A 115,343-nucleotide genomic window follows, 5' to 3' on the forward strand; every position below is an offset into this window, starting at 1 on the left:
ACGATCTCCGCCCCCGTGTACTCCGCCCCGGCCACGATCAGTGCGGGCTCCTCGGGGCCCACGGGAACGTACGGCGCGAAACGGTCCCCGAACGTCGGGACGTTCACGGCGTAGTCCTCGTACCCCTCGGGAGGACCCGGCACGAACCGTCGCCCGAGCGGCGCAAGCGACAGCGCGTACCGCTCGCCCCGGCACGCCAGCCCCGCCTCGAAGTGCCCGGGTCCGGCGACGACGACATCCGCGCGCGCCGGGTCCCCGGCCACGTCCGCGACGACACCCACCGACGAACACGCCAGCAGCCACACCGCCGTCTGCCAGTGCGCGGGCAGCAGCAGCGCGACCCGGTCGCCGGGCTCGGCGGACAGCCCGTCCTGAAGGAGGTTGGCGGTCTTGGCCACCCAGTTGGCGAAGGTGGCCACGGACAATTCGACCCGTTCGCCTGTGGCGTCGTCGTAGAAGGTCACCAAGGGGCGTGCGGGATCCGTGGCGAGCGCGGAACGCAGCAGGTCGGCAGGGGTGCGGTCGGTGGCAGTCACCCGCGCAAGCGTACGCGCCGCCGCTGTCGCCCCATCGCTCCGCGGGCCCTCGCGGCGCCACCGGTTCGGCGGAACGGGCCCGACGGCCCGTCAACTCACCGATGGACAGAAATGTATGACTATGACCAGGATCGTTGGCATGCGTGGATTGCTTGCTTCCTCGATCGGCGTCACCTGCGCGGCGGCACTCGCCCTCCCGCTGACGCCTCCCGCCAACGCGGCGACGGCGCGACCGGCGCCGGCCGCAGAGGCGGCGCCCACCGGGACGACCAGGGCCGCCGGCCCCGACACCCCGACCGCCCCCCGCCTCCCCGACCGACCGGACAGCTCCGCTGTCCCCGACTCCGCTGTCCCCGACCTCCCCGACCTTCCTGGCAGCACCCAGTCGCTGCCCCTCACCGCTCTCACCGGCAGCCGAACCCTGGGCGGCGCTGTCGCCGAACAGGGGCTCACCCGCCGGGACGTACGCCGCTTCTCCCTCCTCGGAGTCGTCTGGGACGACCCGGCCGCGGAGCTCCACGGCCGCGTCCAGGTCCGCACCCGTCCGTCCGGCACCGGCGCCTGGTCCGGCTGGCAGGACGTCGAGACCCACAACGCCGACCACGGCGCCGACCCCGGGACTCCCGAGAGCGCCTCGGGCCGGGTGCGCGGTGCCACGGCCCCGCTGTGGGTGGGTGATTCCGACGGCGTCGAGATCCGCGTCCACCCCGACACCGAACTCCGTACGGAGGAGACGGCCCGGGGTCCCCGCACCTCCTCGACCATCTCCCCGCTCCCCACCGGACTCCGGCTGGAACTCGTCGACCCGGGATCGGCGCCCCCCGAGCACGCCCCCGCGGGCCCGCCGCACAACCGGGCGCTGACCACCGGGTCCCGTCCGGCGGACGCCCCGGAAGCGGCCGGCGCGGCCGAGGCGCCCGCGGGCGCGGAGGCCGCGGACGGCGCCGAGCCCGTCGCCATGAACGCCAAGCCCGCGGCCATGACCGCCGAGGCGACCGCGGCCTCCGCCGCCAACGCGCAGCTCGCCCCGCTCGGCGCCACGGAGATCCCCTCCCTGGACCGCCGGGGCACCGAGCGCGAGCTCCTCGCCCTGCGGGGGCAGGAACTGACGGCGGCCCAGCGGGTGAAGCCGTACATCGGCCCGCGCCCGAGCATCGTCACGCGTCGCGGCTGGGGCGCCGACGAGAACCTGCGCGAGAGGGCGTTCGCCTACACGACGACGGTCAAGGCGGCCTTCGTGCACCACACGGCCTCGGGCAACAGCTACAAGTGCTCGCAGGCCCCGTCCGTCATCCGTGGCATCTACCGCTACCACGTGAAGAGCATGGGCTGGCGCGACATCGGCTACAACTTCCTCGTCGACAAGTGCGGGAAGATCTACGAGGGCCGCGCCGGGGGAGTGGCGAAGCCCGTCATGGGCGCCCACACCCTCGGGTTCAACACCAACAGCATGGGGATCGCCGTCCTCGGCACGTTCACCTCCGCCAAGCCGAACACCGCCACGGTCAACGCCATCGCGAGCCTGACGGCATGGAAGCTCGGCCTCTTCGGGGCGAATCCGAAAGGAACGACATACCTGAAGTCGGGAGGTGGCAATCTCTACGGAAAGGGAAAGAACGTGCGACTGAACGTGATCTCGGGTCACCGGGACGGGTTCGCCACGGAATGCCCGGGCAAGCAGCTCTACGGCAAGCTCGGCTCGGCCCGCTCGACCGCGGCGCGCTACCAGGGGCGCTGAGGGGGATCCGGTTCGGGAGCCCCGGGGCCTGGGGAGCCCCGGCGGCCGCACGCCCCCGTACGGCCGGAGCGCACATCCAGATGGGGGCACATTCAGCAGCCGTCGGGGGGACAGTCTCCCGGGACTGGGACGGAACGCCAACGGCCTGGAATTCGCAACACAACGGTCTGCATACACTGGCCGGTCGAATGACAGTTCGGCCGGTCCCGGCAGGAAGCAGAGACGACGGTGACAGAAGCGATCCTCCTGGTCGGCGGCAAGGGCACCCGGCTGCGCCCACTCACGGTGCACACGCCCAAACCCATGGTCAGGGCGGCGGGGGTGCCGTTCCTCACGCATCAACTGGCGAGGGCGAAGGCGGCGGGAGTCGACCACATCGTCCTCGCGACGAGCTATCTGGCGGAGGTCTTCGAACCGTACTTCGGTGACGGTTCGGCACTGGGCCTGCACATCGAGTACGTCACGGAGGACGAACCCCTCGGCACGGGCGGCGCGATCCGCAACGTGGCGTCCCGGCTGCGCTCGGGCCCCGACGACCCGGTCCTGGTCTTCAACGGCGACATCCTCACCGGCCTGGACATCGGCAGACTGGTGGCCACCCACGAGACGACCGGGGCGGACGTCTCCCTGCACCTGACGAAGGTGACGGACCCGAGGGCCTACGGACTCGTCCCCACGGACGGCACGGGCAAGGTCCTGGCGTTCCTGGAGAAGCCGCAGACGCCGGAGGAGATCGTCACCGACCAGATCAACGCGGGAGCGTACGTCTTCCGTCGCTCGGTCATCGACACGATCCCGCAGGGCCGTGCGGTGTCCGTGGAGCGTGAGACGTTCCCCGACCTCCTGTCGGCCGGAGCCCACCTCCAGGGCATGGTCGACTCGACGTACTGGCTGGACCTCGGCACCCCGGCGGCCTTCGTACGGGGCTCGGCGGACCTGGTCCTCGGCCGGGCCCCGTCGCCCGCGGTCCCCGGCCGCTGCGGCGACCGCCTGGTCCTCCCGACGGCCATGGTCGCCCCCGACGCCAAGCTGACGGGCGGCACGGTGGTGGGCGAGGGCGCGTTCGTGGCGGAGGGCGCGAGGGTCTTCGGCTCGACGATCCTGCCCGGCGCCGTCATCGAACCGGGCGCCGTCATCACCGACTCCCTCATCGGCGCCCGGGCGCGCGTGGGCGAACGCTCCGTGCTCACCGGCACGGTCATCGGCGACGGCGCGATCGTCGGCCCCGACAACGAACTCCGCGACGGCGCGAGGGTGTGGTGCGACGCGAGAATCCCGGCGGGCGCGGTGCGGTTCTCCTCGGACCAGTAGCGGGAGCCTCCCGGGGCAGGAGGTCACCTACGGCAGGAGGGCACCTGCGGTGAGGGCGGCGGGCACGGAGTTCCCCCGCTCCCACCGCTCGCCGCGCTGCCCCTCACCACTTCCCGATGTCTCCCCGAGGCATCTTCGGCGCCCGTCGGGCCGGCACCCGGCCACTCAACAGGATCAGCCGGGCCGCCCGGTGCCGCTGTCCCGCGTACGGCTCCAGCAACTCCAGCATCACCGAGTCATCGGCGTCCCGGTCCCCGGCCAGCGCCCATCCCACGATCCCCGGCAGATGCAGATCCCCCACGGTCACCGCGTCCGCCGCCCCATGGCTGCGCTGCACGGTCTCCGCGGACGTCCACGGCCCGATCCCCGGCACGACCTCCAACCGGGCCTGCGCCTGCGCCGGAGCCATCCCCATCGCCTCCTCCAGCCGGCCGGCCACGCGGACGGCCCGCAGGATCGTCGACGCCCGCTTGTTGTCGACCCCCGCCCGATGCCACTCCCAGGACGGGATCAGCGCCCACGTCCGGGGCGCCGGCATCACCCACAGCCGTCCGCCCGCCGCGGGCCCCGGCGCGGGCTCCCCGAACTTGCGCACCAGCAGGCGCCAGGCCCGGTACGCCTCGTCGGCGGTGACCTTCTGCTCCAGCACGGAAGGGATCAACGACTCCAGCACCAGCCCGGTCCGCGTCAGCCTGAGCCCCGGCCGCCGGTGGCGCGCCGTCGCCACGACGCGATGCCGGGGCACGAACGCCTCCGGCGAGTCCGCGGCCCCGAGCATTTCGGGCACCTGCTCCAGCAGCCACTGCGCCCCCGGCCCCCACGCCTGCGCGTGCACCGCGTCGCCGGCCACGGCCACGCGCAGCGTCCCCGGCCCGGCGGGGGTCAGACTGGCCCGCCACACGGACCCGTCCGGCATCGCCCGGAACGTCGGGTCGCCGGGCCCACGTCTGAGCGGCCCGAGCACCAGTCCGAGATCGAGCGGCCCTTCGGGCACCCAGTTCCGTACCCGCCCCGGCGCCGACGCCTGGCGCGGCACCCCCGCGGGCACGGCGACATGCCCGCCGCGCACGGTGGTGCGGGTGGGCCGGGGGGAGAACCGTCCTGACACGAATGAAGTCCCGGGTGGAGAGAGAACGCCGCTACGGGAGTCGCAGGAGCGCCGCGAGAGTCGAAGGGCTGCTACGAGAGTAGGCGCACCCCGGCCACAGGTCACCGCACCTCGACGAAGTCCCCCACCTCCCGCTCGGCGCGGGCCCGGGGCTCCTCGGCCGCGTGCCCCACCGCCACCGCTCCCATCGGATCCCAGCCCTGCGGCAGTCCCAGCACCTCCCGTACCACGTCCCGGCAGAACATCGTCGACGACACCCACGCGGACCCCAGCCGCTCCCCGGCCAGCGCGACCAGGAAGTTCTGCACACCGGCTCCGGCCGCGACCACGAACATCTCCCGCTCGGCCGCGTCCCGCCGCGCGTCGCCGTAGGTGTGCGAGCCGTCCATCACCAGACACGGCACCACCAGATACGGCGCGTGCCGCAGGACGTCTCCCCTGCGCACCCGCTTGGCGACGGACTCCTCCGACTTCCCGTCCCGCCGCAGATCCGCGATCCACGCGTCCCGCATGGCGTCCAGCAGCCGGGTCCTCGACTCCGCCGACTCCAGCAGCACGAACCGCCACGGTGTCGTGTGGTGCGGGGCAGGCGCCGTGACGGCCGCCGCCACCGCCCGCCGTACCGCGCCGGGGTCGACCGGCTCGCCGGTGAACGACCGCACGGTCCGGCGCTGCGTGACGGCCAGCCGCACCGCCTCGGACGTCCCGAGCCGGAACATGTCGTCGCGCGCACCGCGCACCATGACCCGCGCCCCGGCGGGACCGCTCCCGTCGGCCCCCTCGGCCTCATCGTGCCGGGCCACGACGAGGTGACCGAGCCCACGCACCACGGCCACGGGCAGCCCGGCGGCCTTCCCCTTCACGAGGTCCCCGGCGGCGGCCAGCTCGTCCGCCGTGGCGACCACCGTCGCGCTCAGCGGATTGCCGTGCGCGTCCTCGCCCCCGCGCAGGTCGTCCAGCACCCGGACCCCGGCGGCCCCGATCGCCACGTCGGTGAGCCCGGCGCGCCAGGGCCGCCCGAACGTGTCGGTGACGACGACCCCTACGTCGACACCGAGCGCGTCCCGCAGCCCGTCCCGGATCGTCCGCGCCGACGAGTCCGGGTCCTCGGGCAGCAACAGCACAGTCCCCGCAGGGGTGTTGGAGGCGTCGACCCCGGCGGCGGCCATGACGAGGCCCTGCCGGTTCTCGACGATCCGCAGCGCCCCGCGCCGGGCCACGACCCGTACGGTCTCGGCGTCGATCGCGGCCTCCCGGTCCTCCGCCCGGACGATCCGCCCCTCCGCCTTGGACACGATCTTCGAGGTGACGAGCAGGACGTCGCCGTCGGTCAGGCCCGGCTCGGCGGCCGCGATCAGTTTCGCGAGGTCGTCCCCGCTGCGGATCTCGGGCAGCCCGGTCACGGCCCACACCCGGTAACCGGGTTCGAGTGAGGCGCTCATACCCCGCGCACCTCCTCCGCCAGCGCCAGCGCCTCCCGGGCCATCCGCGTGGTGGCGTCGAGGTCGCTCATCATCAGCGGGACGGCCCGGCAGCGGATTCCGGCCGCCTCCACCCGCTCCACCGTGCCCGCGTCCACCGTGTCCACGAGCCAGCCGTCCAGGAGACCCGAGCCGTAGTGCTCGGCCACCGCCGCGGCCGTCGACTCCACGCCGACCGCCGCGAGCACCTTGTCGGCCATGCCGCGCACGGGCGCGTCCCCGACGATGGGGGACAGGCCCACCACCGGCACGCCGGCCTCGGCGATCGCCTCGCGGATGCCCGGCACGGCGAGGATCGTGCCGACCGAGACGATCGGGTTGGACGGCGGGAAGAGGATCACGTCCGCCGCCGCGACGGCCTCCAGGACCCCCGGCGCCGGCTTCGCCTGCTCGGCGCCCACCGGCACCACCGCCTCCGCCGGCACCGCCGCCCGCAGCCGCACCCAGTACTCCTGGAAGTGGACGGCCTTGCGCTCTCCGTCCACCTCGACCGCGACATGGGTCTCCACCCGGTCGTCGGTCATCGGGATGAGCCGGACCCCCGGCTTCCACCGGTCGCACAGCGCCTCGGTCACCGCGCTCAGCGGGTACCCGGCGCCGATCATCTGCGTCCGCACGATGTGCGTGGCGAAGTCCCGGTCGCCCAGCCCGAACCAGCCGGGCCCGGCGCCGTACGCCGCGAGCTCCTCCTTCAGGTGGAAGGTCTCGTCGGCCCGCCCCCAGCCCTGTTCCTCGTTGATGCCGCCGCCGAGCGTGTACATCACCGTGTCGAGGTCCGGGCAGACCTTCAGCCCGAAGAGGTGGATGTCGTCGCCGGTGTTGCCGATGACCGTGATGTCCGCGTCCGGCACGGCCTGCTTCAGACCGCGCAGGAACCGGGCACCGCCGATGCCGCCTGCCAGAACCACAATGCGCATGGAAGTCAGTCTCGCAGGCGGCCACGAGGGTCCGTCGGCCGGTTGTGGACAACCACCCGCCTGTGGAAATCCGGGCCACCCCCGGGCGCCGTGCAGGCCAGGGGGGTCACGCCGGTCGCCGCGGAGGACCGGAGCCGGGACTCCGGGTGCATGGGCATCTCCGTCAGCCCCGGGAAGTACACGTGCAGGCTCACGGCCGGCTCCAGCGCGTCGTTGACGACGTCGTGCGCGTATCCCGGCGCGAAGACCCGCTGCGCCCCGGCGCCGAGCACCCGCGTGCCGCGCTCGGTGCGCTCGGTCAGCTCGCCGTCCAGGACGGTGAGCACCCCGCAGGAGCGGCCGTGGTCGTGCAGCCCGCTGCCCTGGCCCGGCACCCAGGACAGCAGCCACACCTCGTAGCCGGGGCCGGTGCGCAGCCGGTGGTACCAGCGGGTCGTCGCGTCGTACCGGACGAGGTGCTCCCACTGGGCACGGTCGGCGGCGATCGAGCGGGCCAGGCCGACGAACTCGGCGACGGTGGCCGGGTGCTCGCGCGGTGCCTGGAGGAGGTGCGGGACTTCGAGGATGTCGCCGGCGATCTGGAGGTCGCTGTCGCTGTTCATGGGTGCGGTGGTTCCTCGGCGGAAGAGGCGGAAGGAGGGGGCTGGGTGTCACGTACCGTCCGCCCGGATCACGGGAGGAGCGTGGGCGCCCTGATGTGGGCCGGGGGGAACAGCAGCCGAGCCGCGTGGACTCAGGAGGAGCAGCCGGAGCGCGTTGGGCTCAACAGCTGGAACAACGACAGCGACAACAGCTACAGCGAGCGCGGGCAGCACCGTGGGACCCGGCGGAGCCGGTCGAGGTGAGTGCCAAGTTCGCGAGCATGCCCACAAGCACAGCGGTTCACACTCTCACTGTCAACTCGCCGCCCGGTATGTGGGACCTGGTTCACCTCATTCGGTTCATCTGTGAGGTGAAAGGTTTGTGCACGGGGGTAGCGGGACACATGGCGCTCATGCCGGGCGCGCAAGCCTCATGGCGATCCCGTGATCCGACTGTGATCAGGTTCGCTTCCGCGTGCGTGCCGCAACGGGATCGCACCTTTGGGCGTCCTTCCCTGTAGAGGCGCTGTGCGGGGCCGGTGGCCCCCCAGGGCTTCATCTGCTTGTCAAGGTTTATGGCGATTTGAACACTTACCGCATGGCCTTGGTTCCGCAGAGTGAATAAGGGGCCCAATAGCAGATCTCGGCTTGACTCGCCCGGAGCAGCACACTTGTAATTTCACTCGTGTCGTTCAGCCGAAATCGGTAACGGCCACGTCACGGGGACGCGAAAGACAGAGCGAGGGGCGCACATGACCGAGCTGGTGCAGCAACTGCTGGTCGACGTCGACGACGCGGACGAGGAACTCGGCTGGCAGGAGCGCGCGCTGTGCGCCCAGACCGATCCCGAGTCCTTCTTCCCCGAGAAGGGCGGCTCCACCCGCGAGGCGAAGAAGGTCTGCCTCGCCTGTGAGGTCCGCTCCGAATGCCTGGAGTACGCCCTGGCCAACGACGAGCGCTTCGGCATCTGGGGCGGCCTGTCCGAGCGGGAGCGCCGCCGGCTGAAGAAGGCGGCGGTCTGACCACCGCCCGCTTCGGCAGGCACACAGGCATCGCGGCATCGCAGTACACAGACACAGGGTCCGAACGGCCCGTCGCACGTGGGTCGTCCACAGGCGGCGGGCCGTCGCCCGTCCCCCGCCCGGCCGCCGCCCCTCGTCGAGGCGCTGCGCGCCGCCCCTTCCGGTTCAGCCGATAGTGTGGGCGCTCGTCCGAGACACCCCGCCGCCCCACACGGCGCAGGCGTCCACCGCAGTCCACCGAACCGGGGCCCGTACCTCGATGTCCGTGCACAGCCACACGGCAGCCCAGCAAGACAGCGCTGCCACACCTGAGTTCCCGCGTCATGTAGTGACCGCGGTGATCGTCTCCCACGACGGTGCCCGCTGGCTGCCCGACGCGCTCGCCGGGCTGCTCGGCCAGGAGCGCCCCGTCCAGTCCGTCATGGCCGCCGACACCGGCAGCTCGGACGACTCCGCCCGCCTGCTCACCGAGGCTCTCGGCGACGACCGGGTCCTGCACCTCGCCCGGCGCACCGGATTCGGCCAGGCCGTCGAGGAGGCCAACCGGACGGCCCCCGTCCTCACCCCCGAGGAACTGCCGTACCTCAAGCGCCCCAGCGGCTGGGACCCCGTCACGCGCACGTGGCGCGACGACGCCTACGACCTGCCGGAGCTCCCGCACGGAGAACCCGTCCAGTGGCTGTGGCTGCTGCACGACGACAGCGCCCCCGAACCGGGCGCGCTGGCCGAACTGCTGCGCGTGGTCGACAACGAACTCGAACTGGGCCGTGACGACGTGGCCGTCGTCGGCCCCAAGCTCCGCGGCTGGTACGACCGCCGCCAGCTCCTCGAGGTCGGCGTCACCATCGCCCACTCCGGCCGCCGCTGGACCGGCCTGGACCGCCGCGAACAGGACCAGGGCCAGCACGACCACGTCCGGTCCGTGCTGTCCGTGTCCACCGCGGGCATGCTGATCCGCCGCGACGTCTTCGACCGGCTCGGCGGCTTCGACCGCCGCCTGCCCCTGATGCGCGACGACGTCGACCTGTGCTGGCGCGCGCAGGCCGCCGGTCACCGCGTCCTCATCGCCCCCGACGCCGTCGTACGCCACGCCGAGGCCGCCTCCCGCGAGCGCCGCGCCGTCGACTGCGCCGGCCGCACCAGCGCCTCCCCGCACAAGGTGGACAAGGCAGGCGCCACCTACACCCTCCTCGTCAACAGCCGCACCGCCCTGCTGCCCTGGGTCCTGGTGCGCCTCGTCCTCGGCACGCTGCTGCGGACCGTCGCCTACCTCGTCGGCAAGGTCCCCGGACAGGCCGTCGACGAGATCCGCGGCCTGCTGGGCACCCTGCTGCGGCCCGAGCGGATCATCGCCGGACGGCGCAGACGCGGGAAGCCCGCGGTCGACAAGGATGAACTGCGCCCCCTGTTCCCGCCACCGGGCGCGACCGTGCGTGCCACCGTCGAACAGGTCGCGGGCGACTTCTTCGGCTCCTCCGACCCCGAGGCCACCTCCGGCGCGGGCCGGCACGGCGGCGCCGTCGAGTCCGGACCCGGCGGCGACGACGCCGACTTCCTGGAGATCGAGCAGTTCGCCCGCCTCAAGCGCATCGCCCGCAAGCCCGGCCCGGTGCTCTTCCTGGTCCTGCTGCTGGTCTCCCTGGTCGCCTGCCGCAACCTGCTCGGCGGCGGCGCGCTCGCGGGCGGCGCCCTGCTGCCCGCTCCGGCCGACGCCTCCGAGCTGTGGTCGCGCTACCTCGACGCCTGGCATCCGACCGGCGTGGGCGGCACCCCGTCGGCCCCGCCCTACCTCGCGGTCATCGCAGCACTGGCCACCCTGCTGTTCGGCTCGACCGGCCTCGCCCTCACCCTGCTGCTCGTCTGCTCGGTGCCGCTGGCCGGCCTCACCGCCTACTTCGCCTCCCGCCCGCTCGTCGAGTCACGGCTCCTGCGGGCCTGGGCGGCCGTCGTCTACGCCTTCCTGCCCGCCGCCACCGGCGCCCTCGCCGGCGGCCGGGTCGGCACCGCCGTCCTGGCCGTCCTGCTGCCGCTCATCGCCCGCGCGGGCGTCGCCGCGAGCGGCCTCACGCACGCGTCCGGTGCCCGCGGCAGCTGGCGCGCCACCTGGGCGTACGCCCTGCTGCTGACGATCGCCACCGCGTTCACCCCGATCGTCTGGCCCCTCGCACTCGTCCTCGGCCTCGCGGTCCTGGCCGTGCGCCGCCGCGAGATCACCGCCTACGGCCCGCGCTTCCTGGCCCAGCTGGGCACACCCCTGCTGATCCTCGCCCCCTGGTCGCTGTCCCTGCTGCCGTTCGGCTTCTTCACCCAGGCCGGCCTCGACTACGGCCCCTCGACCGCCACCGCGCTCGACCTGCTCGGCGCCAGCCCCGGCGGCCCCGGCACCGTCGACGGCCTGATGCTCATCGGCATCGTGCTGGCCGCCCTGGCCGCACTGCTGCGCTCCGAACGCCACTTCGGCGTCTGGGCGGCCTGGGCGGTCGCCCTGGTGGGACTCGTCTTCGCGGTGCTGTCCAACAACTCCACCTGGGCCGGACCCGCCACCCTTGTCTACGGCATCGCCCTCCTCGCCGCCGCCGTCATCGGCGCCGACGGGGCACGCACGCGTGTCGCCGAGCAGAGCTTCGGCTGGCGCCAGCCCGTGGCCGCCCTCATCGCCTTCGCCTCCGCCGCCGGCCCGCTGCTCGTCGCCGCCGGCTGGATGATCGGCGGCGCGGACGGCCCCCTGGAGCGCCGCGACCCCGTCCAGGTGCCCGCGTTCGTCGCCGAGGAGGCCGGCAACCGCGACCAGGCCCGCACCCTCGTCCTCGACAGCGACTCCGCCGCCCACGTCGGCTACATGCTGGTGCGCGGCTCCGGCGCCCGCCTCGGCGACGCGGAACTCGCCGCGGCCGACGGCGAGAACAAGCAGCTCGACAAGATCGTCGCCAATCTCGTCGCCGGCTCCGGCGCCGACCAGGCGGACCAGCTCGGCAGGTTCGCCGTGGGCTACGTCCTCGTCCACAAGGGCGCGCCCCGCGAGGTCACCCGGGTCCTGGACGCCACACCCGGCCTGAAGCGCCTCAGCCAGCAGGACGGCAGCGCCCTGTGGCGGGTCGACCAGGAGGTCTCCCGCGCGGCCGTCGTCGCCGGCTCCGGCAAGGGCACGGCAACTCCGGTCGCCGCGGGCCCCGTCGACATCCACACCACCCTTCCCGGCGGCTCCGGAAGCCGCGTCCTGCGCCTCGCCGACGCCGCCGCCGAAGGCTGGACGGCCACCCTCGACGGCAAGCCCCTCACCCCCACCACCGTCGACGGCTGGGCCCAGGGCTTCGAACTCCCCTCCTCCGGCGGGAAACTGGACGTCACCTACGACGACCCGTTCACCCACACCGCCTGGCTGTGGGCGCAGGGCCTCCTCGCCCTGGTCCTGGTCGTCCTCGCCCTTCCCGGCCGCCGCCGCGACGTCGACGACGACCTTCCCGAGGAGGAGCCGGTCCCGGACCGGGCGACCGAGGGCGAGGGCCGCCGCGCCCGCCGCCTGCGCGCCCAGGCAGAGGCCGAGGCGGAGTCCGGGTCCGGGTCCGAAGACCCGGACCCCGACGAGGACTTCCCGTCGCAGTTCCCGTCCCCCGCGCAGGAAGGCGTCCAGGCCGCGGTTCCGCAGCAGCAGCCGTACGGCGAGTGGGAGCAGGCGGGCCATCCGGGCGCCGGTTACGCGGGCGAGCAGTACCAGGGCGCCCAGCAGTACCCGGCGGGCGGCTACGACCAGCAGGGCTACGACCCCTACCAGGCGGGCCAGTACGACCCGTACGCCTATGACGGCCAGGCACAGCAGGCGCCGTACGACCAGACCTACCAGCAGCAGGGCTACGACCCGTCGGCCTACGGCCAGGGCGGCTACGACCCCGCCTACGACCCGGACCGGCACGCCCACGGCACCGGCAGCGAGCGCCCCGACGGGAGCCAGCAGTGAACCGCACCACCCTGTCCCTGATCGCCGGCACGGCCGCGCTCGCCGCGGTCACCGGGTTCGCCACGCTCAACCGGCCCGACGCGTCCGCACCGGACACCGCCAAGGCGGCCGCGGAACTGCCCGTGGAGCGCACGAGGCTGCTCTGCCCCTCGCCCAGCACCTCGGACCTCGCCGAGACGTCGTACACGTCCTTCACACCCGTGACCAAGGGCACCGGCGGCGCCGGCACGGCCGAACTCCTGGCGGCGGCCACCCAGGACTCGGCGGACGACCCGTCCGACAAGACCGGCGACAAGACCGATGACAAGACCGACGACAAGGCCACCGGCAAGACGTCCGGCAAGACGTCCGACAAGGCCGACGGCAAGAAGAAGGCGGCCAAACCGGTCCTCACGCCCAAGGCGCCCGGCGCCCCGGCCGTCGGCGACACCACCGGCAGCTCGACGCCCGCACTGCTGGGCACCGCCGAGGGGAAGTTCGCCCCGGGCTGGACCGTCCAGGAGACCACCGAGGTCGCCGCAGGCAGCGGCCGCGGCCTCCAGGGCGTCACCTGCACCGCGCCGGACACCGAGTTCTGGTTCCCCGGGGTCAGCACCGCCGCCGACCGCACGGACTACGTCCACCTCACCAACCCGGACGACTCCGCCGCGGTCGCCGACATCGAGCTCTACGGCAAGGACGGCGCCCTCCCGACCACGGTGGGGGAGGGCATCACGATCCCGGCGCACTCCAGCGAGCCGATCCTGCTGTCCACGCTCACCGGCGAGAAGCAGGAGGACCTCACCGTCCACGTCAACGTCCGCAGCGGCCGCGTGGGGGCCGCCGTCCAGGCCCTGGACGAGAAACTCGGCGGGGACTGGCTGGCCGCCTCCACCGAACCGTCGGGCACCCAGATCCTCCCGGGCATCCCCAAGGACGCCACGGCCGTCCGCCTCATCGCCTACGCACCGGGGGACGCGGACGCGGACCTGAAACTCCAACTCGCCTCCCCCTCCGGTCTGATCACCCCCGCTGGACACGAGACGCTGCACGTCAAGGCGGGCATGACGGCCTCGGTCGACCTGGGTGACGTCACGCGCGGAGAGGCCGGCTCACTGGTGCTGACGCCGACGGACGGGTCGGTGCCCTTCGTCGCGGCCGTACGGGTGCTGCGCGGCAAGGGCGCCAAGCAGGAGTCGGCGTTCATCAGCGCGACCGCCCCGGTCGGCACGCGCGCGTCCGCCGCGGACAACAGCGCCAAGGGCTCCACCCTCTCCCTGACCGCCCCCAAGGGCACTGCCAAGGTCAAGGTCACCGCGTCCGCCGGCAGCGGCGGAGGCACGGCCGTGTCCAGGACGTACACGGTCCGGGCAGGCACCACCCAGGACGTCGAACTCCCTGTCCCGACCGGCCTGAAGGGCACCTACGCGCTCACCGTGGAACCCCTCACGGACACCCCGGTCTACGCCGCCCGCACCCTGGCGGCCACCGAGGAGGGCGTCCCGGGCTTCACCGTCCAGACCCTGCCGGACGACCGGGGCACGGTCGCGGTGCCGGAGGCCGACGAGAACGTCGCGGTCTTGCAGAAGTAGCTGCCGCAGTAGCCCGAACGGGCGGTTCGGGCCCCCGTGAGAGGGACGCGGGAGCACGGGGGAGCCGGGTCTGCGGAGCCGGCTCTCAGTCCTCCCCGTAGCGCGGATCCACCGTCTCGGGGGTCAGTCCCAGCAGCTCCGCGACCTGCTCCACGACCACCTCGTGCACCAGGGCGCCCCGCTCGTCGCGGCCCTTGGTGCGGATCTCGACCGGCCGCCGGTAGACGACGACCCGAGCCCGCCGTCCCTCGCGCGCGGGCATCGTCCCGCCCAGCGGAACCGCCTCGTCGTTCCACGGCTCCGACGTCGCGTCCAGACGCGGCACCTCGAGCACCAGGAAGTCGATGTCGGCGAGCTGCGGCCACCGCCGCTCGAGCCGCTCCACGGAGTCCTGCACGAGGTCCGAGAACACATCGGCGCGGCTGGCAGCCAACGGAACCTGCGGAGGCGCGATCGGTCCTCGCATGCCCCGGCCGTGACGGTCGCGACGACGGGGTCCGGGGCCTGCGCCGGCGGGAGGCGGTACGGGGGTCTCCATCACCACTGAAGCGTAGTCCCCGACCCCACCGGCGCCCCGCCCCGCCCAGCGCCCCCAGGGCGCCACCGACCGCCGTGCCCCGCATGTCGCGGGATGACCATTCCAGCCAAGGTTGGGCTCGATTCCGTATCTCTCCGGGACCGGCGAACTCATCGCAATTGATGCCGTTTGTGTCGAGTGGTGACCACGAGCTCCTGGCTTCCTCTGTCCAATGACTGGTGTTCGTGCAGGTCAGCGGGGTATGACTGGAGAAGCGCGTGGGGCGTTTCACAACCCGACACGGTGGAGTGACCTGGTGGAGAGTCGTCGCGGCCCGCTCAAGAGTGCGGTACCGTCCAACGTCGTGAGCCCTGTACGTCGCTGTTCGCGAACTGCCTGCGGCCGGCCCGCCGTCGCGACGCTGACGTACGTCTACGCCGACTCGACCGCGGTCCTCGGCCCGCTCGCCACCTACGCGGAACCCCACTGCTACGACCTGTGCGCCGAGCACTCCGAGCGCCTCACCGCCCCGCGCGGCTGGGAGGTCGTCCGGCTCCTCGACAGCTCCGCTCCCGCGCGTCCCAGCGGTGACGACCTGGAAGCGCTTGCCAACGCGGTCCGCGAGGCCGCCCGCCCCCAGGGTCGCGCGGCCGGGGCCGGCGGCGGACGTACTGTGGCGGACCCCATGGAGGTCGCGCGCCGCGGCCACCTGCGGGTACTGCGCTCGCCCGACAACTGAGCCGGCTCCCGCCCGCCCGTTCGCACAGCCGGAGGCCCACCCGTCGCACGGCGTCGCCGCCACACGGCCGGACACGGCCGCTCCCCTCGGTCGGCAAGCGCGCAACCGCCCCGCCTCGGACGACGGCACGCGTCGGCAGCACGGTCACATTCGTTGGTCCACTCGGCGGCCCCACCGCTCACGGTGAGCGAGCCCGGGTAGTTTGTGGTGACCTACAGGACCTCAGGAAGGCTGGCCGTGGCTGCTGATCTGTCACAGATCGTGAAGGCGTACGACGTACGCGGGGTGGTCCCGGACCAGTGGGACGAGTCCACGGCCGAGCTGTTCGGCGCCGCCTTCGCCCAGGTGACCGGCGCCGAGGCCATCGTCGTCGGCCACGACATGCGGCCCTCCTCGCCCGGCCTGACCGGCGCCTTCGCCCGGGGTGCGGCGGCGCTCGGCGTGCACGTCACCCAGATCGGTCTCTGCTCCACCGACCAGCTGTACTACGCCTCGGGCGCGCTCGGCCTGCCCGGCGCCATGTTCACCGCCTCCCACAACCCCGCCCGGTACAACGGCATCAAGCTGTGCCGCGCGGGCGCCGCCCCCATCGGCCAGGACACGGGCCTGACGGAGATCCGCGCACTGGTGGAACGCTGGACGGACTCGGGCGCCCCCGCACCGGCCCCGGTTCCGGGAACCGTCACCACCGCCGACACGCTGAAGGACTACGCGGCGCACCTGCGCGCACTCGTCGACCTGGCGTCCATCCGCCCCCTGAAGGTCGTCGTCGACGCGGGCAACGGCATGGGCGGCCACACCGTTCCCACGGTCTTCGACGGTCTGCCGCTGACGCTCGTCCCCCTGTACTTCGAGCTGGACGGCACCTTCCCCAACCACGAGGCCAACCCCCTGGACCCGGCCAACCTCGTGGACCTCCAGAAGCGGGTCCGCGAGGAGTCCGCCGACCTCGGTCTCGCCTTCGACGGCGACGCCGACCGCTGTTTCGTCGTCGACGAGCGGGGCGAGCCGGTGCCCCCGTCCGCGATCACGGCCCTGGTGGCCGTACGTGAACTCGCTCGCAACGGCGGAGAGGGCACGATCATCCACAACCTGATCACGTCCTGGACCGTCCCCGAGGTGGTGAAGGAGCACGGCGGTACCTGCGTCCGCACCCGCGTCGGCCACTCCTTCATCAAGGCGGAGATGGCCCGCTCCGGCGCGATCTTCGGCGGCGAGCACTCCGCGCACTACTACTTCAAGGACTTCTGGAACGCCGACACGGGCATGCTGGCCGCCCTCCACGTCCTCGCGGCCCTCGGCGGACAGCCGAGCCCTCTCTCCGCCCTGGTCGCCGAGTACGACCGCTACACCGGCTCGGGCGAGATCAACTCCACGGTCGCCGACCAGGCCGGCCGCATCGCCGCGATCAAGGCGGCCTACGGCAACCGCGAGGACGTCACCCTGGACGAACTCGACGGCCTGACCGTCTCGTCCACCGACTGGTGGTTCAACGTCCGCCCTTCCAACACGGAACCCCTCCTCCGCCTCAACGCGGAAGCCCGAGACGAACCGACGATGGCCAAGATCCGCGACGAGGCCCTGGCCCTCATCCGAGCCTGACCCCCCGGGGACCCCCGGCCCGGAAGACCGCGGGGGAGCCCGGACCAGCCGCTGAGCAGGGCACCGGGACGCACAGCGCTCCCCACCCCGCGCGGGGAGCGCAACCCACAGACATCCGCGGGGCCGGGGAAGAACGGGGGACCCGGCCGGCCGGGGAACGGGGAGCCCGGAAAGTCGGCGTGGTGAGGCCCGGCAGGTGTCCATGCGCATGCCACAGGAGACGCCTTCGCCCCAACCCCACCAGCGGTACCCTGACCAGGCACATCCGAACACCCCGAAGGGACACCCCATGCCGCTCGAAGCCGGCCTCCTGGAGATCCTCGCCTGCCCCGCCTGTCACTCCCCCCTCGAGGAGCAGGACACGGAGCTGATCTGCACGGGCAAGGACTGCGGCCTGGCATACCCCGTCCGCGACGGCATCCCCGTCCTGCTCGTCGACGAGGCACGCCACCCCGCGTAACGCGCACCGCGCCACCGCACCCGGCGCGAGCCCAGCCACGCCCCGCCCGGCCCACTGCCGTCAGCACCCTGCCGTGAGCCGAGCGGCCCCGGCAACGCCGCGCGCCCCGCCCGGTGCCACGCACCACCCACCCCGGGCGACGCCACGCCGCACCCCGCCCCCGGCCCCGCACACCGAAGACGCCCCAGGCGATCGGAGACTGCCGACATGCTCGACGACTCGCTGCTCGACACGCCGGAGGCCCTCGCCGAGGCCGACCGCCGGGCCCTCCTGCGTGGTGCGGCCGAAGCCGGCGCCCGCGTCCGCACCGCCGCCCGGCACGCGGCCGAGGCCGGCGTCCACACCCTCCGACCCGACGGACGCCCCCGAGCGATCCTCATCGCGGGCCCCGGCGCCGCCGCCACCTCCGTCGCCGACCTCCTCGGCACACTGGCCGGCGCCGCCTGCCCCGTCATCCGCCTGGCCCCCACCGGCGTCGCCCCCGCCGCGGGCGCCCTGCGCTGGGAACTCCCCGGCTGGGCCGGCTCCGTCGACCTCCTCCTCATCGCCACCCCCGACGGCAGCGAACCCGGCCTCTCCCTCCTCGCCGAACAGGCCTACCGCCGGGGCTGCACCGTCGCTGCCGTGGCCCCCGCCGACTCCCCGCTCACCGAAGCGGCGGGCGCCGCCCACGGACTGTTCGTACCGCTCGCGACCGCACCGTACGAACAGGACGAGCAGGTACCGGCCGCGGCCTCCGCCCCCGGCGTCCTGTGGGCCCTCCTCACCCCCCTCCTGGCCCTCCTCGACCGCATCACCCTGATCTCCGCGCCGCCCGAGGAGCTCGAACGGGTCGCCGACCGGCTCGACCAGGTCGCCGAACGCTGCGGCCCCGCCATCGCGACCTACAGCAACCCGGCGAAGACCCTGGCCGCCGAACTCGCCGACTCCCTCCCGGTGATCTGGACCGAAGGCACCTCGGCCGGACCCGCGGGCCGGCGCTTCGCCGCGGCCCTCGCCGAACTCGCGGGCCGCCCCGCCCTCGTGGCCGAACTCCCCGAGGCCCTCGCCGAACACAACGCGATCCTCGCCGGCCCCCTCGCCGGCAGCGCCGACCCCGACGACTTCTTCCGCGACCGCGTCGACGAAGCCCCCGCGCTGCACGCGCGCGTGGTGCTGCTGCGCGACCGCCCGATCGGCGGGCTCACCGCCGCGCCGGCCGCCCGGGAACTGGCCCTCAGCCACGACACGCCGATCAGCGAACTCGAGCCCGAGGCAGGCGACGAACTCGTCACCCTGGCCGAACTCATCGCGACGACGGATTTCGCCGCCGTCTACCTGGCCCTCGCCACGGGAGCCTGACCCACCCCGACCGCCTTCCGGAAGCGGCACCCGACGGCGGCCACCCGACGGACGCCTGACGACCCGACACCCCCCGCAGACCGACAGCTGTACAGCCACGAAGACGACGAAGACGACGACGAAGACGGACAGCCCCGCAGACGGACAGCCCGACGACCGGCACCCAGCAGACCCGCAGGCAGAGAGAACCGCATGGACCGCCTCGACAACACCGTCCGCCCCTACGCCTGGGGTTCCCCCACCGCGATCCCGCGCCTGCTCGGCACCGAGCCGACCGGTGAACCGCAGGCCGAGATGTGGATGGGCGCCCACCCGGGCGCACCCTCACGCACCGACCGGGGCACCCTCGTCGAGCTCATCGACGCCGATCCGCGCAAGGAACTCGGCGCGGCGACGGTGACCAAGTTCGGCCCCCGCCTTCCCTTCCTCCTCAAGATCCTCGCCGCCGGCGCCCCCCTCTCCCTCCAGGTCCACCCCGACCTGGCACAGGCCAAGGAGGGCTACGAGGACGAGGAGCGCCGCGGCATCCCCGTCGACGCCCCGCACCGCAACTACAAGGACGCCAACCACAAGCCCGAACTCATCTGCGCCCTCACCGAGTTCGACGGCCTGTGCGGCTTCCGCGCCCCCTCCCACGCGGCCGACCTCCTCGACGGCCTCGGCGTCGACTCCCTCAAGCCGTACGTCGACCTCCTGCGCGCGCACCCCGAGGAAGCCGCCCTGCGCGAGGTCCTCACGGCGATCCTCACCGCCGACCGCGAGGAGATGGCCCACACCGTCGCCCAGGCCTCCGTCGCCTGCGACCGCCTCGGCGGCGACTACGCCCCCTACGCCGGGATCGCCCACCACTACCCCGGCGACCCCGGCGTCATCGCCGCCATGCTGCTCAACCACGTCAGACTCCAGCCAGGCGAAGCCCTGTTCCTGGGCGCCGGCATCCCGCACGCCTACCTCGACGGCCTCGGCGTCGAGATCATGGCCAACTCCGACAACGTCCTGCGCTGCGGCCTCACCCCCAAACACGTCGACGTCCCCGAACTCCTGCGCATCGTCCGCTTCGAACCCGGTGACCCCGGCGTCCTGCGCCCCGAAGCAGCCCCCGACGGCGAGGAGGTCTACGACACCCCCATCGACGAGTTCCGCCTGTCGCGCTACGTCCTCCCGCCGGGCGCCCCCGCCCACGACCTCACCCTCCCCACCCCGCAGATCCTCCTGTGCACCGCGGGCGCCGTCCGGGCGGGCGAGCACGCGCTGACCCCCGGGACGTCTGTCTTCGTCCCCGCGGGGCACACGGCCGAAGTGACCGGTGCGGGTACGGTCTTCCGAGCCACGGTCGTCGTCTGACCCCGGTCGCGACGCCCTGAAGCACCGCTGCCGGACGGGGCTGCAAGAATGATCCCCCGGCAAAGGACGGGCAAAGCCGAACACGGGCGCGCCCACCACGGCTAACGCACGAAAGCGAAGGGACAACGCGAACACATGAGCGCGTCAGGCGGCACCAGGGCGATCGTGGCGGCACTCGGCGCCAACCTCGCGATCGCGGCATCGAAGTTCGTGGCGTTCGCATTCAGCGGCTCGTCGTCGATGCTCGCCGAAGGCGTGCACTCGCTCGCCGACTCCGGCAACCAGGCTCTGCTCCTCGTCGGCGGCAAGAAGGCCCAGCGCGAAGCCACCCCGCAGCACCCCTTCGGCTACGGCCGTGAGCGCTACATCTACGCCTTCCTCGTCTCCATCGTCCTCTTCTCGGTCGGCGGCATGTTCGCCATCTACGAGGGCTACGAGAAGATCAAGCACCCGCACGAGATCGAGCACTGGTACTGGCCCGTCGGGGTCCTCGTCTTCGCGATCATCGCCGAGGGCTTCTCCTTCCGCACCGCCATCAAGGAGTCCAACCCCCTGCGGGGCGACCACTCCTGGAAGGAGTTCGTCCGCCGGGCCAAGGCCCCCGAGCTGCCGGTCGTCCTCCTGGAGGACTTCGGCGCACTCGTCGGTCTCGTCCTCGCCCTCGGCGGCGTCGGCCTCGCGCTGCTCACCGACGACGGCATCTGGGACGGCATCGGCACGCTCTGCATCGGTGTCCTGCTCATCCTGATCGCGCTGATCCTGGCCGCCGAGACCAAGTCCCTCCTGCTCGGCGAAGCCGCCAACAGCGAGGACGTGCGCAAGATCGAGGCGGCGGTCGTCGACGGCGACACCGTCACCCGCGTCATCCACATGCGCACCCTCCACCTCGGCCCCGAGGAACTCCTGGTCGCCGCCAAGATCGCCGTCCAGCACGACGACACGGCCGGCCGGGTCGCCGCCGCCATCAACGCCGCCGAGGCCCGGATCCGCACCGCGGTCCCCATCGCCCGCGTCATCTACCTCGAGCCCGACATCTACAGCGAGGCCGAGGCCGCCAAGGGTTCCGACCGTGAGGCGACCCCGGGCGGGCCCGCCCAGCACCCGGCCGAGCACTGACCCGCACACCACCCCGACAGGGCCCGCCTCCCACTCGGCGGGCCCTGTCGCCGTCCCGCCCCGCGGCCCTCCCGGTACTCCCGGACCCCCGGCTTCCTCACCGTCCGTGTTCGGCGTGATCCGATCGGAGGTGGACTGGGGCCACCCCGCCTCTCCGGTGTAGCTTTGAACGGAGCCAGACGTCGCTGCTGATGGCGGTCGGGCGGACCCGGTGCGGACCGTCCGAGGGAGAGAGGGCCTCCGACGGATGCGCTGCGCGCACGCGGGCATGCACATGCCCCTGTCCGGGCACTCCTGTGCCCGTCGCCGCGCAGACCAGCCGTACCCACTCTCTCAACCCAACCCGAGGAGCAGCCCACCATGACGACTGTCGACAACCGACAGGACTTCAAGGTCGCCGATCTCTCCCTGGCCGTCTTCGGCCGCAAGGAGATCACCCTCGCCGAGCACGAGATGCCGGGCCTGATGGCGATCCGCAAGGAATACGCCGAGTCCCAGCCCCTCGCCGGCGCCCGCGTCACCGGTTCCCTGCACATGACCGTGCAGACCGCCGTCCTCATCGAGACGCTGGTCGCCCTCGGCGCCCGCGTCCGCTGGGCGTCCTGCAACATCTTCTCCACCCAGGACCACGCTGCCGCCGCCATCGCGGTCGGCCCGAACGGCACGCCCGAGAACCCGCAGGGCATCCCGGTCTTCGCCTGGAAGGGCGAGACCCTGGAGGAGTACTGGTGGTGCACCGAGCAGGCGCTGACCTGGCCGGACAGCCCCACCGGCGGCCCGAACATGATCCTCGACGACGGCGGTGACGCCACCCTCCTGGTCCACAAGGGCGTGGAGTACGAGAAGGACGGCAAGGTTCCCGCCGTCGACACCGCGGAGAACGACGAACACCGCGTCATCCTCGAACTCCTCAACCGCACCATCACCGACGGCTCCCGCAAGTGGACGCAGCTGGCCTCGGAGATCCGCGGCGTCACCGAGGAGACCACGACGGGCGTGCACCGCCTGTACGAGATGCAGCGCGACGGCGTCCTGCTCTTCCCGGCGATCAACGTCAACGACGCGGTCACCAAGTCGAAGTTCGACAACAAGTACGGCTGCCGGCACTCCCTGATCGACGGCATCAACCGCGCCACCGACGTCCTGATCGGCGGCAAGACCGCTGTCGTCTGCGGCTACGGCGACGTGGGCAAGGGCTGCGCGGAGTCGCTGCGCGGCCAGGGCGCCCGTGTCATCGTCACCGAGATCGACCCCATCTGCGCCCTCCAGGCGGCGATGGACGGCTACCAGGTCACCACCCTGGACGAGGTCGTCGAGACGGCCGACATCTTCATCACCACGACCGGCAACAAGGACATCATCCTCGCCTCGGACATGGCGAAGATGAAGCACCAGGCCATCGTGGGCAACATCGGCCACTTCGACAACGAGATCGACATGGCCGGCCTCGCGCAGCTCCCCGGCGTCGTCAAGGACGAGGTCAAGCCGCAGGTCCACACGTGGACGTTCCCCGACGGCAAGGTCCTCATCGTGCTGTCCGAGGGCCGCCTGCTGAACCTGGGCAACGCCACCGGCCACCCCTCGTTCGTGATGTCCAACTCGTTCGCGGACCAGACGCTGGCCCAGATCGAGCTGTTCACCAAGCAGGCCGAGTACCCCACGGGCGTCTACACGCTGCCCAAGCACCTGGACGAGAAGGTCGCCCGCCTCCACCTGGCCGCGCTCGGCGTCAAGCTCACCACCCTGCGCCCCGAGCAGGCCTCGTACATCGGTGTCGAGGTCGACGGCCCCTACAAGTCGGACCACTACCGCTACTGAGTCCGCAGCCCCGCCCGCTGGAAGCGCACCCGTGCACTGAGCGCTTCCCACACCGGGCAGGTCCTCGAAGGCAGGCCCCCGCACCCCCGTGCCGGGGGCCTGCCCCTTCGGCCTACAGCCGGACCGGCCGTCAGCTCCTCCGGCCGACTCGTCGAGACGGACCAGCCCGTCGCACCCCAGGACTTCGATGCCCCGCGGCCGCTATTCGCTCCACGATCCGCACGATCACACCCCCCTCGCACACGAACACTTCCAGTGCGCCCCCGGCCCCTCCGGCTGGCGCTACGTCTCCCGGCTGACCACCCCCGCCGGCGACGACACCGGCTCCGTCGACCTCACCCTCGACGACCTCGGCCGCCCCCTCCGCCTCGAACTCCACGCGAGCAGCTGGCAGGTACGAGGCGCAGCCCTCGACGGCGTGACCTGGGTCCGCACCGACCCCACCGGCACCCGCGCCACAGAAGGCAACGTCCCGGCCCACGCCTTCACCGGCACATCCCCCGCGTTCCTCATCGCCACCAGCCGGCTCCTACGCCTCGCCCCCTCTCCCTCTTCTCCCGCAACCCGCATCCGGCTCGTGGCCTTCACCGATCCGGTCCTCGCCCCGCGCACCGTGGACCAGTCCTGGTCCTTGCTGAGAAGAGAAACACACGCCACTGACAACGGCCCCCTGACCGTGGACGAATACCAGGTCACAGCCCTGGACACCGGTGAGCAGCACACGGTCCACATCGCCGGCGACGTCGTCCTCGCAGCCCCCGGCATCGAACTGGAAGACCTCGAGACGCCCCCGTCGACCTTCGACTGAACCCGCCCGCACCGAAGCCGCCCTCGAGGCCACCAGGAAGGGCCTACGCCGGAGGCACGAACCCGGAGACCGGCCCCCGCCCCCGATCGGCGACCGACTCCTCCTGAGCCGGCGCGGACCGTCCCCCGTCCGGCACAGGACCTCCAGCAGCAGCCGGTGACTGCGCCGCCCCGGACCCGGAAGCCACCGGAGGCCCGGACGAGGCCGGCGCGCCCCACGCAGGGGGCGCAGCAGGCGGAGCGGGCACAACAGGAGGAGCCGGCGCACCGTAGGACACCAGCGGGCTGTACGGCGTCGGTGGACTGTATGGCGCCGATGGACCGTACGAAGTGGCTGAACCGTAGGGAGCCGGCTGACTGTAGGGAGCGGGCGAACCGTACGACGGGGCGTGCTGACCGTACGGCGTCGGCGAACCGTACGACGGGGCTGGCTGACCGTACGGGGCTGGCGGGGCGAAGGCTCCCGGCATACCGAACCCTGTTCCGGTCCCCGCTCCGGCCGCACCCCCGCCCACGGGCGGCCGCCCCGCCACCGAACCGTTCCCGAAGGTCCGCCGCGCCTCCCGGACCTGCCGCTCCTGCGTCACCGCGGCCAGAAACGCGGCCGCCGGTACCCCCGGGGGCACCGGCGTACCCGTACGCGCCGCCAGATCACCGGCCAGCCGCTCCGCCATCGCCCCGCCGACCTGCGGATCCAGCTGGTTCATCCGCCCCAGGTACTGCCGGACCGCCAGCCACAGCCCGTCGGGCACCGCCGAAAGGTCCAGCGCCTGGAATCGTCCGGCCAGCCAGGGCGGGGGCGGTGGTACGAAACCGGACCGCGCGACAGGCACCCGCTCACGGACCACCAGCGTCCCGGCGAAGACATCACCGAGCCGTCGTCCCCGTGCCGACACGAGCGAGGCGATACAGGCCACCACCCCCATCGTCAGCAGGATCTCCACCACCCCGAGCGCACCCCGGACCAGCGCGTGCCTGAACCGGATCGGCCCACCGTCGTCGCGCACCACCCGCAACCCGCACGCCATCTTCCCGAGCGACCGCCCATGACTGAGCGTCTCGACCGCGATCGGCCCGCCCACCAGCACCAACAGGAAAGAGGCGATCGACAGGGCGACCTGCGCCGCCTCGTCGAGGGAAGCCGTCGCCGCTATGACAGCGATCGTCACGACGGTGTAGGCCACGATCGCCACGAAAAGGTCCAGCAGCGTGGCCAATGCACGGCTGGGCAGCCTGGCAGGCCGCAGCTCCAAGGCCACGGCCTCACCTGTCACCAGCTCACTCACGCCCGTCATCCCTTCCCTGGCCTGCCCCGAGAGCGGCCAGTCTGCCAAGCTGAGGGCCTGTCGCGCCGCAGTACGACAAGCTGACATCCATCACCGGCCGACGACGAACAGCCGAGGAGCAGGCACACCGATGGACCTGGACGTCTTCGTCTCCGCCCACCGAGCCGAATGGGACCGTCTCGACGCCCTCCTCCGCCGCCGGCGCGGACTCACCGGCGACGAGGCCGACGAACTCGTCACCCTCTACCAGCGCACCGCCACTCACCTCTCCCTGATCCAGTCCAGTGCCCCGGACCCCCAGCTCACCGGCCGGCTCACCCAGCTCGTGGCACGCGCGCGTAATGCGGTGACAGGAACCCGCCGTGCGTCGTGGCGGGACGTGACGCGCTTCCTCACCCAGAGCTTTCCCGCCGCCGTCTACCGGTCGCGCCACTGGTGGGTGCCCACCGCACTTCTCTCCACGGCCGTCGCCGCGCTTCTCGGCTGGTGGATCGGTACCCATCCGGAAGTGCAGTCCTCCATAGCGGCCCCCGACGAACTACGCGAGCTCACCCGACCCGGCGGCCTCTACGAGACCTACTACTCGAGCCATCAGGCCGCGGCCTTCGCCGCCCAGGTCTGGACGAACAACGCCCAGGCCGCCGCGATGTGCCTGGTCCTGGGAGTCTTCCTCGGCCTGCCGGTCCTCTGGGTCCTCTTCCAGAACATGCTGAACCTCGGCATCGGGGCCGGCCTCATGTCCTCGGCGGGCCGGCTCGACACCTTCCTGGGCCTCGTCCTCCCGCACGGCCTGCTCGAGCTGACCGCGGTCTTCGTCGCGGCCGGCACGGGGCTCCGCCTGGGCTGGACCGTGATCGACCCGGGCCCGCGCTCCCGGCGCACCGCCCTCGCCGAGGAAGGCCGAGCCGCGGTCGGCATGGCGATCGGCCTCGCACTGGTCCTCTTCGTCTCCGGCGCCATCGAAGGCTTCGTCACCCCGTCGGGGCTGCCCACCTGGGCCCGCATCACCATCGGCATCACAGCCGAACTGGCCTTCCTCGTCTATGTCTACGTCGTCGGCGGCCGAGCCGCGCGCGCCGGGGACACAGGAGATCTCGAGGCCGCCGAGCGCAGCGCCACGGTGCCGACGGCCGCCTGATGTGCGGATGACCCCGCGGGGCTGCTAGTCTCCTCTTCGCCCACAAACGCCGTTGACACGGAGTGCGTGGGGAGGTAGATTCGAACAGTTGCCTGGAACTGGAAAAGTCCGGTCGGCAGCGGTTAGTATCTGTCAGCCTCTTGAATCTTCTGATTCCGCAGAGGCCCCCGATAAGTCGGAAAATGAATGGCCGGTCAGACCGGCCCGAAACTTCTGATAAAGTCGGAACCGCCGGAAAGGGAAACGCGAAAGCGGGAACCTGGAAAGCACCGAGGAAATCGGGTCGAGAAAAGATCTGATAGAGTCGGAAACGCAAGACCGAAGGGAAGCGCCCGGAGGAAAGCCCGAGAGTATCGGGTGAGTACAAAGGAAGCGTCCGTTCCTTGAGAACTCAACAGCGTGCCAAAAATCAACGCCAGATATGTTGATACCCCGTCCCCGGCAGTGATAGCCGAGGATGAGGTTCCTTTGAAACAAAACACAGCGAGGACGCTGTGAACGGCCGGGCTTATTCCGCCTGGCTGTTCCGCTCTCGTGGTGTCGTCCCGATTACGGGAAAACATTCACGGAGAGTTTGATCCTGGCTCAGGACGAACGCTGGCGGCGTGCTTAACACATGCAAGTCGAACGATGAACCACTTCGGTGGGGATTAGTGGCGAACGGGTGAGTAACACGTGGGCAATCTGCCCTTCACTCTGGGACAAGCCCTGGAAACGGGGTCTAATACCGGATAATACTTCCACTCGCATGGGTGGAGGTTAAAAGCTCCGGCGGTGAAGGATGAGCCCGCGGCCTATCAGCTTGTTGGTGAGGTAATGGCTCACCAAGGCGACGACGGGTAGCCGGCCTGAGAGGGCGACCGGCCACACTGGGACTGAGACACGGCCCAGACTCCTACGGGAGGCAGCAGTGGGGAATATTGCACAATGGGCGAAAGCCTGATGCAGCGACGCCGCGTGAGGGATGACGGCCTTCGGGTTGTAAACCTCTTTCAGCAGGGAAGAAGCGAAAGTGACGGTACCTGCAGAAGAAGCGCCGGCTAACTACGTGCCAGCAGCCGCGGTAATACGTAGGGCGCAAGCGTTGTCCGGAATTATTGGGCGTAAAGAGCTCGTAGGCGGTCTGTCGCGTCGGATGTGAAAGCCCGGGGCTTAACCCCGGGTCTGCATTCGATACGGGCAGACTAGAGTGTGGTAGGGGAGATCGGAATTCCTGGTGTAGCGGTGAAATGCGCAGATATCAGGAGGAACACCGGTGGCGAAGGCGGATCTCTGGGCCATTACTGACGCTGAGGAGCGAAAGCGTGGGGAGCGAACAGGATTAGATACCCTGGTAGTCCACGCCGTAAACGGTGGGAACTAGGTGTTGGCGACATTCCACGTCGTCGGTGCCGCAGCTAACGCATTAAGTTCCCCGCCTGGGGAGTACGGCCGCAAGGCTAAAACTCAAAGGAATTGACGGGGGCCCGCACAAGCAGCGGAGCATGTGGCTTAATTCGACGCAACGCGAAGAACCTTACCAAGGCTTGACATACACCGGAAACGGCCAGAGATGGTCGCCCCCTTGTGGTCGGTGTACAGGTGGTGCATGGCTGTCGTCAGCTCGTGTCGTGAGATGTTGGGTTAAGTCCCGCAACGAGCGCAACCCTTGTTCTGTGTTGCCAGCATGCCCTTCGGGGTGATGGGGACTCACAGGAGACTGCCGGGGTCAACTCGGAGGAAGGTGGGGACGACGTCAAGTCATCATGCCCCTTATGTCTTGGGCTGCACACGTGCTACAATGGCCGGTACAAAGAGCTGCGAAACCGTGAGGTGGAGCGAATCTCAAAAAGCCGGTCTCAGTTCGGATTGGGGTCTGCAACTCGACCCCATGAAGTCGGAGTTGCTAGTAATCGCAGATCAGCATTGCTGCGGTGAATACGTTCCCGGGCCTTGTACACACCGCCCGTCACGTCACGAAAGTCGGTAACACCCGAAGCCGGTGGCCCAACCCCTTGTGGGAGGGAGCTGTCGAAGGTGGGACTGGCGATTGGGACGAAGTCGTAACAAGGTAGCCGTACCGGAAGGTGCGGCTGGATCACCTCCTTTCTAAGGAGCACTTCTTACCGATCCCCACGGGGTGAGGTCAGAGGCCAGTACATCGGCGTACGTCCGATGCTGGTTGCTCATGGGTGGAACGTTGATTATTCGGCATTCTCAGTCATCTCGGGCTGCAAGTACTGCTCTTCGGAGCGTGGAAAGCTGATCATGAGTGGCGAGGGTGCCGGGCACGCTGTTGGGTATCTGAGGGTGCGGCTGTGAAGCCGTCCTTCATGATGCCGGCCCCAGTGCACTCCAGCTCAGGTTGGGGGTGATGGGTGGCTGGTCGTTGTTTGAGAACTGCACAGTGGACGCGAGCATCTGTGGCCAAGTTTTTAAGGGCGCACGGTGGATGCCTTGGCACCAGGAACCGATGAAGGACGTGGGAGGCCACGATAGTCCCCGGGGAGTCGTCAACCAGGCTTTGATCCGGGGGTTTCCGAATGGGGAAACCCGGCAGTCGTCATGGGCTGTCACCCATACCTGAACACATAGGGTATGTGGAGGGAACGCGGGGAAGTGAAACATCTCAGTACCCGCAGGAAGAGAAAACAACCGTGATTCCGGGAGTAGTGGCGAGCGAAACCGGATGAGGCCAAACCGTATACGTGTGAGACCCGGCAGGGGTTGCGTGTGCGGGGTTGTGGGATCTCTCTTTCACAGTCTGCCGGCTGTGAGACGAGTCAGAAACCGTTGATGTAGGCGAAGGACATGCGAAAGGTCCGGCGTAGAGGGTAAGACCCCCGTAGTCGAAACATCAGCGGCTCGTTTGAGAGACACCCAAGTAGCACGGGGCCCGAGAAATCCCGTGTGAATCTGGCGGGACCACCCGCTAAGCCTAAATATTCCCTGGTGACCGATAGCGGATAGTACCGTGAGGGAATGGTGAAAAGTACCGCGGGAGCGGAGTGAAATAGTACCTGAAACCGTGTGCCTACAAGCCGTGGGAGCGTCGCGCATCGAGCTTGCTTGGTGCGTCGTGACTGCGTGCCTTTTGAAGAATGAGCCTGCGAGTTTGCGGTGTGTTGCGAGGTTAACCCGAGTGGGGTAGCCGTAGCGAAAGCGAGTCCGAACAGGGCGTTTCAGTAGCACGCTCAAGACCCGAAGCGGAGTGATCTAGCCATGGGCAGGTTGAAGCGGAGGTAAGACTTCGTGGAGGACCGAACCCACCAGGGTTGAAAACCTGGGGGATGACCTGTGGTTAGGGGTGAAAGGCCAATCAAACTCCGTGATAGCTGGTTCTCCCCGAAATGCATTTAGGTGCAGCGTCGTGTGTTTCTTGCCGGAGGTAGAGCACTGGATAGGCGATGGGCCCTACCGGGTTACTGACCTTAGCCAAACTCCGAATGCCGGTAAGTGAGAGCGCGGCAGTGAGACTGTGGGGGATAAGCTCCATGGTCGAGAGGGAAACAGCCCAGAGCATCGACTAAGGCCCCTAAGCGTACGCTAAGTGGGAAAGGATGTGGAGTCGCACAGACAACCAGGAGGTTGGCTTAGAAGCAGCCACCCTTGAAAGAGTGCGTAATAGCTCACTGGTCTAGTGATTCCGCGCCGACAATGTAGCGGGGCTCAAGCGTACCGCCGAAGTCGTGTCATTGCAGCAATACGCCCAACGGCGGCTGTGATGGGTAGGGGAGCGTCGTGTGCCGGGTGAAGCAGCACCGGAAGGTAGTTGTGGACGGTTCACGAGTGAGAATGCAGGCATGAGTAGCGATACACACGTGAGAAACGTGTGCGCCGATTGACTAAGGGTTCCTGGGTCAAGCTGATCTGCCCAGGGTAAGTCGGGACCTAAGGCGAGGCCGACAGGCGTAGTCGATGGATAACCGGTTGATATTCCGGTACCCGCTGTGAAGCGTCAAACATCGAGCATCGTGATGCTAAGGCCGTGAAGCCGTTCCGGACCCTTCGGGGAAAGGAAAGTGGTGGAGCCGCCGGCCCAAGCGGTTAGTAGGTGAGTGATGGGGTGACGCAGGAAGGTAGTCCATCCCGGGCGGTGGTTGTCCCGGGGTAAGGGTGTAGGACGGTGTGTAGGCAAATCCGCACGCCATATAGTCTGAGACCTGATGCCGAGCCGATTGTGGCGAAGTGGATGATCCTATGCTGTCGAGAAAAGCCTCTAGCGAGTTTCATGGCGGCCCGTACCCTAAACCGACTCAGGTGGTCAGGTAGAGAATACCGAGGCGTTCGGGTGAACTATGGTTAAGGAACTCGGCAAAATGCCCCCGTAACTTCGGGAGAAGGGGGGCCATGTCTGGTGAGAGGACTTGCTCCTCGAGCTGGGTGTGGCCGCAGAGACCAGCGAGAAGCGACTGTTTACTAAAAACACAGGTCCGTGCGAAGCCGTAAGGCGATGTATACGGACTGACGCCTGCCCGGTGCTGGAACGTTAAGGGGACCGGTTAGTCACTCTTCGGGGTGGCGAAGCTGAGAACTTAAGCGCCAGTAAACGGCGGTGGTAACTATAACCATCCTAAGGTAGCGAAATTCCTTGTCGGGTAAGTTCCGACCTGCACGAATGGCGTAACGACTTCTCGACTGTCTCAACCATAGGCCCGGTGAAATTGCACTACGAGTAAAGATGCTCGTTTCGCGCAGCAGGACGGAAAGACCCCGGGACCTTTACTACAGTTTGATATTGGTGTTCGGTTCGGCTTGTGTAGGATAGGTGGGAGACTTTGAAGCGGCCACGCCAGTGGTTGTGGAGTCGTCGTTGAAATACCACTCTGGTCGTGCTGGATGTCTAACCTGGGTCCGTGATCCGGATCAGGGACAGTGTCTGATGGGTAGTTTAACTGGGGCGGTTGCCTCCTAAAGAGTAACGGAGGCGCCCAAAGGTTCCCTCAGCCTGGTTGGCAATCAGGTGTTGAGTGTAAGTGCACAAGGGAGCTTGACTGTGAGACCGACGGGTCGAGCAGGGACGAAAGTCGGGACTAGTGATCCGGCGGTGGCTTGTGGAAGCGCCGTCGCTCAACGGATAAAAGGTACCCCGGGGATAACAGGCTGATCTTCCCCAAGAGTCCATATCGACGGGATGGTTTGGCACCTCGATGTCGGCTCGTCGCATCCTGGGGCTGGAGTCGGTCCCAAGGGTTGGGCTGTTCGCCCATTAAAGCGGTACGCGAGCTGGGTTTAGAACGTCGTGAGACAGTTCGGTCCCTATCCGCTGCGCGCGCAGGAATATTGAGAAGGGCTGTCCCTAGTACGAGAGGACCGGGACGGACGAACCTCTGGTGTGCCAGTTGTTCTGCCAAGGGCATGGCTGGTTGGCTACGTTCGGGAGGGATAACCGCTGAAAGCATCTAAGCGGGAAGCCTGCTTCGAGATGAGTATTCCCACCCCCTTTGAGGGGTTAAGGCTCCCAGTAGACGACTGGGTTGATAGGCCGGATGTGGAAGCCCAGTAATGGGTGAAGCTGACCGGTACTAATAGGCCGAGGGCTTGTCCTCAGTTGCTCGCGTCCACTGTGTTGGTTCTGAAACCACGAACAGCCCCATGCCATGGTCACGGTGTGGTGCGGCTGGACAGTTTCATAGTGTTTCGGTGGTCATAGCGTGAGGGAAACGCCCGGTTACATTCCGAACCCGGAAGCTAAGCCTTACAGCGCCGATGGTACTGCAGGGGGGACCCTGTGGGAGAGTAGGACACCGCCGAACAAATATTACGGGAAACCCCCGCACCTCACGGTGCGGGGGTTTTCTGCGTTCGGGATTCATTTGAAAGGGGCTCTCCTGCCGAGAGCCCCTTTTTCTTTGCGCTACAGGCGTCCTGCTGCCTTCAGGGCCAGATAGGCGTCTGCCAGGGCGGGGGCGAGATCGTCCGGTGTGGCGTCGATGACGGTCACGCCGTGGCGGCGGAGTTGTTCGGCGGTGCGATGGCGTTCTGTCTGGGCCCGGGCGGCGGCTGCGGCCTCGTACACCGCTTCGGCATTGCCACGGGAGGTCGCCATCCGTGCGATGTGAGGGTCGGCGACCGATGCCAGCAGGACCGTATGACGCTGAGTGAGTTGAGGGAGGACGGGCAGGAGGCCTTCCTCGACCGGGGTGGCGTCCAGCGTGGTCATGAGGACGACGAGGGAGCGGCGGGGGGTCGTGCGGAGAGCTGTGGCGGTGAGGCCACGGGCATTCGTCTCGACCAGTTCGGGTTCGAGGGTGGCCATGGCGTTGACCAGGGAGGGGAGAACATCACGCGCCGTCCGGCCCTGGACGAGAGCGCGTGCCCGGCGGTCGTAGGCGAGGAGGTCGACTCGGTCGCCGGCGCGGGAGGCCAGGGCCGCGAGGAGGAGTGCCGCGTCCATCGAGGCGTCGAGGCGGGGGGCGTCGTCGACGCGTCCTGCGGAGGTGCGTCCGGTGTCGAGGACGAGAAGGATGTGGCGGTCGCGTTCAGGGCGCCAGGTGCGGACCGCGACGGTCGAATGGCGGGCTGTTGCGCGCCAGTCGATGGAGCGGGTGTCGTCGCCGGGGACGTATTCGCGCAGGCTGTCGAACTCTGTGCCCTCGCCGCGGGTGAGGACGCTGGTGCGGCCGTCCAGTTCGCGCAGGCGGGCCAGCTTCGAGGGGAGGTGCTTGCGGCTGGTGAACGGGGGGAGGACGCGCACGGTCCAGGGGACCTCGTGGGCGCCCTGTCGGGAGAGGAGGCCGAGAGGGCCGTAGGAGCGGATCGTGACGCGATCGGCCCGGTGGTCGCCGCGGCGGGTGGGGCGTAGGCGGGTGGTGACGCGGCGGCGTTCGCCGGGTGGGACCGTCACGCGGTGTCGGGAGGCCTCCGTCTCCGTTCCCGGCTGCCAGCTGCTGGGGGGCCAGGCGTCGCGGAGGTGCGCGCGCAGAGTGCGGCGGGACGGGTTGGTGAGGGTGAGGGTGATGTCGGCCGGGTCGCCGAGACGGGCGGAGGTGTCGCCGGAGCGGGTCAGGCTCAGTCTGCGTACCGGGGCGGCCAGGGCGAAGTCGCAGACGCAGGCCAACGCCAGTGGGACGTTGACGGCGAGGATGCCCGTCCAGCCGGCGTCCCAGATCCCTACGGGGAGGGAGCCCACGGCGGCGAGGAGCGCGGTGCGTCCGGTGAGTGCCATCAGCGGGGCACGGGGACGTGGGTGAGGATCGCGGTGATGACGGAGTCCGCCGTCACGCCTTCCATCTCGGCCTCGGGACGTAGGTGCACGCGGTGGCGGAGGGTGGGGAGGGCGAGGGCTTTGACGTCGTCGGGGATGACGTAGTCGCGGCCTGTGAGCCATGCCCATGCGCGTGCGGTCGCCAGGAGGGCCGTCGCGCCTCGCGGGGACACGCCCAGGGTGAGGGACGGGGACTCGCGGGTGGCGCGGCAGATGTCGACGACGTAGGCCGTGATCTCGGGGGAGATCGCCGTCTTCGCGACTGCGGCGCGGGCGGCTTCGAGGTCGGCCGGTCCTGCGACCGGGCGTACGCCGGCGGCATGCAGGTCGCGCGGGTTGAAGCCATCGGCGTGGCGGGTGAGGACGTCGATCTCCTCCTGGCGGGAGGGGAGCGGGATCGTCAGTTTGAGGAGGAAGCGGTCCAGTTGGGCTTCGGGGAGGGGGTAGGTGCCTTCGTACTCGACGGGGTTCTGTGTTGCCGCGACCAGGAACGGGTCGGGGAGCGGGCGCGGGGTGCCGTCGACGGTGACCTGGCGTTCCTCCATCGCTTCGAGGAGGGACGACTGGGTTTTCGGCGGTGTGCGGTTGATCTCGTCGGCGAGGAGGAGGTTGGTGAAGACCGGGCCGGGTTGGAAGGAGAACTCGGCGGTGCGGGCGTCGTAGACGAGGGAGCCGGTGATGTCGCTGGGCATGAGGTCGGGGGTGAACTGGACGCGTTTGGTGTCGAGTTCGAGTGCGGAGGCGAGGGCGCGGACGAGCAGCGTCTTGGCCACTCCGGGAACGCCTTCGAGGAGGACGTGTCCGCGGCAGAGGAGGGCTACGACGAGGCCGGTCACGGCGGGGTCCTGGCCGACCACGGCCTTCGCGATCTCGGCGCGCAGGGCCTCCAGGGAGGCGCGGGCGCGGCCCGGGTCCCCGGTGTACCCGGCGTTGTCAGTGGTCGGGGCCATCATGGACGGCGTACCTCTCTTTCGAGGGCGTCGAGTTGGTCGGCGAGCGCGATCAGGGTCGAGTCGTCGCCGGGGGGTGGGCCGAAGAGGAGGGAGTGCAGGGGCTGTCCGTCGCTGTGGAGGTGGGCGGACAGGGCGGGGACGAGCGCCTCGGGCGTGTGTGCCCGGGTGACGGGGACGCCCAGGAGAGGGGCGAGGCGGGTGCGGGTGGTGGAGCGCAGAGCGGCGGCCGCGCGGTCGCGGGCGGCGGCTTTGCGGTAGAGGCGGGCGCGGCCTTCGACGGTTTCGGAGGCGCGGATCGCCACGGGGAGTTTCTCGGGCACGAGGGGGCCGAGTCGGCGTGCCCGCCAGAGGGCGGCGAGGGCTGCCGCGAGGAAGAGCTGAAGGGTGCCCCAGAGCCAGCCGGAGGGGAGCAGGTCGAGGAAGCCCTTCTCGTCGTCCGGGTCGGTGGCGGCGGTGTCGGAGAGTGAGGGGAGGTACCAGACCAGATGGCTGCGGGAGCCGAGGAGTTGCAGGGCGAGCGAGGCGTTGCCCTGCTGGTCGAGGCGGTTGTTGTAGAGGATGTCGGGGGCGCCGAGGACCACGGTGTCGCCGTCGCCGGAGGCGTCCGGGACGCGCAGCAGGGTGGCGAGGCGGGCGCTCGGGTAGCACTGGTCGGCGCCGAGGTGGCGGGTGGTGTAGCGGATGCCGCCGGTTTCCGCGGTGCCCGCCCGTCGGGCGGCGGGGAACGCGCAGCCGGGGGTGAGCGCGGAGCCGCGGCTGGTGGCCGGGTCCGCGGTCACGCCGGGTGCGAGGGTTTCGACCGACCGGCCGGTGGGGGCCACGAGGACGGTGCGGCCGCCGGAGCCTGCGATCGCCGAGTGCAGGTCCCGCTGTTGATGCTCCGTCAGGAGGTCGGGGCCGGCTATCAGGAGGGTGGTGTCGGGGCTCGTTGCGGTGCGGGCTTCGGCCAGGGTGGTGACGACGCGGGTGGACACGCCGCGGTCGGCGAGGAGTTCGGCGAGCGCGCGGCTGCCGTAGGGGTCGGCGGAGCGCGGGTCGAGGGCGCCGTGGCGGGCGTCGGACTGGAGCGCGGCGAGCGTGACGGCGCCGGCCAGGAGCAGCGCGAGGGCGAGAGTGATGCCCCGCGCGCGGGTCCACAGCTGCCGGGCGGTGGGGGAGGCCGAGGTGGACGGGAGCGTGGCCTCGGTCGTCATCCGGCGGCCCCCTGGCGGGTGGGGTGGGTCGTGGTGTGGGTGCTGCTCGCCGTCAGACGGGGTTTGGCGCGCTCGAGGTCCAGGTCGAGTTCGGCCATGCGGGTGTACGACTGCTGGGTGGCTCGGCGGCCGCCGTACGTCACGTCGTCGAAGTCGCGGGCGGCGGCGCGCAGCCGGTCGGTGTGGGCGGGCAGGGTGCGGCCGGCGTCGGCGGCGGCCTCGTCGGCCGTGCGGCCTGGGCGGACGTCGAGCAGGGCGCGTTCTTCCAGGGAGCGGACGATGGCGCGGGTGCGTTCCTGGACGGCCTGGTTCCAGTGGCCCTGGGCGGCGTGTGCCTCGGCGGCCGCGCGGTGTTCGGCGGCGCTGCGGGGGCGGTCGTCGAAGAGGGCGGCGGCGGTGGAGGTGGGTCGGCGGCGCGGGGCGCCCAGACGCCACCACAGGGCGCCCGCGACGGCCGCGACGGCCGCGATGACGACCAGCAGGCCGAGGGTGCCGCCGGGGGTGGCGGTCGAAGCGGTGCCGAACAGGTCGCCGATCCAGTCCCAGAGGGTGTCCAGGGCGCGCTGGAACAGGCTGGGGTCGTTCTGGTGGTACAGGTCCTTGGACAGCTCACGGCGGGCGGCTTCCCGTCCGGGGTCGCGTGGGACGGTGAGCGGTGGTTCGTCACCCGAGCGGGCCAGTGACAGCGCGGCGCCGTCACCCGCCCGCAGCAGCGCCGTCAGGGCGCTGCCGGTGAGGCGGGTCAGGGCTGCCGGGGCCGCGTCGGTGCTGCCGGGCAGCAGGGCCCGTACGGGCGGGCCGCCCGGGAGCGGTACCGCTGTGAGAACGCCCCCCGCCAGGTTCACCGCATCAGCTCCCCGGGGTCGTGCTGCCGGCGGTGGGGCCGTAGCCCTGGAGGCCGGCGGCGCGGGCCAGGTCGAGGTCGAGGGCCTCGCGGCGGATGCGCTGGTCGACGTAGAGGAGTACGTAGACGCCCGCCGAGATCGGGAAGGTGATCATGGAGCCGAGGACCGAGCCGATGCCGCTGACGATCAGGTAGGTCCAGCCGTAGTCGGCGCTCGCGTCCGCCATGCCGCCGATGCCCCCGTCGCTCAGGGCCATACCCATGAGGGCGAAGGGGACGACGACGAGCATCGAGACGATGTTCGCGATGATCAGGGCGAGCAGCTGGATGCCGAAGACACGCCACCAGGAGCCGCGGGTGAGCTTCGCGGAGCGGATGAGCGCCTTCTTGATGCTCTGCTTCTCCAGCATCAGGGCGGGCGAGGCGAGGGAGAGGCGGACCAGCAGCCACAGCCCCAGGACGATCGAGCCGAGGGCGCCGAAGGCCATCAGCGCGGCCCCCGCTTCGGAGCTTCCGGCGACGCTCACGAGGATGCCCGGCAGCAGGCAGACGAGGACGGTCAGGGCGCCGATCAGGATCAGCAGGAAGATCAGGCCGAACAGCTTGAAGACCTGGGGGCGGGCGTCGCGCCAGGCCTCCTGGAGGGTGACCGGTTTGCCGAGGACCGCCCGGCTGGTGACGGCTGTGAGGAGGGCGGTCGCCGTGATGGTGCCGATGAGGGCGATGAGAAGGACGGGTCCGGAGGCGCGCACGGCGTCGCCCATGGCGTTGACCTGCTCGTCGGCGGTGGCGCTGGGGTCGCCGAGAGCGGTGGTGTCCGTGCCGTTCAGGACGAGGCCCTGCAACAGCACGACGAAGATCTGGGTGATGACGGCGACGGTCAGCGAGATGCCCAGGACCGTGCGCCAGTAGGTGCGCATCGTGGTGACGGCGCCGTCGAGGATCTCGCCCACGGCGAGCGGGCGCAGCGGGATCACTCCGGGCTTCGCCGCGGGCGGTGGGCCGCCCCAGCCGCCGCCCCAGCCACCGGGAACTCCGTAACCGCCGTACCCGCCGGGTCGGGGGCCGGCGGGGCCGCCGGGGTAGCCGCCGCCCGGTCCGGGGGGCGGGGGGCTGCCCCAGCCGGGTCCGGGCGGCGGAGGGGGCGGGGGCGGCGGGGTCTGGCCCGCGTTGTGTCCGGAGTTCTGGGGTTGCGCGGGCGCGGACCACTGGCCGGGGCCGGCCGGCGGCTGTTCCTTGGACCACTTCGTGCCGGGGCTCTGCGGGTTCGCGCCCGGCTGGTCCGCGGGCCCGGCGTCGGCGGGGCGGTCCGTGGGCTCGGCGGGACGGGACGCGCCGGGCTCCTGTCCGTCGGGCGGGGCGGATCCGGGCGAGGCCCAGCCCGGAGTGTCGTTCATCGTCGCTCCTTCACGGTGCCCGTCCGCGGACGCGGCGGCAGGTTGGGAGCCATCGTGCCATGGGGCACCAACCGGGTGACCGGTCGCGGTAGAGGCTGCACACCTTCAATTGTCCGCCGGATCGGGGGCAGACTGATCGCATGGCTGATCAGTACGCGCAAAGCGGCGAGGACAAGCGGCCGAGCGAGATTCCTGCGATCCGTTGGGAGGAGCTACCCGAAGGTCCTGTGCTGGTCCTTCTCGACCAGACGAGACTGCCAGCGGAGGAAGTCGAACTGGTGTGTACGGACGCGTCCGCGCTGGTGGAGGCGATCAGTTCGCTGTCGGTGCGCGGGGCACCGCTGCTCGGGATCGCGGGAGCGTACGGCGTCGCGCTCGCCGCCGCGCGCGGTTTCGACGTGGAGGACGCCGCGCACGCGCTGGCGGGCGCCCGGCCCACCGCGGTGAACCTGTCCGTCGGCGTGCGCCGGGCGAGGGCCGCGTACGAGGCCGAGCTCGCCGCGGGAGGCGACCCGGCTCAGGGCGCGCGGGCCGCGCTCGCGGCGGCGCGGCAGCTCCACCGGGAGGACGCCGAGGCCAGTGCCCGGATGGCCGCGCACGGGCTGGCGCTCCTCGACGAGCTGCTGCCCGGCGGCGGGCACCGTGTCCTCACCCACTGCAACACCGGTGCGCTGGTGTCGGGTGGAGAGGGGACGGCGTTCGCGGTGGCGCTCGCCGGGCACCGGGTGGGACGGCTGCGCCGGCTGTGGGTGGACGAGACGCGGCCGCTGTTGCAGGGCGCCCGCCTGACGGCGTACGAAGCGGCGCGCAACGGCATGGCGTACACGTTGCTGACGGACAACGCGGCGGGTTCGCTCTTCGCGGCGGGCGAGGTGGACGCGGTGCTGATCGGGGCGGACCGCATCGCGGCCGACGGGTCGGTGGCGAACAAGGTGGGGAGCTATCCGCTCGCGGTGCTGGCGCGCTACCACCATGTGCCGTTCATTGTGGTGGCGCCGGTGACCACGGTGGATCTGGAGACGCCTGACGGTGCGTCCATCGAGGTGGAACAGCGCCCCGGTTTCGAGGTGACGGAGGCCATGGTGCCGCAGGCGCCGGTGACGGGAGCGGGCATGTGGGCTCCGGTGGCGCCGCTGGGGACCCAGGCGTACAACCCGGCGTTCGACGTGACGCCGCCCGAGCTGGTGACGGCGATCGTCACGGAGGAAGGCGTGGTGTCGCCGGTGACCGCCGAGGCGCTCGCCGAGCTGTGCGGCAGGGCGCGCCGGGAAGGGGCGGGACTGTGATCGCCCGCCGGTAGACGCCACCGTGCGCGGAAGGACCTACGAGCGGGCGGGCTGGCCGGCGATCAGGAGGGTCGTCCCGGCGGGGCGGAAGCCGAGACGGGCGTAGAGGCGGGCGGCGGACTCGTGCGCGTAGGCCAGGAAGACCGTCTCGACGCCGTGGGTGCGGGCGTGGGCGACCAGGGCCGCGGTCACGGCGGCGGCCAGCCCCTGGCGGCGGGCGGAGGGCAGGGTGCCGATGCCGCCGATCTCCGTGGTGGCGTTCGCCGGGTGGTAGTGGCCGGTGGCCAGCGGGGTGGCGTCCGCGGCGAGGGCGGCGACGAGGGTCTTGTGTCCGGCGCGGATCGTGGGGCGGACCGCGGCCACCGTGCCGTCCCCGATCAGCTGCTCGGCCGTCCTCGCCAGCTTCGCGCGGTCCGACTCGCCTGCCGCGCGGGCGGGATCCCCGGGGGAGTGGCTGTCGGGCGGGGGCGTTTCGGCGAACGCCAGGTGCGGGAGGGCGAGGGCCGCGGGCAGTGCGGGGTCGTCCGCGGTCAGCGCGCGCAGTGTCACCCCGTCGGGCAGGGGCTGCGGAGGGAGCGGCTCGTGGGGAGGCAGCGCCATCAGAGGGCGCCGCAGCACCGTGAGGCCGGCGGCCTCGATACGGGCACGCAGCGCGGGCGTCGACTCGGCCAGCCACTCGAACGCTTCCGGTACACCGAGCGCACGCTGCCGGGCACGCACCCGGGCGATGTCGGCCGCTCCGACGGAGGCCGCGCCCGCCCCGGTGGGCTGGGCGTGCCCCGGACCGCCGTAGTACGGGGCACCGGGCTCCCTCCGTACGAACAGGCGCAGCGGACCGAAGTCCTCGGCGTCGGCGAAGAGAAGGGGCACGGTCGCGTAATACCGCTCGATGCGGTCGCGCAGCGGGTCGCTCATACGGCGATCCCACCACCGGGCGGCGCCGCACGCACCGGGATTCGCCGCAGGGAACCGCCCTCGACGGCCGCGGCGGGGGACGTACTCCGCCACAGGCGTCGTCACAAGCGCGGTCTGGTTCGGCTGATCGCCGGCCCGGGGCATGGGCGGTCGGCCGTTCAGGCGCAGGCGGCATGACTGTGGCCGGGAAGGCCGCCGGAGCGGACACGGGCCTTCGGCAGCCGGGCCGACACGAGTGCTGACATCGACGTCGGACGACGGGGGCAGACAGTGAGCGTCCGGTACGACTAGGGTCACAGGCCGGTGACCCTGCTCACCTGCGTGTCCTTCACCGTTATGAGAATGGGATGATGTCGTTTATGAAGGGACGAGTCCTTGTCGTCGACGACGACACCGCACTGGCCGAGATGCTCGGCATTGTGCTGCGTGGTGAAGGTTTTGAGCCGTATTTCGTAGCCGACGGTGACAAGGCGCTGGCCGCTTTCCGTGAGGCGAAGCCCGACCTGGTGCTGCTGGACCTGATGCTGCCCGGCCGGGACGGCATCGAGGTGTGCCGCCTGATCCGGGCGGAGTCCGGGGTGCCCATCGTGATGCTCACAGCGAAGAGCGACACCGTCGATGTCGTCGTCGGACTGGAGTCCGGTGCCGACGACTACATCGTGAAGCCGTTCAAGCCGAAGGAGCTGGTCGCCCGGATCCGGGCCCGGCTGCGGAGGTCCGAGGAACCGGCGCCGGAACAGCTCGCCATCGGCGACCTGGTCATCGACGTGGCCGGTCACTCCGTGAAGCGGGAAGGCCAGTCGATCGCACTGACGCCGCTGGAGTTCGATCTGCTGGTCGCGCTGGCGCGCAAGCCCTGGCAGGTCTTCACCCGCGAGGTGCTCCTCGAACAGGTGTGGGGCTACCGGCACGCCGCCGACACCCGCCTGGTGAACGTGCACGTGCAGCGGCTGCGCTCCAAGGTCGAGAAGGACCCCGAGCGACCGGAGATCGTCGTGACCGTCCGTGGCGTCGGATACAAGGCAGGACCCAGCTGACATGTCGGGTGACAGTGCCGCTTCGGCCCCCGGTCGGTCCGGGGCCCGTCCACAGCGGCCTGTCGGCCGTGGGACACCGGGTTCACGTTTCGCACGCCTCCTCGAAGGAGGACTGCTCCAGGGCGGGGTCCAGGGCAGCCCCGTCCTGAGGCTGCTGCTGCGCTGGGTGCGTCGGCCGCTGCTGCCCGTCATGCGGCTGTGGCGGCGCAACATCCAGCTCAAGGTCGTCGCCACGACGCTGCTGATGTCACTGGGCGTCGTCCTGCTGCTGGGCTTCGTCGTCATCGGGCAGGTCCGCAACGGGCTGCTCGACGCCAAGGTGAAGGCGTCCCAGAGCCAGGCCACCGGCGGGTTCGCCGTCGCCAAGCAGAAGGCCGACGAGGCCGCCGGCGCGGTCGCCGGTGACGGCACCCGGGCGGACGCCGGCGCCTCCCAGAACGTCATCGAATGGATGAGCGAGCTCGTACTGTCGCTGTCCAGCGGCGGCCAGGGCGCCTTCGACGTGGTCACCCTGCCCCCCGGCGACGTCAGCGGCGTCGCCCGCGGGCCGCGTGCCTCCGGCTTCGTCGACCCCGACAAGAGCGTCCCCGAGAAGCTGCGCGAGCAGGTCAACACCAGCACCGGCGCGGCGCAGAGCTACTCCCGCATCATCTACCTCAGCGACAAGGAATCCCAGCCGGCCCTGGTCATCGGCAAGCAGGTCAACGACCCCAACGGCGATCCGTACGAGCTGTACTACCTCTTCCCGCTCACGCAGGAGGAGAAGTCGCTCAGCCTCGTCAAGGGCACTCTGGCGACCGCCGGACTGTTCGTCGTCGTCCTCCTCGGCGCCATCGCCTGGCTCGTGGTGCGGCAGGTCGTCACGCCCGTGCGGATGGCCGCCGGGATCGCCGAACGGCTGTCCGCCGGGCGGCTCCAGGAACGCATGAAGGTCACCGGCGAGGACGACATCGCCCGCCTCGGCGAGGCCTTCAACAAGATGGCCCAGAACCTCCAGCTGAAGATCCAGCAACTGGAGGACCTCTCACGCATGCAGCGGCGGTTCGTGTCCGACGTCTCGCACGAACTGCGCACGCCGCTGACGACCGTACGCATGGCCGCCGACGTCATCCACGACGCCCGGGTCGACTTCGACCCCGTCACCGCACGGTCCGCGGAACTGCTCGCCGACCAGCTCGACCGGTTCGAGACACTGCTCGCGGACCTCCTGGAGATCAGCCGCTTCGACGCCGGCGCCGCCGCCCTGGAGGCCGAGCCGATCGACCTCAGGGAGGTCGTGCGCCGGGTCGTCAGCGGGGCCGCGCCGCTCGCCGAACGCAAGGGGACGACCGTACGCGTCATCGGCGACCAGCAGCCCGTCGTCGCCGAAGCCGACGCCCGGCGCGTGGAGCGGGTCCTGCGCAACCTGGTCGTCAACGCCGTCGAACACGGCGAGGGCAAGGACGTCATCGTCAAACTCGCCGCCGCGGGCGGCGCCGTCGCCATCGCCGTGCGCGACTACGGCGTCGGACTCAAGCCCGGCGAGGCCACCCGCGTCTTCAGCCGGTTCTGGCGCGCCGACCCGGCACGCGCGCGTACCACCGGCGGCACCGGTCTGGGGCTCTCCATCGCCCTGGAGGACGCGCGGCTCCACGGCGGCTGGTTGCAGGCATGGGGAGAGCCCGGCGGCGGCTCGCAGTTCCGGCTGACACTGCCCAGGACCGCGGACGAACCGCTGCGGGGCTCGCCGATACCGCTCGAACCGAAGGACTCCCGCCGCAACCGGGGACAGCTCGACGAAGCGGGTCTGCCGCGCGGCGGAGGCCAGAAGAGCGCGACGGTGCCGGTACAGCCCGCCAATGAGCAGTCGTCGGCCGCGCGGAGCACCCTCGCGCCCCGCACGGCCGGCGTGGCTCCCACGGCCGACCCGACGGCGCTGCCCGGCAACGGCGCGCGCGTCGTGCCCCGGCCCGCCTCGGGCACCGGCGGCGGACGCGGACAGGACGAACCGCCCGCCGCGGGGACAGCAGGCGACGACAACCCGCAACGGACGGAAACGTCCCGCGCGCGGGACACGGACGACACAAGTGGCCCCGGTGACCCGGATGGCGCCGGCGACGCGGGTGACACAGCACTGAGGGGGGCTTCGAACCGGCCGAGAGCCGGGGCGGAGAGCTCGGACCAGCATGGGGAGGCATTTCGTGGGCGCTGAGTGGCGCGAGGGGGGAACCCGGCGTACGCCCGGGCGCGCGGTGGCGTACACCGCATGCGGCGTCGTCCTGCTGGCCGGGTGCGCCTCGATGCCCGACAGCGGAGACCTGCGCGGTGTCGAATCCACCCCGCGCCAGGACACCCAGGTACGGGTGTTCGCGATGCCGCCCCAGGACGACGCGCAGCCCTCGGAGATCGTCCAGGGCTTCCTCGAAGCGCTCACCAGCGACGACCCCGGATACTCGACCGCACGGCAGTACCTGACCGAGAGAGCCGCCCAGAGATGGCAGCCCGAACGGTCCACGACGGTCCTCGCGGACGGACCGGCCACCGAATCCCGGCCCGCCGGCAGCCGCGAGGACGGCAACGACTACTCGTACGTCCTGACCGGCACGAAGGTCGCCACCGTCGACGCCCAGCAGTCGTACGCGCCCGCCTCCGGCACCTACGCCCAGCCCATCCACCTCAGCCGCGACAAGAAGACCGGGCAGTGGCGCATCGACGCCCTCCCCCAGGGCGTCGTCATGGGCAAGTCCGACTTCCGGCGCAACTTCCTGTCCGTCAACAAGTACTACTTCGCCTCGAACACCACGGCCGACGGCTCCGGACAGCCCATGACCGTCGCCGACCCCGTCTACGTCCGGGAACGCGTCGACCCGATGACGCAGATGGTGCGCTCCGTGCTCACCGGGCCCACCAGTTGGCTCCGCCCCGTCGTCAGATCCAGCTTCCCCACCGGAACCGCGCTGCCCAAGGGCGTCACCGCACTCGCCCCCGACGACCAGAACAAGCTCACCGTGCCGCTGAACGACAAGGCGGCCCACGTCGGACAGGGCAGGTGCGAGGAGATGGCGGCCCAGCTGCTGTTCTCCTTGCAGAGCCTGAGCCCCGCCGTCGACGAGGTCGCACTGCGTGCCGGCGGCACCCAGCTGTGCTCCCTCAACGAGGAACGTGCCGCCACCGTCGCCGCCCGCGGCTCCGAGACCAACCCCGGCTACCTGTACTTCATCGACGGCCAGCACCGCCTCGTCCGGATGACGAGCGGCAGCGGCAACACCAAGGCCGACCCCGTCCCCGGAGCACTCGGCGACGGCACCAAGGCACTGCGCTCGGTGGCCGTGGCCCGCGACGAACACAGCGCCGCCGGAGTCGCCCTCGACGGCAAGACCCTCTACGTCACGTCCACCGTCTCCGGCAGCTCCATCGGCGACCCCGTGCTTCAGAGCACGGGCAAGACCGAGACCGACCGGCTCATCACCCCCAGCTGGGACGCCCAGGGCGACCTGTGGGTGGCCGACCGCAACCCCAGCGCCCCTCGACTGCTCCTGCTGGAGAAGGGCGGCGGCCAGCCGCTGACGGTGCTCACTCCCGGGCTGGACGGCCGTATCGACGCCGTACGCGTCGCCGCGGACGGAGTGCGGATCGCGCTCGTCGTGGACAAGGGCGGCAAGCAGTCCCTGCTCATCGGACGGATCGAACGAGGCCCGGGCAACGGCACGCAGCCGTCCGTGTCGCTCCAGGAACTGCGCTCCACGACACCGGAGTTGGAACAGGTCAAGGCCGTGTCGTGGGCCGGTGACAGCCGGCTCGTGGTCGTCGGCCGGGAATCCGGGGGCGTCCAGCAGGTGCAGTACGTGCAGTGCGACGGCTCGATCCCCGAGGCGGGCACCCTCCCCGGCCTCACCGAGGTCACCAGCATCGCCGCCTCGGAGGACAGCGACGTCCCGCTCTTCGCCACCTCCAAGGACGGGCTGCTCTGGCTCCCCGGCGGAAGCGGGTGGCGGACGCTGAAGGAGACCGCGTCGGTCGCGTTCTACCCGGGGTGAGCCTTTCCCCGATGCGGGGAACCGCACTCACCCCCGTGCCTTTGACACGGGTTCCCCGGGCAGCGGCTTTCGGCCTGCTCTTCTCTGCTGGTGAGAGGGAGCAGCGGCTGCCTTTCGCCGGTGCTCCGCCCGCCTTCCCTCCTCCTTGTCGCGCGTTTTCCACAGGGCACTCCTGACGGTTTTCCACAGGGGTGGCAAACCGCTTCCCCCATGGGCAGAGTGGTGGACGTGGAAGCCGTTCGCACGTGGTGGCAGGAGCTCGCCGGCCTGGTGCTGCCCGCTGAGTGCGGGGGCTGCGGGAGCGCGCGTACGGTGCTCTGCCCGCAGTGCCGGAAAGCGCTGAGCGGGGCAGCGCCGTTCCGGGTCCGACCGGTGCCGGAACCGCCGGGGCTGCCCGCCGTGCACGCGGCGGCCCGGTACGCGGACGAGGTACGGGCCGTGCTGCTGGCCCACAAGGAACGCGGCGCGCTGGCGCTGGCCCGACCCCTGGGCGCGGCGCTGGCGGGGGCTGTGCGGGCGGGGACGGGGGAGGTGGGGAGGGGGGAGGGGGAGGGCCCCCGGTCACCCCGAGGCGTACTCCTCGTACCCGTCCCCTCCGCCCGAGCCGTGGTGCGGGCGCGTGGTCATGATCCGGCTCGGCGGATCGCTCTCGCGGCGGCCGGTGAGTTGCGGCGGGCGGGGGTGCCGGCGCGGGTGGCCGCCGTGCTGCGGCAGCGGCGGGCCGTGGCCGACCAGTCGGGGCTCGACGCGCGGCAGCGGCTGGACAATCTGGTGGGCGCGCTCACGGTGGTGCCCGGGGGCGCACGCGTGCTGTGCGGTGGTCCGGTGGTTCTCGTCGACGACGTGGTCACGACGGGCGCCTCCCTGGCGGAGGCGGCGCGCGCGGTGCGGACGGCTGCCGCGACGGTGGTGCGGACGGCTGCGGGGGCGGAGCGCGCGGGTCGGGGGCAGAGTGGGCGGTGCGGGGTGGAGGCGCGTGGGCGGTGCCCCGAGGGAGCGAGTGGGCGGTGTCCGGAGGGAGCGAGTGGGCGGTGCCCCGAGGGAGCGAGTGGGCGGTGCCCGGAGGGAGCGAGTGGGCGATGTGGGGAGGAGGCGAGGGATGCGTTGTGTGGTGAAGGGGCGACGGCCGTGTACATGGGCGGCACCCGGGAAGGCAGAAAGAAGCCGTCCGGAATGGAGGAGGGGCGGGTGAGCGCGGTGCCGATCACGCCGATGAGCGGTGCGGGCGGAGCCGGTGAGGTGCTCTGCGCCGCAGTGGTCGCCGCGTCGCCGGACTCCCTCGAAATAAACCGGAACTGAGTGAGAACTTGCGTCGTTGCAGGTAATGAGAGGGCCAATTCGCCTGAACGGAGGTACGCCGCAGTAGAGGGTGACGACATCCGTCCGGGCGAGATATGTTCGGTTGTGAGGGAAAGCCGCAGGCCACACCCTCCCGAATCCGAATGCCGTGCTGCGGTTTTCGTAATCTTCCGCAGTACCTGGGGTGTAGATCTCGCCCATGGGGGAGGAGGAGGTGGAAGTCACCAAGTCGGAGGTTCCGGTGCTCACCGGAGCCTGGTGCAAAAGGGAGATGCTCCGCCACTGAAGCGGAGTGATCCGGGAACGGAGTTCTGCGTGGACATCGTCGTCAAGGGACGCAAGACCGAGGTGCCCGAGCGGTTCCGCAAGCACGTGGCCGAGAAGCTGAACCTGGAGAAGATCCAGAAGCTCGACGGCAAGGTGATCAGCCTCGACGTGGAGGTGTCCAAGGAGCCCAACCCCCGACAGGCGGACCGCTGCGACCGAGTGGAGATCACCCTCCGCTCCCGCGGTCCTGTGATCCGGGCGGAGGCATCGGCCAACGACGCGTACGCGGCACTCGACCTGGCGGCGGAGAAGCTGGATGCCCAGCTGCGCAAGCAGCACGACAAGCGTTACACGCGCCGCGGCGCCCGCAGGCTCTCCGCGGCGGAGGTCCCCGACCATGTCCCGGGTGTGGCGACGCTCAACGGCAACGGCCGTCCCGTCCCGTCCGGCGAGTCGGAGAGCGTGCCGACCAAGAGGATCGGCTCGCTTGAGGTGCAGGGCGACGGCCCCCTCGTGGTGCGCGAGAAGACCCACGTCGCCGCGCCGATGACCCTCGACCAGGCCCTCTACGAGATGGAACTGGTCGGACACGACTTCTATCTGTTCGTCGACTCCGAGACCAAGCAGCCCAGCGTCGTCTACCGGCGTCATGCCTACGACTACGGCGTGATCTACCTCGACACCGACCCGATGGTGGCTCAGGCGCACTCCCCCGAGGCGGGCGGCGCGCTGGGCGGCTGACCTCGCCCGGTGACAGCTGAGCGGTGTGCCCCTGGAGCGCGGTGTGCGCCCCCAGGGGCACCCGTGTGCGACCCCTTCGGGCACCGCTTCGTCACCGCGTTGTCGTCCGGGCATGGAATCATGGCCAGGGCGGCTCAACCGGTGGGCCGCTGCCTTGGGTTGGCGACGGCACAGGACCACGGCCACAGCCTTCAGGGGGAGGAACGATGGCGGACAGCTTCGGACCGATGCGGGACGACGATGCCGACGACGGCGTCGTCGGCATGGGCCCGGACGGGGGAACCTCACGCAAGGAGCCGATCAGAGTCCTTGTCGTGGACGACCACGCCTTGTTCCGCCGGGGCCTGGAGATCGTGCTCGCGGCCGAGGAGGACATCCAGGTCGTCGGCGAGGCGGGGGACGGTGCGGAGGCCGTGGACAAGGCGGCCGACCTGCTTCCGGACATCGTGCTGATGGACGTACGGATGCCCAAGCGCGGCGGTATCGAGGCGTGCACCTCCATCAAGGAGGTGGCCCCCAGCGCGAAGATCATCATGCTGACGATCAGCGACGAGGAGGCCGACCTCTACGAGGCGATCAAGGCGGGCGCGACCGGCTATCTCCTCAAGGAGATCTCCACGGACGAGGTCGCCACCGCTATCCGCGCGGTCGCCGACGGACAGTCGCAGATCAGCCCTTCCATGGCGTCGAAGCTGCTCACCGAGTTCAAGTCGATGATCCAGCGGACCGACGAGCGCCGACTCGTGCCCGCGCCGCGGCTGACGGACCGTGAGCTGGAGGTGCTCAAGCTGGTCGCCACCGGGATGAACAACCGTGACATCGCCAAGGAGTTGTTCATCTCTGAGAACACCGTGAAGAACCATGTGCGCAACATCCTGGAGAAGCTTCAGCTGCACTCCAGGATGGAGGCCGTGGTGTACGCGATGCGGGAGAAGATCCTCGAGATCCGGTGATCCGGTGATCCGTGATCCGGTCGTCCAATGATCCGGTCAGCCGGTCAGCCGGTCACCGGCCATCTGTTCGTTCGGTGGCTCGGAGCCCGGAGCCCGGAGCCCGGAGCCCGGTGGTTCGGTGACCTGGTGGTTCGGTGACCTGGTGGTCCGGCGGGGGTCAGGCCAGGGCGCGGGCGAGTTCCCTGGTGAGGGGTTCGCGCAGGTCCGGGGCGTCCACACGTTCCACGCGGACGTCCGTGCAGTCCACCCAGGTCGCCGCCTCGAGCAGGGCCTGGGCCACCGCCGGGACCGCCTTCGGGCCGTCCAGCGTGACCTGCCTGGCGACCAGGGTGCGGCCCTCACGGGCCGGGTCCACGCGGCCGACGAGCCGGCCGCCGGCCAGGACCGGCATCGCGAAGTAGCCGTGGATCCGCTTCGGCTTGGGGACGTAGGCCTCCAGGCGGTGGGTGAAGCCGAAGATCCGCTCGGTGCGCGCCCGTTCCCAGATCAGTGAGTCGAAGGGGGACAGGAGCGTGGTGCGGTGTCGGCCGCGCGGGGGCGTCTCCAGGGCCGCCGGGTCGGCCCAGGCGGGCTTGCCCCAGCCCTCGACCGCGACCGGGACCAGGCCCGACGCGTCGATCACCGCGTCGACCTGTTCGCCCCTGAGACGGTGGTAGTCGGCGATGTCCGCGCGCGTGCCCACGCCGAGCGACCGGCCGGCCAGCCTGACCAGGCGGCGCAGGCACTCGGTGTCGTCCATGTCGTCGTGCAGCAGGTCGGCGGGTACGGCGCGTTCGGCGAGGTCGTACACGCGCTTCCAGCCGCGGCGCTCCACACAGACCACCTCGCCGTACATCAGCGCGCGTTCCACGGCGACTTTGGTGCCGGACCAGTCCCACCACTCGCTGGTCTTCTTCGCTCCGCCCAACTCGGTTGCGGTGAGCGGGCCTTCGGTGCGGAGCTGCTTGAGGACCTGCTCGTACGTGCCGTCCGGGAGGGCGTGGTTCCAGTGCGGGCGGGCGCGGTAGGCGCGGCGGCGGAAGGCGAAGTGGGGCCATTCCTCGATGGGGAGGATGCAGGCGGCGTGGGACCAGTACTCGAAGGCGTGCGGCCGGGTGACAGACGTGTCCGTGGGGATGGGGTTCCAGTAGGCGTCCTCGACCGTCTTGCGGCCTACCGCTCCGAGGCGGGCGTAGGGGATCAGCTCGTGGGAGCGGGCCAGTACGGAGATGGTGTCGAGCTGGACCGCGCCGAGGTGACGGAGGACTCCGCGGACGCCGGCCTTGCGGTCGGGTGTGCCGAGGAAGCCCTGCGCGCGTAGGGCGATGCGGCGGGCTTCGTCTGCCGAGAGGGCGCTGGCGGGGCGCGGGGTCGTCATGGCTCGCACGATAGGGGGTGGGACTGACAGTGGGGGGTGAGCTGGGAGTTCCGGGTGGGGGAGTGAAGTGCGGTGGGGTGAGGCGGGGTGCGTGGGGGTGGGCGCATGTGGGTGGTTCGCCCGCGCCGTCCGTTCCCGTTCCCGTCCCTGGCTGCTGCCGCCCCGACCCCTGCTTCGGCTCTGGAGGGGCCTCGTCCTCAAACGCCGGACGGGCTGGTGGTGTCCCCGGGTGGGGTGGTTGCGGCCCTGGACCGGCCGGTGGTGGCCCCGGGCGGCCTGGAGGGTGCCGGAATGTACGGTGCCGTCGACGGCAGGCCCAGGTCCGAGGGGAGCAGGGCGGCCAGCCAGCAGTCTCGTCGTACGCCCTTGTTGTGGATGGCCGAGCGCAGGGTGCCTTCCTGGGTGAAGCCGGCTTTCTCGGCGACCGCGCGGGAGGCGGTGTTGCCGATCTCGGCCCGCCATTCCACGCGGTCGACGGAGAGGGTGGTGAAGGCCCAGCGAGCGGAGGTGAGGACCGCCTCCGTGGTGTAGCCGTGGCCGCGGTGTTCCTTGGCGGCCCAGAAGCCGACCTCGGCCGTCCCCGGGGAGCGCATGGTGAGGCTGAGGACGCCGGTGAGGGTTCCGTCGGGGAGGAAGACGCCGAAGGTGAACATGGAGCCGGTCGCCCAGCCTTCCGGGGCGAGCAGCTCGATGAAGCTCCGGGCGTGCTCGGGGAGGTAGGGGGAGGGGATCGTGGTCCAGCGCTGGACGTCGGGGTCCTGGGCTGCGGTGTGGACGGCGTCGGCGTCCCGCGGGTCGAGGGGGCGCAGGACGAGACGGGGGGTGGTGAGGGTGACGGGCTCGAGCTCCATCGGCCGATTCTGCTCGGCAGGTCCGGGCGGCGCCATCTTTTCGCGGTGCGTGATCGGGTGATCACAATTCGCGCAATTCGTCTGCCGGACGCGGCACCATCGGCGGGGCCCGGCCGTTGTCACTTTGAAGAAGATTTTGGAACAGGTGCACAGCAGTGTGTGGTCCTCGTCGCGGCAGGCCTCCCGGGGCGGCGGGGTCCTCGCATACGATGGCCGTTGCTCAGTTAGTCCAATGGAAACCGACCGTCCCAGGCCCGACCGGCAAGGAGACCAACCCCCGTGTCCGTCCTCTCGAAGATCATGCGTGCAGGCGAAGGCAAGATCCTGCGCAAGCTGCACCGCATCGCGGACCAGGTCAACTCCATCGAAGAGGACTTCGTCGACCTCTCCGACGCCGAGCTGCGGGCCCTGACCGAGGAGTACAAGCAGCGGTACGCCGACGGTGAGAGCCTGGACGACCTGCTGCCCGAGGCGTTCGCCACCGTGCGTGAGGCCGCCAAGCGCGTCCTCGGCCAGCGTCACTACGACGTGCAGATCATGGGTGGCGCCGCGCTGCACCTCGGCTATGTGGCCGAGATGAAGACCGGTGAGGGCAAGACGCTCGTCGGCACGCTGCCCGCGTATCTGAACGCGCTGTCCGGCAAGGGCGTCCACCTGATCACGGTGAACGACTACCTGGCCGAGCGTGACTCCGAGATGATGGGCCGCGTCCACAAGTTCCTGGGCCTGGAAGTCGGCTGCATCCTCGCCAACATGACGCCGGCCCAGCGCCGTGAGCAGTACGCGTACGACATCACCTACGGCACGAACAACGAGTTCGGGTTCGACTACCTGCGCGACAACATGGCGTGGGCGCAGGACGAGCTGGTGCAGCGCGGCCACAACTTCGCCATCGTCGACGAGGTCGACTCGATCCTGGTCGACGAGGCGCGTACGCCGCTGATCATCTCCGGTCCGGCCGACCAGGCCACCAAGTGGTACGGCGACTTCGCCAAGCTGGTGACGCGGCTGAAGAAGGGTGAGGCGGGTAACCCGCTCAAGGGCATCGAGGAGACCGGCGACTACGAGGTCGACGAGAAGAAGCGCACGGTCGCCATTCACGAGGCCGGTGTCAGCAAGGTCGAGGACTGGCTGGGCATCGACAACCTCTACGAGTCGGTGAACACCCCTCTGGTGGGCTACCTGAACAACGCCATCAAGGCGAAGGAGCTCTTCAAGAAGGACAAGGACTACGTCGTCATGGACGGCGAAGTCATGATCGTCGACGAGCACACGGGCCGTATCCTCGCGGGCCGCCGTTACAACGAGGGCATGCACCAGGCGATCGAGGCGAAGGAAGGGGTGGACATCAAGGACGAGAACCAGACGCTCGCCACGATCACCCTTCAGAACTTCTTCCGCCTCTACAAGCGCCACAGCCACGAGGGCAAGGAACAGCCCGGCCTGTGCGGCATGACCGGTACGGCGATGACCGAGGCCGCCGAGTTCCACCAGATCTACAAGCTCGGCGTGGTGCCGATCCCGACGAACAGGCCGATGGTCCGCAAGGACCAGTCCGACCTGATCTACCGCACCGAGGTCGCGAAGTTCGAGGCGGTCGTCGACGATATCGCCGAGAAGCACGAGAAGGGCCAGCCGATCCTCGTCGGTACGACGTCGGTCGAGAAGTCCGAGTACCTGTCGCAGCAGCTCTCCAAGCGGGGTGTCCAGCACGAGGTGCTGAACGCCAAGCACCATGAGCGGGAGGCGTCGATCGTCGCCCAGGCCGGCCGCAAGGGTGCGGTGACGGTCGCCACCAACATGGCCGGCCGTGGTACCGACATCAAGCTCGGCGGCAACCCCGACGACCTCGCGGAGGCGGAGCTGCGTCAGCGCGGCCTCGACCCCGAGGAGCACATCGAGGAGTGGGCGGCCGCGCTGCCCGCAGCCCTGGTGAAGGCCGAGCAGGCCGTCAAGGCCGAGTTCGAAGAGGTCAAGGAGCTGGGCGGCCTCTACGTGCTGGGCACCGAGCGGCACGAGTCGCGTCGGATCGACAACCAGCTGCGCGGTCGTTCCGGCCGTCAGGGCGACCCGGGTGAGTCCCGCTTCTACCTGTCGCTGGGTGACGACCTGATGCGTCTGTTCAAGGCGCAGATGGTCGAGCGCGTGATGTCGATGGCCAACGTGCCGGACGACGTGCCGATCGAGAACAAGATGGTCACGCGCGCGATCGCGTCCGCGCAGTCGCAGGTGGAGCAGCAGAACTTCGAGACGCGTAAGAACGTCCTGAAGTACGACGAGGTGCTGAACCGTCAGCGTGAGGTCATCTACGGTGAGCGGCGCCGCGTCCTGGAGGGCGAGGACCTCCAGGAGCAGATCCACCACTTCATGGACGACACGATCGACGCGTATGTCGGCGCGGAGACCGCCGAGGGCTTCCCGGAGGACTGGGACCTGGACCGGCTGTGGGGCGCCTTCAAGCAGCTCTACCCGGTGAAGGTCACCGTCGAGGAACTGGAGGAGGCGGCCGGGGACCGGGCCGGTCTGACCGCCGAGTTCATCTCCGAGTCCATCAAGGACGACATCCGCGAGCAGTACGAGTCGCGGGAGTCGCAGCTCGGCTCCGAGATCATGCGTGAGCTGGAGCGGCGGGTCGTGCTGTCGGTCCTGGACCGCAAGTGGCGCGAGCACCTCTACGAGATGGACTACCTCCAGGAGGGCATCGGTCTGCGCGCGATGGCGCAGAAGGACCCCCTGGTCGAGTACCAGCGCGAGGGCTTCGACATGTTCTCCGCGATGATGGACGGCATCAAGGAGGAGTCCGTCGGCTACCTGTTCAACCTGGAGGTCCAGGTCGAGCAGCAGGTCGAGGAGGTCCCGGTGCAGGATGCCGAGCCGGTCGACATGGACAAGCAGGACGTGGTTCCGGCGCAGGCGGGTTCGCGTCCGGAGATCCGGGCGAAGGGGCTGGACGCTCCGCAGCGTCGTCAGCTGCACTTCTCGGCTCCGACGGTCGACGGTGAGGGCGGCACGATCGAGGGCGACTTCGACAGTGACGACGACGAGCCGGTGCGCTCCGAGGCCGACGGCCTCACGCGCGCGGAGCGCCGCAAGCAGGCGAAGGCCGGGCGGCGGCGCAAGAAGTAGGGCGCGTGCGCCCGCGGTTCGTTCGCCCGCTTACGGTCGTATGACCTGGGGCGACGCGTCATCGACCGCGTCGCGGGCTTCGTAGCGGCTTGAGGGCCGGGTCACCTTCGGGTGGCCCGGTCCTCTGCTGTTCGGCGGCTGAGGGGCGGCTCAGTCGTCCTGTGGACGGGGCCTGCGGCTGCCTTCGAGTTCCACGGCGGTGCAGCGCCAGCGGCGGTCCGTGCCGAGTTCCAGACGGAAGGCCATGGCCCGTAGGCGGTCGCCGGCGCTGATGCGGGCGAATGCCTCGATGGCGCCTTGGCGGGGGACGTAGTAGCCGATGTCACGGACGACGGGGCGGGCGCCTCGGGTGCTGCGCAGGGGGCCGCGTTCGGCGAGGTGCGCCAGGTCGTCGTAGGCGTGTCCGAGGGTGTGCCGGAGCATGAAGTGGACGGGGCGCCGGCCGGTCAGTACCGCGAGGAGACGGTCGGCGAAGAGGTCCGTGGGGCGTGGCTGGGCGACGGGGCGGAGGGGAGACCGGGTGGGGACGGGGGTGGGGGGCTGCGTGGGGGCCGCCCGGTCGGGGGCGGTGGGGGAGCCGGCGCGGGAGCTGGTGGTGGGTTCGGGTGCGGGGTGGCGGGTGAGGGATCGGGGGGATGGGGGGCGGCCGTCGGCGGGGCGGGTGCGGTTGGGGGTGCCGGGGGTGGGCGAGCCGGGTGGGCGGCTGCCGCCGGGTGCCGTGCGGGGGCCGCTGCCGGTCGGGGTACGTGGTGGTGCGCCTGCGGGGCGGCGGGTGTCGCGGCGGCCGGGAGGCCGGTTGCCGGGGTGGTGCTGTGTCCGCGTCATGACCTTGTTCATGGGTGTCCCCGTTCGGTGGGCTCGGCTCTACCGGGCGGTAACTTGCCGTTGCGGATCTTGTACGGGGTCGCGGTCCATGACGGCAAGGAAGCCAGGCGGCCGTGGCGGGGGCCGGGGAAGTTCACCTATCAGGGGTGGTCGGGGGTGCGGGAAGCCCGGCGCCGCGGGGGTGGGGCGGGTGAATCCGTGGCTCCGTGTTGACGTCCGCGAGGGTGTGGGCAGGGACCCGAAAGGGGACAGCCGCACGTATCCTGAAGGCCCTCGGGAGGCGCGGAACCGGCCTCCCGCAGGCACCGAGTCCGAGCCTGCGACCACGAAGAGAGCGGCCAGCCATGCGCGTGTACGTCCCCCTGACCCTCCCCGGTCTCGCCGAGGCGCACAAGACGGGTGAGCTGGGGTCCGGGCCGCTCGTCGCGTACGCCGTCACGCCCGCGTTGCGTGAGTGGTATCTGTCCGACGACATCGAGGAGCTGGAGTACGCGGCCCTCAGCCGGGCCGCGCTCGCCTCGCTGCGGCTGCTCGCGGCGGACCCGGGCGCGCCCCGGCGTCGGGTCGTGGTCGCCGTCGACGTACCCGACCGGGCGGCCGCCGCGGACCCCGACCGGACGCTCGATCCGGCGGCGCTGGGCGAGGTGCGGGTGACGGGCGCCGTGCCGCTGGCCAAGGTGGCCGCCGTCCACGTCGACGCCGGCGAGGCGGAGGCGGACGTGACCGCGGCGGCGGAGGCGCTCACGGCGGCGGACGCAGGGGACGACGACGCGCAGTTCGTCGTGGACGGGGCCGAGGACCATGAACTGCTCTGGTTCGCCGGGCAGGAGATCGCGGGTCTGGTGGGTTCGGGCGACTGAACTCGTCGGGGACCGGACCGGTCCTTGGTGGGCGCGGGGTTGCGCGGGCTGCTCGGTCGGGTGGGGCGGGGCCGCGTCGAATGCGCTTCGGCCGGCACTTGACTGTCGGTGGCGGCGGGTACGTTTGCAGGTATGGGGAAGCAGGAAGCGGCGCACATCGTCTGGGACTGGAACGGGACGCTGTTCCACGACAACGACGCGATCATCGGGGCGACGAACGCGGCATTCGTCGAGCTGGGCCTGGAGCCGATCACGCTGGAGCGGTACCGGGCGCTGTACTGCGTGCCGGTGCCCAAGTTCTACGAGCGGCTGTTGGGAAGGCTGCCCACCGATGCCGAGTGGGAGGTCATGGACGACGTCTTCCACCGGTACTACGCGGAGCACCGGGTGCGGTGCGGGCTCACCGAGGGGGCGGTGGAACTGCTCGCCGGGTGGCGGTCGGCAGGACACAGCCAGTCCCTGCTGAGCATGTACGTCCACGACGAACTCGTCCCGCTGGTCCGGGGGTTCGGGATCGAGCCGCACTTCGTACGGGTCGAGGGGCGGACCGGGCCCTCCGGCGGCAGCAAGGCCGAGCACATGGTGCGGCACCTGGAGTCGCTGACCGGCGTCCAGGCGGCGCGCACGGTGGTGATCGGGGATGCCGCCGATGACGCGGTGGCCGCGTTGCATGTGGGCGCGCGGGCGGTGCTGTACACCGGGGGGTCGCACAGCCGGGCCAGCCTGGAGGGGGTGGGGGTGCCGGTCGTGGACACCTTGGGAGAGGCGGTGGAGGTCGCGGGGCGGTTGGCTGCGGCCGCGTAGCGTCTTCGCGGGGGAAGGCGCCCCGCGGGCCTGGCGCAGGACGTGCGGGCCGCTCCCCCGCAGGTGCGGCGTCCTGAGGGCGCCGCACCTGCGGGGGACCGAGGCTGGGCCGGGCTGCTCGGGCGGGGTGGCAGGGGTCAGGTCACCGGGGCCTTGGCGCGCAGCACCGTCAGGAATTCGCGCATCCACGCCGGGTGGTCCGGCCAGGCGCGGGCGGAGACCAGGGTGCCGTCGACCACCGCCTCGGCGTCCTGGAAGGTGGCTCCGGCCGACTGCATGTCGGGTTCCAGCGCCGGGTACGCCGTGACGCGCCGGCCGCGCAGGGCGTCGGCGGCCGCGGTGAGCAGGGGGCCGTGGCAGATCTGGGCGACCGGCTTGTCGGCGTCGAAGAACGACTTGAGGATCTTGCGGAGTTCGGGGTCGTTGCGGAGGTACTCCGGGGCCCGGCCGCCGGGGATGACGACGGCGGCGTACTGGCCGGGGTCCACCTCGGAGAAGGCGAGGTCGGCGGGCCAGGTGTACCCGGGCTTCTCCGTGTAGGTGTCGAAGCCGGGCTCGAAGTCGTGGACGACGAACCGGAGCTTCTTGCGGGTGGGCGCGGCGATGTGGACCTCGTAGCCTTCCTCGAGGAGGCGTTGGTAGGGGTAGAGGACTTCCAGGGACTCCGCTGCGTCGCCGGTGACGATGAGGATTTTCGCGGACATGGTGGGCGGCTCCTCTCGGGCGGGCGTTGCCATGGGCAACGTGCCTCTTGGGGGGTGGGCTTGCCAAGAGGGCGCTTTCAGCGTCCCGCGGGGTGAGGCCGGCGTCATCTTTTCCCCCGCCGCGGGCTGCGCCCCTCCGGCGCTCGCCGCTCTGCTTCCTTCCCACGGCGTCACCCGTTTTGCCTCTGTGCAGAACGGCAAAGTTCTGGGCCAGGTTTTGTACACATACGGCTCATGACGGGGGGCCCGGGAGGGGCGATAGCCTTATGGCGTGATCAGCGCGATAGCTCGCGGGGGCGTTGTTGCCCCTGCCCTGCGCCCGGCGTGTGCGGACCATCTCCGCAGCCGGGCGGCGGACGCTGGTCGGCGCGGGCGGGATGGGGCGGCAGAGGGCCCCGGGACGCCGTACACACTCCGGATGCACAGGACGCGGAGAGCAGCGTCACACCCGGGAGTGGTGTCGAGAATGGCCGATAACCCCCCGCTCATCTCACCTTGCGGCATAGCGTCGGAGCAGACCGGAGACCCCGGGCCGTGGCGTCGAGCCGCAGGGGAAGAGACCGTACTTCCTTCTACGTCACGCAACGGCGCGCGACAGGAGCCAGAGGACAATGCAGACCAAGCTGGACGAAGCCAAGGCCGAGCTGCTCGAGAGGGCGGCGCGGGTCGCTGAGAACAGTCCGGTCGGGGGGCACCTACCGACTGGGACGACGGGCGGGGGTGGCGGTGCCGCGGGAACCCCGGACCACGCCACCCTCCTCGCGTTCCTCCAGCGCTACTACCTGCACACCGCCCCGGAGGACCTGAACGGCCGTGACCCGGTCGACGTCTTCGGAGCCGCGCTCTCGCACTACCGGCTGGCCGAGAACCGGCCGCAGGGGACGGCCAACGTACGGGTCTACACGCCGACCGTCGAGGAGAACGGCTGGACGTGCAGTCATTCGGTCGTCGAGGTCGTGACCGACGACATGCCGTTCCTCGTCGACTCCGTCACCAACGAGCTGACCCGCCAGGGGCGGGGAATCCACCTCGTCATCCACCCGCAGGTCGTCGTGCGACGCGATGTGGCCGGCAAGCTCATCGAGGTGCTCAGCGGTCCGCCCGCCGCGGGGGAGCTCCCGCACGACGGGCATGTCGAGTCGTGGATCCACGTCGAGACCGACCGTGAGACCGACCGCGCCGACCTGAAGCAGATCACCGCCGACCTGGTGCGCGTCCTGTCCGACGTCCGGGAGGCCGTCGAGGACTGGGAGAAGATGCGGGACACGGCGCTGCGGGTCGCCGACGGGCTCCAGGAGGAGCCCGTCCCCGGTGACCTGGCGCGGCCCGACGTCGACGAGGCCCGTGAGCTGCTGCGCTGGCTGGCCGCCGACCACTTCACGTTCCTCGGCTACCGGGAGTACCAGCTGCGGGGTGACGACGCCCTCGCCGCCGTTCCCGGGACCGGGCTCGGCATTCTGCGCTCCGACCCGCAGCACGGCGACGGTGACGCCCACCCCGTCAGCCCGTCCTTCGAGCGGCTTCCGGCCGATGCCCGCGCCAAGGCCCGCGAGCACAAGCTGCTGGTGCTGACCAAGGCGAACAGCCGGGCCACCGTGCACCGGCCCTCCTACCTCGACTACGTCGGGGTGAAGAAGTTCGACAAGGAGGGGAACGTCGTCGGGGAGCGGCGCTTCCTCGGACTGTTCTCCTCCGCCGCCTACACCGAGTCCGTGGTGCGGGTGCCGGTCGTGCGGCGCAAGGTCGAGGCCGTGCTGAAGGGCGCCGGGTTCTCGCCCAACAGCCACGACGGACGCGACCTGCTCCAGATCATGGAGACCTACCCGCGCGACGAGCTCTTCCAGACGCCGGTGGACGAACTGCGGTCCATCGTCACGTCCGTGCTCTACCTCCAGGAACGGCGCCGGCTGCGGCTCTACCTGCGCCAGGACGAGTACGGGCGCTACTACTCGGCGATCGTCTACCTGCCCCGCGACCGCTACACCACGGGCGTGCGGCTGCGGATCATCGACATCCTCAAGGAGGAGCTGGGCGGGACGAACGTCGACTTCACCGCCTGGAACACCGAGTCGATCCTGTCCCGGCTGCACTTCGTCGTGCGTGTCCCGCAGGGCACCGAGCTGCCGGAGCTGTCCGACTCCGACAAGGAGCGCATCGAGGCGCGGCTCGTCGAGGCGGCGCGTTCCTGGGCCGACGCGTTCCAGGAGGCGCTCAACGCCGAACTCGGCGAGGAGCGGGCCGCGGAGCTGCTGCGGCGCTACGGCAGCGCCTTCACCGAGGGCTACAAGGCCGACCACACCCCGCGTTCCGCCGTCGCCGACCTGTGCCATCTGGAGCGGCTCACCGAGGAGCGGAACTTCTCGCTCAGCCTGTACGAGCCGGTGGGCGCCGCACCCGACGAACGCCGCTTCAAGATCTACCGCAAGGGTGACTCGATCTCGCTGTCGGCCGTGCTGCCGGTCCTGAACCGGCTCGGGGTCGAGGTGATCGACGAGCGGCCGTACGAACTGCGCTGCGCGGACCGCAGCAACGCCTGGATCTACGACTTCGGTCTGCGCATCCCCAAGTCGCTGGCGGGTCCCGGTGGTGACCTCGGTGACGACGGGCGTGAGCGCTTCCAGGAGGCGTTCTCGGCGACCTGGACCGGCAAGGCGGAGAACGACGGGTTCAACGCGCTGGTGCTGGGCGCCGGGCTGCACTGGCGGCAGGCGATGGTGCTGCGCGCGTACGCCAAGTACCTGCGGCAGGCCGGGTCCACCTTCAGCCAGGACTACATGGAGGACACCCTCCGGACCAACGTCCACACCACCCGGCTGCTCGTGTCGTTGTTCGAGGCGCGGATGTCGCCCGACCGGCAGCGTGCCGGGCACGAGATCGTCGACGCGCTGCTCGAGGAGCTGGACGCCGCCCTCGACGAGGTGGCCTCGCTCGACGAGGACCGGATCCTGCGGTCCTTCCTCACGGTCATCAAGGCGACCCTGCGGACGAACTTCTTCCAGGAGCGCGCGGGCGGCGAGCCGCACGACTACGTGTCCATGAAGTTCGACCCGCAGGCGATCCCGGACCTGCCGGCGCCCCGGCCGGCATTCGAGATCTGGGTGTACTCGCCGCAGGTGGAGGGCGTGCACCTGCGGTTCGGGAAGGTCGCGCGCGGTGGTCTGCGCTGGTCCGACCGGCGTGAGGACTTCCGTACCGAGGTGCTCGGCCTGGTGAAGGCGCAGATGGTGAAGAACACCGTCATCGTGCCGGTCGGCGCCAAGGGCGGCTTCGTCGCCAAGCAGCTGCCCGACCCGGGCGTGGACCGTGACGCGTGGCTGGCCGAGGGAATCGCCAGCTACAAGACGTTCATCTCGGCGCTGCTCGACATCACCGACAACCTGGTCGGCGGGGAGGTCGTGCCGCCGGCCGACGTCGTGCGGCACGACGAGGACGACACCTACCTGGTGGTCGCCGCCGACAAGGGCACGGCGACGTTCTCCGACATCGCCAACGAGGTCGCGCAGTCGTACAACTTCTGGCTCGGCGACGCCTTCGCCTCCGGCGGCTCGGCGGGCTACGACCACAAGGGCATGGGCATCACCGCCCGCGGTGCCTGGGAGTCCGTGAAGCGGCACTTCCGTGAGCTGGGGGTGGACACCCAGGCCGAGGACTTCACGGTCGTCGGCGTCGGTGACATGTCCGGTGACGTGTTCGGCAACGGCATGCTGCTCAGCGAGCACATCCGGCTGGTCGCCGCCTTCGACCACCGGCACATCTTCATCGACCCGAAGCCGGACGCGGCGACCTCGTACGCCGAGCGCCGCCGGCTGTTCGAGCTGCCCCGCTCCAGCTGGGCCGACTACAACGGCGACCTGATCTCCGCCGGCGGCGGTGTCTTCCCGCGGACGGCGAAGGCGATCCCGGTCAACGCCCACATCCGCGAGGCCCTGGGCATCGAGGGGAACGTCGCCAAGCTGACCCCCGCCGACCTGATGAAGGCGATCCTGCGGGCGCAGGTGGACCTGCTGTGGAACGGCGGCATCGGCACATACGTGAAGTCCGGTGCGGAGTCGAACGCCGACGTCGGCGACAAGGCCAACGACCCGATCCGGGTGGACGGCGCCGACCTGCGCGTCAGGGTCGTCGGCGAGGGCGGCAACCTGGGCCTGACCCAGCTCGGCCGGATCGAGTTCGCGCTGCACGGTGGCAAGATCAACACGGATGCCATCGACAACAGCGCGGGCGTGGACACCTCCGACCACGAGGTGAACATCAAGATCCTGCTCAACGGCCTGGTCGGCGAGGGCGACATGACCGTCAAGCAGCGCAACAAGGTGCTCGCGGAGATGACCGACGAGGTCGGCGCCCTCGTCCTGCGCAACAACTACGCGCAGAACACGGCGATCGCCAACGCCCTCGCCCAGTCCAAGGACATGCTCCACGCCCAGCAGCGCTTCATGCGCCATCTGGTCAGGGAGAAGCACCTGGACCGGGCCCTGGAGTTCCTGCCCACCGACCGGCAGATCCGTGAACGTCTCGGCGCCGGCCAGGGTCTGACCAGTCCGGAGACGGCCGTTCTGATGGCCTACACGAAGATCACGGTGTCGGACGAGCTGCTGCACACCTCGCTGCCCGACGACCCGTACCTGCGCGGTCTGCTGCACGCGTACTTCCCGACGGCGCTGCGCGAGCGGTTCCCCGAGGGCATCGACAGCCACCCGCTGCGCCGCGAGATCACCACGACCGTCCTGGTCAACGACACGGTCAACACGGGTGGTACGACGTATCTGCACCGGCTGCGGGAGGAGACGGGCGCCTCGCTGGAGGAGATCGTGCGGGCCCAGACCGCGGCCCGTGCGATCTTCCGCTCGGCGCCCGTGTGGGACGCGGTGGAGAATCTCGACAACCGGGTCGAGGCCGATGTCCAGACCCGTATCCGGCTGCACTCGCGGCGGCTCGTCGAGCGCGGTACGCGCTGGCTGCTGAACAACCGGCCGCAGCCGCTCCAGCTCGCCGAGACCGTCGACTTCTTCGCCGAGCGCGTCGAACAGGTGTGGTCGCAGCTGACGCAGCTGCTGCGCGGTGCGGACCTGGAGTGGTGGCAGCGGATCCACGACGAGCTGACCGACGCCGGCGTGCCGGACGAGCTGGCCACCCGGGTGGCCGGGTTCTCGTCGGCCTTCCCGGCGCTGGACATCGTCTCGGTGGCCGACCGCATGGGACGGGACCCGCTGGACGTCGCCGAGGTCTACTACGACCTCGCCGACCGGCTGCGCATCACCCAGCTCATGGACCGCATCATCGAGCTGCCGCGCGCCGACCGCTGGCAGTCCATGGCCCGCGCCTCCATCCGCGAGGACCTGTACGCGGCGCACGCGGCGCTGACGGCGGACGTGCTGGCCGTCGGCAACGGCACCTCGACGCCCGAGCAGCGCTTCAAGGCGTGGGAGGAGAAGAACGCGGCGATCCTGGGCCGGGCGCGCACCACGCTGGAGGAGATCCAGACGTCGGAGACGTTCGACCTGGCCAACCTGTCGGTGGCCATGCGGACGATGCGCACGCTGCTGCGGACGCACTCGTAGGCGGTACGCGTACGCGTACGTATCTGTACGCGTAGGCACCTGGATGAGAGAAGGGCGCTCCCCGGAGTCACCGGGGAGCGCCCTTCTCATGTGCCGTACGCGCGTACGTGCCGTACGCTCTCGCCGCTTCGCTGTCTCGGCGGGCCGGACGTGTCGGCTACTTCTTCCTGCCGCTGTCCGAGGTGAACTTCTCGTAGGCCTCGAGGACCTCTTCCGTGGGGCCGTCCAGGCGCAGTTCGCCGCGCTCCAGCCACAGCGCCCGCTCGCAGGTCTCGCGGATCGCGGAGTTGCTGTGGCTCACCAGGAAGACGGTGCCGGCGTGCTGGCGCATCTCCTGGATGCGCTCCGCCGAACGTGCCTGGAACCGCGCGTCGCCGGTCGACAGCGCCTCGTCGATGAGGAGCACGTCGTGGTCCTTGGCGGCGGCGATGGAGAAGCGCAGCCGGGAGCCCATGCCGGAGGAGTAGGTGCGCATGGGCAGGGAGATGAAGTCGCCCTTCTCGTTGATGCCGGAGAAGTCGACGATCTCCTGGTAGCGCTCCTTGATCTGCTCGCGCGTCATGCCCATGGCCAGGCCGCCGAGGTAGACGTTGCGCTCGCCGGTCAGGTCGCCCATCAGGGCCGCGTTGACACCGAGGAGGGAGGGCTGGCCGTCGGTGTAGATCTTGCCGTTCTCCACCGGCTGGAGACCTGCGATCGCCTTGAGCAGCGTCGACTTGCCGGAGCCGTTGGTGCCGATCAGCCCGATCGCCTCGCCCTTGTAGGCGACGAAGGAGACGTTCTTGACGGCGTGCACCGTGCGCATGCCGGCGGCCTTCTCGGCCTGCTTGGGACGCAGGATGCGGTTGAGGGCGGCGGTCGCGCTGCCGCGGCCGCTGCCGGTGCCGTGGATCCGGTAGACGATGTCGACGCCGTCCGCGACGACGGTGGGGATCTGCTTGTCGACGAGTTCGGTGAGCGCGGTGCGCTTCGCGCTGTCTGTGCTGTCAGCCACGGCCGTACGTCTCCTCAGCCTTCCAGAAGTAGATGAAGCCGCCCACGCCGGCGAGCGCTGCCCAGCCGACCGCGAGCACCCACACGTGGGGCGGCAGCTGACTGGCGTGGAAACTGTCGATCAGCGCGAAGCGCATGAGGTCGATGTAGACGGCGGCCGGGTTGGCCCGGAGCAGGTCGGCGCCCCAGGACGGCATGCCCTTGTGCTTGCCGATCAGGTTGTCGATGCTCCACATGACGCCCGAGATGTACATCCAGGTGCGCAGGATGAACGGCATCAGCTGGGCGATGTCCGGCGTCTTGGCGCCGAGCCGGGCCATGATCATCGCCAGGCCCGCGTTGAAGATGAACTGCAGCGTCAGCGCGGGGAGGACGAGGACCCAGGACGGGGCCGGCGGCACGCCCACCGCGAACAGGATGATCAGCAGCGCGGCCATCGAGAACAGCAGCTGCTGGAGCTGCTGGAGGCAGAACGAGATCGGCAGCGCGGCCCGCGGGAAGTGCAGGGCCCGCACCAGGCCGATGTTGCCCGCGATGGCCCGGGTGCCCGCCATGATCGAGCTCTGGGTGAACGTCCAGACGAAGACGCCCGTGACCAGGAACGGGATGTAGTCCGCCACGCCCTGCTTGGTCCCCAGCAGGACACCGAAGATGAAGTAGTACACCGCCGCGTTCAGCAGCGGGGTCATCACCTGCCAGACCTGGCCCAGCTTCGCCTGGCTGTACTGTGCGGTGAGCTTGGCGGTGGCGAACGCGGTGATGAAGTGGCGGCGCGCCCAGAGCTGGCGGACGTACTCCGGCAGGGAGGGGCGGGCGCCGCTGACCGTGAGACCGTTCCGCTGGGCCAGGGCCGCGAGGGTCTCGTGACCGGGGGCCGGTGTCCTGGGCGGTGTGTGGAGGACCTGACTCACATCCGCTGCTTTCACTCGGGGGAGGGGGGTGCGGACCGCGTTTCCTGAGTCGTCCGACGTTTCCTTACGCTTTTCTTCACGTTTTCTTACGTCAGGACGGGACCGTATCGTCGCAACGTGAGAGTAGGCCGAGTTGACGTCGGAACGCAACCGTTTCGTCGTAACGCCCTATGCTGTCGGCATGACGAGGAACGCGACGAACGCCGATGGACCCCCGGCGCGCCCGCGCCGCCGGGCGCCCGCGGGTGCGGCCGTGCTGCGCGAGGATGTGACGGAAGCCATCCGGGCCGCCGTGTTCGAGGAACTCGCGACCGTCGGTTATGCGCGGATGTCCATCGAGGGCATCGCCCGCCGCGCCGGAGTGGGCAAGACCGCGGTGTACCGGCGCTGGCGCTCCAAGCTGCACCTCGTCCTCGACATCGTCTCCGTGATCGCCGTGCAGGGGCTGCCGGCCCCGGAGACGGGCAGCCTGGAGGGCGACCTGCGCATGCTCTACGAGGTGACCTCGCGGGCACTGCGGCACCCCGTGGCCTCGCAGATCATCCCCGACCTCCAGGCCGAGGCGGCCCGCAACCCCGAGATCGCCGAGGCGATGCAGAAGGCGCTGAAGCAGGGGCAGGAGGAGGTGGCCCTGAAGATCGTGGCGGCGGCGGTGCGGCGCGGCGAGGTCCGCGAGGGGCTGAACGAGGAGCTGGCGCTCGATCTGATCTCGGGTCCGCTTTACTGGCGTTCGGTCGTGATCCGCAATCCGAAGCTGCCGAAGGGCTATCTGGCCGCGCTGACCCGGGCGACCACCGAGGCGATCAAGGCGCTGTAGGCGAGCGGCCGACGGGCGGCAGGCGGGCGGCGGTCCGCGTGCAACGGTCTGTGGGCGGCGCGGCCGCGACGCTGTGACGGGAGTCGAGGTGGCATGAGAGTCGTGATGGCCGAGGACAACGCCCTGCTCAGGGAGGGCCTGGTCCTGCTGCTGACGTCGGCCGGGCACGAGGTGGTGGCCGTCGTGGGATCCGGCCCCGAGATCGTTCCGGCGCTCCTTCGGCACCGGCCGGACGTGGCGGTGCTCGACGTGCGGATGCCGCCGGGCTTCCGCGACGAGGGGCTGCGGGCCGCCCTGGAGGCCCGCGAGAGGATTCCCGGCCTGCCGGTGCTGGTGCTGTCCCAGTATGTCGAGGAGTCCTACGCCGCCGAGTTGCTGGGCGGGGGCGCGAGCGGGGTCGGCTATCTGCTGAAGGACCGGGTGGGCCGGGTGGACGAGTTCCTCGACGCGCTGGAGCGGGTCGCGTCCGGCGGGGCGGCGCTCGACCCCGAGGTCGTCACGGAGCTGCTGTCCCGCCGCCGTGACTCGCCGCTCGACTCGCTGACGCCGCGTGAGCGCGAGGTGCTGAGACTCATGGCCGAAGGCCGCGACAACGCCACGATCGCCGGCAGCCTCGTGATCACCGAACGGTCCGTCAGCAAACACATCGGCAACGTCTTCCTGAAGCTCGGCCTTCCGGTCGGCGACAGCGGGCACCGGCGCGTACTGGCCGTGCTGGCGTACCTGAACAACGCCTGACCCGGGCCGCCACGGGAATCAAGCCCGCCACCGTGCAAGGCCCCCCGCAGACCGCAGACCGCAGACCGCAGACCGCAGACCGCAGACCGCAGCGCAGACCGCCGCCGGCCGGACTGCCGGCTCGGTGGACCGGGCAGGCGCGGCGGCGCGCGTCCGTTCACCGCGGCTGGGCCGCCGACGGCCCAGCCGCCGCGGAGCCGGGGGCGCGGCCGCCGACGCAGTCCTTGGCGCGGGGCCTGGGGGTGGGGCCTGGGGCGGGGACTCGCTCACTCGGGCCGCAATCGCTCACCCGGGCAGCCCGCGAGACCGCCGGCCCGCGCCCCGGGCGTCCCCGAGCAGGGTCGGTGCCCGGCTCTTGGGCAGGGCCCGGGGACGCCTCCTCGCGCCGGGAACGTCACGAGCGGTGCCGGAGCGCCACAGGCGGACGAAGGACAGCGTGGCCGCGGCGGTCAGCAGGCCGTTGCGTACGAGCATCAGCGCCGTGCCCGTCCAGGTGCGGTCGATGACCTCCGGGTAGAGCAGCGGGAAGATCACCGAGCTGGCCGCGGTCGCCGCCAGCAGCAGCACGGCGACCGGTCGCTGGGTGGTGTGCCGTGAGGTCAGGCAGACGGCGGCCAGGCCCAGCAGCCAGATCATGTACTGCGGGCTGATCACCCGGCTGGTGACGGTGAACAGGAGCACGGCGCTCAGGGCGGCGTCGTACGGCGTCGCCTCCGTCCAGTGGCGGGCCCGGACCCGCCACAGCAGCAGCAGGCCGAAGGCCGCGGCGGTGAGGGCCAGGGAGAGATGAGCGACGGCGGAGACGTGAGGGCCCGTGAACTCCATCGCGCCGTAGCGGTACCGGACGCCGCCCGGCCAGCCGGCGTGCGAGGCGAGGGAGAGCACCGTGCCGCCCAGGGACTCGATCTGCACGCCTCTGCCGCCCTGCTGGCGCAGAAAGGCGAGCGGATCGCGGAACGCCAGCGCGAGCAACACCAGCGAGGAGGCCCCCGTCGCCGCCGCCGACGTCCACGCCGACCTGGTGTCCCGCCCCCTCGGCGCCCCGAGCAGCACCAGTGCCGGCCACACCTTCACCAGTGCCCCCAGGGCCGCGAACGCCCCGCACGCGCGCGTGGACCGCTTCAGCGTCAACAGGGAGATGACGGCGAGGGAGGTGACCAGTACGTCGTAGCGGGCGAGCGGAAGGCGCAGCAGCAGGGGAAGCCCGCCCACCCACAGTGCGGCCCCGTACAGGCTGCGGCCGGGTCGTGTGCCCGCGCGGACGAGGGCCACCGCGACCACCGCGTCGGCGGCGACCGTCAGGGCGACGAACGCCTGAAGATACGTCCACCACGGCAGAGCCCCCGGCGCCAGCAGCACCAGCCCGGCACCCGGCGGGTACTGCCACAGGGTGTCCTGGGCGGGGAAGGCGCCGGTCGACAGCGTGCCGTACCAGTGGTGGTAGCCACGCCACACCTCCCGGGCGACGCGGCCGCCGAGCACGGGCAGGGAGTCGTGGGCGAGCAGCCACAGCATCATGGCGCGGGTGACGAGCCACGCGAAGGCGAGCGCGACGGCAGGGGCAGGGGCAGGGGCAGGGGCGGGGGCGGGGCTGGAGGCGGAGGCCGAAACCCGGGTGGAGAGGGTGGAGAGGGCGGCGAGGAAGCGGGGGCGATTCATCACCCGCGGATCGTAAGTCGGCCTAAGTCCGCCCAAACGTATTAAAACGCCCATCCAACGCCCATCCGCCGGAGGTGCGCTCGCCCGGGAAGCCCGTCCGCCGGAGGTCCGCATCCATGCGGCGCTTCTCCGTGCGGTCCTTCTCCTCCGGGTGCGTTTCTCTCCGGGTGTGCCCTTCGCGCTCCAGGTCCTCAGGCGTGCTCTTCGCGCTCGGGGTCTTCCTGTGCGGGCTCCTCCAGGGCTGCCGTGTCGAGTGCCGTGGTGAGCTGGTCGAGCTGTTGGCGGAGTTCGCGGATCTGGTCCAGGTCGAAGCCGGTCGCCGAAACGATCCGCCGCGGCACCCGAAGGGCCTGCCGACGCAGTGCGGAGCCCTCGTCCGTGAGCCGGATCACCACCGAGCGCTCGTCGCGGACGCTGCGCTCCCTGCGTACCAGGCCGGCCGCCTCCAGCCGCTTGAGCAGCGGCGACAGGGTGCCCGAGTCGAGGCGGAGGTGCTCGCCGAGCTTCTTGACGGGCAGCTCGCCGTGCTCCCACAGGACCAGCAGCACCAGGTACTGGGGGTAGGTCAGCCCGAGTTCCTTGAGGATCACGCGGTAGACGCCGTTGAAGGCGCGCGAGGCGGCGTTCAGGGAGAAGCAGATCTGGCTGTCCAGGCGGAGCCAGTTCTCCTCGGCGTTCTCCTGTGCGGCGGGCGTGGGCGTCGGGGTCATGTCTCCAGAGTAGCTCTAGCGAGCCATTTAGTTGTGCACAACTTAATTGTGTGCTCTAATTGTCTCCGTGAGGCGGTCCGGACGCGAACGGCGCGAGGGCCGGCCACCCCCCGACATGACTTCCGAGAGGGATGGTTCATCCATGGACGCGCTCTACACCGCAGTCGCCACCGCCACCCACGGCCGCGACGGTCGCGCCGTCTCCTCCGACGGCAGGATCGACCTCCAGCTGGCCCCGCCGGTGGAGCTCGGCGGCAACGGTCAGGGCACCAACCCCGAGCAGCTGTTCGCCGCCGGTTACGCGGCCTGCTTCGGCAGCGCCCTCGGTCTCGTCGGCCGCCAGGCCAAGGTGGACGTCACCGAGGCCGCCGTGACCGCCGAGGTCGGCATAGGCAAGCAGGGCGAGGGCTTCGGCCTGAAGGTGACGCTGCGCATCGAGCTGCCCGACGGCCTGGACGAGGCGACCGGCCGCAAGCTGGTCGAGACCGCCCACCAGGTCTGCCCCTACTCCAACGCCACCCGCGGCAACATCGAGGTCGACCTCGTCATCGAGTAGTCCCCGGCAGCCGGGCGGCCCAGGGCTCGGTGGGCCCCGGCCGCTCCGGGCGGGTCAGTGGTTCCCGACCCGCGCCAGCACCTCACCCGTGCGCCGGCTCCACGTCACCACCACGGCCTCCTCGGGCACCGGGTGCCAGCGCGTCAGCAGCAGCCAGCGGACGCGGTAGTGGTGGGCGATCGCCACCCGCTCGGCGCGGGTCGACCCGGGGGAGAGGTAGGCGCGGACGTCATTCACCCGCCGTAGCCGCTCCCGTTCGTCCAGGGCCGCGTCCGGCCAGGCCGGCGCGGCCAGGTTCGGCCCGTACCCGGCGATCGCGTGGACCGCGTAGTACCCGTCGGTGACCACCACCTCGCCGGGCCCGATGTGTCGTGCCGCCCAGTCGTACGAGGGCCAGCGCGGCGGCGCCTCGAAGCCGACCGGGTCCAGCGCGCGCGGCACGACCGCCCCGGCCTGCACGGTGAGGAAGCCCAGACAGGCCGCACCCGCCACGACCGCGCCCAGCACGCGCCGCCCCGCCCGCCAGGGACGGGGCGCCGCCAGTTCCACGGCCGCCGCGAACTGGAGCGGGACCAGGGCGAGCCCCAGGATCCGCCCGTAGGTGTAGTGGCCGCTGACGAAGCCGTACGTCACCACCGCGCACTCCAGGGCGAACATCAGCACCAGTGGGTCACGCGCCGAGCGGCGACCGCGCGCCCACAGCGCCGGCACTCCCGCCAGCGCCAGCCAGAAGTGGCCGGCCCGCCCGTCGTACAGCCGTCGGTGCATCGCGTCCACGCTGCCGTCCCCGGCCAGCGCGAACACGTCGAAGTAGGGCCACGCCGCGGCCACCAGCAGCGCCACGGCCCCCGCCACCGCCCATCGGGCGGTCACCGCGGCCCGCCACTCCCGCTGCCACCCCACGACGAAGGCGGCGCCGCCGGCCACCGCCGCGACCGACGTGATCGGATGCACCAGCAGGATCAGCCCGTACAGCGCGCCCAGTGTCACGTACCCGGTGAAGCCGCGCAGCCCGCTCGGACCCACGTACCGCACGCGGCGCGCGTCACGCGCGCGTGTACCCGTCAGGGCCCACGCCCAGAAGCCGAGCCCGATGGCGAAGGTGGACGGATAGCCGAGGTTGCCGGTCATCGACATCAGGCCCAGGTAGCCGCTCCACCAGGCCCGCTCGGTGCCCCACAGCAGCGTCATCGCCGCCAGTGCCAGAACCGGCGCCCATGGTCTCGGCGTCAGCGCGCGCGTGAAGCGGCCGATGCCGGTGAGCAGGACGAGGAGGTTGACCGGACCGGCGACCCGCAGCACCTCCCAGCCCGTCAGCCCGGTCACCCGGGCGAACGCGCCCTCCGCGACCGCGTACGGCGAGTAGTAGGGGCTGCCCGTGCCCGGCACGTCGCCCGTCGGATGCCGGGGGTGCACAAGACGGTCCTTCAGACGTTCGACGACCGCCGCGTGCTGGCCGGCGTCACAGCACTGCGGCACCCGCCAGTACGCCAGCGACATCACCAGCCAGAACAGCAGGCCGAAGACCTGGTACGGGGTCGGCCGCCACACCCGTCCCCCGCGGAGCGCCGTCGCACCGCGCGCGGGCCGCCGGACGAGGACACCGGCGCTCAACGGACCACGCCGGATCGGATCAGGCCGGGGAAGGGGCCGGACCAGGGGTCGAACAGGCGCCGGGACCGCATGCCGGACCCGGAGCGGGACAGGCGCCCCGAACGGCAACCGGGCCCGCGACCGCACAGGCCACCGCACGGGGAGCGGGGCAGGGAACCGGCCCGGTGGTCGATCCGGTCGGCCCGGTCCGTCCTGGTGACCCGGTCCGTCTCGGTGATCTGGTCGGCCTGGGGGATCTGGCCGTGCGGGTCGAGTGGGGCAAATAGGGGCATTCGCCGTACCTTCCCGCTCGGGTCACCGGCCTTGCCGAACGTCACCGCATCGAGTGAGCCCGATCGGAGCCCTCCTGGACCGGCAGGGACACCCGTCCGCGCAGCACGGGCTCGAGCAGCAGCGGCACGCCCAGCACCGGCAGCAGCCACGCCAGTACGATCAGCCGGTCGCCCCAGATGGTGATGTCCGGGTGTCCCGCCTGGGTGAGCACCCCGGTGCAGGCGGCGCCCAGCAGGAAGACGCCGAACGCCCGGCGCGGTCCCCGTGCCGCACCCCAGGCTCCGGCCGCCAGAGCGGCCACGAACAGCGGCTCCCACAGCTGCTGGCGCAGCCACTCCACCCAGAAGTGGCCCTGGAGGCGCAGGAACTCGGCCCACGCGTGCGTGCGGTCCGGCCGGTCGAAGTGGTGGGTCAGCAGATCCTGGAGGCTCTCCGACTCGGACGGATAGTGCAGGAGTCGTGCCATAACCAGCGTCCCCAGTGCCCCGCAACCGCCCGCCACGGCCACCACGGCCACCCCCCGCCCCGCCGGCCGCCCGCGCCGCCGGCGCCGTACGGCGATCAGCGCGCCCGCGCCCGCCAGGCACAGCCCGAGGAACAGCGCCTGCGAGTGCTTGACGGTGAACAGGGCGGCCAGCGAACCGCCGACCAGGCAGGCTCCGGCCGGCACCTCGTCTTCCAGCGCCATCGCACACCCCCACACCGCCGTCAGCGTCAGCGCCAGCAGCAGGCCCTCGGTCATCGGGCGCATGGCCGTCGTACCGCACGGCAGCACGTAGTACAGGCCCTGCCCGGTCACGCAGACGGAGGCCGGAACGCACAGCGTGCGCAGGATCAGGAACACCAGCGCCCCGCCCGCCGCCGTCACCGCCACCGCCGCCAGCCACACGCCCCAGGTGACACCGAACAGGGTGATGAAGGGCAGCAGGAACACCGGGTAGCCGGGGCGTACCTCGAAGATCCGCATGAAGCGCTCCGGCATGAACGGCACGGTGTGCCCGCCGGTCTGTCCCGCCTCCAGCCGCGCGTCGACGTTGCGCCACTCCCGCCTGCGGCACTCGGCGGCGACCCGGCGGCCCGGGTCCGGTTCGTCGAAGCGCAGCACGTCCACGCTCTGCCGGCGACCCGCGGACGAGGCCTGTCCCGCGCAGGCGTAGGCGATGGTGACGGCAGCCGCCTCCCGCTTGCTCTCACCGCGCAGACTCAGCGCGTACGACAGGTAGTTCTTGCTGTCGGGTGTGTCCCGGCCGGTCACGTTCGCGAGCTGGAACAGCGCGAACACGGCGGCCAGGACCAGCACCCACGTGCGCGGCCGGAGGGAGGTCTTCATGTCGACGGGAGCAGATCACGGGCCAGGGCCGGGCCGGGCACCTTCGCGACGACTGCCCCCTCGGGGAACTCCTCGCCCAGCAGGAGCCGCCGCACGACGCGCTCGGCGGCCCGCCCGTCGTCGTAGGCGCAGAACCGCTCGCGGAAGCCCGCCCGCAGCCGTGCCGACTCCTCGTCGCGCCAGCTGCCCGAGGCCAGCAGCCAGGCCAGCTCCCGGTAGGTGCGCGAGACGTGGCCCGGCGCGTCGGCCGTGATGTCGAAGTAGGCGCCCCGGCTCGCCGTGTACGCGGGCCAGTCGTCGGCGTGGACGACGATCGGCCGGTCCAGGTTGGCGTAGTCGAACATCAGGGCCGAGTAGTCGGTGACCAGGACGTCGGAGGCGAGCATGACGTCCTCGACGCGCGGCTCGTCCGTCGCGTCCACCAGCACCCCGCGCCGGTGCAGGTCGGCCAGGCCCAGCCCGCGCGCCGGACCGGTCGCCAGCGACGGGTGCAGCCGTACGACGAGGGTGTGTCCCTCGCCGAGGTCGGCGGCGAACCGGGCCAGGTCGAGCCGGTCGGCGTGTCCGCCACGCACGTAGTCACGGCGGGTCGGCGCGTACAGCACGACCGTGTGACCCGCCGGGATGCCGAGCCGCGCGCGGACCTCGGGAGCCGTCTGCGCGGCGGCGGGCGTACCGGCGTCCCGGCCGGCGTTCACCAGCACGTCGTTGCGCGGACTGCCGGTCCGCACCGAGGTGAAGTGACACGGGTACGCCCGCTCCCACACCAGTTCCGAGTGCTCGTTGGCGACCAGGCTGTAGTCCCAGCGGTCGGCGCGGCGCAGCATCTGCGGCACGTCCACGCCGTGCCGGGCGCCGGGTCGCTGGAGCAGGTCGGCCGCCATGTACTTCAGCGGGGTGCCCTGGTGGGTGTGGATGTGGACGCTGCCCGGCCGCTTGACCAGGGCGCCGGGCCAGTTGACGTTGTTGACGAGGAAGCCGGCCCGCGCGCTGACGCGCCGGTAGGCGGGGGAGTCGAGCAGTACGTGCTCCACGCCCGCCGGGAGCCGCGCGGCCGTCTCCTCGTCGCGCACCACCCACACCCCGTGCAGCTGCGGTGCGATCTCCCGGGCCTTCTCGTAGACGGCTCCCGGGTCGCCGAGCACACCCTGGTGCGAGAACGCCGAGTACAGGACGAGGCCCGGGTCCAGAGGGCGGCGCCGGTGCAGGGCGGCCGTCCCCCGCCGCGCCCGCGCGCCCGCCGCCCCGCGTGCCTGTCCGCCCAGCCGGGCGAGTTCCCGGCCGGCCTGCCCGGCCTTCCGCCTGATCCGGTAGGCGGTGTAACCGCCCTCCAGGACCCGGAGTTCGGCGGGCACCCGCTCGCCGGCGGGCTTGTGGCGGGCGAACAGCTCGGCCGTGCGGCGGAAGAACTCGCCCTTGTCGGAGGCCGGCAGCCGGTCCGGCTTGGCGAGGATGTCGAGACAGTGCTCGCCCATCTTGCGGTGCAGGTACGGCCGCCAGGAGCCGAGCTCCGGGCGGGAGCCGACGAAGGCGAAGACCCGCTCGTACTGGTCGTGGATGTCGAAGTGCTTGCGGCTGGTGGTGGACAGGATGTTGCCCTGCCGGCGCTGGCGGTAGTCGAGACAGATCCGGTCCAGCGTGGCGATCCGCTCCGCGCTGAGCATGACCGGGAACGTCCAGGGCGTGTCCTCGTAGTAGCCGGGAGGGAAGGCGAAGCCGTATCCCTCGACGAACTCCCGCCGGTAGACCTTGTTCCACACGACCATCAGCAGGTCGAGGATCTCCGGTCGTCCGGCGGCCGTGAACGTGCCGTCGGCCGTCTCCGCGAGGATGTGCGCGAGGGCGTTCCGCCGGGTGCCGCCCCACCAGTAGGTGCGCGCGTAGTCGAAGACCAGCACGTCCGGGTCCCCGGTCTCGTCGAGCCGGTCGGCCATCGCGCCCAGCGCGCCCGGGGTGAGGGTGTCGTCGCTGTCCAGGAAGAACAGGTAGTCGCCGCCCGCGAGCGGCATGCCGGCGTTGCGGGCGCGGCCGAGGCCGGCGTTCTCCGGCAGGTGCAGGACCCGGACCCGGTCGTCGCGGGCCGCGTACTCGTCGAGGATCGCGCCGCAGCCGTCGGGCGAGCGGTCGTCGACGGCGATCACCTCGATGTCCCGGTACGACTGCTCCAGGACCGAGTCGAGACACTCGCGCAGGAAGCCCTGCACCTTGAAACACGGGACGATGATGCTGAAGCGGGGCACTGCGGGAGTCAGCTCCTTACGAGGGTGGAGGCGGCGGGGGCCGGGACGCGTTCGGCGAGCGGCCGTACGGGCGCGATCGCCTCCGGGGGCTCACCGAGCAACACCCGGCGCACCACCCGCTCGGCGGCCCGGCCGTCGTCGAACTGGCAGAAACGGGACCGGAACGCGGCCCGCAGTGCGGCGGACCCGGAGTCCGCCCAGGAGCCGTCGCGGAACACGCGGGCCAGCTCCTGCGGCGTGCGGGCGACCGGTCCGGGGGGTGCCGCCATCAGGTCGAAGTAGACGCCGCGGGTCTCCCGGTAGACGTCCCAGTCGTCGGCGTACACCACGATCGGGCGGTCCAGGTTGGCGTAGTCGAACATGATCGACGAGTAGTCGGTGACCAGCGCGTCGGCGGCCAGGCAGACCTCCTCGGAGGAGCGGTGCCCGGTGACGTCGATGACCCGGCCGCTGCCGCGCCCACCGCCTCCGTCGTAGAAGTAGTGCGCCCGCAGCAGCACGACGACGTCCTCGCCGGCCGCCTCGCAGAACGCCTCCAGGTCCGGGCCCGCTTCGAAACCGGTGTGGTAGTCGCGGTGGGTGGGCGCGTACAGCACGGCCGTGCTGCCCTCCGGCACGCCCAGTTCCCGCCGGACCCGGGCCACGTCGTCCGCGGTCGCCGTGTAGAACACGTCGTTGCGCGGATAGCCGTACTCCAACTGCTCGTACGAGCCCGGGAAGGCGCGCTCCCACATCTGGGTGGAGTGGGTGTTGGAGGAGAGGTTGTAGTCCCAGCGGTCCACCCGGCCCAGCAGCTTGGTGAAGGAACCGGTCGCGGCGGCGACGACCGGGTACGTCGACTGGTCGACGCCCATCTTCTTCAGCGGGGTGCCGTGCTGTGTCTGCACATGCACGCTGCCCTCGCGCTTGACGACGCCCTCCGCGAAGTTGGCGTTGTTGACCAGGTACCGGGCCCGGGCCAGGACCTGCCAGGAGCGGCGGCTGCCGATGACGGCGTGCTCGACGCCCTCCGGCATCGACTGTGCCTGGCCGGCTTCGACGAGGAACACCGAGCGGATGTGCGGGGCGAGCTCGGCGGCCTTGGCGTGGATCGCGGCCGGACTGCACGCGTAGCCGCGCCCCCAGTAGGCGCAGTACACCGCCAGGTCCGGCTCGATACGACGGCGCAGCTGTCGCCGGTAGAACAGGCGGGTGCGCAGGCCCTGGAGGCGTGGGAGGCGCTCCAGGGCACCGGACGCCTTCCGGTTGGCGCCGCCCAGCGCGCGGAACGCCGTGTACGCTCCGGCGGCCAGCAGCCGGTGCTGCACTCCCAGACTGCCGCCGGGCCCGCGGAATCCGGCCGGGCGGTGGCGGCGGTACAGCCGGCCCGCGCGCCGGAAGAAGGCCCGGCGACGGCGTCCGGTGAGCCGGGCCGGATGCGCGGCGCTCTTCAGGACGGCCGCGAAGAGCTGCTCGAAGAGGGCACCCGACCGGTCCCCGGACAGCCCGAGCCCGGCCGCCCGGGTCAGCACCTCGTCGGTCAGCTCCAGGAGTTCCAGGTGGTGTTCGCCCGGCAGGTTCAGCCGGTTGCCCTGCCGCCGCAGCAGGTGCCGTACGACGACCGAGCGCAGCACCGCGACCCGCTCGGCGTGCACGGTGACCAGGCCGCCGAAGCCGACGTCCGTGAAGTGCCCGTCGGGGAAGGCGAGCCGGTGCCCGGTGACGAAGGAGCGCCGGTAGGCCGTGCCCCAGGCGGGCAGCTGCACGCCGGTGAGGTGCGGGGCCTCGGCCGGGGAGAAGGCGCCCTTCGGCGTCCTCGCCAGCAGTAGCGCGGCCGGGTTGGCCGGCTCGCCCTCCCACCAGGGGGTGCGCTCGTGCTCGGCGTAGAGGACGTCGACGTCTCCGGTCTCGGCCAGCCGGGCGTCCAGGGCCGCGAGGGCGCCCGGGGTGAGGGTGTCGTCGCCGTCGAGGAACAGCAGATATGTGCCGGTCGCGGCCCGCATCCCGGTGTTGCGTGCCCCGCTCAGCCCGGCGGAGGGCGGTGAGTGGACCGGCGCCACCCGGGAGTCCCGCCGCGCGTACCCGGCGGCGAGGGCCGCGGCCGGGGCGTCGGGCGCGTCGCTGACGGGGATCAGCTCGAAGTCGCCGAAGGACTGGGCGAGGACGGAGTCCAGCGCCAGGGACAGCCGGCCCGCGACCCCATGGGACGGGACGATGATGCTGAAGCGGGGCATTCTGTACTTTCTCTGTCGATCTGCTGATCTGCTGAGCTGTTCGTCCACCGGTCTGCGGCGGGTTCTTCAGGCGGAGCGGCCGGGCCGCCCGGTCGGCCGCCAGGTGGACGGCCGGGTGGGGGTGGGCCGCGACGAGCCGGTGGTCATGGGAACTCCCGGAAGGAAGAACGGCGTTCAGCGCCGCTCGGTGACGGGGACCGAGCCGGCGGGCGGTGGCACGTGGGCGAGCGGCGGGCGCACCGAGGGCGAGGCGGGCAGTGCGAGCTGGCTGGGCAGCGCGGGCAGCGCGGGCGCGCCTGCGGTGGCCGACGGCACCGGACGGCGCTCGGCGAGCGGCACGACCGCAGGCAGACATGTCTCGCCCAGCACGACCCGCCGTACGACGCGCTCGGCGGCCCGTCCGTCGTCGTGCGGGCAGAACCGCTCGCGGAACGCGGCCCGCAGCCGGTCCGAGCGGGCGCCGCGCCAGTGGCCGGTCACGAAGATGTCGGTCAGTTCGTCCTCGCTGCGCGCCACCGCGCCGGGCGGACAGGCACGCAGATCGAAATAGGTGCCGCGGGCCGCCTCGTAGGCCTCCCAGTCGTCGGCGTGGATGACGATCGGGCGGTCCAGCCCCGCGTAGTCGAACATCAGCGACGAGTAGTCGGTGACCAGGGCGTCCGAGGCCAGGCAGAGGGCTTCCACGCTCGGGTGGTCGGTGACGTCGATGAGGCCGGGCACCCGGCGGGCGAGCGGGGCCTCCTGCCAGTAGTGGGCGCGGGCCAGGATCACGAAGCGGGGCCCCAGCCGGCGCAGCACGCGCTCCAGGTCGACGTGGGAACGCTGGACCCGGCGGTAGTCGCGGTGCGTGGGCGCGTAGAGGACGGCGACCGTGTCGCGGGGGATGCCGAGGGACTCGCGCAGCCGGGCCACGTCCGCCGACGTCGCCTTCTGGAAGACGTCGTTGCGGGGATAGCCGTACTCGAGGGTCTCGTAGCTTCCCGGGTAGACGCGCTCCCAGGTGAGCGTGGTGTGGCGGTTCGCCGACAGCACGTAGTCCCACTTGTCGACGCCGCGCAGCAGTTCGGCGAAGTCCATGTCGCGGGCGGCCGCCGGACGCTCCTGGAGGTCCAGGCCCATGTGCTTGAGCGGGGTGCCGTGCTGGGTCTGCACGAAGACCTGGCCGGGGCGCTTGACCAGCCGCCGGTCGAAATTGACGTTGTTCACCAGGTACTTGGAGCGGGCCAGCGCCGTCCAGTACGCGGCCGTCCCGGGGCGTACCTGCCGCGGGCCCGGCGGGACGGCCGCCCGGTGCTCGGGGCGGGCGATCCACGCCGTGCGCACATGTGGCGCGAAGGTGCGGAACGCGGCCTCCAGCGCGCCCGGGTTGCAGCTGTGGCCGCGGCCCCAGTAGGCCGCGAACACGGCACGGTCGGCGCGCAGCGGCAGCCGCAGCTGGATGCGGTAATGGGCCTGGAGGACGGTTGCCTTGAGGACGCGGGCGAGTTTCGAGACGGCCTTGTGGGTGCGCCGGCGGACGGTCATGGTCGCCTGGAGCGCCCGGTAGGTGCGGTGCACGCCGAAGTGGACCAGGGTGTGGCGCAGCCGGGACCGCAGCGGGACCGGGGCGCCCGGGGTGCGGTAACGGCGGTAGTGGGCGCGGGCCCTGCGCAGGAACTCGGCGCGCGAGCCCGGCGGGAGCCGGTCGCGCTTGGTGAAGACCGTCGAGAGGTGGTCGACCATGCGGCGGAACAACACCGGTCGCCAGCAGGCCAGTTCGGGCCGCTGCTCGACGAACGCGAAGACCCGGTCGTACTGCTCGAAGACGTCGAAGTGCCCCCGGCTCGTGGTGGACAGGATGTTGCCCCGGCGGCGCTGCCGGTAGTGCACACAGACCCGGTCCAGCGTCGCGAGTGTCCGTGCCGCCATCAGCGCCGGGTACGTCCACGGCGTGTCCTCGTAGAAGCCGGGCGGGAACGTCAGGCCCACGCGCTCCACGAACTCCCGCCGGTAGGCCTTGTTCCACGCCACCATCAGCACCCTGAGCAGCCCCGGACGGTCCTGGAGCCGGAAGGGCGCGGGACCCTCCTCGGTGAGCTGCGCCGCGAACTGGTTGCGCACGGTCTCGCCCGACCAGTAGGTGCTCGCGTAGTCGTAGACCAGGACGTCCGGCTCGCCCGTCTCGTCCACCCGGTCGGCGATCGCGCGCAGCGCGTCCGGGGTGAGCGTGTCGTCGGAGTCCAGGAACAGCAGGTAGTCGCCGGTCGCCCGCTCCAGACCGGCGTTGCGGGCCCGCCCCAGGCCGACGTTCTCCGGCAGGTGCACGACACGCACCCGCGCGTCGCGGGCCGCGAACTCGTCGGCGATCTCGCCGCAGGCGTCCGGCGAACGGTCGTCGACGACGATCAGTTCGAGATCGGCGAACGACTGGGACAGCACCGATTCGAGGCACTCGTGCAGGTACGCCTGAACCTTGTACGCGGGGACGATGACACTGAACCTGGGCAAGGGACATCCATCCATGGGTCGGCGCGGGCGGAAGACATGGCCTTGCCCGGGAACGGCCGATGGAGTGAATCGGTTACGTTTCGTGCGGCATACGGGGGAATTGCGGGTGAACGGAATGGGGCGGACCGGTGACCCGGTCCGCCCGTGCGGTAAAGGGCGCTCGAGCGCTACTTGACCGCGCCCGCCATCACGCCGGACACGAACTGCCGCTGGAACGCGAAGAACACGGCCAGCGGGATCACCATCGAGATGAACGCGCCGGGCGCGAGCACGTCGATGTTGTTGCCGAACTGCCGTACCTGCGTCTGGAGGGCGACCGTGATCGGCTGGCTGTCGGCGTTGGTGAACACCAGCGCGACCAGCATGTCGTTCCACACCCACAGGAACTGGAAGATGCCCAGGGACGCGATCGCGGGCCCGCCCAGCGGCATCACGACCCGGGCGAACAGGCGCAGTTCGCCGGCGCCGTCGAGACGGGCCGCCTCCAGCAGTTCGCGGGGGATCTCCGCGAAGAAGTTCCGCAGCAGGAACACCGCGAACGGCAGCCCGAACCCGACGTGGAACAGGATCACCCCGGCGATGTTCCCGAACAGGCCGATCTTGCCGAACAGTTCGGCGATCGGGATGAGCGCCACCTGCACCGGCACCACCAGCAGCCCCACGACACCCAGGAACCACCAGTCCCGGCCGGGGAACTCCATCCACGCGAACGCGTAGCCCGCGAGCGAGCCGATGACGACGACCAGGACCGTCGCCGGCACGGTGATCAGGATCGTGTTGACGAGGGAACTGGTGATGTCACCGTTCTCCAGCAGCTTCCGGTAGCTGTCGAAGGTGAGTTGGGAGGGCTGGGCGAACACCTTCCACCAGCCGTCGGCGCTCATGTCCTCGGGCGAGCGGAGGGAGGAGATGAGCAGCCCGATCGTCGGCACCAGCCAGAACAGGCCGACGACGATCAGGAAGGCGCGCACCAGGCCACCGTTGAGCTTCTCCATGAGCCATGCGAGCCGACCGGTCACCGCCGCACCTCCCGCCTGAGCCGACGCACGTTGAACCACATCACCGGGATCACCAGGAGCAGCAGGAACACCGCGATGGCGCTGGCGATGCCGGGCTGGTCCTCGGAGAAGCCCTTGCGGTACAGCTCCAGGGCGAGCACGTTCGCGTCGTCCTGGGAGGAGCCCGGGGCGATGATGAAGACCAGGTCGAAGACCTTCAGCACATTGATCATCAAAGTGACGGCGACGACCGCGAGGACCGGCGCGAGCAGCGGGACGGTGACCCGACGGAACACCTGCCACTCGTTGGCGCCGTCCACCCGGGCCGCTTCGAGCAGTTCGCGCGGGATCCCGGCCAGACCCGCCGCGATCAGCACCATCGCGAAGCCCGCCCACATCCAGATGTACGAGCCGATGATCGCCGGCGTGACCAGCGAGGGGCCCAGCCAGTCCAGGCCGTTGTACGCCTCCTTGAAGTTGCTCGCGGGCAGCCTGAGCAGCGCGCCGTCGGCCGCGGCCGGAAGCGTGAAGGTGCCGTCGTCGGCCGCCTTCGCCGACGCGACCACCTTGCCGTCCTTCACCGCCTCGATCCGCATCCCGGCGTAGCCCAGCTCGGACGGGTCGGGTGCGCCGAGCGTGCCGACGCCCTTGCCGCGGGTGAAGTCCTGCCAGGCGGTCCCGGTGACCGCGTCCTGTTCGGGCCGCGCCTTCACGGCCTTCGCCGCACTGCCGGGCATCTGGTCGGGAGCGACGCCGACCAGGGGAAGGGCGACCGGTTCGCCGGTGTGCACGGCGGTCCTGGTGACGAACCCGCCGTTCTGCGGTCGGAGCGGCGAGTCCCGGCCCGGGTGGGCCTTCGGGAACGCCGACGACTCGGCGAACGTGTCGTGGACGCCCACCCACACCGCGTTGGCGACGCCCTTGTCCGGATCCTGGTCGTAGACCAGCCGGAAGATGATGCCGGCGGCGAGCATGGAGATCGCCATCGGCATGAAGACGACCAGCTTGAACGCGGTGCCCCAGCGCACCCGTTCGGTCAGCACCGCGAAGATGAGACCGAGCGCGGTCGCGACGGTGGGCGCGAACACCACCCAGATCACGTTGTTCTTGAGGGCGGTACGGATGCCCTCGTCCGTGAAGAGGGCCTTGTAGTTGTCGACGCCGGCGAAGCCGTCGCCGGACTGGTCGTAGAAACTGCGCACGACCGAGTACCCGATCGGGTAGACCACGAGCGCGCCGAGCAGCACCAGGGCGGGCAGCAGGAACAGTGCGGCCACGGTCCTCCGGGTGCCGGTCACGCTCTTGCGTGAGCGAGGAGGGGCGGGGGCTCCAGGAGCCCCCGCCGTCGCAGGCGTTGCCATGTCTGCGTCAGTTCCCGTACGCCGCTGCCGCGTCCGACTCCAGTTTCGCCTGGGTGCCGGCCACGTCCGTCGGGTTCTTCAGGAAGTCCTGGAGGTCCTTCCACTCGCCCTTGCCGGGGGTGCCGCCGAAGGCCTGCGGGGCCTGGTCCGACATGTCGAAGCGGAAGTCGTCGCCCGCCGCGACCAGCGCCTTGGCGATCGTCCGCTGCACCTCGTTCGGGTACACGGAGACATCGACGTTCTTGTTCGGCGAGAGATAGCCGCCGAGCTTGGCCTGGATCTCCGCGGCGTCCGGCGAGGCCAGGAAGGTCGCCAGCGCCTGCGCGCCCTTGGAGTCCTTCAGGATGACGGCCGCGTCACCGCCGGAGACCACCGGCGCGGTGCCGCCGACCTGTGGGAACGGGAACACCTTGGCGTCCGTGCCGACCTTCGACTTGGTGTCGGCGATGTTGACCTGCACGAAGTCGCCCTCGTAGACCATTGCCGCCTTCGGCTGGTCGCCGCCGGTGAAGGTCTGGGTCACCGAGGCCGGGAACTCGGTCTGGAGCGCGCCGCTCGCACCGCCCGCGACCCAGTCCTTCTTGCCCCAGATCTGGGCGAGCGTGGTCAGCGCCTCCTTCACGGAGGGATCCGTCCACTTGATCTTGTGCTGGGCCAGCTGGTCGTACTTCTCCGGGCCCGCCTGGGAGAGATAGACGTTCTCGAACCAGTCGGTGAGGGTCCAGCCGTCGGCGCCGCCGATCGAGAACGGGGTCACGCCGGAGTCGTACACCGTCTGCGCGGTGGTCAGCAGGTCCTTCCACGCCTTGGGTGCGCTCGCGCCCGCGTTCTCGAAGACCTTGGCGTTGTACCAGATCAGCGACTTGTTCGCGGCCTTGTAGTAGACGCCGTACTGCTTGCCGCCCGCCTTGCCGATGTCCTGCCAGCCCTGCGAGTAGTTCTTGGTGAGCTCCGCCTGGGCCTCGGCGCCCAGCGGTTTGGCCCAGCCCTTGTCGGCGGCCTGCTTGATGGCGCCTGGCTGCGGCAGCATGGCCACGTCCGGCGGTGAGCCGCCCGCGATCTTGGAACCGAGGAAGTTGATGATCGGGTCCTGCGCGGGCACGAAGGTGATCTTCGCGCCGGTGCGTTTCTCGAACTCGGCGAGGACCTTCTTGAAGTTCGCCTGTTCGGTGCCGGTCCATACGGCGGCCACTTCGAGAGTGGTGCCGTCGAGCTTGGGGAGGGTGAGGGTGCTGCCGGACTCCTTGCCTCCGGTGCTGCTGTCGCTTCCTCCGCTCTTGTCGTCGTCGCTGCCGCACGCGGTGAGCGAGAGCGCCAGGGCTCCCGACAGAACCGCGGCGGCCGCCTTCACGGTCCTGCGTGTCCGGATGGTGTGGCTCGTGCTGCGCATCACTGCCCCGTTCTTCGTCCTCGTCGACTCGTGAACGTTCGGGCGCTGTCCCGTGGCACTGGTCTACGCCGGGTGCTGTGGCTCGGCAAGAGCGCCTGTGCTGTCGAGCGGGGGATCGTGACCGCGTCGTGATCGCAACGCGCGCGATGCCCGACGCGGGGCCGCAGCGCTTCCCGGCCCGGCGCGCGGACCGGGAGCATCACCCTGCCGGGCCGGACCACTGCCCCGCCGTCCCGAGTCCGTCCCGGGACGGCCGGCGATCGGCCCGACCCCGCTCACGCCCGGGGGGAGCGGGGCGTCAGGCCCCTGCGGTGGGGGCGCCACCGGTGGGGCTGAGCTGGCGTGCCGCTCTTTCCAGGGCGCTGGCCAGGAGGGCCAGGTCGGTCGGGCCGTTGCCCAGTTCCCGCACCGGGCGGCGGGTCGGCGGGTCTCCCATGCGGTGCCACTCCAGGGGGACCACCGTGGGACGCAGGGTCGCCGTGCGGGGGATGCGGCCCGTGACACGGCCGCCCTGGAAGGGGGTGAGGCGGCCGTCCGCGCCCTTGAGGCGGCCGCGGCCCGGCGCCGGTTCGTCCGACCCGGAACCGGGGGGTTCCAGAGTGATCCGAACGGTGGACAGACGGGCCGGTTCCGACTCCGCCGTACGGCCTCCGGGGCCCGCCGCCGTCACCAGGTGCACGCCGAGCCGCTCGCCCTCGCGGGCCACCGCCTCCAGCGCGCGCATGACCGAGCCGGCGGCCGGCCGGCCCGGGGAGCCGAGGGCCGGGGAGACCAGTGCGTCCAGGTCGTCGACGACCACCACCAGCCGGGGCAGCGGGGGCGCCGCCTCGGCCCGCTGACGGGCCGCCGCTCCCGGACGCAACCGCAGGGTGGCGCTGGGCGGGGACTCGATGTCGGCGGCGCCTGCGGAACCGCCGCCGGGCCCGGCCCCCGGGGACGCGGCGCCCGGGGTGCGTTGCGGGACGATACGGCCGGAGACCGTGCGCTGCGTGTGCCACTCCGCGAAGCCGGAACGGCCCAGCAGCTCCGACCTGCGCTTCAGCTCGGCGCTCAGCGACTGCGCGAACTCCCGCATCCGTACCGGGTCGTTGGCGGTGAGATGGGTGGTGACGTGCGGTACGTCCGTACAGATCCGCAGGCCGTCGCCGTGGCCGCCGTCGCCCTTGCCGACGGTGTCGCGGCCGTCCAGCAGGATGACGCCCAGCCGGTCCGGCCGCTCGGCGGCGGCCAGCGAGGCCACGACCGCCCGCAGCAGCTCCGTACGTCCGCTGCCGGCCGGCCCCTCGATCAGCAGGTGCGGGCCCTCGGCGACCAGGTCCACGCCGACCGGGCCACGCGGACCGGCGCCGAGCACGGCCCACGCCCGGCCGCCGAGCGCCTCGGCGTCGTCGGCCGCGTCCGCCCAGCGGGCCATCAGCGAGGCGGGCGTGGCGCGGGCCAGGCCCAGCTTGTCCAGGAGACGGGCCGACTGGGGCAGCGGTGCGGACACCCGTGTGTGCCGCTCACCGCCGCCGCCCGCGCCGTCCGGGCGCAGGGGCGCCAGAGCGCGCGCGAAGCGTTCGGCCCAGGCCAGGGAGACCGCGTCCACCGCGCCGACCGTGCCGGGTCCCACCGGGCCGGGCCGCTCGGTCTGCGCCCCGGCCGGCGCGACCCGCAGCAGCCGCAGCGCCGTCGCCACGTCCCCGCTGAGCAGCGCCACGGCTCCGCACGCGCGGAACGTGGGCGCCGCCGCACAGGCCGTCTCGTAGGTCTCCGCCACCGGCGAGGAGGGGGAGGCGGCGGGCGTCTCGGCGAGGCAGACGACGTGTATGCCGGCGCGCGGTCCGGCAACCGCCAGCCGTGCCACCGCCTCGCGCAGATCGGCGCCGCCGGGATCGCCGTCCACGACGACCACCGTGTAGGGGCCGGGGAAGCCGCCCTCCCCCGTGTCGTCCGCCACGGCCCAGGAGGGGCGGTGGGCGGCGCTCCGGGGCGCGGGCACCTGCACCGCTCGCGTGCCGGCAAGGCCGCTCGCACTGTCGGAGAGCTGGTCCTCCAGGCGGCGCAGCAGCTCGTCGGCACGGGCCGTCGCCTGGTCGCGGTCGTAGGCGAGCAGCAGACGGCAGTCCTGGCCGTGCCCGGGGCGCAGATGCGGCAACCAGCCCAGCCAGGACCACTCGGCGACGCGCTCCGCCTCGTCGCGCGCGCGGTCCGTGCTGATCAGGACGATTTCCAGGGTGTCGGGGGAGTGCAGCGCGGCGAGCTGGGCCAGCACCGCCCGCGCCAGCCCGGACAGCCGGGGGCGCGGCCCGGCCAGACCGAGGGCGCCGACCTCGCGCAGCCCCGTCGTCACCGGTACGGCGGGCAGCAGACCCGAGCCGTCGGGCGCCGGCCGGTCGGCCGTCCCCAGCCGCACGGTGAGCGCCTCGGGGTGACCCGGGCCGCGTTCCCACAGCCGGGGGCCCGGGCCCAGTGCCGTGAGCAGCAGCGCCGCCGGGTCGGGCCAGGTCTCGGGCGCGGGGGACGCGAGGGCCGACGGGTACGGCTCCGCTCCGGTCTCCTCTTCGTCGTGGATCCCGGGGCCGTCCGTGTCCTGGGCGCCCCCGCGACTGCCCGCCAGCCTGCGTGCCCAGGCGGAGAGGCCTCCGCGCTTGCGGACGCCCGGAGGTATGTCGGTGCCGCGCAGCGGGGTGCCCTTGCGGCCGGTGACCGCGCGCGGATCGGCGTCGGGAAGGTCGTCGTAGGGATACGACGCGGGCGTGGGCGAAGGCGCGGGCGCCGGCGTGGTGGCGGACCGGGGGGCGGGGGAGGAGCCGGGGGCGGCGGGGTTCTGTGGGGGGCGTGGGTCGTCGTGCGGGCCGCGGACGTCGTCGTACGCGCCCGTGAACGAACCGAGGCCGGCGTGGGTGGCCGTGGAGCCGCCGCCCGCCCCCGGCGCGCTGTCCGGGGCGACCGCTCCCGGCGTGGTCCGCGCCGGGTCCACCGGGCGGGCCTCGCCGCCGCGCCGGCTCTCGATGCGTGGCGCCGTGCCCTGGCCCGGTACCACCGGAGGCGCCGCGGGGGCCTCCCCGGCTCCGGATGCGCGCCCGCCCCGCGTCCGCGACGAGTCGTTCCAGTCCACCGTGCCGAGGGCGTGGCCGGTCGGTCCCGACGGGCCTTCCCGGTCACCCGTGCCGTCGCCCGTCGCACGCGCCTGTGCCGCGCCCGGGGCGGAGCGGTCCCCGGACGGGCCTCCCGCTGCCGGGTCCCCGTCCTGCGCGACCGTGCCGGCGCAGGGCACCCGGACGTGGCCCTCCCCGTCCGGCGTGGTCGCCGCCCGCGGACCCGGCCCGCCGGGCGGGGCCAGCCGCAGGGCCGACTCGCCGACGCGCAGCAGGGCGCCCGGGACGAGGCGGACAGGACGGGCCTGGACCCGGGCGCCGTCCAGGGTGGTGCCGTTGGTGGAGCCGAGGTCGGCGACCGTGACGCGGCCGTCGGCGGAGAGGGTCACGGCGCAGTGCAGCCGGGAGACGTCCGGGTCGTCGAGGGGCACGTCGGCGTCCGCGGAACGGCCCACGCGGACCTGGCCGCCGTGCAGCAGGTGCACGCCGCCCGCGTCGGGTCCGGCCACCACGTGCAGGCGGGCCGGGGCCTCGTCGACCTCGGGATGCGGCTCGGGGTCGGCCGGGGCGCCCAGGGACAGCACGGCGCCGTCGATCAGCGGCGGCTCGCCGAGTGTGCAGCGCTGGGTGTCGAGCCGCTCCACGCCCGCGTAGAGCACGACCGCCGCCGCGGAGGAGGCCGACGGGGTGCCCTCCCCGGAGACCGCCGCGGCCAGCGCGGACGCCACCGCGGCCAGAGCCGTGCCGGCGGGCGCCGTGACCAGTACGTCGCAGCTCGCGGAGCGGGCCCGCGCCGGAGGTCCCCCCGCACGAGCGGTGCCCTGCGCGGGGAGGGGCGGGCCCGTCGGGTCTACGACGGTCAGCCGGATCTGCATCGCCGTCAGCGGTCCCTTCTGCACGGGCGCGGGCTTCCCCCCACCCCACACGAGCACAGCGGCCAGTACGAAAGGCATCCTCGCACCTGCCACTGACAACGCGCCCCACACCCGGTGGCAAGTGATCTTGATTGGTCGGCTCTGCCCGCAAAAGTGCCGGACAAGTGCGTCACCGGCGATCAGTTGAGATCGGTCACGTCCGGCCGCGGCAACCAAGAAGACCGGGCCACGCGTCTTTCCTTCGGATTACGACGACAGCCCGGCGTCCGCACGGCGGCACTACAGTGGGTCGGAACACGGACAGGACAGGCAAGCAAGCAGCAGGGAGCGCGTGACGTGCGGCCAGTCGGCAGCAAGTACCTGCTCGAGGAGCCGCTCGGACGCGGCGCCACGGGCACCGTCTGGCGAGCCCGCCAGCGCGAGACCGCGGGCGCCGAGGCGGCCGTGGCCGGCCAGCCCGGGGAGACCGTCGCGATCAAGGTCCTCAAGGAGGAGCTCGCGAACGACCCCGATGTCGTGATGCGCTTCCTGCGGGAGCGGTCCGTGCTGCTGCGCCTGACCCACCCGAACATCGTCCGGGTCCGTGACCTGGTCGTCGAGGGCGATCTGCTGGCGCTGGTCATGGACCTCGTCGACGGCCCCGACCTGCATCGCTACCTGCGCGAGAACGGCCCCTTCACGCCCGTCGCCGCCTCCCTGCTCACCGCCCAGGTCGCCGACGCGCTCGCCGCCAGCCACGCCGACGGTGTCGTGCACCGCGACCTGAAGCCGGCCAACGTCCTGCTGATGCAGAACGGCGGGCAGATGCACCCGCTGCTCACCGACTTCGGCATCGCGCGACTCGCCGACTCCCCGGGCCTGACCCGGACCAGTGAATTCGTCGGCACGCCCGCGTACGTCGCGCCGGAGTCCGCCGAGGGCCGCCCGCAGACCTCGGCCGTGGACATCTACGGCGCCGGCATCCTGCTGTACGAGCTGGTCACGGGCCGCCCGCCGTTCTCCGGCGGCTCCGCCCTCGAGGTGCTGCACCAGCACCTGAACGCCGAGCCGCGCCGGCCGTCCACGGTCCCGGACCCGCTCTGGACGGTCATCGAGCGCTGCCTGCGCAAGAACCCGGACGACCGGCCGAGCGCCGAGAACCTCGCGCGCGGGCTGCGGATCGTGGCCGAGGGCATCGGGGTGCACGCGAACTCGATGCAGATCGCGGCCGCCGACGGCGTCGGCCATCTGCTCGCGCCCGACCCGACGCCCGCCACCGTGCCCGGCGGCGCCTACGACCCCAACGCCGCGACCAGCGTCCTGCCGCACACGGGCGGTCCGGCGGGCGCCGCCGACCCCACCGCCGTCCTTCCGCACACGGGCGGCCCGTCCGGCGCCGCCGATCCGACGGCCGTCCTCCCGCCGGTGCCGCCGCACCAGCCGGGACAGTACGGTCAGCAAGGACAGCAGGGTCAGCAGCCGGAGCAGCCGCACCCCTGGCAGAGCCAGATGCGGGCCGCCCGTGACCGCAACGAGCCGACGCAGGTCCAGCAGTACCTCGACCCCGGTGAGGACCCGCTGCGCCGCCGCCCTCAGCGGCAGGTCTCCCGGCAGCCCCAGCAGCCCCAGCAGCCGTATCCGCCGCAGAACCAGCAGCAACAGCGGCCCCAGCAGCAGCGCCCCCAGCAGCGCCAGCAGCAGCCCCCCGGCTACGGATACCAGGGACAGCCGCAGCAGCAGTACGCGCCCCCGCAGCACCAGCAGCCTCAGCACCAGCGGTACGCGCCGGCGCCCCAGCAGCAGCCGGGACAGCGGCCCGAGCCGGCACCCCGGCAGCCGCGTGAGCCGAGGCAGCGCAGCGCCAACCCGATGAAGATCCCCGGACTGGGCTGCCTGAAGGGATGCCTGTTCACGATCGTCATCCTGTTCGTCGCCGGGTGGCTGATCTGGGAGCTGAGCCCGCTCCAGGACTGGATCGGCACCGGCGAGAGCTACTGGCAGCTGATCAGCGGCTGGTTCGACGACGTCACCGGCTGGATCGGAGACCTGGCCGACTCGGGCGGCAGCGGCACGGGTGGCACGGGCAACTGAGCCGTCGGCGGGTGAGCACCGGCTCCGGCGCTGACCACGAGTTTGTGTACTTGTCGACATCCGGCGGGTGATTTCCGTCTCCGCGGTGAAGGTTGGCTCCTCGGACGCGTACTTTGATGGGCAACACGCGTCCGTAGGAGCAGCCTTGGCACGGAAGATCGGCAGCCGGTACACCGCCCACCAGATCCTGGGACGGGGCAGCGCCGGCACGGTGTGGCTGGGCGAGGGACCGGACGGGCCCGTCGCCGTCAAGCTGCTGCGCGAGGACCTCGCCTCCGACGAGGAGCTCGTGGGCCGCTTCGTGCAGGAGCGCACCGCCCTGCTCGGGCTGGAGCACCCGCACGTGGTGTCCGTCCGGGACCTGGTGGTCGACGGCAACGACTTGGCCCTGGTCATGGACCTCGTCCGCGGCACGGACCTGCGCACCCGCCTCGAACGGGACCGGCGGCTCGCGCCCGAGGCCGCCGTGGCGATCGTCGCGGACATCGCCGAGGGGCTGGCCGCCGCCCACGCGGCCGGGATCGTGCACCGGGACGTGAAGCCCGAGAACATCCTGCTCGACATGCAGGGCCCGCTCGGTCCCGGCGGCTCGCACCGCGCCCTGCTGACCGACTTCGGCGTCGCGAAACTGATCGACACCCCCAAACGGACCCGAGCCACGAAGATCATCGGCACGCCTGACTATCTGGCGCCGGAGATCGTGGAGGGCCTGCCGCCGCGTGCCTCGGTGGACATCTACGCCCTGGCGACCGTCCTGTACGAGCTCCTCGCGGGCTTCACCCCCTTCGGGGGCGGTCATCCGGGCGCGGTGCTGCGCCGCCACGTCACGGAGTCCGTCGCTCCGCTTCCCGGCATCACGGACGAGCTGTGGCAGCTCATCGTGCAGTGCCTGGCGAAGGCGCCGGCGTCCCGGCTGCGGGCGACCGAGCTGGCGGCACGGCTGCGGGAGCAGCTGCCGACGCTGGCGGGGATGCCGCCGCTGGACGTCGACGAGCCGGACCCGGAGCAGGAGGAGGGCGAGCCGGCCGAGGCCGAGCCCTCCGCCTCTTCTCCGACGACGCCTTCCGGGCGGGCCCGGCGCGGTTCGGTGCCGCTGGTGCCGCACGCCAAGCCGGACTCCAACCGGGACACCCACACGTCGATGCGGGTGCCCGCGCCGGACGAGCTGGCGGGCGGGGCGCACGGCACGGCACGGGTGCCGAGGGCGGCGGGGGCGCCGCGTCCCGGTTCGGCGCGCAACCGCTCCGCCACGCGGCGGCGGCGCATCACGCTCGGTGTGGCGGCGGTGGCGCTGGTTGCCGCGGCGGGGATCGGCACCTGGGCGGCCACCTCCGGTGACGACGCGGGGGCGACCCCCCAGGACACGAAGAACTCGACGCCGGCGTCCCCTTGACCCCAGGGGCTGCGCCCCCGGACCCCCGCTTCGCCCCTGAAGGGGCCTCGTTCTCCCGTGCCGGACGGGCTGATCGGTTCCGACCGGGGCCCGGCGGCCGAGGGCGGGCGGGCCCGGATGGCGGGTCCGTTAGGCTGGAGGCGTGGCAGTCGTCGATGTATCCGAAGAGCTCAAGTCCCTCTCCTCGACCATGGAGTCGATCGAGGCCGTTCTGGACCTCGACAAGCTGAGGGCAGACATCGCCGTGCTCGAGGAGCAGGCGGCCGCGCCGTCCCTGTGGGACAACCCGGACGAGGCGCAGAAGATCACCAGCAAGCTGTCCCACCTCCAGGCCGAGGTCAGGAAGGCCGACACGCTGCGCGGGCGGATCGACGATCTCTCCGTGCTGTTCGAGATGGCCCAGGAGGAGGACGACCCGGACACCCTCGCGGAGGCCGAGTCCGAGCTCACCGCCGTCAAGAAGGCGCTGGACGAGATGGAGGTCCGCACGCTCCTCAGCGGTGAGTACGACTCCCGCGAGGCGCTCGTGAACATCCGCGCCGAGGCCGGTGGCGTCGACGCCGCCGACTTCGCGGAGAAGCTCCAGCGGATGTACCTGCGGTGGGCGGAGCAGCACGGCTACAAGACCGAGATCTACGAGACGTCGTACGCCGAGGAGGCCGGCATCAAGTCGACCACCTTCGCCGTGCAGATCCCGTACGCCTACGGCACCCTCTCGGTGGAGCAGGGCACGCACCGGCTCGTGCGGATCTCCCCCTTCGACAACCAGGGGCGTCGGCAGACCTCCTTCGCGGGTGTCGAGATCCTGCCCGTGGTGGAGACCACCGACCACATCGAGATCGACGAGTCCGAACTGCGGGTCGACGTCTACCGGTCCTCCGGCCCCGGCGGCCAGGGCGTGAACACCACCGACTCGGCGGTGCGCCTCACCCACCTGCCCACCGGCATCGTCGTCTCCTGCCAGAACGAGCGGTCGCAGATCCAGAACAAGGCGTCCGCGATGAACGTCCTCCAGGCCAAGCTGCTCGACCGGCGCCGGCAGGAGGAGCAGGCCAAGATGGACGCGCTCAAGGGCGACGGCGGCAACTCCTGGGGCAACCAGATGCGTTCGTACGTCCTGCACCCGTACCAGATGGTCAAGGACCTGCGTACCGAGTTCGAGGTCGGCAACCCGGAGGCCGTGTTCAACGGTGAGATCGACGGGTTCCTGGAAGCCGGAATTCGCTGGCGCAAGCAGCAAGAGAAGTAGGTTTGTCGACAAGGCAACCGCTCCTGAATCAGGGGCGGTTGCTTTTTTACGTCACATTCACAGCACCAACATCGCGCAAAGCGGCCCGACTTGGACATTGCGTACGCAACGACCTTGACGATGCTTTGGAAAATGGGGAGGGTGCAGTGTGGCATGCGTATCTCCGGGGCGCATGTGAACCGGGGGCTCCAGCTGCATCTCAGCTACCTCCGTCGATCACGGCCCCGGGCGCGGCCTCATCGACGATTCAGCTACTGGGGGTAGCAACCATATGACCAAGAAGACGCGGATCCGGGTCGCGCGCATAGCCGCGGGCGCCGTGATCGCCGCGGGTGCCTCGCTGACGGTCGCCGGCGTCGCCTCGGCCGCCGGTGACGAGGGTGGCCTCAGCGGCCTGGTGTCGACGTCCGGCGAAGTCGGCACGCAGACGGGCGGCGAGCCGGACCCCTGCCCGATCGGGATCTGCACCGTCGGCGGCACGAACTCCACGGGCGGCGACTCCTCGACCGGCGGCAGCTCCTCGACCGGTGGCGACTCCTCCACCGGCGGCACCTCCTCCACCGGCGGCACCTCCTCGACCGGCGGTGACTCCTCCACCGGTGGGGCGGCCTCCATCGGCGGGACGGTGTCCATCGGCGGAACGGCCAGTACCGGCGGCGACTCCAGCACCGGCGGCAGCTCGACCACGGGCGGCTCCACCACCACCGGCGGCTCCACGACCGGCGGTTCCACCACCACCGGCGGCTCCACGACCGGTGGTTCCACCACGACCGGCGGTTCCACGACCGGTGGTTCCACCACCACGGGTGGCTCCACCACGACCGGCGGCAGCTCCGCCACCGGCGGTTCCGGCACCACCGGCGGCGACGACTCCACCGGCGGTTCCGGCACCACCGGCGGTTCGAGCTCCTCCGGCGGCGGCTCCGCCACGGGCGGCTCCACCACCGGCGGTCCCGGCACCGACGGGACCTCCACCCAGGAGGAGGGCAGCTCCGCGCTGACCGACACCTCGGTCTCCGCCGTCGACACCAGCGCGCAGGGCGGGGGCAAGGAGCTCGCCGAGACCGGTGCCGGCCAGACCACGTTCCTGATCATCGGCGCTGCCACGATGATCGCCGGCGGCGTCGGCTTCCGGGTGCTGCCGCGCCTCGTGGCCGGCCGCGGCGGAGCCGCTGCCTGACGTCGGGTAGTCGCGTCCGTACGTGACGTACACGCCGAGGGGCCCGGAGCGATCAGCTCCGGGCCCCTCGTGCCGTGCGCGTCCGGGTCGGTTACGCGGTCTGATGGGCCAGCAGCGCCAGCGCCGCCACCAGGACCGCCAGCAGCGCGATCAGCGCCATCGGGTTCAGCCCCGCGAAGAAGTTCTCCTGTTGCTGCAGCCGCTCGCGGTTCGCGCGGCACACGGGGCACCGGCCTTCGCTCACGGGCGCGGCGCAGTTAGCGCACACCAGCCGGTCGTACGTCATGCGCTCGCCCTCCTTGCACCGGTTCCACCTACACAACGCCTCGGGGAACGGGAACGTTCCCCCTCCACTGTGCCAGGTTCCTGCGGGGGCCGCGCGGCTCACCCGGAGAGCGGGGGACGTACAAAGTCCCGTACAAAAGGCACAAGCACCACTCAACCGCTCGCGACGCCTGCGCCGCCCTCCCCGGTTCGCGTATGGTCACGCTCATCTACCCCCGGCGACCCGTGGTGCACCCGTGATCCGATTCGACAACGTCTCCAAGGTCTACCCCAAGCAGACCCGCCCCGCACTCAGGGATGTCTCCCTCGAGGTGGAGAAGGGCGAGTTCGTGTTCCTCGTGGGATCCTCCGGCTCCGGCAAGTCCACCTTCCTGCGGCTGGTCCTGCGCGAGGAGCGCACCAGCCAGGGTCAGGTGCACGTCCTGGGCAAGGACCTCGCGCGCCTGTCCAACTGGAAGGTGCCGCAGATGCGCCGCCAGCTCGGAACGGTCTTCCAGGACTTCCGGCTGCTGCCGAACAAGACGGTGGCGGAGAACGTCGCCTTCGCGCAGGAGGTCATCGGCAAGTCGAAGGGCGAGATCCGCAAGTCCGTGCCGCAGGTGCTCGACCTCGTCGGGCTCGGCGGCAAGGAGGACCGGATGCCCGGTGAACTCTCCGGCGGTGAGCAGCAGCGCGTCGCCATCGCGCGGGCCTTCGTCAACCGGCCCAAGCTGCTGATCGCGGACGAGCCCACCGGCAACCTCGACCCGCAGACCTCGGTCGGCATCATGAAGCTGCTCGACCGGATCAACCGGACGGGCACGACCGTGCTGATGGCCACCCACGACCAGAACATCGTGGACCAGATGCGCAAGCGCGTCATCGAGCTGGAGCAGGGCCGCCTCGTCCGCGACCAGGCGCGCGGCGTCTACGGCTACCAGCACTGACCGCTCCCGCTCGCCCCCGCCCTCGCGGACGTCCCCGGAAAGGCCTGAACAACTCGCCATGCGCGCCCAGTTCGTACTGTCGGAGATCGGCGTCGGTCTCCGCCGCAACCTGACGATGACCTTCGCCGTCGTCGTCTCCGTCGCCCTGTCCCTGGCGCTGTTCGGCGGATCGCTGCTGATGAGCGACCAGGTCAGCACGATGAAGGGCTACTGGTACGACAAGGTCAACGTCTCGGTCTTCCTCTGCAACAAGAGCGACGCCGAGTCCGACCCGAACTGCGCCAAGGGCGCGGTCACCGCGGACCAGAAGAAGCAGATCAAGTCCGACCTCGACAAGATGGGGGTCGTCGAGAAGGTGACGTACGAGTCGCAGGACGACGCGTACAAGCACTACAAGGAGCAGTTCGGCGACTCCCCGCTCGCCAGCTCCCTCACCCCGGACCAGATGCAGGAGTCGTACCGCATCAAGCTGAAGGACCCGGAGAAGTACCAGGTCATCGCGACCGCCTTCGACGGGCGGGACGGCGTGCAGTCCGTGCAGGACCAGAAGGGCATCCTGGACAACCTCTTCGGACTGCTCAACGGCATGAACTGGGCGGCGCGCGCGGTCATGGCGCTGATGCTCGTCGTGGCGCTGATGCTGATCGTCAACACGGTGCGCGTCTCGGCCTTCAGCCGACGGCGTGAGACGGGGATCATGCGGCTCGTCGGCGCCTCCGGCTTCTACATCCAGGCGCCGTTCATCGCCGAGGCGGCGGTCGCCGGGCTGATCGGCGGCACGGTCGCCTGCGGATTCCTGGTGATCGCCCGGTACTTCATCATCGACAACGGTCTGGCCCTGTCCGAGAAGCTGAACCTGATCAACTTCATCGGCTGGGACGCCGTGCTGACCAAGCTCCCGCTCATCCTCGCCACGAGCCTGCTGATGCCCGCGCTGGCCGCGTTCTTCGCGCTGCGCAAGTATCTGAAGGTGTGACGCACGCCCCGAGGGTCGTACGGTCAACCGACCGTACGGCCCTTCGCGTTCCCCTAGACTCACCGCCATGTCAGGCCGTGACCTGTTCTGTCAGCCCCGCCGTTTCGGCCGCGGGGCCGCCCTGACATTGGTGTTCGCGAGCGTGCTCGTCGCGGGCGCCGCCACCGGGTCGCTGCCGGGGGACCCGGGAGAAGCCGGGCGCAGCGCCTCGGGCGCCGCCCCCTCCACGGCCCCCGCCGGTCACTCCGGGGACGTGACGCGAGCCGCCGAGGAGGCCGCCGCGGACGGCAAGTCCCCCATGGAGGCCGCCGAGCGTGCCGTCAGCCGCAGCGGGGACCGCTGGGCGGCCGTCTACTCCGAGGGCGAGTACGAGGAGTTCGAGGAGTCCCTCGACGGCCGGTACACCGGCGTCGGCCTGGAGGCGCGGCGCGAGCGGGACGGCCGGATCGAGGTGACCAAGGTGCAGCCGGGCTCGCCCGCGGCCGCCGCCGGAGTCCGCGCCGGGGACCGGCTGCGCAGCGTCGACGGACGGTCCGTGAACGGGCTCCCCGTCACCGACGTCATCTCCTTACTGCGCGGTGACGCCACCGACGCGCCCGCCGGCACCACCGTCCGTCTCGGCCTGGAGCGCGGCACGCGCGCGTGGACCGAGACCCTGCGCCGGGCGCTCCTGTCCACGGACTCCGTCACCGTCCACCGGCTTTCCGACGACACCACCGTCATCACCGTGGCCGCCTTCACCAAGGGGGTCGGTGACAGCGTGCGCAAGGCCGTCCGCCGGGCCCCGGCCGGCGCCGGGATCGTCCTCGATCTGCGCGGCAACTCCGGCGGTTTGGTCACCGAGGCCGTCTCCACCGCCTCCGCCTTCCTCGACGGCGGCCTCGTCGCCACCTATGACGTCGACGGCGACCAGCGCGCCCTGCACGCCGAAGGCGGCGGCGACACCACCAGCCCCCTGGTCGCCCTCGTCGACGGCGGCACCATGAGCGCCGCCGAACTCCTCACCGGCGCCCTCCAGGACCGTGGCCGTGCGGTCGTCGTGGGCTCCCGCACCTTCGGCAAGGGCTCGGTCCAGATGCCGAGGCGGCTGCCCGACGGCTCCGTCGCCGAGCTGACCGTCGGCCACTACCGCACCCCCTCCGGCCGCGGCGTCGACGGCCGGGGCATCACCCCCGACCTGGAGGCGGACGACGGGGCGCTGGAGCGGGCCGAGACCGTGCTGAGCGGGCTCGGGGACGTGTCCTGAGCCTCCCGTGACCAGGTCCGGTGCCCGGCTTCGTAATCGGCTTTCCCTCTGCGGGCCTCCGGGTGCGAAAATGGCCGGACTATGAGCAAGGGAATGTACGTACCGAAGGAGTCCCAGCCGAAGCAGGGCGGGGCGGCCGCGTCCGGCAAGGCCAAGGACGGCAAGCGCAAGATCGTCGCGCAGAACAAGAAGGCCCGGCACGACTACGCGATCGTCGACGTCTACGAGGCGGGTCTCGTGCTCACCGGCACCGAGGTGAAGTCGCTGCGCCAGGGCCGTGCCTCGCTGACCGACGGCTTCGTCCAGATCGAGGGGAACGAGGCGTGGCTGCACGCCGCACACATCCCCGAGTACAGCCAGGGCAGCTGGACCAACCACTCCGCGCGCCGCAAGCGCAAGCTGCTGCTGCATCGCGAGGAGATCGACAAGCTGGCGGTGAAGTCCGAGGAGACGGGCCACACGATCGTGCCCCTCGCCCTGTACTTCAAGGACGGCCGGGCGAAGGCCGAGATCGCGCTGGCGCGCGGCAAGAAGGAGTACGACAAGCGGCAGACCCTGCGCGAGCAGCAGGACCGCCGGGAGACGGACCGGGCGATCGCGGCGGCCAAGCGCAAGCAGCGGCACGCCTGACCGCGGCGGGCGTGGCCGCCGGGAATGCAGTGGCATCGACGTGCGTTGGTCACGTACGATGGCACCTGTGCCCCGCAGCGGGCACGGACCCTCCTCGGAGGGATTGAAAAATCAACATGGGGATGATCGGTTTCGACAGCGACTGTCGAAGCAGGGGAAGCGTGTCGAGGAAGCGGCAATGATCTCGTAAACCATATGTCGCAAAAAATAATCGCCAATATCAAGAGCGATTCCCAGTCCTACGCCCTCGCTGCCTAATAAGCCGCGAGTGTAGGACCCATAATGGGTGTCAGCCCGGGAGTGTTCCCGACCCGGATCCTGGCATAATCTAGGGAACTAAACCATCGAGCCCGGTCACGGGGTTCGATGGGAAATCAAACAGTGACTGGGCCCGTCGGCGACTTGTTCGCGTGATCGCCGGGGCCGAGAAAATCACAGCGAACTGCACACGGAGAAGCCCTGATTCTGCACCGTTGGACGCGGGTTCGATTCCCGCCATCTCCACGAGATGGAGGTGACCCGCTCTCGCCTGTCGCGCGAGCGCGGATCACCTCGCCTTGGTCCGGAGGAAAAGAATTCCGGACCGCCTCATCCCATGTGAACAAGAACCCCGTCGCTTCCGAGCGGCGGGGTTCTTGTCGTGCCGGGCGTTCCGTGCCGGGGCGTGCCCGGCGACCGGTCAGGGACGACCGACCGTCCGGGGGGCTGTGCTCGCCCGCCGGGTCAGCGTCGGTGGCAGCAGGTCGACCCGGGTACCGTCTCGCCGCCGAGCTTGCGCATCAGCAGATCCACCGCCCGCTCACCGACCTCCTCCGACGGCAGCGCGACGGAGGTGACGGGCACCCGGATCCCCGAGGCGAGTCCGTCCGGGCAGATCGCCGTGACCGACATGTCGCCGGGGACCTGTAGCCCCAGCTGTTCGAACGCGTCGATGAGCGGCTCCAGGACCGCCTCGTTGTGGACCACCACCCCGGTCAGCGCGGGTTGCTCGCGCAGGAGCCGCTCCGCCACCCGCCGGGCCGCTGCCGGGGCCGCCTTCGCCTTCAGCCGGGTCAGCATGCCCTCCGGGTCGGGGAAGACCCGGGGTCCCAGCGGAAGTCGCACCAGTTGAACTCCCACATCCAGAAGCAGTCGAAATGGAAGACGGAAAGGGGCAGTTCGCGCTCCCGCATGCCCTCGATGAAGGAGGTCACCGTCTCCTCGTCGTAGGACGTGGTGAACGACGTCGACAGCCACAGGCCGAACGACCAGGCCGGCGGGAGGGCCGGCCGGCCGGTGAGGGCCGTGTACTTGCGCAGGATGTCCTTCGGGGCGGGGCCGTGGATGACGTAGTACGTCAGCTCCTGGGTCTCGGCGCTGAACTGGACCCTCGACACCGCCTCCGAGCCGACCTCGAAGGACACCTTGCCCGGGTGGTCGACGAAGACGCCGTAGCCCGCGTCCGTGAGGTAGAACGGCACGTTCTTGTAGGCCTGTTCGGTCGCCGTGCCGCCGTCGGCGTTCCAGATGTCGACGGCCTGCCCGTTCCTGACCAGCGGTCCGAAGCGTTCGCCGAGGCCGTAGACGGAGGTTCCGACCCCCAGGTCCAGCTGCTCGCGCAGATAGTGGCCGCCGGTGGCCGCGTCCCGCATGATGCCCATGCCCTTGGGGCCGCTGGAGGTGAGGGTGCGGCCATGGGCGAGGAACTCCACGTGCCAGGGGCCGGAACGGGCGACCTTCACCGACAGCGCGCCGGAGGTCAGGGTCGCGCAGGTGTCGTCGTGGGAGAGCTGCGGGGCGGTGGCCACCCCGGTGAGGGCGAAGGCGGGGCCACGGGGCCGCTCGCCCGTGAAGTGGGTGAGGGTCACACCGACCACGTCGGGCATCGGGGTGTGGAGGGTGACCGTCATGACCGGTCCCGTCAGCAGGTCGCCGCGGCTGCGGACGGGCCGGGTGGGCGCGTGGATCTCCAGGACGCCGTCCGACTCGGTGACGTCGAGGACCTCGGCCGGGTGCGCGGCCGTGACGCCCTCGCGCAGCAGCCAGTAGCCGTCGGTGAACTTCATGCGCAGGGGTCCTCGTACTCCATGAGGCCGGGCGCCTCGGAGGAGCCGCCGTCGTCCGAGCCGCCGTGGAAGCCCGGGAGCGGGGAACCGGCGACGTCCGCCGCGGCGCACGCCGTTCCCCTTCGTGTCCTCACACGCCTTCGTGCCGTCGACATCCTGCGCCTCCGGGGGAGTCGGATGGTTCTGGGAGCGTCACGGTGCGTCGATCGAATCGATTCGATGAGCCCCGTCGAAGCGCTTCGACGGGGGAACGTATGTGGCTGTTGTGGTCGCGTCAATGGACAGGTGGGAGCAGGCGGGGGAAACGCGCCATCCGGCCGCGACTTCGCTGAAGTTTCCGGCCATGCCTGGGGCGAGGTGGCGTTCGCCCCAGGGCATGGTAATTCTGCCCCTCTATGACCGCATTGGAGTAGATGGTCCTGTCTTCCTCGATCCCTCGCTTGTCTTGAGCGATCGCTTTCGGGATCGGGTGTGATCGAGGCGGTCGGATTGCGGCTGCGAAGGATGGCTGGGGGGCGATTTCCGGCCATAGGCATGAACATGACCTCTGCCCGCAAATGACACATCGCGAACACAGGGCCCAAGCTTGCGCTAGATTCTTGGACCTGAGCGCAATGGGGTAAAAGGGGCGCTGGAGACGGGTGGGGGCCCGGTTTCGTCGACTGCGCTCAGGGTCGCAGGCGCACCCAGAACAGTTCCTTGGGGGGAAGTGCGCACATGAAGAATTGGCGGGAAGACGCCCAACCGGAGTGGCCGGAGGCGGCATCCCCGACCCGGGACACACCGGTCGCGGGGGCGGGAGTACAGAATTTCGGCGGGATCCTCGGCGGGATCGGGGGGCAGCCTCTGACGTCCATGGCGGGCGAGAGCGCCAGATACCGGTCATTACTTGACGTACCCCGTGAAAGCGGCCTGCTGTCGGCCTCGGACGCGTCGAACAGCCTTTCCGAAAACGAACGGTCGGGCGATCTCCGGGATCCCTGGGGAGAAGGACCCGGCGGCGCCGCGGACAAGGGCAACGATCCGGGCGAGGTGACCGTCCAGCTCGACCCGTTGAAGAGCGGGCGGCACGACGGTCCGGAGGGCGCCTCCGACGTCCCGGTGTTCGTCGACGAGTCGGGCCGGCGCAGCCGGACGTTCCGCCGTATCGGCATCCTGGTGGGCACCGCCTGCGGGGCGTACGCCGTCGTCATCGTGGCCGCGCTGCTGACGGGGAACGCGGGTGCGCCCTGGCTGCCGGTTCCCGTGCCGGGGCAGGCGGACGACAAGCCGGCGGCCGGCAACGTGGATGCCACGTCGGCGCCGGACGGGTCCGAGAGCCCGCGCCCCGGGGCTCCCGATGCCCGGGTGCCGGGCGGCGCGGATGTCACCGCCACCGCGTCCGGCGCCGTGCCGGGCAAGCCGGGCGCGAGTACGGCGCCGGGTGCGTCGGGCAGCACGGCCCCGTCGAGCGGGTCGTCCCCGGCGGCGCGGCCCTCGCCGAGCGGCCCCGCCCGCCCCAGCGCCGGCGCGACGCCCTCGGCCTCCTCGGGTCCCGGCCCGAGCAGCCCGGTGATCGCTCCGACACCGCCCACGCAGCCGCCCCCGGCGAGCTCGCCCGCCGCGTCCCCTTCGGCGGCCTCCTCCCCGTCCCCGGCCGGAGGAGCCTCGACGACGGTCGCCGGCGGCCCCCCGGAACCAGCCCCGGCCACCCCGCCGGCCTGAACGGCCCGGCCCGTGAGAGCCGCCGCGATGCGGCCGACGGGCCGCGCGGTGCGGGTGGCCTGCGGTCCGCGAGCCGTGCGGTCCAGGAGCCCTGCGGCCCGCGGTCCGTGACGTCCGGGAGCCCCGGCCCGATCGGCCTGCGGGCCCGCGAACCGTGTGGACCGTGTCGGCTGCGGTCTGCGAACCGTGCGGTGTGGGGCCTGCGGCCCCAGCACCGCGAGTCCTGGCGGTCCGTGCGGTCCGCGAGCCGTGTGTCCTGCGAGCTGTCTGCCCGCGGTCCTGCGGTCCGCGAGTTGTGGCCCGCGAGTCCTGTGGCCCGAGGCCCGCGAGTCCTGGCGGTCCGTGCGGTCTGGGGTCCGCGAGCCGTGTGGCCCGCGATCCGTACGGCCCGTGGCCCGTGGCCCGTGGCCCGCGAGTCCTGGCGGTCCGTGCGGTTCGCGAGCCGTGTGGCCTGCGAGCCCTGTCGCCCGCGAGCCGTGCAGCCCGCAGTCCGTGGGCCTCGGCGGTCCGTGCAGCCTGCGGGCATGTGGTCCCCAAAGCCCCACGGGGCGAGGGGCTCACCGGCCGTACGGCCGTGCGGGTCCCACGGCCCGAGGGGCCTCACCGGTCGTGTGAGTCCCTCGCCCGACTGGTTTCACGGTCCTACGGCCGTGGGGGTCCCGCGGACCGACCGGTCGCCGACCGGACCGGCCGGTGGGCCTCGTCGGCCTACAGCCGTGCGGGTTTCGCGGCACTGCGGGTCCCGTCGGTCGCGGCCGTGCGGGTTCCGCAGTGCGGTGGGTCTCGTCGGTCATGGCCGCGCGGGTTCCGCAGTGCGGTGGGTCTCGTCGGTCACGGCCGTGCGGGTCTCGCAGGACCAGGGCCCGGACCGTCTCGCCGGTCCGCAAGCGTGTGGGCCCCCTACGCAGTGGGTCCCATGGGCCCGACCGGCCTCAGCGGCCACACCTACGCAGAGTCAGCGATGTCTCGGCACTCGCTCCCCGCCGCTTCCCACGCGGCGCGTACCTTCGCCCGATCTCGTCCCCGGAGAACCACCTCTCATGGCACCACGTACCAGCCGGCGCTCGAACCGACGGTCCGCCGCCGGACAGCCCGCCCACTCGTCAGGCGGCCACGCCGCGTCGTCCGCTCCACCGGCGACGGAGGACGCCTCGGAAGGTGAGCCGGCCGCCGGGCCGCGCAGTCCCGGGCGGCGGGCCTCCGGGCGGCGGTCCGGCCCCCGCCAGGGCCGGGGCCGGGCCCCGGGGCGCGCGGGCGGCGGCTCCGCACACGCCGCATCACCGTCCCCCGAACGCCGGCGTCTGGTGTCGCTCCGGCTGCGCCATCTGCTGCCGCTCGTCGTGCTCCTCGCGATGATGGCGATGCTGATGCTGCGCGGCTACGTGCACAGCGAGATCCTCGCCGACTACCGCATCCGCCCCGAGGCCGCCGCCGACAAGGTGCCGCAGTCGGTCCTCGACGGCGGGCCGGTCGTCGACACCCGCAACGGGCAGCAGACCAGTCTGGACGTGCCCGACCGCCGGATCGTGCTCACCTTCGACGACGGCCCCGACCCGGAGTGGACCCCCGAGGTTCTCGACGTCCTGAAGAAGCATCACGTGCACGCCGTCTTCTTCATCACCGGCACCATGGCCTCCCGCTACCCGGACCTGGTCCGGCGGATGGTCGACGAGGGCCACGAGATCGGCCTGCACACCTTCAACCACCCCGACCTCTCCTACCAGTCGAAGAAGCGCATCGACTGGGAGCTGACCCAGAACCAGCTGGCCCTGGCGGGCGCCGCGGGCATCCGGACGTCCCTCTTCCGGCCGCCCTACTCCTCCAGCACGGACGCCCTCGACAACGCCTCCTGGCCGGTCACGCAGTACGTCGGCACCCGCGGCTACCTCACCGTCTTCACCACCGCGGACAGCGAGGACTGGCGCAGGCCCGGGGTGCGGCAGATCATCCGCAACGCCACGCCCCGGGGCGGCCAGGGCGCGATCGTCCTCATGCACGACTCCGGCGGCGACCGCCATCAGACGGTCCAGGCGCTCGACACCTACCTCCCCGAACTCCAGGGCAAGGGCTACCGGTTCGAGAACCTCACCGAGGCCCTGGAGGCGCCGAGCGCACACACCCCCGTCACCGGGACCGACCTGTGGAAGGGCAAGGCCTGGGTCTTCCTGGTCGAGGCCTCCGACGACGCCACCGGCGTCCTGGTCGTCGGTCTCGCCGTCATCGGCGTGCTCGTCTTCGCCCGTTTCGGGCTGATGCTCCTGCTCTCCGCGATGCACACCCGCCGTACCCGCCGCAAGGGCTTCGTCTGGGGACCCGACGCGCCCGTCACCGAACCGGCGTCGGTACTCGTCCCGGCCTACAACGAGGCCAAGTGCATCGAGAGCACGGTCCGTTCGCTGATGAAAAGCGAGCACCCGATCGAGATCCTCGTCATCGACGACGGCTCCAGCGACGGCACCGCCCGCATCGTCGAGGACCTGCATCTGCCCGGTGTCCGCGTCGTCCGGCAGCTCAACGCGGGCAAGCCCGCCGCCCTGAACCGGGGCATCGCCAACGCCCGGCACGACCTCATCGTCATGATGGACGGCGACACCGTCTTCGAGCCCTCCACGGTCGGTGAACTCGTCCAGCCCTTCGCCGACCCGCGGGTCGGCGCGGTCGCAGGCAACGCCAAGGTCGGCAACAAGGACACGCTCATCGGCGCCTGGCAGCACATCGAGTACGTGATGGGCTTCAACCTCGACCGCCGTATGTACGACGTCCTGCGCTGCATGCCGACGATCCCCGGGGCGGTGGGGGCGTTCCGCCGCGCCGCGCTCGACCGGGTCGGCGGCATGAGCGACGACACCCTCGCCGAGGACACCGACATCACCATGGCCATCCACCGGGACGGCTGGCACGTCGTGTACGCGGAGAAGGCGCGCGCCTGGACCGAGGCGCCCGAGTCCGTCCAACAGCTGTGGTCGCAGCGGTACCGCTGGTGCTACGGCACCATGCAGGCGATCTGGAAGCACCGCCGCGCCCTCGTCGAAAGCGGACCGTCGGGCCGCTTCGGCCGCGTCGGCCTGCCCCTCGTCTCCCTCTTCATGGTCGTCGCCCCGCTCCTCGCCCCGCTCATCGACCTCTTCCTCGTCTACGGCCTGATCTTCGGCCCCACCGGCAAGACGATCGCGGCCTGGTTCGGCGTCCTGACCGTCCAGGCGGGCTGCGCGGCGTACGCCTTCGTCCTGGACCGGGAACGCCTCACGCCCCTCATCTCGCTCCCGCTCCAGCAACTCCTCTACCGCCAGCTGATGTACATCGTCCTGCTCCAGTCCTGGATCACCGCCCTCACCGGCGGCCGGCTGCGCTGGCAGAAACTCCGCCGCAAGGGCCAGGTGGCGGCACCGCCCGGTGCGCCGGCGGCCACCATGGACGCAGGAGCGGCCTGATGAGCATCCGACCGACGGACGCCACGTCCGAGCTGCCCGAACTGCCCCCGCTCCCGCCGCCGACGCAGGACACCGGGCCGCGGCGGCACGGTCCCGAGGCGCAGGACCCGGAGCGCAACGGTCCCGACGGGGACGGTCCCGGGCATCAGAGTCCGCAGCAGCACAGTCCTGAGCAGCGGGGAGCGCGGAAGAAGGGGGGCGGCCGCGACCGCTACTTCGACCTCCTGCGGGCGGTCGCCCTCTTCCGGGTCGTCCTCTACCACCTGATGGGCTGGGCCTGGCTGCCCATCGTCTTCCCCTCCATGGGCGTGATGTTCGCGCTCGCCGGCAACCTGATGGCCCGCTCACTGGCCGGGCGGCCCGCGCTGGACGTCGTACGAGGCCGGCTGCGCAGGCTGCTGCCCCCGCTGTGGCTGCTGGGCGCGGTCGGCGTGACGGGCATGCTGCTGGGGGGCTGGGGCCCGGACGAAGAGGGGCACCCGGGCTGGTGGTGGTTCCACCTCGCCTACTGGATCCTGCCGCTGAGCGACCCGCCGTACGGCGAGGGCGTGCCCGGTGTGCACGGACTGATCGGCGACGGCTGGGCCGCCGACATCGGCGTTCCCCTCTGGTACATCCGCGCCTATCTCTGGTTCGTGCTGCTCTCCCCGCTGCTGCTGCGGGCCCTGCGCCGGCTGCCCTGGCCGACGATCGTCGCGCCCGTCGTCCTGTCCGCCGTGCTGGAGGCGGGCGTGCTCCCGGTGCCCGGCTGGCGGCTGGAGTCCCAGCTCAGCGACTTCGGCGCGTTCGGCGCGTGCTGGCTGCTGGGCATGGCGCACCAGGAAGGCATCCTGCGCCGCCTGCCCCGTTACGTGGTCCCGTCGCTGGCACCGGCGGTGGCGTCGGTCGGCCTCTGGTACGCCCTGGCCCATGACCTCAAGGAGGGGCACGACCTGGACGACATGCCCTTCGCCCAGTCCCTGTGGTCCTTCGCCGCGGTGCTGCTGCTCCTGCACCTCAGCCCGTCCTGGTCCGAGTGGCCGGGCCGGCTGCGCCGCTGGGAACGGTTGATCACCCTCCTCAACTCCCGGGCCGTGACGATCTATCTGTGGCACAACGTGTGCATCGGAGTCGTCGAGGCCCTGTGGGACCGGCTGTGGGCCATCTCGTGGCTGGAGACCGACGCACCGTGGGTGCTGGAGAGTCCGTGGGCGCAGCTCCCGGCGATCTGGCTGCTCACCGCGGTCTGCGTCGTCTGCTTCGGCTGGGTGGAGGATCTGGCGGCCCGTCGCAAGCCCCGTCTGTGGCCGGACGGACGGGCCGGCGCGGGAACCCACCGGGGCTGAACGGCACGCTCGGCCCCGAACAGCACCTGCGCGCGCGGCTGTACGCCGTTCGCCCCGTTCGGGGTGCGTCCGCCGAGAGCCCTGGTGAGCATGGCCCGGTATGCCCGTCAACCGGACGGGCCGGGGCCCTGGGCTTCGGGATGGAGGAACGTGAGCACGACGCGCCGGACGATCGTCCTTGCCATGACAGGCATGCTCGCCGCGGCACTCTCGGTCGGGACGGCCCTCGCCGGGCCCGTGGCCGACCACGGAGGACCCAAGCCGCCGGGGTCGACCCCTTCGCCGGGGGTTCCGGCCTACGGTGAGAAGCCGTCGCGGCCGGCCCGTCCGCCGGGGGTCCCGGCCTACGGTGAGAAGCCGAAGCCGAAGCCGAAGCCGTCGCGGCCGGTCCGTCCGCCGGGGGTTCCGGCCTACGGTGAGAAGCCGAAGCCGAAGCCGAAGCCGAAGCCGTCGCGGCCGGTCCGTCCGCCGGGGGTTCCGGCCTACGGTGAGAAGCCGAAGCCGCCGGGGTCTACCCCTCCACCGGGGGGTGGGGCCGGCGGTGAGGCGTGGGCATGGACCCAGCTGACCGGCCGGGGTACGCAGATCCGCTACGTGACCACCGACACCTCCGGGACGTGCCCCTCCGTGCGGTACACGGTGGGCGCCGTCAGGGCCGGCTACCAGATGCGGCTGCTGAGCCGTCCCGCGCCGCCGCAGTTCCCCACCACGGTGTGCGAGTTGGTCGTGCCGCTCGGGGCCCGTGCCGCGGTGCTCGCGCAGTCGACGGTCGCCGCGGCCGTGGTGCACCCCGCGAACCGTGAGCTTCCCCTGCCGAACTGGACCGCGACCACGCGTCCCCGCACCATCGGCGTGATCGGCGACACCGGCTGCCGCGTCACGACGCCGGGTCCCGACCAGGACTGCGCCAACCACCAGACCGGCTGGCCGTTCCCGCGGATCGCCGGCAGCGCTGCCGCGGTGACGCATCCGGATCTCGCGATCCATGTCGGCGACTACCTCTACCGTGACGACCCGGCTCAGGCCACGGACGCGGCCGCGAACCCGGGCTGCACGGCCGCGGGTGACAGATTCAGCTGGGGCTGCGTGGTCGCCGACTTCTTCAGACCGGCGGAAAGCCTGCTGGCGGTGGCGCCGGTCGTGCTGACGCGAGGCAACCACGAGGACTGCCGTACCCCACCCGCGACGGGCGGCGCGGGGGCCGCGTGGTTCCGCTACCTCGCCGACGACCTCCGGAGCAACGGATCCTGCTCCCTCTACCCCGATCCCGTGGAGATCAGGGCAGGCGTCCTGCACCTCCTCTCCGTGGACTCCTCGTACGCCGATCCGGCCGACAGCGGAAGCATCACACAGCAGGCGATCTACACCCGGCAGTTCGAAGCCGTGAACCAGGCCGCGGGGCAGCAGCCGGGCCACGACTACTTCCTCGTCACCCACAAGCCGCTGTGGATGGTGAGATCGGCCGGCCCTCCGCCGCAGACGTTCACGCCCGTCCTCGACAAGGCCGTCGGCGGCACGACCCTCGGGCGGCTGGCCGACAACATCCGCATGGTGCTTTCGGGCCATGCGCACCTCTACCAGATGATCGATTTCGACACCGCGCGGCCACCGCAGCTGACGGTGGGCTTCTCCGGGGGAGACCCGCTGGAGCAGGGGCCGAACGACGCGGCCGTCATCGGGACACCGGTCGGGACGCCACCGCAGGCCGTCCATCACTCCCTCACCCAGGGAGGGGTCTTCGGGTACGCGGTCCTGAACCGCAACGCCGGAACCTGGGACCTCACCTCTCACGACCCGACCGGCGCCCTGCGCGGTCAGACCTGCACACTGAGCAGAAACGCCGCCCACAAGGAGTTCGTCTGCCACTGAGGTACGCCAAGGGCCGACGGAGGCGCCCCCACCTCCCTCTTCCGAGGGCTGGGCGGGGGCGCCTCACGCAACCTCTCACCGGGCCTGCGCGCAAGGTGAGAGCAACGTTCCTTTCCGGTCACCCACAGCCACAGTACGGAAACGCGCCCTCCCTACCTTCGGGACTCATCACCGCTCATCCCCCCGAACCACCCCAGCCCCGTAGCACCGTGGAGGCGTCATGACAGCCCCGAGCACAGCCCCCGCACCGCCGTCCCCCGCGAAGAAGGGGAGCCGCTGGATCGAGGAGTGGGACCCGGAGAACGAGGCCTTCTGGAACGAGAAGGGCGAGAAGATCGCCCGCCGTAACCTCCTCTTCTCCGTCCTCTCCGAGCACATCGGCTTCTCGATCTGGACCCTGTGGTCCGTGCTGGTGCTCTTCATGGGCCCGGAGTACGGCCTCACCCCGGCCGACAAGTTCCTGCTGACGTCGATGGTGACGCTGGTCGGGGCGGTCGTCCGGGTTCCGTACACCTTCGCCGTCGCGGTCTTCGGCGGCCGGAACTGGACGATCATCTCGGCCGGCCTGCTCCTGATCCCCACCACCGCCGCTTTCGTGGTGATGAAGCCGGGGACCTCCTTCGACACGTTCCTCCTCGTCGGGCTGCTGGCGGGCATCGGCGGCGGCAACTTCGCCTCCTCGATGACCAACATCAACGCCTTCTTCCCCCTCCGTAAGAAGGGGTGGGCGCTGGGGCTCAACGCGGGCGGCGGCAACATCGGTGTGCCGGTCCTCCAGCTGATCGGCCTCGCCGTCATCGGGGCGAGCGGCGGACCGCGCGTGCTGCTCGGGATCTACATCCCGCTGATCCTCGTCGCCGCCACCCTGGCCGCGCTGTACATGGACAACCTGGCGTCCGTGAAGAACGACACCGGCGCAGCGATCGACGCGGCGAAGGACGGCCACACCTGGATCATGTCCTTCCTCTACGTGGGGACGTTCGGCTCGTTCATCGGCTACAGCTTCGCCTTCGGGCAGGTCCTGACGAACCAGTTCGGCCGCACGCCCCTCCAGGCGGCCTACCTCACCTTCATCGGCCCGCTGCTCGGCTCCCTGATCCGCCCCGTCGGCGGCTGGCTCGCCGACCGCTACGGCGGCGCCCGCATCACCCTGTACAACTACGTCGGCATGGCTGCCGCCACCGCCGTCCTGGTCTACGCCAGCATGCAGAAGTCGCTGCCGCTCTTCGTCTCCGTCTTCGTGGTGCTGTTCGTGCTCAGCGGCCTGGGCAACGGGTCGACGTACAAGATGATCCCCGGCATCTTCCAGGCCAAGGCCGTCGCCAAGGGGCTCGCGGGGGAGGAGGCGGCCGCCTACGGCCGGCGTCTGTCCGGGGCCTCCATGGGACTCATCGGGGCGGTCGGCGCGCTCGGCGGTGTCGGGATCAACCTGGCCTTCCGGCAGTCCTTCCTCTCCTACGGCTCCGGCACCGGCGCCTTCGTCGCCTTCCTCGCCTTCTACGCGGTGTGCTTCGGGGTCACCTGGGCCGTATACCTTCGCCGCCCGGCCGGCCGGACCACGGCGGGCAGTACCGCCTCCGAGGCGAAGCCGCAGCTCAGCTACGCCGAGGTGTGACGTAACACCGGCGACATGTGGCCGAACCGAGCCTGTCATGCACCATTGACAGGCTCGTCGGCATGTAGGTGCGAACGGGACTCGAGCGGGACGAGAGTGATGTACGAGCAACAGCAGCGATCCGACACCGGCCCTCAGGGCGCCGTCGAACACGGGCCTCTCGCGGGCTTCACCGTGGGCGTGACGGCCGCGCGCCGGGCCGAGGAGCTCAGCGCGCTGCTCCAGCGGCGCGGGGCTGTGGTGCTGCACGCGCCGGCCCTGCGGATCGTGCCGCTCGCCGACGACGGCGAACTGCTCGCCGCCACGAAGGAACTCATCGACCTGGCGCCGGATGTCGTGGTCGCCACCACGGCCATCGGGTTCCGCGGCTGGATCGAGGCGGCCGACGGCTGGGGGCTCGGCGAGCAGCTGCTCGCCCGGCTCGGCGGGGTCGAGCTGCTGGCCCGCGGCCCCAAGGTCAAGGGCGCCGTGCGGGCCGCCGGGCTGACCGAGCAGTGGTCGCCGTCCAGCGAGTCCATGGCCGAGGTGCTCGACCGGCTGCTGGAGGAGGGTGTCGACGGGCGCCGGGTCGCCGTCCAGCTGCACGGTGAGCCGCTGCCCGGCTTCGTGGAGTCGCTGCGGGCCGCGGGCGCGGAGGTCGTGGGGGTGCCCGTCTACCGGTGGATGCCGCCGGAGGACGTGGCGCCGCTCGACCGACTCCTCGACGCCGCCGTCTCGCGCGGCCTGGACGCGATCACCTTCACCAGCGCGCCCGCCGCCGCGTCCCTGCTGTCCCGCGCGGAGCAGCGCGGACTGCTTCCCGAGCTGCTCGCCGCCCTCCACCACGACGTGCTGCCGGCCTGTGTCGGTCCGGTCACCGCGCTGCCGCTCCAGGCGCAGGGCGTGGACACCGTCTCCCCGGAGCGGTTCCGGCTCGGGCCGCTGGTGCAGTTGCTGTGCCAGGAGCTGCCGGGGCGGGCCAGGGCGCTGCCGATCGCCGGGCACCGGGTGGAGATCCGGGGGCACGCGGTGCTGGTCGACGGGTGTCTGAAGCCGGTGCCTCCGGCGGGGATGTCGTTGCTGCGGGCGCTGACCCGGCGGCCGGGGTGGGTGGTGCCCCGCTCCGACCTGCTGCGGGCGCTGCCCGGCGCCGGGCGTGACGAGCACGCCGTCGAGACGGCGATGGCCCGTCTGCGGACGGCCCTCGGCGCGCCGAAGCTGATCCAGACGGTGGTGAAGCGGGGGTACCGGCTGGCGCTGGACCCGGCCGCGGACGCGAAGTACGCCGACGAGTAGGGGGGTTCTGTCCCTGCTCGTCCCGTCCCGTGGGCCGCCGCTCCGGGCGGCGCCCGCGGACCCTCCGCTTCCGCCCGCGGAGGGACTCGTCCGCGAAGGACGCCGGACGGCTGGTTATCGGCACCCGGCGCTGGCACTGTGAAGGGACGGTTTCCCGGGAAGTGCCCCTCGGTTGGCGGTGACACGCGCATGGACGAGCTCCGGTTCGACGCCGGGCGGGTCTGTCTCGACCTGCTGGCGACCGCGCACCCACTCGAACGGCTCGCGGCGGTCGCCCCGTTGTGCGCGTGGATCCGCGGCTGCGGACTGGTCCCGCCGGACACCCCGCTCACCCACGCCGGCCCCTCCTGGCCGCCCGCCTTCCGGGAACTGCGGCGCGACACCGGGCGGTTGGTGCACGGATGGCTCGCCGGGAACGAGCCCGGGTCGTACGGCCAAGCCCTGGCCCGCGTCAACGAGGCCGCCCGGGCCGCGCCCCCGACCCCCCGTGCCGTGCCCGGTGAAGACGGAGGTCTCGTCCGCGAGTTGGCCGGGCCGCCCGCGTGCGCCGCGCTGCTGGCCGCCGTGGCCCGGGACGCGGTGGAGCTGCTCACCGATCCGGTAGCCCGGGCGGGGCTGCGGCAGTGCGCGGGCGACAACTGCCCGATCGTGTACGTGGACATGTCCCGGGGGCGCCGGCGGCGCTGGTGTTCGAGCGAGGTCTGCGGGAACCGCGAGCGGGTCGCGCGGCACCGCCGGCGGGCGGCACTCGCGTCACAGCCGTAACTCCCCTGCCTGGTATGCGGCTTTCGTGGAGGTGCCGGAGAGCGACCGTCGAAGTGATTTCGATTACACGCCGTTTACCTGTGCCGCAGTCCGGGCAGTCGGCGCGATCTAGTCGATGTGGCGGAAATGTAAAGAAGAAGCGGTGGGAATGTGCCGCCATGTCCCCCTCGTCATGACACTCCGAAGAAAAATGTCTGCGTGGTTTGAACACTCAACACCCCGCCTGCGTACCCGTCGTCGAGCGACCGACTGGGGGATCCCCCGGACACCGGAGGTGGGCGTGCGCAAGGATGCGGCCGTGGCCAATGAACGTGGATCGAGGGCCCGACATCGCATGTCCCAGCCCTCGGAGCCTGATGAGGAGCTGATGCGTGCTCTGTATCGGGAGCATGCCGGACCCCTGCTTGCGTATGTCCTGCGCCTGGTTGCCGGAGATCGGCAGCGCGCCGAGGACGTCGTGCAGGAGACGCTCATCCGTGCCTGGAAGAACGCCGGTCAGCTCAATCGTGCGACCGGATCTGTACGCCCCTGGCTGGTGACGGTCGCACGCCGCATCGTCATCGACGGCCACCGCAGCCGGCAGGCCCGGCCGCAGGAGGTCGACCCGTCGCCGCTGGAGGTCATTCCTGCGGAGGACGAGATCGACAAGGCGCTGTGGCTGATGACGCTGTCCGACGCGCTCGACGACCTGACCCCGGCCCACCGGGAGGTGCTCGTCGAGACGTACTTCAAGGGGCGTACCGTCAACGAGGCGGCCGAGACACTGGGTATCCCCAGCGGCACCGTGCGCTCACGGGTCTTCTATGCCCTGCGGTCGATGAAGCTGGCTCTGGAGGAGCGGGGGGTGACGGCGTGATGAGCGTTTACGGGGGATTCGGAGCAGGTGGTTCGGGTATGTCTGGACCCATGCAGGGATCTACGGGATCTCCGAGCCCGAGCGAACACGAGACCGTCGGCGCCTACGCCCTCGGCATCCTCGACGACGCCGAGGCGACCGCCTTCGAGATGCATCTCGCCGGCTGCGAGTGGTGCGCCCAGCAGCTCGACGAGCTCGCCGGCATGGAGCCCATGCTCGCCGCCCTCGCGGACCTGCCGGGCACCGGCACCCCCGCCATCGGCGAGTCGCTGTCCGCCCGCCCCAGCCCGCGCCTCGCGGAACGGCTGGTCGACGAGGTCTCCGAGCGTCGCGCGGTCAAGCGCCGCCGCTCCTTCTTCCTGGTGGCGGCCGCGGCCGCGCTGATCATCGGCGGTCCGCTCACCGTACTGGCGGCGACCGGCGGCGACAGCGGGAGCAAGGACGTCCAGGCCGGCTCCACCAAGTCCGCGAACTCCGCCAAGGACGCCTTCGACGCGCTCGGCGACCGGGTCAACGCGACCGACTCCGCGAGCAAGGTCACCGCGACCGTCGCCATGGGCGACAAGGCGTGGGGCACGGAGATCGGCGTCGAGCTGAAGAACGTGAAGGGCCCCGAGAAGTGCTCGCTCATCGCCGTCGGCAAGAACGGCGAGCGCGAGACGGTCTCCTCCTGGTCGGTCCCGGAGTGGGGCTACGGCCTCCCCGGCGCCAAGACGGAGCAGGCGAAGAACCCGCTCTACGTCACGGGCGGAGCCGCTTTCAAGACCAATGAGATCGACCACTTCGAGGTCATGACCTTCGAAGGCAAGAAGCTCGTCCAGATCGACGCGTAACTTCCTTCAGCGGGCCCCCTTCGCGTACGGTTGACGGCTGCCCAGCACGTCAGAAGGGGGCCCGGTGGCCGTTCAGGCACAGCAGGAAACCGCGGTCGGATCGGTTCAGGAAACCGCGCCGGATTCGGTGCGGGACCGAGAGATCAGCATCGAACAGGAACACCTCGACCGGGTGTACCGACGCCTCGAGGAGAAGATCCACGAGGCCGAGTTCCTCATGAGTGACGCGGCCAAGCGCGGCCAGGTCGGCACGCCCGGCGCCCTCGCCGAGCGGGACGCGCAGGTGTTCCGCGCGGGCGTCCACCTCAACCGGCTCAACAACGAGTTCGAGGACTTCCTGTTCGGGCGGATCGATCTGCTCCCGGGCAAGGACGGCAAGAAGGGCCCGGACGGCGCCTACACCGCCGTGGAGCCCGCCGAGGGGGCGGTCCGCCCCGACAACACCGCGGACATCGCGGAAACGCTCCACATCGGCCGGATCGGCGTCCTCGACTCGGACTACGCTCCGCTGGTCATCGACTGGCGTGCGCCCGCCGCGGCCCCCTTCTACCGCTCCACCCCGGTCGACCCGGGGCGGGTCGTACGGCGCCGGGTGATCCGGTCGAAGGGGCGTCGCGTCCTCGGCGTCGAGGACGACCTGATGCGTCCCGAGCTGAAAGCGGTCCTGGACGGCGACGAACTGCCCGTCATCGGCGACGGCGCCCTCATGGCCGCCCTCGGCCAGGCCCGCAGCCACACCATGCGCGACATCGTCGCCTCCATCCAGGCCGAGCAGGACCTGGTCATCCGCGCCCCCGCCGCCTCCGTGACCTACGTCGAGGGCGGCCCCGGCACCGGGAAGACCGCCGTCGCGCTGCACCGGGCCGCCTACCTGCTCTACCAGGACCGGCGCCGGTACGCGGGCGGCATCCTGATCGTCTCGCCCACACCCCTGCTGGTGGCCTACACCGAGGGCGTGCTGCCCTCCCTGGGCGAGGAGGGCCAGGTCGCCATCCGCGCCATCGGCTCCCTCGTCGACGGCGCCGAGGCCACCCTGTACGACTCCCCGGCGGTGGCCCGCGCCAAGGGCTCGTACCGGATGCTGAAGGTGCTGCGCAAAGCGGCGCGCGGCGCCCTGGAGGCCGGCGGCCGGGCCGCGGCGCAGCCCACCCTCGACGAGGCCGACGAGGCTCCCGCACCCTCGGTCACCCCCACCCGGCTGCGGGTCGTCGCCTTCGGCCGCCGTCTGGAGCTGGAGGCGGCCGACCTGGACCGCGTCCGGCAGAGCGCGCTCAGCGGCACCGCCCCCGTCAACCTGCTGCGCCCCCGCGCCCGCAAGCTGCTCCTGGACGCCCTGTGGGAGCGCTCCGGCGCGGCCGGCCGGCACAGCGACCCCGAGCTCGCCGCCGAGCTGCGTTCCTCCTTCGACGAGGACGTGACCACCGAGGACGCGTTCATCGCCTTCCTCGACGCCTGGTGGCCCGAGCTGACCCCGCAGGCGGTCCTGACGGCCATGGCCGACGAGCGGCGGCTCGGCCGCTGGGCCCGGCGCATCCTCAACCCGGGCGAGGTCCGCAAGGTCGCCCGCGCCCTCAAGCGGGACGGCCGCTCGGTGCACGACATCGCCATGCTCGACGAGCTCCAGGCGATCCTCGGCGCGCCCGTGCGCCCCCGTAAGCGGCGCGAGTACGACCCGCTGGACCAGCTCACCGGTCTGGAGGAGCTGATGCCGGTGCGCGAGGAGACGCAGCGCGAGCGCGCCGAGCGGCTCGCCCAGGAGCGCACCGAGTACGCGCACGTCATCGTCGACGAGGCGCAGGACCTCACCCCGATGCAGTGGCGCATGGTCGGGCGTCGTGGCCGGCACGCCACCTGGACGGTCGTCGGCGACCCGGCCCAGTCCTCCTGGTCCGACCCCGACGAGGCCGCCGAGGCCCGTGACGAGGCGCTCGGCACCCGCCCGCGCCGCCGCTTCGAGCTGACCGTGAACTACCGCAACCCGGCGGAGATCGCGGAGCTGGCGGCGAAGGTGCTGGCCCTGGCGATGCCGGGCGCCGAATCCCCGTCGGCGGTCAGGTCGACGGGTGTCGTGCCCCGCTTCGTGGCGACGGGCAGAAGGCAGGGCACCACCGAACGCGACTCCCTGGCGCCGGCCGTCCGCGCGGAGGCCGAACGCCTCCTGGAGCGGGTGGACGGCACCGTCGGCGTCGTCGTCGCCATGAACCGCCGTGAGGAGGCGAGACGCTGGCTCGCCGGCCTGGGCGAGCGTGTGGTGGCTCTGGGCAGCCTCGAGGCCAAGGGCCTGGAGTACGACGCGACGGTCGTCGTCTCACCGGCGGAGATCGCCGACGAGTCGCCGGCCGGCCTGCGCGTGCTGTACGTGGCCCTCACCCGGGCCACCCAGCAGCTCACTGTGGTCTCCGGTGAACGGGACGCGCCCGACGCGAACGGGGTGCCGGACCTCCTGAGGGACTGAAGCGGCCGAGGAGAGGGACGGGAGCCGGTGCTCCCGGCGCGACCTACAGGACAGTCGGGGCGGACGGGTCCGAACGGACTGTTTCCTGTGAAGTCTCCGGACGGGAATGGTCTTCGGGCATCCGTTTGTTAGCCTGGTCGTGACACCGGCTCGATCCAAGCCCCCGGGCCCAACCTTCGTCGCTACGAGCGACCACTTGCCGCGAGGCGAGCATGGCGGGTCGGTGTCATGAATGTCGGAGAGGCCCACATCACCTGGTGATGTGGGCCTCTCTCATGGGCTTCGGCCACTTCATTGAGAACAAAACGATCGCAATTCCGGGCGGCTTTCACGTACTCGTCGGTAGGTGCGACGATCGGACGGCAAACCAGCGACCCAGCAGTGCAGAGGAAGTCGGCCATGGCAAC

78 protein-coding genes, 3 rRNA genes, 1 other RNA gene and 4 pseudogenes (2 of these 86 cut by a window edge) are annotated in these 115,343 nt (G+C 71.2%); 51 read left to right on the top strand and 35 right to left on the bottom strand.

Annotated features, from left to right (window positions below):
- Nucleotides 1–536, bottom strand: partial view of a TIGR03089 family protein gene (locus OHS71_RS24635; protein ID WP_328481519.1) — the 5' portion only. Its footprint begins 223 nt before the window's first position; only the first 536 of its 759 coding nucleotides appear in the window; it begins with the start codon at nucleotides 534–536; the stop codon falls past the left edge of the window.
- A gap of 139 nt (nucleotides 537–675) precedes the next feature.
- Between OHS71_RS24635 and OHS71_RS24640 the strand changes: the two genes are divergently transcribed.
- Nucleotides 676–2,274, top strand: coding sequence for a peptidoglycan recognition protein family protein (locus tag OHS71_RS24640; RefSeq protein ID WP_328481520.1), 1,599 nt, complete (start codon nucleotides 676–678; stop codon nucleotides 2,272–2,274).
- 228 nt (nucleotides 2,275–2,502) lie between these two features.
- Nucleotides 2,503–3,585, top strand: coding sequence for an NDP-sugar synthase (locus OHS71_RS24645; RefSeq protein WP_328481521.1), 1,083 nt, complete (start codon nucleotides 2,503–2,505; stop codon nucleotides 3,583–3,585).
- 103 nt (nucleotides 3,586–3,688) lie between these two features.
- Here the strand turns inward: OHS71_RS24645 and OHS71_RS24650 are convergent, their stop codons facing one another.
- The 4 genes from OHS71_RS24650 to OHS71_RS24665 form a co-directional block, all read right to left on the bottom strand.
- The gene (locus OHS71_RS24650) at nucleotides 3,689–4,693 is read right to left on the bottom strand and encodes a DNA-3-methyladenine glycosylase family protein (RefSeq protein WP_328481522.1); all 1,005 of its coding nucleotides are present in this window, start codon (nucleotides 4,691–4,693) and stop codon (nucleotides 3,689–3,691) included.
- Between the two features lie 101 nt (nucleotides 4,694–4,794).
- The gene (locus tag OHS71_RS24655; RefSeq protein WP_328481523.1) at nucleotides 4,795–6,135 is read right to left on the bottom strand and encodes a coenzyme F420-0:L-glutamate ligase; all 1,341 of its coding nucleotides are present in this window, start codon (nucleotides 6,133–6,135) and stop codon (nucleotides 4,795–4,797) included.
- Entirely contained in the window at nucleotides 6,132–7,091 is a 960-nt protein-coding gene (gene cofD, locus OHS71_RS24660) for a 2-phospho-L-lactate transferase (RefSeq protein ID WP_328481524.1), read from the bottom strand. Before cofD ends, OHS71_RS24655 begins: the two co-directional genes overlap by 4 nt.
- A 5-nt stretch (nucleotides 7,092–7,096) precedes the next feature.
- Nucleotides 7,097–7,693, bottom strand: coding sequence for a cysteine dioxygenase (locus OHS71_RS24665; RefSeq protein ID WP_328481525.1), 597 nt, complete (start codon nucleotides 7,691–7,693; stop codon nucleotides 7,097–7,099).
- 731 nt (nucleotides 7,694–8,424) lie between these two features.
- Between OHS71_RS24665 and OHS71_RS24670 the strand changes: the two genes are divergently transcribed.
- The 3 genes from OHS71_RS24670 to OHS71_RS24680 all read left to right on the top strand — a co-directional run bounded on the left by OHS71_RS24670 (nucleotide 8,425) and on the right by OHS71_RS24680 (nucleotide 14,220).
- Nucleotides 8,425–8,694, top strand: coding sequence for a WhiB family transcriptional regulator (locus OHS71_RS24670; protein WP_020128551.1), 270 nt, complete (start codon nucleotides 8,425–8,427; stop codon nucleotides 8,692–8,694).
- A 259-nt stretch (nucleotides 8,695–8,953) separates the two neighbouring features.
- On the top strand, nucleotides 8,954–12,649 hold the full coding sequence (locus OHS71_RS24675; RefSeq protein ID WP_328481526.1) for a glycosyltransferase family 2 protein: 3,696 nt from the start codon (nucleotides 8,954–8,956) through the stop codon (nucleotides 12,647–12,649).
- Nucleotides 12,646–14,220 carry a DUF5719 family protein gene (locus tag OHS71_RS24680; protein WP_328481527.1) on the top strand — a complete coding sequence of 525 codons (1,575 nt, stop codon included), beginning with the start codon at nucleotides 12,646–12,648 and terminating at the stop codon, nucleotides 14,218–14,220. Before OHS71_RS24675 ends, OHS71_RS24680 begins: the two co-directional genes overlap by 4 nt.
- An 85-nt stretch (nucleotides 14,221–14,305) precedes the next feature.
- Here the strand turns inward: OHS71_RS24680 and OHS71_RS24685 are convergent, their stop codons facing one another.
- Nucleotides 14,306–14,758 (bottom strand): metallopeptidase family protein, encoded by a 453-nt coding sequence (locus OHS71_RS24685; protein WP_328484628.1) that lies wholly within the window; start codon nucleotides 14,756–14,758, stop codon nucleotides 14,306–14,308.
- A 295-nt stretch (nucleotides 14,759–15,053) separates the two neighbouring features.
- Between OHS71_RS24685 and OHS71_RS24690 the strand changes: the two genes are divergently transcribed.
- The 8 genes from OHS71_RS24690 (at nucleotide 15,054) to OHS71_RS24725 (ending at nucleotide 23,965) form a co-directional block, all read left to right on the top strand.
- Complete coding sequence (locus tag OHS71_RS24690; protein WP_328481528.1) at nucleotides 15,054–15,476, top strand: DUF3499 domain-containing protein; 423 nt, start codon at nucleotides 15,054–15,056, stop codon at nucleotides 15,474–15,476.
- A gap of 237 nt (nucleotides 15,477–15,713) precedes the next feature.
- On the top strand, nucleotides 15,714–17,078 hold the full coding sequence (locus OHS71_RS24695) for a phosphomannomutase/phosphoglucomutase (protein WP_328481529.1): 1,365 nt from the start codon (nucleotides 15,714–15,716) through the stop codon (nucleotides 17,076–17,078).
- 289 nt (nucleotides 17,079–17,367) lie between these two features.
- Nucleotides 17,368–17,538: a Trm112 family protein gene (locus tag OHS71_RS24700; protein WP_328481530.1), complete on the top strand. Its 171-nt coding sequence runs from the start codon at nucleotides 17,368–17,370 to the stop codon at nucleotides 17,536–17,538.
- A gap of 207 nt (nucleotides 17,539–17,745) precedes the next feature.
- Nucleotides 17,746–18,879, top strand: a complete 1,134-nt coding sequence (locus OHS71_RS24705; RefSeq protein WP_328481531.1) for an SIS domain-containing protein — start codon at nucleotides 17,746–17,748, stop codon at nucleotides 18,877–18,879.
- 192 nt (nucleotides 18,880–19,071) lie between these two features.
- Nucleotides 19,072–20,223 carry a mannose-6-phosphate isomerase, class I gene (gene manA, locus OHS71_RS24710; protein ID WP_328481532.1) on the top strand — a complete coding sequence of 384 codons (1,152 nt, stop codon included), beginning with the start codon at nucleotides 19,072–19,074 and terminating at the stop codon, nucleotides 20,221–20,223.
- Between the two features lie 135 nt (nucleotides 20,224–20,358).
- Nucleotides 20,359–21,339 (top strand): cation diffusion facilitator family transporter, encoded by a 981-nt coding sequence (locus OHS71_RS24715; RefSeq protein WP_328481533.1) that lies wholly within the window; start codon nucleotides 20,359–20,361, stop codon nucleotides 21,337–21,339.
- A gap of 360 nt (nucleotides 21,340–21,699) precedes the next feature.
- Complete coding sequence (gene ahcY / locus OHS71_RS24720; RefSeq protein ID WP_328481534.1) at nucleotides 21,700–23,157, top strand: adenosylhomocysteinase; 1,458 nt, start codon at nucleotides 21,700–21,702, stop codon at nucleotides 23,155–23,157.
- A 187-nt stretch (nucleotides 23,158–23,344) separates the two neighbouring features.
- Nucleotides 23,345–23,965, top strand: coding sequence for a hypothetical protein (locus OHS71_RS24725; protein ID WP_328481535.1), 621 nt, complete (start codon nucleotides 23,345–23,347; stop codon nucleotides 23,963–23,965).
- Nucleotides 23,966–24,257: 292 nt separating this feature from the next.
- On the opposite strand, the pseudogene OHS71_RS24730 reads toward OHS71_RS24725, so the two are convergent.
- Nucleotides 24,258–25,250, bottom strand: a pseudogene (locus OHS71_RS24730) (RDD family protein); the annotation flags it as partial.
- A gap of 130 nt (nucleotides 25,251–25,380) precedes the next feature.
- Between OHS71_RS24730 and OHS71_RS24735 the strand changes: the two are divergent.
- The 4 genes from OHS71_RS24735 (at nucleotide 25,381) to rrf (ending at nucleotide 32,123) form a co-directional block, all read left to right on the top strand.
- Nucleotides 25,381–26,388, top strand: a complete 1,008-nt coding sequence (locus OHS71_RS24735; RefSeq protein WP_328481536.1) for a stage II sporulation protein M — start codon at nucleotides 25,381–25,383, stop codon at nucleotides 26,386–26,388.
- A gap of 562 nt (nucleotides 26,389–26,950) precedes the next feature.
- Nucleotides 26,951–28,476 (top strand): 16S ribosomal RNA (locus OHS71_RS24740).
- A 316-nt stretch (nucleotides 28,477–28,792) separates the two neighbouring features.
- A 23S ribosomal RNA gene (locus tag OHS71_RS24745) occupies nucleotides 28,793–31,916 on the top strand.
- A gap of 90 nt (nucleotides 31,917–32,006) precedes the next feature.
- A 5S ribosomal RNA gene (gene rrf / locus OHS71_RS24750) occupies nucleotides 32,007–32,123 on the top strand.
- Together the 16S, 23S and 5S rRNA genes form the textbook arrangement of a ribosomal RNA operon.
- 101 nt (nucleotides 32,124–32,224) lie before the next feature.
- Here rrf and OHS71_RS24755 read toward each other — a convergent pair.
- The 5 genes from OHS71_RS24755 to OHS71_RS24775 are packed head-to-tail and all read right to left on the bottom strand — an operon-like array spanning nucleotide 32,225 to nucleotide 37,961.
- Nucleotides 32,225–33,535 carry a DUF58 domain-containing protein gene (locus OHS71_RS24755; protein WP_328481537.1) on the bottom strand — a complete coding sequence of 437 codons (1,311 nt, stop codon included), beginning with the start codon at nucleotides 33,533–33,535 and terminating at the stop codon, nucleotides 32,225–32,227.
- Nucleotides 33,535–34,524, bottom strand: coding sequence for an AAA family ATPase (locus tag OHS71_RS24760; protein WP_328484629.1), 990 nt, complete (start codon nucleotides 34,522–34,524; stop codon nucleotides 33,535–33,537). The genes OHS71_RS24755 and OHS71_RS24760 overlap by 1 nt, the downstream gene beginning before the upstream one ends.
- Nucleotides 34,524–35,720, bottom strand: a complete 1,197-nt coding sequence (locus OHS71_RS24765; RefSeq protein ID WP_328481538.1) for a DUF4350 domain-containing protein — start codon at nucleotides 35,718–35,720, stop codon at nucleotides 34,524–34,526. Before OHS71_RS24765 ends, OHS71_RS24760 begins: the two co-directional genes overlap by 1 nt.
- Nucleotides 35,717–36,565, bottom strand: a complete 849-nt coding sequence (locus OHS71_RS24770) for a DUF4129 domain-containing protein (RefSeq protein ID WP_443047038.1) — start codon at nucleotides 36,563–36,565, stop codon at nucleotides 35,717–35,719. Before OHS71_RS24770 ends, OHS71_RS24765 begins: the two co-directional genes overlap by 4 nt.
- Nucleotides 36,566–36,569: 4 nt before the next feature.
- Complete coding sequence (locus OHS71_RS24775) at nucleotides 36,570–37,961, bottom strand: hypothetical protein (protein ID WP_328481539.1); 1,392 nt, start codon at nucleotides 37,959–37,961, stop codon at nucleotides 36,570–36,572.
- Nucleotides 37,962–38,101: 140 nt separating this feature from the next.
- On the opposite strand from OHS71_RS24775, the gene mtnA reads away from it, so the two are divergent.
- Complete coding sequence (gene mtnA / locus OHS71_RS24780) at nucleotides 38,102–39,247, top strand: S-methyl-5-thioribose-1-phosphate isomerase (protein ID WP_328481540.1); 1,146 nt, start codon at nucleotides 38,102–38,104, stop codon at nucleotides 39,245–39,247.
- 36 nt (nucleotides 39,248–39,283) lie between these two features.
- Here the strand turns inward: mtnA and OHS71_RS24785 are convergent, their stop codons facing one another.
- A complete protein-coding gene (locus tag OHS71_RS24785) occupies nucleotides 39,284–40,162 on the bottom strand; it encodes a GNAT family N-acetyltransferase (protein WP_328481541.1) in 879 nt (292 codons plus the stop codon).
- Nucleotides 40,163–40,509: 347 nt separating this feature from the next.
- On the opposite strand from OHS71_RS24785, the gene mtrA reads away from it, so the two are divergent.
- From mtrA to OHS71_RS24815, 6 genes and pseudogenes are all read left to right on the top strand, one after another.
- On the top strand, nucleotides 40,510–41,199 hold the full coding sequence (mtrA, locus tag OHS71_RS24790) for a two-component system response regulator MtrA (protein ID WP_328481542.1): 690 nt from the start codon (nucleotides 40,510–40,512) through the stop codon (nucleotides 41,197–41,199).
- A gap of 1 nt (nucleotide 41,200) precedes the next feature.
- Nucleotides 41,201–43,390, top strand: coding sequence for an MtrAB system histidine kinase MtrB (gene mtrB, locus OHS71_RS24795; RefSeq protein ID WP_328481543.1), 2,190 nt, complete (start codon nucleotides 41,201–41,203; stop codon nucleotides 43,388–43,390).
- Nucleotides 43,365–45,215, top strand: a complete 1,851-nt coding sequence (locus tag OHS71_RS24800; protein ID WP_443047040.1) for an LpqB family beta-propeller domain-containing protein — start codon at nucleotides 43,365–43,367, stop codon at nucleotides 45,213–45,215. Before mtrB ends, OHS71_RS24800 begins: the two co-directional genes overlap by 26 nt.
- Before the next feature lie 210 nt (nucleotides 45,216–45,425).
- A pseudogene (locus OHS71_RS24805) lies at nucleotides 45,426–46,148 on the top strand (ComF family protein); the annotation flags it as partial.
- A gap of 681 nt (nucleotides 46,149–46,829) precedes the next feature.
- Complete coding sequence (gene hpf, locus OHS71_RS24810; protein WP_328481546.1) at nucleotides 46,830–47,522, top strand: ribosome hibernation-promoting factor, HPF/YfiA family; 693 nt, start codon at nucleotides 46,830–46,832, stop codon at nucleotides 47,520–47,522.
- Between the two features lie 206 nt (nucleotides 47,523–47,728).
- Nucleotides 47,729–48,475, top strand: coding sequence for a response regulator (locus OHS71_RS24815; protein ID WP_020133042.1), 747 nt, complete (start codon nucleotides 47,729–47,731; stop codon nucleotides 48,473–48,475).
- 157 nt (nucleotides 48,476–48,632) lie between these two features.
- Here the strand turns inward: OHS71_RS24815 and OHS71_RS24820 are convergent, their stop codons facing one another.
- Complete coding sequence (locus OHS71_RS24820) at nucleotides 48,633–49,832, bottom strand: winged helix-turn-helix domain-containing protein (protein WP_328481547.1); 1,200 nt, start codon at nucleotides 49,830–49,832, stop codon at nucleotides 48,633–48,635.
- 197 nt (nucleotides 49,833–50,029) lie between these two features.
- The gene (locus OHS71_RS24825) at nucleotides 50,030–50,683 is read right to left on the bottom strand and encodes a GNAT family N-acetyltransferase (RefSeq protein WP_328481548.1); all 654 of its coding nucleotides are present in this window, start codon (nucleotides 50,681–50,683) and stop codon (nucleotides 50,030–50,032) included.
- A gap of 279 nt (nucleotides 50,684–50,962) precedes the next feature.
- On the opposite strand from OHS71_RS24825, the gene secA reads away from it, so the two are divergent.
- Nucleotides 50,963–53,809: a preprotein translocase subunit SecA gene (gene secA / locus OHS71_RS24830; protein WP_328481549.1), complete on the top strand. Its 2,847-nt coding sequence runs from the start codon at nucleotides 50,963–50,965 to the stop codon at nucleotides 53,807–53,809.
- A 150-nt stretch (nucleotides 53,810–53,959) separates the two neighbouring features.
- Here secA and OHS71_RS24835 read toward each other — a convergent pair whose 3' ends face one another.
- Nucleotides 53,960–54,646 (bottom strand): Rv3235 family protein, encoded by a 687-nt coding sequence (locus OHS71_RS24835; RefSeq protein WP_328481550.1) that lies wholly within the window; start codon nucleotides 54,644–54,646, stop codon nucleotides 53,960–53,962.
- A 332-nt stretch (nucleotides 54,647–54,978) separates the two neighbouring features.
- On the opposite strand from OHS71_RS24835, the gene OHS71_RS24840 reads away from it, so the two are divergent.
- Together OHS71_RS24840 and OHS71_RS24845 are read left to right on the top strand one after the other, a co-directional pair.
- Nucleotides 54,979–55,494 (top strand): DUF6912 family protein, encoded by a 516-nt coding sequence (locus OHS71_RS24840; RefSeq protein WP_328481551.1) that lies wholly within the window; start codon nucleotides 54,979–54,981, stop codon nucleotides 55,492–55,494.
- Nucleotides 55,495–55,626: 132 nt separating this feature from the next.
- On the top strand, nucleotides 55,627–56,298 hold the full coding sequence (locus tag OHS71_RS24845; RefSeq protein WP_328481552.1) for an HAD family hydrolase: 672 nt from the start codon (nucleotides 55,627–55,629) through the stop codon (nucleotides 56,296–56,298).
- Between the two features lie 137 nt (nucleotides 56,299–56,435).
- Here OHS71_RS24845 and OHS71_RS24850 read toward each other — a convergent pair whose 3' ends face one another.
- Complete coding sequence (locus OHS71_RS24850; RefSeq protein ID WP_328481553.1) at nucleotides 56,436–57,002, bottom strand: DJ-1/PfpI family protein; 567 nt, start codon at nucleotides 57,000–57,002, stop codon at nucleotides 56,436–56,438.
- Nucleotides 57,003–57,613: 611 nt separating this feature from the next.
- Between OHS71_RS24850 and OHS71_RS24855 the strand changes: the two genes are divergently transcribed.
- The gene (locus OHS71_RS24855) at nucleotides 57,614–62,563 is read left to right on the top strand and encodes an NAD-glutamate dehydrogenase (protein WP_328481554.1); all 4,950 of its coding nucleotides are present in this window, start codon (nucleotides 57,614–57,616) and stop codon (nucleotides 62,561–62,563) included.
- Between the two features lie 157 nt (nucleotides 62,564–62,720).
- Here the strand turns inward: OHS71_RS24855 and OHS71_RS24860 are convergent, their stop codons facing one another.
- Together OHS71_RS24860 and OHS71_RS24865 are read right to left on the bottom strand one after the other, a co-directional pair.
- Nucleotides 62,721–63,557: an ABC transporter ATP-binding protein gene (locus OHS71_RS24860; RefSeq protein ID WP_328481555.1), complete on the bottom strand. Its 837-nt coding sequence runs from the start codon at nucleotides 63,555–63,557 to the stop codon at nucleotides 62,721–62,723.
- The gene (locus OHS71_RS24865) at nucleotides 63,550–64,467 is read right to left on the bottom strand and encodes an ABC transporter permease (protein WP_328481556.1); all 918 of its coding nucleotides are present in this window, start codon (nucleotides 64,465–64,467) and stop codon (nucleotides 63,550–63,552) included. The genes OHS71_RS24860 and OHS71_RS24865 overlap by 8 nt, the downstream gene beginning before the upstream one ends.
- Before the next feature lie 181 nt (nucleotides 64,468–64,648).
- Here OHS71_RS24865 and OHS71_RS24870 point away from each other — a divergent pair, with 181 nt between their 5' ends.
- Together OHS71_RS24870 and OHS71_RS24875 are read left to right on the top strand one after the other, a co-directional pair.
- Complete coding sequence (locus tag OHS71_RS24870; RefSeq protein ID WP_328481557.1) at nucleotides 64,649–65,284, top strand: TetR/AcrR family transcriptional regulator; 636 nt, start codon at nucleotides 64,649–64,651, stop codon at nucleotides 65,282–65,284.
- Nucleotides 65,285–65,377: 93 nt separating this feature from the next.
- A complete protein-coding gene (locus tag OHS71_RS24875; protein WP_328481558.1) occupies nucleotides 65,378–66,022 on the top strand; it encodes a response regulator transcription factor in 645 nt (214 codons plus the stop codon).
- Between the two features lie 285 nt (nucleotides 66,023–66,307).
- Here the strand turns inward: OHS71_RS24875 and OHS71_RS24880 are convergent, their stop codons facing one another.
- Together OHS71_RS24880 and OHS71_RS24885 are read right to left on the bottom strand one after the other, a co-directional pair.
- The gene (locus OHS71_RS24880; protein ID WP_328484631.1) at nucleotides 66,308–67,540 is read right to left on the bottom strand and encodes a glycosyltransferase family 87 protein; all 1,233 of its coding nucleotides are present in this window, start codon (nucleotides 67,538–67,540) and stop codon (nucleotides 66,308–66,310) included.
- Nucleotides 67,541–67,872: 332 nt separating this feature from the next.
- Nucleotides 67,873–68,391, bottom strand: a complete 519-nt coding sequence (locus tag OHS71_RS24885; protein WP_328481559.1) for a MarR family winged helix-turn-helix transcriptional regulator — start codon at nucleotides 68,389–68,391, stop codon at nucleotides 67,873–67,875.
- Between the two features lie 142 nt (nucleotides 68,392–68,533).
- On the opposite strand from OHS71_RS24885, the gene OHS71_RS24890 reads away from it, so the two are divergent.
- Complete coding sequence (locus OHS71_RS24890) at nucleotides 68,534–68,947, top strand: organic hydroperoxide resistance protein (RefSeq protein ID WP_328481560.1); 414 nt, start codon at nucleotides 68,534–68,536, stop codon at nucleotides 68,945–68,947.
- 54 nt (nucleotides 68,948–69,001) lie between these two features.
- On the opposite strand, the gene OHS71_RS24895 is transcribed toward OHS71_RS24890, so the two are convergent.
- The 10 genes from OHS71_RS24895 to OHS71_RS24940 form a co-directional block, all read right to left on the bottom strand.
- A complete protein-coding gene (locus OHS71_RS24895; protein ID WP_328481561.1) occupies nucleotides 69,002–70,561 on the bottom strand; it encodes a hypothetical protein in 1,560 nt (519 codons plus the stop codon).
- Nucleotides 70,558–70,833, bottom strand: coding sequence for a hypothetical protein (locus tag OHS71_RS24900; protein ID WP_328481562.1), 276 nt, complete (start codon nucleotides 70,831–70,833; stop codon nucleotides 70,558–70,560). Before OHS71_RS24900 ends, OHS71_RS24895 begins: the two co-directional genes overlap by 4 nt.
- Nucleotides 70,834–70,874: 41 nt before the next feature.
- The gene (locus OHS71_RS24905) at nucleotides 70,875–72,164 is read right to left on the bottom strand and encodes a hypothetical protein (protein ID WP_328481563.1); all 1,290 of its coding nucleotides are present in this window, start codon (nucleotides 72,162–72,164) and stop codon (nucleotides 70,875–70,877) included.
- Nucleotides 72,161–74,404: a bifunctional glycosyltransferase/CDP-glycerol:glycerophosphate glycerophosphotransferase gene (locus OHS71_RS24910; RefSeq protein WP_328481564.1), complete on the bottom strand. Its 2,244-nt coding sequence runs from the start codon at nucleotides 74,402–74,404 to the stop codon at nucleotides 72,161–72,163. Before OHS71_RS24910 ends, OHS71_RS24905 begins: the two co-directional genes overlap by 4 nt.
- Before the next feature lie 8 nt (nucleotides 74,405–74,412).
- Nucleotides 74,413–76,617, bottom strand: coding sequence for a bifunctional glycosyltransferase/CDP-glycerol:glycerophosphate glycerophosphotransferase (locus tag OHS71_RS24915; protein WP_328481565.1), 2,205 nt, complete (start codon nucleotides 76,615–76,617; stop codon nucleotides 74,413–74,415).
- Nucleotides 76,618–76,791: 174 nt separating this feature from the next.
- Complete coding sequence (locus OHS71_RS24920) at nucleotides 76,792–79,104, bottom strand: bifunctional glycosyltransferase/CDP-glycerol:glycerophosphate glycerophosphotransferase (protein ID WP_328481566.1); 2,313 nt, start codon at nucleotides 79,102–79,104, stop codon at nucleotides 76,792–76,794.
- 167 nt (nucleotides 79,105–79,271) lie between these two features.
- Nucleotides 79,272–80,099, bottom strand: a complete 828-nt coding sequence (locus OHS71_RS24925; RefSeq protein ID WP_328484632.1) for a carbohydrate ABC transporter permease — start codon at nucleotides 80,097–80,099, stop codon at nucleotides 79,272–79,274.
- A 20-nt stretch (nucleotides 80,100–80,119) separates the two neighbouring features.
- The gene (locus OHS71_RS24930; protein WP_328481567.1) at nucleotides 80,120–81,463 is read right to left on the bottom strand and encodes a carbohydrate ABC transporter permease; all 1,344 of its coding nucleotides are present in this window, start codon (nucleotides 81,461–81,463) and stop codon (nucleotides 80,120–80,122) included.
- Between the two features lie 7 nt (nucleotides 81,464–81,470).
- A complete protein-coding gene (locus OHS71_RS24935; protein ID WP_328481568.1) occupies nucleotides 81,471–82,853 on the bottom strand; it encodes an ABC transporter substrate-binding protein in 1,383 nt (460 codons plus the stop codon).
- 298 nt (nucleotides 82,854–83,151) lie between these two features.
- On the bottom strand, nucleotides 83,152–86,808 hold the full coding sequence (locus tag OHS71_RS24940; RefSeq protein WP_328484633.1) for an FHA domain-containing protein: 3,657 nt from the start codon (nucleotides 86,806–86,808) through the stop codon (nucleotides 83,152–83,154).
- Nucleotides 86,809–87,144: 336 nt separating this feature from the next.
- Here OHS71_RS24940 and OHS71_RS24945 point away from each other — a divergent pair, with 336 nt between their 5' ends.
- From OHS71_RS24945 to OHS71_RS24960, 4 genes are all read left to right on the top strand, one after another.
- A complete protein-coding gene (locus tag OHS71_RS24945; RefSeq protein ID WP_328481569.1) occupies nucleotides 87,145–88,878 on the top strand; it encodes a serine/threonine-protein kinase in 1,734 nt (577 codons plus the stop codon).
- Between the two features lie 145 nt (nucleotides 88,879–89,023).
- Nucleotides 89,024–90,271 (top strand): serine/threonine-protein kinase, encoded by a 1,248-nt coding sequence (locus OHS71_RS24950; protein WP_328481570.1) that lies wholly within the window; start codon nucleotides 89,024–89,026, stop codon nucleotides 90,269–90,271.
- Nucleotides 90,272–90,413: 142 nt separating this feature from the next.
- Nucleotides 90,414–91,520: a peptide chain release factor 2 gene (prfB, locus tag OHS71_RS24955; RefSeq protein ID WP_328481571.1), complete on the top strand. Its 1,107-nt coding sequence runs from the start codon at nucleotides 90,414–90,416 to the stop codon at nucleotides 91,518–91,520.
- A 271-nt stretch (nucleotides 91,521–91,791) separates the two neighbouring features.
- Complete coding sequence (locus tag OHS71_RS24960) at nucleotides 91,792–92,700, top strand: hypothetical protein (RefSeq protein WP_328481572.1); 909 nt, start codon at nucleotides 91,792–91,794, stop codon at nucleotides 92,698–92,700.
- Between the two features lie 91 nt (nucleotides 92,701–92,791).
- On the opposite strand, the gene OHS71_RS24965 is transcribed toward OHS71_RS24960, so the two are convergent.
- Entirely contained in the window at nucleotides 92,792–92,986 is a 195-nt protein-coding gene (locus tag OHS71_RS24965) for a hypothetical protein (protein WP_057574411.1), read from the bottom strand.
- A gap of 235 nt (nucleotides 92,987–93,221) precedes the next feature.
- Here OHS71_RS24965 and ftsE point away from each other — a divergent pair, with 235 nt between their 5' ends.
- The 5 genes from ftsE to ssrA all read left to right on the top strand — a co-directional run bounded on the left by ftsE (nucleotide 93,222) and on the right by ssrA (nucleotide 97,270).
- A complete protein-coding gene (gene ftsE, locus OHS71_RS24970; protein WP_057574412.1) occupies nucleotides 93,222–93,911 on the top strand; it encodes a cell division ATP-binding protein FtsE in 690 nt (229 codons plus the stop codon).
- Between the two features lie 58 nt (nucleotides 93,912–93,969).
- Complete coding sequence (ftsX, locus tag OHS71_RS24975; protein ID WP_020132391.1) at nucleotides 93,970–94,887, top strand: permease-like cell division protein FtsX; 918 nt, start codon at nucleotides 93,970–93,972, stop codon at nucleotides 94,885–94,887.
- A 67-nt stretch (nucleotides 94,888–94,954) separates the two neighbouring features.
- A complete protein-coding gene (locus tag OHS71_RS24980) occupies nucleotides 94,955–96,133 on the top strand; it encodes a S41 family peptidase (protein WP_328481573.1) in 1,179 nt (392 codons plus the stop codon).
- A gap of 81 nt (nucleotides 96,134–96,214) precedes the next feature.
- Nucleotides 96,215–96,763: an SsrA-binding protein SmpB gene (gene smpB, locus OHS71_RS24985; protein ID WP_328481574.1), complete on the top strand. Its 549-nt coding sequence runs from the start codon at nucleotides 96,215–96,217 to the stop codon at nucleotides 96,761–96,763.
- Between the two features lie 118 nt (nucleotides 96,764–96,881).
- Nucleotides 96,882–97,270: a transfer-messenger RNA gene (gene ssrA, locus OHS71_RS24990) on the top strand.
- A 172-nt stretch (nucleotides 97,271–97,442) separates the two neighbouring features.
- On the opposite strand, the pseudogene OHS71_RS24995 reads toward ssrA, so the two are convergent.
- From OHS71_RS24995 to OHS71_RS25005, 3 genes and pseudogenes are all read right to left on the bottom strand, one after another.
- Nucleotides 97,443–97,801, bottom strand: a pseudogene (locus OHS71_RS24995) (substrate-binding domain-containing protein); the annotation flags it as partial.
- Nucleotides 97,799–98,808: pseudogene (locus OHS71_RS25000) on the bottom strand (TIM-barrel domain-containing protein); the annotation flags it as partial. The pseudogenes OHS71_RS25000 and OHS71_RS24995, both read right to left, overlap by 3 nt.
- Nucleotides 98,805–98,942 (bottom strand): hypothetical protein, encoded by a 138-nt coding sequence (locus OHS71_RS25005; RefSeq protein ID WP_328481575.1) that lies wholly within the window; start codon nucleotides 98,940–98,942, stop codon nucleotides 98,805–98,807. The pseudogene OHS71_RS25000 and the gene OHS71_RS25005, both read right to left, overlap by 4 nt.
- 898 nt (nucleotides 98,943–99,840) lie before the next feature.
- Here OHS71_RS25005 and OHS71_RS25010 point away from each other — a divergent pair.
- The 11 genes from OHS71_RS25010 to OHS71_RS25060 form a co-directional block, all read left to right on the top strand.
- On the top strand, nucleotides 99,841–100,512 hold the full coding sequence (locus OHS71_RS25010; protein WP_328481576.1) for a hypothetical protein: 672 nt from the start codon (nucleotides 99,841–99,843) through the stop codon (nucleotides 100,510–100,512).
- A 1,352-nt stretch (nucleotides 100,513–101,864) separates the two neighbouring features.
- Nucleotides 101,865–103,943 carry a bifunctional polysaccharide deacetylase/glycosyltransferase family 2 protein gene (locus OHS71_RS25015; RefSeq protein ID WP_328484634.1) on the top strand — a complete coding sequence of 693 codons (2,079 nt, stop codon included), beginning with the start codon at nucleotides 101,865–101,867 and terminating at the stop codon, nucleotides 103,941–103,943.
- Nucleotides 103,943–105,268 carry an acyltransferase family protein gene (locus tag OHS71_RS25020; RefSeq protein WP_328481577.1) on the top strand — a complete coding sequence of 442 codons (1,326 nt, stop codon included), beginning with the start codon at nucleotides 103,943–103,945 and terminating at the stop codon, nucleotides 105,266–105,268. Before OHS71_RS25015 ends, OHS71_RS25020 begins: the two co-directional genes overlap by 1 nt.
- 594 nt (nucleotides 105,269–105,862) lie before the next feature.
- Entirely contained in the window at nucleotides 105,863–107,137 is a 1,275-nt protein-coding gene (locus OHS71_RS25025; protein WP_328481578.1) for a metallophosphoesterase, read from the top strand.
- A 220-nt stretch (nucleotides 107,138–107,357) separates the two neighbouring features.
- The gene (locus tag OHS71_RS25030; RefSeq protein WP_328481579.1) at nucleotides 107,358–108,752 is read left to right on the top strand and encodes a nitrate/nitrite transporter; all 1,395 of its coding nucleotides are present in this window, start codon (nucleotides 107,358–107,360) and stop codon (nucleotides 108,750–108,752) included.
- A 99-nt stretch (nucleotides 108,753–108,851) separates the two neighbouring features.
- Nucleotides 108,852–110,027, top strand: a complete 1,176-nt coding sequence (locus OHS71_RS25035; RefSeq protein ID WP_328481580.1) for a uroporphyrinogen-III synthase — start codon at nucleotides 108,852–108,854, stop codon at nucleotides 110,025–110,027.
- 189 nt (nucleotides 110,028–110,216) lie between these two features.
- Nucleotides 110,217–110,792: a CGNR zinc finger domain-containing protein gene (locus OHS71_RS25040; RefSeq protein ID WP_328481581.1), complete on the top strand. Its 576-nt coding sequence runs from the start codon at nucleotides 110,217–110,219 to the stop codon at nucleotides 110,790–110,792.
- Nucleotides 110,793–111,126: 334 nt separating this feature from the next.
- The gene (locus OHS71_RS25045) at nucleotides 111,127–111,648 is read left to right on the top strand and encodes a sigma-70 family RNA polymerase sigma factor (protein WP_010039908.1); all 522 of its coding nucleotides are present in this window, start codon (nucleotides 111,127–111,129) and stop codon (nucleotides 111,646–111,648) included.
- 38 nt (nucleotides 111,649–111,686) lie between these two features.
- Nucleotides 111,687–112,481 (top strand): anti-sigma factor family protein, encoded by a 795-nt coding sequence (locus OHS71_RS25050; protein ID WP_328481582.1) that lies wholly within the window; start codon nucleotides 111,687–111,689, stop codon nucleotides 112,479–112,481.
- Between the two features lie 64 nt (nucleotides 112,482–112,545).
- Complete coding sequence (locus tag OHS71_RS25055; protein WP_328481583.1) at nucleotides 112,546–114,936, top strand: HelD family protein; 2,391 nt, start codon at nucleotides 112,546–112,548, stop codon at nucleotides 114,934–114,936.
- Nucleotides 114,937–115,335: 399 nt separating this feature from the next.
- Nucleotides 115,336–115,343, top strand: partial view of an NAD-dependent malic enzyme gene (locus tag OHS71_RS25060; protein ID WP_328481584.1) — the 5' end (the start) only. Its footprint extends 1,411 nt past the window's final position; the window shows 8 of its 1,419 coding nt (coding positions 1–8); the start codon lies at nucleotides 115,336–115,338; the stop codon falls past the right edge of the window.

Origin of the sequence: Streptomyces sp. NBC_00377, assembly GCF_036075115.1 — a bacterium.
Taxonomy (GTDB): Bacteria; Actinomycetota; Actinomycetes; order Streptomycetales; family Streptomycetaceae; genus Streptomyces.

What these genes read in the sequence shown, in the direction of transcription:
- OHS71_RS24960 (WP_328481572.1), top strand. Translation starts at nt 91,792, where the DNA reads ATGACCAAGAAGACGCGGATCCGGGTCGCGCGCATAGCCGCGGGCGCC.
- OHS71_RS24870 (WP_328481557.1), top strand. Translation starts at nt 64,649, where the DNA reads ATGACGAGGAACGCGACGAACGCCGATGGACCCCCGGCGCGCCCGCGC.
- OHS71_RS24665 (WP_328481525.1), bottom strand. Translation starts at nt 7,693, where the DNA reads ATGAACAGCGACAGCGACCTCCAGATCGCCGGCGACATCCTCGAAGTC.
- mtnA (WP_328481540.1), top strand. Translation starts at nt 38,102, where the DNA reads ATGGCTGATCAGTACGCGCAAAGCGGCGAGGACAAGCGGCCGAGCGAG.
- OHS71_RS24835 (WP_328481550.1), bottom strand. Translation starts at nt 54,646, where the DNA reads ATGAACAAGGTCATGACGCGGACACAGCACCACCCCGGCAACCGGCCT.
- OHS71_RS24845 (WP_328481552.1), top strand. Translation starts at nt 55,627, where the DNA reads ATGGGGAAGCAGGAAGCGGCGCACATCGTCTGGGACTGGAACGGGACG.
- OHS71_RS24735 (WP_328481536.1), top strand. Translation starts at nt 25,381, where the DNA reads ATGGACCTGGACGTCTTCGTCTCCGCCCACCGAGCCGAATGGGACCGT.
- OHS71_RS25040 (WP_328481581.1), top strand. Translation starts at nt 110,217, where the DNA reads ATGGACGAGCTCCGGTTCGACGCCGGGCGGGTCTGTCTCGACCTGCTG.
- OHS71_RS24850 (WP_328481553.1), bottom strand. Translation starts at nt 57,002, where the DNA reads ATGTCCGCGAAAATCCTCATCGTCACCGGCGACGCAGCGGAGTCCCTG.
- OHS71_RS24775 (WP_328481539.1), bottom strand. Translation starts at nt 37,961, where the DNA reads ATGAACGACACTCCGGGCTGGGCCTCGCCCGGATCCGCCCCGCCCGAC.
- OHS71_RS25015 (WP_328484634.1), top strand. Translation starts at nt 101,865, where the DNA reads ATGATGGCGATGCTGATGCTGCGCGGCTACGTGCACAGCGAGATCCTC.
- OHS71_RS24940 (WP_328484633.1), bottom strand. Translation starts at nt 86,808, where the DNA reads ATGCAGATCCGGCTGACCGTCGTAGACCCGACGGGCCCGCCCCTCCCC.
- OHS71_RS24675 (WP_328481526.1), top strand. Translation starts at nt 8,954, where the DNA reads ATGTCCGTGCACAGCCACACGGCAGCCCAGCAAGACAGCGCTGCCACA.
- OHS71_RS24715 (WP_328481533.1), top strand. Translation starts at nt 20,359, where the DNA reads ATGAGCGCGTCAGGCGGCACCAGGGCGATCGTGGCGGCACTCGGCGCC.
- OHS71_RS24725 (WP_328481535.1), top strand. Translation starts at nt 23,345, where the DNA reads ATGCCCCGCGGCCGCTATTCGCTCCACGATCCGCACGATCACACCCCC.
- OHS71_RS25050 (WP_328481582.1), top strand. Translation starts at nt 111,687, where the DNA reads ATGTCTGGACCCATGCAGGGATCTACGGGATCTCCGAGCCCGAGCGAA.
- OHS71_RS24900 (WP_328481562.1), bottom strand. Translation starts at nt 70,833, where the DNA reads ATGCCCCTATTTGCCCCACTCGACCCGCACGGCCAGATCCCCCAGGCC.
- OHS71_RS24915 (WP_328481565.1), bottom strand. Translation starts at nt 76,617, where the DNA reads ATGCCCCGCTTCAGCATCATCGTCCCGTCCCATGGGGTCGCGGGCCGG.
- OHS71_RS24885 (WP_328481559.1), bottom strand. Translation starts at nt 68,391, where the DNA reads ATGACCCCGACGCCCACGCCCGCCGCACAGGAGAACGCCGAGGAGAAC.
- OHS71_RS24685 (WP_328484628.1), bottom strand. Translation starts at nt 14,758, where the DNA reads ATGGAGACCCCCGTACCGCCTCCCGCCGGCGCAGGCCCCGGACCCCGT.
- OHS71_RS24825 (WP_328481548.1), bottom strand. Translation starts at nt 50,683, where the DNA reads ATGGAGCTCGAGCCCGTCACCCTCACCACCCCCCGTCTCGTCCTGCGC.
- OHS71_RS24880 (WP_328484631.1), bottom strand. Translation starts at nt 67,540, where the DNA reads ATGATGCTGTGGCTGCTCGCCCACGACTCCCTGCCCGTGCTCGGCGGC.
- OHS71_RS24655 (WP_328481523.1), bottom strand. Translation starts at nt 6,135, where the DNA reads ATGAGCGCCTCACTCGAACCCGGTTACCGGGTGTGGGCCGTGACCGGG.
- mtrA (WP_328481542.1), top strand. Translation starts at nt 40,510, where the DNA reads ATGATGTCGTTTATGAAGGGACGAGTCCTTGTCGTCGACGACGACACC.
- OHS71_RS25030 (WP_328481579.1), top strand. Translation starts at nt 107,358, where the DNA reads ATGACAGCCCCGAGCACAGCCCCCGCACCGCCGTCCCCCGCGAAGAAG.
- OHS71_RS24820 (WP_328481547.1), bottom strand. Translation starts at nt 49,832, where the DNA reads ATGACGACCCCGCGCCCCGCCAGCGCCCTCTCGGCAGACGAAGCCCGC.
- cofD (WP_328481524.1), bottom strand. Translation starts at nt 7,091, where the DNA reads ATGCGCATTGTGGTTCTGGCAGGCGGCATCGGCGGTGCCCGGTTCCTG.
- OHS71_RS24815 (WP_020133042.1), top strand. Translation starts at nt 47,729, where the DNA reads ATGGCGGACAGCTTCGGACCGATGCGGGACGACGATGCCGACGACGGC.
- OHS71_RS24935 (WP_328481568.1), bottom strand. Translation starts at nt 82,853, where the DNA reads ATGCGCAGCACGAGCCACACCATCCGGACACGCAGGACCGTGAAGGCG.
- ahcY (WP_328481534.1), top strand. Translation starts at nt 21,700, where the DNA reads ATGACGACTGTCGACAACCGACAGGACTTCAAGGTCGCCGATCTCTCC.
- OHS71_RS24640 (WP_328481520.1), top strand. Translation starts at nt 676, where the DNA reads ATGCGTGGATTGCTTGCTTCCTCGATCGGCGTCACCTGCGCGGCGGCA.
- OHS71_RS24760 (WP_328484629.1), bottom strand. Translation starts at nt 34,524, where the DNA reads ATGGCCCCGACCACTGACAACGCCGGGTACACCGGGGACCCGGGCCGC.
- ftsX (WP_020132391.1), top strand. Translation starts at nt 93,970, where the DNA reads ATGCGCGCCCAGTTCGTACTGTCGGAGATCGGCGTCGGTCTCCGCCGC.
- OHS71_RS25035 (WP_328481580.1), top strand. Translation starts at nt 108,852, where the DNA reads ATGTACGAGCAACAGCAGCGATCCGACACCGGCCCTCAGGGCGCCGTC.
- OHS71_RS24800 (WP_443047040.1), top strand. Translation starts at nt 43,365, where the DNA reads ATGGGGAGGCATTTCGTGGGCGCTGAGTGGCGCGAGGGGGGAACCCGG.
- OHS71_RS24905 (WP_328481563.1), bottom strand. Translation starts at nt 72,164, where the DNA reads ATGAAGACCTCCCTCCGGCCGCGCACGTGGGTGCTGGTCCTGGCCGCC.
- OHS71_RS24890 (WP_328481560.1), top strand. Translation starts at nt 68,534, where the DNA reads ATGGACGCGCTCTACACCGCAGTCGCCACCGCCACCCACGGCCGCGAC.
- OHS71_RS24930 (WP_328481567.1), bottom strand. Translation starts at nt 81,463, where the DNA reads ATGGCAACGCCTGCGACGGCGGGGGCTCCTGGAGCCCCCGCCCCTCCT.
- manA (WP_328481532.1), top strand. Translation starts at nt 19,072, where the DNA reads ATGGACCGCCTCGACAACACCGTCCGCCCCTACGCCTGGGGTTCCCCC.
- OHS71_RS24785 (WP_328481541.1), bottom strand. Translation starts at nt 40,162, where the DNA reads ATGAGCGACCCGCTGCGCGACCGCATCGAGCGGTATTACGCGACCGTG.
- OHS71_RS24765 (WP_328481538.1), bottom strand. Translation starts at nt 35,720, where the DNA reads ATGACGACCGAGGCCACGCTCCCGTCCACCTCGGCCTCCCCCACCGCC.
- OHS71_RS24700 (WP_328481530.1), top strand. Translation starts at nt 17,368, where the DNA reads ATGCCGCTCGAAGCCGGCCTCCTGGAGATCCTCGCCTGCCCCGCCTGT.
- OHS71_RS24755 (WP_328481537.1), bottom strand. Translation starts at nt 33,535, where the DNA reads ATGGCACTCACCGGACGCACCGCGCTCCTCGCCGCCGTGGGCTCCCTC.
- OHS71_RS24855 (WP_328481554.1), top strand. Translation starts at nt 57,614, where the DNA reads ATGCAGACCAAGCTGGACGAAGCCAAGGCCGAGCTGCTCGAGAGGGCG.
- OHS71_RS24670 (WP_020128551.1), top strand. Translation starts at nt 8,425, where the DNA reads ATGACCGAGCTGGTGCAGCAACTGCTGGTCGACGTCGACGACGCGGAC.
- mtrB (WP_328481543.1), top strand. Translation starts at nt 41,201, where the DNA reads ATGTCGGGTGACAGTGCCGCTTCGGCCCCCGGTCGGTCCGGGGCCCGT.
- OHS71_RS24705 (WP_328481531.1), top strand. Translation starts at nt 17,746, where the DNA reads ATGCTCGACGACTCGCTGCTCGACACGCCGGAGGCCCTCGCCGAGGCC.
- smpB (WP_328481574.1), top strand. Translation starts at nt 96,215, where the DNA reads ATGAGCAAGGGAATGTACGTACCGAAGGAGTCCCAGCCGAAGCAGGGC.
- OHS71_RS24840 (WP_328481551.1), top strand. Translation starts at nt 54,979, where the DNA reads ATGCGCGTGTACGTCCCCCTGACCCTCCCCGGTCTCGCCGAGGCGCAC.
- OHS71_RS24965 (WP_057574411.1), bottom strand. Translation starts at nt 92,986, where the DNA reads ATGACGTACGACCGGCTGGTGTGCGCTAACTGCGCCGCGCCCGTGAGC.
- OHS71_RS24980 (WP_328481573.1), top strand. Translation starts at nt 94,955, where the DNA reads ATGTCAGGCCGTGACCTGTTCTGTCAGCCCCGCCGTTTCGGCCGCGGG.
- OHS71_RS24925 (WP_328484632.1), bottom strand. Translation starts at nt 80,099, where the DNA reads ATGGAGAAGCTCAACGGTGGCCTGGTGCGCGCCTTCCTGATCGTCGTC.
- OHS71_RS24875 (WP_328481558.1), top strand. Translation starts at nt 65,378, where the DNA reads ATGAGAGTCGTGATGGCCGAGGACAACGCCCTGCTCAGGGAGGGCCTG.
- OHS71_RS25020 (WP_328481577.1), top strand. Translation starts at nt 103,943, where the DNA reads ATGAGCATCCGACCGACGGACGCCACGTCCGAGCTGCCCGAACTGCCC.
- OHS71_RS25045 (WP_010039908.1), top strand. Translation starts at nt 111,127, where the DNA reads ATGTCCCAGCCCTCGGAGCCTGATGAGGAGCTGATGCGTGCTCTGTAT.